Origin of the sequence: Ramlibacter algicola (assembly GCF_016641735.1) — a bacterium.
In the GTDB taxonomy this organism is placed as follows: Bacteria; Pseudomonadota; Gammaproteobacteria; order Burkholderiales; family Burkholderiaceae_C; genus Ramlibacter; species Ramlibacter algicola.
The window spans coordinates 2,773,224-2,883,952 of sequence record NZ_JAEDAO010000001.1 but is presented as its reverse complement, the minus strand read 5'-3'; the positions used below and the strand labels follow the sequence as shown (position 1 = coordinate 2,883,952).

At 70.8% G+C, this 110,729-nt stretch carries 110 protein-coding genes, 2 tRNA genes and 1 pseudogene (2 of these 113 cut by a window edge); 78 read left to right on the top strand and 35 right to left on the bottom strand.

Annotated features, from left to right (window positions below; translation table 11 throughout):
• The 4 genes in view from I8E28_RS13995 to I8E28_RS13980 are tightly spaced (at most 23 nt apart) and all read left to right on the top strand, a layout consistent with a single transcriptional unit that may run on beyond the window.
• Window positions 1-1,790, top strand: partial view of an acetate--CoA ligase family protein gene (locus I8E28_RS13995; RefSeq protein ID WP_200788660.1) — the 3' portion only. 310 nt of this gene lie to the left of the window's left edge; 1,790 of the gene's 2,100 nt are visible here — the last part of the coding sequence; the start codon falls outside the window, past its left edge; its stop codon occupies window positions 1,788-1,790.
• A 23-nt stretch (window positions 1,791-1,813) separates the two neighbouring features.
• A complete protein-coding gene (locus I8E28_RS13990) occupies window positions 1,814-2,791 on the top strand; it encodes a Bug family tripartite tricarboxylate transporter substrate binding protein (RefSeq protein ID WP_200788659.1) in 978 nt (325 codons plus the stop codon).
• A gap of 4 nt (window positions 2,792-2,795) precedes the next feature.
• Entirely contained in the window at window positions 2,796-3,956 is a 1,161-nt protein-coding gene (locus I8E28_RS13985) for an acyl-CoA dehydrogenase family protein (RefSeq protein ID WP_200788658.1), read from the top strand.
• Entirely contained in the window at window positions 3,953-5,104 is a 1,152-nt protein-coding gene (locus I8E28_RS13980) for an acyl-CoA dehydrogenase family protein (RefSeq protein WP_200788657.1), read from the top strand. Before I8E28_RS13985 ends, I8E28_RS13980 begins: the two co-directional genes overlap by 4 nt.
• Window positions 5,105-5,148: 44 nt before the next feature.
• Here I8E28_RS13980 and I8E28_RS13975 read toward each other — a convergent pair whose 3' ends face one another.
• Window positions 5,149-5,679 (bottom strand): hypothetical protein, encoded by a 531-nt coding sequence (locus tag I8E28_RS13975; RefSeq protein WP_200788656.1) that lies wholly within the window; start codon window positions 5,677-5,679, stop codon window positions 5,149-5,151.
• Window positions 5,680-5,833: 154 nt separating this feature from the next.
• Here I8E28_RS13975 and I8E28_RS13970 point away from each other — a divergent pair, with 154 nt between their 5' ends.
• Complete coding sequence (locus I8E28_RS13970) at window positions 5,834-6,052, top strand: zinc ribbon domain-containing protein (RefSeq protein ID WP_200788655.1); 219 nt, start codon at window positions 5,834-5,836, stop codon at window positions 6,050-6,052.
• Between the two features lie 117 nt (window positions 6,053-6,169).
• Window positions 6,170-6,940 (top strand): DUF2243 domain-containing protein, encoded by a 771-nt coding sequence (locus I8E28_RS13965; protein ID WP_200788654.1) that lies wholly within the window; start codon window positions 6,170-6,172, stop codon window positions 6,938-6,940.
• 80 nt (window positions 6,941-7,020) lie between these two features.
• Here I8E28_RS13965 and I8E28_RS13960 read toward each other — a convergent pair whose 3' ends face one another.
• Both I8E28_RS13960 and I8E28_RS13955 read right to left on the bottom strand, forming a co-directional pair.
• Window positions 7,021-7,581, bottom strand: coding sequence for a hypothetical protein (locus I8E28_RS13960; protein WP_200788653.1), 561 nt, complete (start codon window positions 7,579-7,581; stop codon window positions 7,021-7,023).
• Window positions 7,582-7,685: 104 nt separating this feature from the next.
• Window positions 7,686-8,948, bottom strand: coding sequence for a S8 family serine peptidase (locus tag I8E28_RS13955; protein ID WP_200788652.1), 1,263 nt, complete (start codon window positions 8,946-8,948; stop codon window positions 7,686-7,688).
• A 63-nt stretch (window positions 8,949-9,011) separates the two neighbouring features.
• Between I8E28_RS13955 and I8E28_RS13950 the strand changes: the two genes are divergently transcribed.
• Entirely contained in the window at window positions 9,012-9,530 is a 519-nt protein-coding gene (locus I8E28_RS13950) for an RNA polymerase sigma factor (protein WP_200788651.1), read from the top strand.
• On the top strand, window positions 9,527-10,258 hold the full coding sequence (locus tag I8E28_RS13945; RefSeq protein WP_200788650.1) for an anti-sigma factor family protein: 732 nt from the start codon (window positions 9,527-9,529) through the stop codon (window positions 10,256-10,258). The genes I8E28_RS13950 and I8E28_RS13945 overlap by 4 nt, the downstream gene beginning before the upstream one ends.
• A gap of 3 nt (window positions 10,259-10,261) precedes the next feature.
• On the opposite strand, the gene I8E28_RS13940 is transcribed toward I8E28_RS13945, so the two are convergent.
• Window positions 10,262-11,230: an NAD(P)H-dependent flavin oxidoreductase gene (locus I8E28_RS13940; protein ID WP_338050783.1), complete on the bottom strand. Its 969-nt coding sequence runs from the start codon at window positions 11,228-11,230 to the stop codon at window positions 10,262-10,264.
• Window positions 11,231-11,287: 57 nt separating this feature from the next.
• Between I8E28_RS13940 and I8E28_RS13935 the strand changes: the two genes are divergently transcribed.
• Window positions 11,288-11,704: a PAS domain-containing protein gene (locus tag I8E28_RS13935; protein WP_200788648.1), complete on the top strand. Its 417-nt coding sequence runs from the start codon at window positions 11,288-11,290 to the stop codon at window positions 11,702-11,704.
• 144 nt (window positions 11,705-11,848) lie between these two features.
• Here I8E28_RS13935 and I8E28_RS13930 read toward each other — a convergent pair whose 3' ends face one another.
• Genes I8E28_RS13930 through I8E28_RS13915 form a run of 4 tightly spaced genes read right to left on the bottom strand, consistent with a single transcriptional unit; the run spans window position 11,849 to window position 15,402 of the window.
• A complete protein-coding gene (locus I8E28_RS13930) occupies window positions 11,849-12,160 on the bottom strand; it encodes a DUF2894 domain-containing protein (protein WP_200788647.1) in 312 nt (103 codons plus the stop codon).
• Complete coding sequence (locus I8E28_RS13925) at window positions 12,157-12,804, bottom strand: OmpA family protein (RefSeq protein WP_200788646.1); 648 nt, start codon at window positions 12,802-12,804, stop codon at window positions 12,157-12,159. Before I8E28_RS13925 ends, I8E28_RS13930 begins: the two co-directional genes overlap by 4 nt.
• On the bottom strand, window positions 12,801-14,660 hold the full coding sequence (locus I8E28_RS13920) for a hypothetical protein (RefSeq protein WP_200788645.1): 1,860 nt from the start codon (window positions 14,658-14,660) through the stop codon (window positions 12,801-12,803). Before I8E28_RS13920 ends, I8E28_RS13925 begins: the two co-directional genes overlap by 4 nt.
• A gap of 1 nt (window position 14,661) precedes the next feature.
• Window positions 14,662-15,402, bottom strand: a complete 741-nt coding sequence (locus I8E28_RS13915; protein WP_200788644.1) for a DUF3348 family protein — start codon at window positions 15,400-15,402, stop codon at window positions 14,662-14,664.
• A gap of 183 nt (window positions 15,403-15,585) precedes the next feature.
• On the opposite strand from I8E28_RS13915, the gene I8E28_RS13910 reads away from it, so the two are divergent.
• The 3 genes from I8E28_RS13910 (at window position 15,586) to I8E28_RS13900 (ending at window position 18,081) form a co-directional block, all read left to right on the top strand.
• Window positions 15,586-16,335: an HAD family hydrolase gene (locus tag I8E28_RS13910; protein WP_200788643.1), complete on the top strand. Its 750-nt coding sequence runs from the start codon at window positions 15,586-15,588 to the stop codon at window positions 16,333-16,335.
• A gap of 92 nt (window positions 16,336-16,427) precedes the next feature.
• Window positions 16,428-16,613 (top strand): hypothetical protein, encoded by a 186-nt coding sequence (locus I8E28_RS13905; RefSeq protein WP_200788642.1) that lies wholly within the window; start codon window positions 16,428-16,430, stop codon window positions 16,611-16,613.
• Between the two features lie 28 nt (window positions 16,614-16,641).
• Window positions 16,642-18,081, top strand: coding sequence for an amidase (locus tag I8E28_RS13900; RefSeq protein ID WP_200788641.1), 1,440 nt, complete (start codon window positions 16,642-16,644; stop codon window positions 18,079-18,081).
• Here I8E28_RS13900 and I8E28_RS13895 read toward each other — a convergent pair whose 3' ends face one another.
• Window positions 18,082-18,546, bottom strand: coding sequence for a tellurite resistance TerB family protein (locus I8E28_RS13895; protein WP_200788640.1), 465 nt, complete (start codon window positions 18,544-18,546; stop codon window positions 18,082-18,084).
• 73 nt (window positions 18,547-18,619) lie between these two features.
• Between I8E28_RS13895 and pepF the strand changes: the two genes are divergently transcribed.
• The gene (gene pepF / locus I8E28_RS13890) at window positions 18,620-20,419 is read left to right on the top strand and encodes an oligoendopeptidase F (RefSeq protein WP_200788639.1); all 1,800 of its coding nucleotides are present in this window, start codon (window positions 18,620-18,622) and stop codon (window positions 20,417-20,419) included.
• 13 nt (window positions 20,420-20,432) lie between these two features.
• Window positions 20,433-21,245, top strand: coding sequence for a GNAT family N-acetyltransferase (locus I8E28_RS13885; RefSeq protein WP_200788638.1), 813 nt, complete (start codon window positions 20,433-20,435; stop codon window positions 21,243-21,245).
• Between the two features lie 4 nt (window positions 21,246-21,249).
• Here I8E28_RS13885 and I8E28_RS13880 read toward each other — a convergent pair whose 3' ends face one another.
• The 4 genes from I8E28_RS13880 to I8E28_RS13865 all read right to left on the bottom strand — a co-directional run bounded on the left by I8E28_RS13880 (window position 21,250) and on the right by I8E28_RS13865 (window position 24,428).
• A complete protein-coding gene (locus I8E28_RS13880) occupies window positions 21,250-22,101 on the bottom strand; it encodes a hypothetical protein (protein ID WP_200788637.1) in 852 nt (283 codons plus the stop codon).
• Window positions 22,102-22,189: 88 nt separating this feature from the next.
• Entirely contained in the window at window positions 22,190-22,435 is a 246-nt protein-coding gene (locus I8E28_RS13875) for a hypothetical protein (RefSeq protein ID WP_200788636.1), read from the bottom strand.
• Between the two features lie 134 nt (window positions 22,436-22,569).
• A complete protein-coding gene (locus I8E28_RS13870; RefSeq protein ID WP_200788635.1) occupies window positions 22,570-23,559 on the bottom strand; it encodes a tellurite resistance/C4-dicarboxylate transporter family protein in 990 nt (329 codons plus the stop codon).
• Between the two features lie 32 nt (window positions 23,560-23,591).
• A complete protein-coding gene (locus I8E28_RS13865) occupies window positions 23,592-24,428 on the bottom strand; it encodes a phytanoyl-CoA dioxygenase family protein (RefSeq protein ID WP_239027240.1) in 837 nt (278 codons plus the stop codon).
• A 328-nt stretch (window positions 24,429-24,756) separates the two neighbouring features.
• Here I8E28_RS13865 and I8E28_RS13860 point away from each other — a divergent pair, with 328 nt between their 5' ends.
• The 8 genes and pseudogenes from I8E28_RS13860 (at window position 24,757) to I8E28_RS13825 (ending at window position 30,873) form a co-directional block, all read left to right on the top strand.
• Complete coding sequence (locus I8E28_RS13860) at window positions 24,757-26,979, top strand: TonB-dependent receptor (RefSeq protein WP_239027239.1); 2,223 nt, start codon at window positions 24,757-24,759, stop codon at window positions 26,977-26,979.
• A 1-nt stretch (window position 26,980) separates the two neighbouring features.
• On the top strand, window positions 26,981-27,670 hold the full coding sequence (locus I8E28_RS13855; RefSeq protein ID WP_200788633.1) for a Fe2+-dependent dioxygenase: 690 nt from the start codon (window positions 26,981-26,983) through the stop codon (window positions 27,668-27,670).
• A 21-nt stretch (window positions 27,671-27,691) separates the two neighbouring features.
• Window positions 27,692-27,967 (top strand): PepSY domain-containing protein, encoded by a 276-nt coding sequence (locus I8E28_RS13850; RefSeq protein WP_200788632.1) that lies wholly within the window; start codon window positions 27,692-27,694, stop codon window positions 27,965-27,967.
• 8 nt (window positions 27,968-27,975) lie between these two features.
• Window positions 27,976-28,527 carry a cytochrome b/b6 domain-containing protein gene (locus I8E28_RS13845; protein WP_200788631.1) on the top strand — a complete coding sequence of 184 codons (552 nt, stop codon included), beginning with the start codon at window positions 27,976-27,978 and terminating at the stop codon, window positions 28,525-28,527.
• Window positions 28,528-28,603: 76 nt separating this feature from the next.
• Entirely contained in the window at window positions 28,604-29,866 is a 1,263-nt protein-coding gene (locus I8E28_RS13840; RefSeq protein ID WP_200788630.1) for a phospholipase D-like domain-containing protein, read from the top strand.
• A gap of 189 nt (window positions 29,867-30,055) precedes the next feature.
• Window positions 30,056-30,349, top strand: a pseudogene (locus I8E28_RS13835) (RNA recognition motif domain-containing protein); the annotation flags it as partial.
• Between the two features lie 63 nt (window positions 30,350-30,412).
• Window positions 30,413-30,676: a translation initiation factor IF-1 gene (infA, locus tag I8E28_RS13830; protein ID WP_200788628.1), complete on the top strand. Its 264-nt coding sequence runs from the start codon at window positions 30,413-30,415 to the stop codon at window positions 30,674-30,676.
• A complete protein-coding gene (locus tag I8E28_RS13825; protein ID WP_200788627.1) occupies window positions 30,673-30,873 on the top strand; it encodes a hypothetical protein in 201 nt (66 codons plus the stop codon). The genes infA and I8E28_RS13825 overlap by 4 nt, the downstream gene beginning before the upstream one ends.
• A gap of 27 nt (window positions 30,874-30,900) precedes the next feature.
• Here I8E28_RS13825 and I8E28_RS13820 read toward each other — a convergent pair whose 3' ends face one another.
• Window positions 30,901-31,590, bottom strand: coding sequence for an SRPBCC family protein (locus I8E28_RS13820; protein WP_239027238.1), 690 nt, complete (start codon window positions 31,588-31,590; stop codon window positions 30,901-30,903).
• 91 nt (window positions 31,591-31,681) lie between these two features.
• Window positions 31,682-32,497 (bottom strand): MipA/OmpV family protein, encoded by an 816-nt coding sequence (locus I8E28_RS13815; protein WP_200788626.1) that lies wholly within the window; start codon window positions 32,495-32,497, stop codon window positions 31,682-31,684.
• Between the two features lie 246 nt (window positions 32,498-32,743).
• Here I8E28_RS13815 and I8E28_RS13810 point away from each other — a divergent pair, with 246 nt between their 5' ends.
• Window positions 32,744-33,037 carry a hypothetical protein gene (locus tag I8E28_RS13810; protein ID WP_200788625.1) on the top strand — a complete coding sequence of 98 codons (294 nt, stop codon included), beginning with the start codon at window positions 32,744-32,746 and terminating at the stop codon, window positions 33,035-33,037.
• A gap of 31 nt (window positions 33,038-33,068) precedes the next feature.
• Window positions 33,069-33,686 (top strand): DedA family protein, encoded by a 618-nt coding sequence (locus I8E28_RS13805; RefSeq protein WP_200788624.1) that lies wholly within the window; start codon window positions 33,069-33,071, stop codon window positions 33,684-33,686.
• A gap of 14 nt (window positions 33,687-33,700) precedes the next feature.
• Here I8E28_RS13805 and I8E28_RS13800 read toward each other — a convergent pair whose 3' ends face one another.
• Window positions 33,701-33,949: a hypothetical protein gene (locus I8E28_RS13800; protein WP_200788623.1), complete on the bottom strand. Its 249-nt coding sequence runs from the start codon at window positions 33,947-33,949 to the stop codon at window positions 33,701-33,703.
• A 216-nt stretch (window positions 33,950-34,165) separates the two neighbouring features.
• Here I8E28_RS13800 and I8E28_RS13795 point away from each other — a divergent pair, with 216 nt between their 5' ends.
• Window positions 34,166-34,600, top strand: coding sequence for a helix-turn-helix domain-containing protein (locus I8E28_RS13795; RefSeq protein ID WP_200788622.1), 435 nt, complete (start codon window positions 34,166-34,168; stop codon window positions 34,598-34,600).
• Between the two features lie 6 nt (window positions 34,601-34,606).
• Complete coding sequence (locus tag I8E28_RS13790; RefSeq protein ID WP_200788621.1) at window positions 34,607-35,212, top strand: DUF2889 domain-containing protein; 606 nt, start codon at window positions 34,607-34,609, stop codon at window positions 35,210-35,212.
• On the opposite strand, the gene I8E28_RS13785 is transcribed toward I8E28_RS13790, so the two are convergent.
• Window positions 35,178-35,849 (bottom strand): class I SAM-dependent methyltransferase, encoded by a 672-nt coding sequence (locus I8E28_RS13785; RefSeq protein ID WP_239027237.1) that lies wholly within the window; start codon window positions 35,847-35,849, stop codon window positions 35,178-35,180. The two genes, I8E28_RS13790 and I8E28_RS13785, sit on opposite strands and share 35 nt — an antisense overlap.
• A gap of 91 nt (window positions 35,850-35,940) precedes the next feature.
• Between I8E28_RS13785 and I8E28_RS13780 the strand changes: the two genes are divergently transcribed.
• The gene (locus tag I8E28_RS13780; RefSeq protein WP_200788620.1) at window positions 35,941-37,992 is read left to right on the top strand and encodes a penicillin-binding protein 1A; all 2,052 of its coding nucleotides are present in this window, start codon (window positions 35,941-35,943) and stop codon (window positions 37,990-37,992) included.
• Here the strand turns inward: I8E28_RS13780 and I8E28_RS13775 are convergent, their stop codons facing one another.
• Window positions 37,993-39,717: a hypothetical protein gene (locus I8E28_RS13775; RefSeq protein WP_200788619.1), complete on the bottom strand. Its 1,725-nt coding sequence runs from the start codon at window positions 39,715-39,717 to the stop codon at window positions 37,993-37,995.
• A 262-nt stretch (window positions 39,718-39,979) separates the two neighbouring features.
• On the opposite strand from I8E28_RS13775, the gene I8E28_RS13770 reads away from it, so the two are divergent.
• The 8 genes from I8E28_RS13770 (at window position 39,980) to I8E28_RS13735 (ending at window position 44,879) form a co-directional block, all read left to right on the top strand.
• Complete coding sequence (locus I8E28_RS13770) at window positions 39,980-40,759, top strand: lysozyme family protein (RefSeq protein WP_200788618.1); 780 nt, start codon at window positions 39,980-39,982, stop codon at window positions 40,757-40,759.
• Between the two features lie 31 nt (window positions 40,760-40,790).
• Complete coding sequence (gene trxC, locus I8E28_RS13765; RefSeq protein WP_200788617.1) at window positions 40,791-41,252, top strand: thioredoxin TrxC; 462 nt, start codon at window positions 40,791-40,793, stop codon at window positions 41,250-41,252.
• A 90-nt stretch (window positions 41,253-41,342) separates the two neighbouring features.
• On the top strand, window positions 41,343-41,891 hold the full coding sequence (locus tag I8E28_RS13760; RefSeq protein ID WP_200788616.1) for a YidB family protein: 549 nt from the start codon (window positions 41,343-41,345) through the stop codon (window positions 41,889-41,891).
• Window positions 41,892-41,925: 34 nt separating this feature from the next.
• On the top strand, window positions 41,926-42,930 hold the full coding sequence (locus tag I8E28_RS13755; protein WP_200788615.1) for an aldo/keto reductase: 1,005 nt from the start codon (window positions 41,926-41,928) through the stop codon (window positions 42,928-42,930).
• Window position 42,931: 1 nt separating this feature from the next.
• Window positions 42,932-43,387 (top strand): DUF2721 domain-containing protein, encoded by a 456-nt coding sequence (locus tag I8E28_RS13750; protein ID WP_200788614.1) that lies wholly within the window; start codon window positions 42,932-42,934, stop codon window positions 43,385-43,387.
• Between the two features lie 149 nt (window positions 43,388-43,536).
• Entirely contained in the window at window positions 43,537-43,854 is a 318-nt protein-coding gene (locus I8E28_RS13745) for a PilZ domain-containing protein (RefSeq protein ID WP_200788613.1), read from the top strand.
• A 16-nt stretch (window positions 43,855-43,870) separates the two neighbouring features.
• Entirely contained in the window at window positions 43,871-44,188 is a 318-nt protein-coding gene (locus I8E28_RS13740; RefSeq protein ID WP_200788612.1) for a PilZ domain-containing protein, read from the top strand.
• A gap of 40 nt (window positions 44,189-44,228) precedes the next feature.
• The gene (locus I8E28_RS13735; RefSeq protein ID WP_200788611.1) at window positions 44,229-44,879 is read left to right on the top strand and encodes a hypothetical protein; all 651 of its coding nucleotides are present in this window, start codon (window positions 44,229-44,231) and stop codon (window positions 44,877-44,879) included.
• A 1-nt stretch (window position 44,880) separates the two neighbouring features.
• On the opposite strand, the gene I8E28_RS13730 is transcribed toward I8E28_RS13735, so the two are convergent.
• From I8E28_RS13730 to I8E28_RS13715, 4 genes are all read right to left on the bottom strand, one after another.
• Complete coding sequence (locus I8E28_RS13730; protein ID WP_200788610.1) at window positions 44,881-46,155, bottom strand: DUF5666 domain-containing protein; 1,275 nt, start codon at window positions 46,153-46,155, stop codon at window positions 44,881-44,883.
• Window positions 46,155-46,958, bottom strand: coding sequence for a DUF6502 family protein (locus tag I8E28_RS13725; RefSeq protein ID WP_200788609.1), 804 nt, complete (start codon window positions 46,956-46,958; stop codon window positions 46,155-46,157). Before I8E28_RS13725 ends, I8E28_RS13730 begins: the two co-directional genes overlap by 1 nt.
• 127 nt (window positions 46,959-47,085) lie before the next feature.
• Window positions 47,086-47,625: an RNA 2',3'-cyclic phosphodiesterase gene (gene thpR, locus I8E28_RS13720; RefSeq protein WP_200788608.1), complete on the bottom strand. Its 540-nt coding sequence runs from the start codon at window positions 47,623-47,625 to the stop codon at window positions 47,086-47,088.
• Window positions 47,622-48,269, bottom strand: a complete 648-nt coding sequence (locus I8E28_RS13715; RefSeq protein ID WP_239027235.1) for a CDP-alcohol phosphatidyltransferase family protein — start codon at window positions 48,267-48,269, stop codon at window positions 47,622-47,624. The genes thpR and I8E28_RS13715 overlap by 4 nt, the downstream gene beginning before the upstream one ends.
• Window positions 48,270-48,370: 101 nt before the next feature.
• Here I8E28_RS13715 and I8E28_RS13710 point away from each other — a divergent pair, with 101 nt between their 5' ends.
• From I8E28_RS13710 to I8E28_RS13700, 3 genes are all read left to right on the top strand, one after another.
• Entirely contained in the window at window positions 48,371-49,645 is a 1,275-nt protein-coding gene (locus tag I8E28_RS13710) for an MFS transporter (protein WP_200788607.1), read from the top strand.
• A gap of 156 nt (window positions 49,646-49,801) precedes the next feature.
• Window positions 49,802-51,397: an alkaline phosphatase D family protein gene (locus I8E28_RS13705; protein WP_200788606.1), complete on the top strand. Its 1,596-nt coding sequence runs from the start codon at window positions 49,802-49,804 to the stop codon at window positions 51,395-51,397.
• Entirely contained in the window at window positions 51,394-54,123 is a 2,730-nt protein-coding gene (locus I8E28_RS13700; protein WP_200788605.1) for a sensor histidine kinase, read from the top strand. Before I8E28_RS13705 ends, I8E28_RS13700 begins: the two co-directional genes overlap by 4 nt.
• Before the next feature lies 1 nt (window position 54,124).
• Here the strand turns inward: I8E28_RS13700 and serB are convergent, their stop codons facing one another.
• The 4 genes from serB to mfd form a co-directional block, all read right to left on the bottom strand.
• The gene (gene serB / locus I8E28_RS13695; protein WP_200788604.1) at window positions 54,125-54,847 is read right to left on the bottom strand and encodes a phosphoserine phosphatase SerB; all 723 of its coding nucleotides are present in this window, start codon (window positions 54,845-54,847) and stop codon (window positions 54,125-54,127) included.
• A gap of 54 nt (window positions 54,848-54,901) precedes the next feature.
• Window positions 54,902-55,672: a slipin family protein gene (locus tag I8E28_RS13690; protein WP_200788603.1), complete on the bottom strand. Its 771-nt coding sequence runs from the start codon at window positions 55,670-55,672 to the stop codon at window positions 54,902-54,904.
• 22 nt (window positions 55,673-55,694) lie between these two features.
• Window positions 55,695-57,047, bottom strand: coding sequence for an NfeD family protein (locus I8E28_RS13685; RefSeq protein WP_200788602.1), 1,353 nt, complete (start codon window positions 57,045-57,047; stop codon window positions 55,695-55,697).
• Between the two features lie 173 nt (window positions 57,048-57,220).
• Window positions 57,221-60,670, bottom strand: a complete 3,450-nt coding sequence (gene mfd, locus I8E28_RS13680) for a transcription-repair coupling factor (RefSeq protein WP_200788601.1) — start codon at window positions 60,668-60,670, stop codon at window positions 57,221-57,223.
• A gap of 61 nt (window positions 60,671-60,731) precedes the next feature.
• On the opposite strand from mfd, the gene ispD reads away from it, so the two are divergent.
• Window positions 60,732-61,445, top strand: coding sequence for a 2-C-methyl-D-erythritol 4-phosphate cytidylyltransferase (gene ispD / locus I8E28_RS13675; RefSeq protein ID WP_200788600.1), 714 nt, complete (start codon window positions 60,732-60,734; stop codon window positions 61,443-61,445).
• On the top strand, window positions 61,442-61,921 hold the full coding sequence (ispF, locus tag I8E28_RS13670) for a 2-C-methyl-D-erythritol 2,4-cyclodiphosphate synthase (RefSeq protein WP_200788599.1): 480 nt from the start codon (window positions 61,442-61,444) through the stop codon (window positions 61,919-61,921). Before ispD ends, ispF begins: the two co-directional genes overlap by 4 nt.
• A gap of 176 nt (window positions 61,922-62,097) precedes the next feature.
• Here the strand turns inward: ispF and I8E28_RS13665 are convergent, their stop codons facing one another.
• Both I8E28_RS13665 and ompR read right to left on the bottom strand, forming a co-directional pair.
• Complete coding sequence (locus tag I8E28_RS13665) at window positions 62,098-63,558, bottom strand: sensor histidine kinase (RefSeq protein ID WP_200788598.1); 1,461 nt, start codon at window positions 63,556-63,558, stop codon at window positions 62,098-62,100.
• Between the two features lie 100 nt (window positions 63,559-63,658).
• A complete protein-coding gene (ompR, locus tag I8E28_RS13660) occupies window positions 63,659-64,390 on the bottom strand; it encodes an osmolarity response regulator transcription factor OmpR (protein WP_200788597.1) in 732 nt (243 codons plus the stop codon).
• Window positions 64,391-64,555: 165 nt separating this feature from the next.
• Between ompR and I8E28_RS13655 the strand changes: the two genes are divergently transcribed.
• From I8E28_RS13655 to I8E28_RS13645, 3 genes are read left to right on the top strand one after another with little or no spacing between them, the layout of a single operon-like run.
• Window positions 64,556-65,275: an SIMPL domain-containing protein gene (locus tag I8E28_RS13655; protein ID WP_200788596.1), complete on the top strand. Its 720-nt coding sequence runs from the start codon at window positions 64,556-64,558 to the stop codon at window positions 65,273-65,275.
• Between the two features lie 48 nt (window positions 65,276-65,323).
• The gene (locus tag I8E28_RS13650; RefSeq protein ID WP_200788595.1) at window positions 65,324-66,310 is read left to right on the top strand and encodes a diacylglycerol/lipid kinase family protein; all 987 of its coding nucleotides are present in this window, start codon (window positions 65,324-65,326) and stop codon (window positions 66,308-66,310) included.
• A gap of 10 nt (window positions 66,311-66,320) precedes the next feature.
• Window positions 66,321-67,118, top strand: coding sequence for a metallophosphoesterase family protein (locus I8E28_RS13645; protein WP_200790399.1), 798 nt, complete (start codon window positions 66,321-66,323; stop codon window positions 67,116-67,118).
• Window positions 67,119-67,122: 4 nt separating this feature from the next.
• Here I8E28_RS13645 and I8E28_RS13640 read toward each other — a convergent pair whose 3' ends face one another.
• The gene (locus tag I8E28_RS13640; RefSeq protein ID WP_200788594.1) at window positions 67,123-67,893 is read right to left on the bottom strand and encodes a 3-hydroxybutyrate dehydrogenase; all 771 of its coding nucleotides are present in this window, start codon (window positions 67,891-67,893) and stop codon (window positions 67,123-67,125) included.
• A 59-nt stretch (window positions 67,894-67,952) separates the two neighbouring features.
• On the opposite strand from I8E28_RS13640, the gene I8E28_RS13635 reads away from it, so the two are divergent.
• The 5 genes from I8E28_RS13635 (at window position 67,953) to rimO (ending at window position 73,272) form a co-directional block, all read left to right on the top strand.
• Window positions 67,953-68,855, top strand: coding sequence for an alpha/beta fold hydrolase (locus tag I8E28_RS13635; RefSeq protein ID WP_239027234.1), 903 nt, complete (start codon window positions 67,953-67,955; stop codon window positions 68,853-68,855).
• Window positions 68,852-71,053 (top strand): RelA/SpoT family protein, encoded by a 2,202-nt coding sequence (locus I8E28_RS13630; protein ID WP_200788593.1) that lies wholly within the window; start codon window positions 68,852-68,854, stop codon window positions 71,051-71,053. The genes I8E28_RS13635 and I8E28_RS13630 overlap by 4 nt, the downstream gene beginning before the upstream one ends.
• A 44-nt stretch (window positions 71,054-71,097) precedes the next feature.
• Window positions 71,098-71,174: transfer RNA gene (locus I8E28_RS13625), tRNA-Val, on the top strand.
• 129 nt (window positions 71,175-71,303) lie between these two features.
• Window positions 71,304-71,825, top strand: a complete 522-nt coding sequence (gene phaR, locus I8E28_RS13620; protein ID WP_200788592.1) for a polyhydroxyalkanoate synthesis repressor PhaR — start codon at window positions 71,304-71,306, stop codon at window positions 71,823-71,825.
• 67 nt (window positions 71,826-71,892) lie between these two features.
• Complete coding sequence (gene rimO, locus I8E28_RS13615; RefSeq protein WP_200788591.1) at window positions 71,893-73,272, top strand: 30S ribosomal protein S12 methylthiotransferase RimO; 1,380 nt, start codon at window positions 71,893-71,895, stop codon at window positions 73,270-73,272.
• 79 nt (window positions 73,273-73,351) lie between these two features.
• On the opposite strand, the gene I8E28_RS13610 is transcribed toward rimO, so the two are convergent.
• A tRNA-Leu gene (locus tag I8E28_RS13610) sits at window positions 73,352-73,436 on the bottom strand.
• 56 nt (window positions 73,437-73,492) lie between these two features.
• On the opposite strand from I8E28_RS13610, the gene rnr reads away from it, so the two are divergent.
• The 3 genes from rnr to I8E28_RS13595 are packed head-to-tail and all read left to right on the top strand — an operon-like array spanning window position 73,493 to window position 77,202.
• Window positions 73,493-75,700 carry a ribonuclease R gene (rnr, locus tag I8E28_RS13605; RefSeq protein WP_239027426.1) on the top strand — a complete coding sequence of 736 codons (2,208 nt, stop codon included), beginning with the start codon at window positions 73,493-73,495 and terminating at the stop codon, window positions 75,698-75,700.
• 24 nt (window positions 75,701-75,724) lie between these two features.
• Window positions 75,725-76,480, top strand: a complete 756-nt coding sequence (locus I8E28_RS13600; protein ID WP_200788590.1) for an SDR family oxidoreductase — start codon at window positions 75,725-75,727, stop codon at window positions 76,478-76,480.
• A 35-nt stretch (window positions 76,481-76,515) separates the two neighbouring features.
• Complete coding sequence (locus I8E28_RS13595) at window positions 76,516-77,202, top strand: DUF899 family protein (RefSeq protein ID WP_200788589.1); 687 nt, start codon at window positions 76,516-76,518, stop codon at window positions 77,200-77,202.
• A 3-nt stretch (window positions 77,203-77,205) separates the two neighbouring features.
• On the opposite strand, the gene I8E28_RS13590 is transcribed toward I8E28_RS13595, so the two are convergent.
• The 3 genes from I8E28_RS13590 to I8E28_RS13580 are packed head-to-tail and all read right to left on the bottom strand — an operon-like array spanning window position 77,206 to window position 81,265.
• The gene (locus tag I8E28_RS13590; RefSeq protein WP_200790396.1) at window positions 77,206-78,636 is read right to left on the bottom strand and encodes an NAD(P)H-hydrate dehydratase; all 1,431 of its coding nucleotides are present in this window, start codon (window positions 78,634-78,636) and stop codon (window positions 77,206-77,208) included.
• A gap of 32 nt (window positions 78,637-78,668) precedes the next feature.
• A complete protein-coding gene (locus I8E28_RS13585; protein WP_200788588.1) occupies window positions 78,669-79,937 on the bottom strand; it encodes a D-amino acid dehydrogenase in 1,269 nt (422 codons plus the stop codon).
• The gene (locus tag I8E28_RS13580; protein ID WP_200788587.1) at window positions 79,934-81,265 is read right to left on the bottom strand and encodes an amidase; all 1,332 of its coding nucleotides are present in this window, start codon (window positions 81,263-81,265) and stop codon (window positions 79,934-79,936) included. Before I8E28_RS13580 ends, I8E28_RS13585 begins: the two co-directional genes overlap by 4 nt.
• A gap of 185 nt (window positions 81,266-81,450) precedes the next feature.
• Between I8E28_RS13580 and rpsB the strand changes: the two genes are divergently transcribed.
• From rpsB to I8E28_RS13475, 21 genes are all read left to right on the top strand, one after another.
• Entirely contained in the window at window positions 81,451-82,206 is a 756-nt protein-coding gene (gene rpsB, locus I8E28_RS13575; protein WP_200788586.1) for a 30S ribosomal protein S2, read from the top strand.
• Between the two features lie 78 nt (window positions 82,207-82,284).
• On the top strand, window positions 82,285-83,175 hold the full coding sequence (gene tsf, locus I8E28_RS13570; RefSeq protein ID WP_200788585.1) for a translation elongation factor Ts: 891 nt from the start codon (window positions 82,285-82,287) through the stop codon (window positions 83,173-83,175).
• 84 nt (window positions 83,176-83,259) lie between these two features.
• The gene (gene pyrH, locus I8E28_RS13565; RefSeq protein WP_200788584.1) at window positions 83,260-83,979 is read left to right on the top strand and encodes a UMP kinase; all 720 of its coding nucleotides are present in this window, start codon (window positions 83,260-83,262) and stop codon (window positions 83,977-83,979) included.
• A gap of 17 nt (window positions 83,980-83,996) precedes the next feature.
• Complete coding sequence (gene frr / locus I8E28_RS13560; protein WP_200788583.1) at window positions 83,997-84,560, top strand: ribosome recycling factor; 564 nt, start codon at window positions 83,997-83,999, stop codon at window positions 84,558-84,560.
• A gap of 16 nt (window positions 84,561-84,576) precedes the next feature.
• Window positions 84,577-85,293 (top strand): polyprenyl diphosphate synthase, encoded by a 717-nt coding sequence (gene uppS / locus I8E28_RS13555; protein ID WP_200788582.1) that lies wholly within the window; start codon window positions 84,577-84,579, stop codon window positions 85,291-85,293.
• 16 nt (window positions 85,294-85,309) lie between these two features.
• Window positions 85,310-86,164, top strand: coding sequence for a phosphatidate cytidylyltransferase (locus tag I8E28_RS13550; RefSeq protein WP_200788581.1), 855 nt, complete (start codon window positions 85,310-85,312; stop codon window positions 86,162-86,164).
• Window positions 86,161-87,348, top strand: coding sequence for a 1-deoxy-D-xylulose-5-phosphate reductoisomerase (dxr, locus tag I8E28_RS13545; RefSeq protein WP_200788580.1), 1,188 nt, complete (start codon window positions 86,161-86,163; stop codon window positions 87,346-87,348). The genes I8E28_RS13550 and dxr overlap by 4 nt, the downstream gene beginning before the upstream one ends.
• A 19-nt stretch (window positions 87,349-87,367) precedes the next feature.
• Window positions 87,368-88,741: an RIP metalloprotease RseP gene (gene rseP, locus I8E28_RS13540; protein WP_200788579.1), complete on the top strand. Its 1,374-nt coding sequence runs from the start codon at window positions 87,368-87,370 to the stop codon at window positions 88,739-88,741.
• Between the two features lie 64 nt (window positions 88,742-88,805).
• On the top strand, window positions 88,806-91,100 hold the full coding sequence (bamA, locus tag I8E28_RS13535) for an outer membrane protein assembly factor BamA (RefSeq protein ID WP_200788578.1): 2,295 nt from the start codon (window positions 88,806-88,808) through the stop codon (window positions 91,098-91,100).
• Window positions 91,100-91,609: an OmpH/Skp family outer membrane protein gene (locus I8E28_RS13530; protein WP_200788577.1), complete on the top strand. Its 510-nt coding sequence runs from the start codon at window positions 91,100-91,102 to the stop codon at window positions 91,607-91,609. The genes bamA and I8E28_RS13530 overlap by 1 nt, the downstream gene beginning before the upstream one ends.
• Window positions 91,610-91,616: 7 nt before the next feature.
• Window positions 91,617-92,585, top strand: coding sequence for a UDP-3-O-(3-hydroxymyristoyl)glucosamine N-acyltransferase (gene lpxD / locus I8E28_RS13525; RefSeq protein WP_200788576.1), 969 nt, complete (start codon window positions 91,617-91,619; stop codon window positions 92,583-92,585).
• A complete protein-coding gene (fabZ, locus tag I8E28_RS13520) occupies window positions 92,585-93,025 on the top strand; it encodes a 3-hydroxyacyl-ACP dehydratase FabZ (RefSeq protein WP_200788575.1) in 441 nt (146 codons plus the stop codon). The genes lpxD and fabZ overlap by 1 nt, the downstream gene beginning before the upstream one ends.
• A gap of 14 nt (window positions 93,026-93,039) precedes the next feature.
• Window positions 93,040-93,828, top strand: a complete 789-nt coding sequence (gene lpxA / locus I8E28_RS13515; protein ID WP_200788574.1) for an acyl-ACP--UDP-N-acetylglucosamine O-acyltransferase — start codon at window positions 93,040-93,042, stop codon at window positions 93,826-93,828.
• A gap of 2 nt (window positions 93,829-93,830) precedes the next feature.
• Complete coding sequence (gene lpxB, locus I8E28_RS13510) at window positions 93,831-94,976, top strand: lipid-A-disaccharide synthase (RefSeq protein ID WP_200788573.1); 1,146 nt, start codon at window positions 93,831-93,833, stop codon at window positions 94,974-94,976.
• Entirely contained in the window at window positions 94,948-95,604 is a 657-nt protein-coding gene (rnhB, locus tag I8E28_RS13505) for a ribonuclease HII (RefSeq protein WP_200788572.1), read from the top strand. The genes lpxB and rnhB overlap by 29 nt, the downstream gene beginning before the upstream one ends.
• On the top strand, window positions 95,601-96,359 hold the full coding sequence (locus I8E28_RS13500; RefSeq protein ID WP_200788571.1) for a TrmH family RNA methyltransferase: 759 nt from the start codon (window positions 95,601-95,603) through the stop codon (window positions 96,357-96,359). Before rnhB ends, I8E28_RS13500 begins: the two co-directional genes overlap by 4 nt.
• Window positions 96,360-96,523: 164 nt before the next feature.
• Window positions 96,524-97,693, top strand: coding sequence for a glutamine-hydrolyzing carbamoyl-phosphate synthase small subunit (carA, locus tag I8E28_RS13495; protein WP_200788570.1), 1,170 nt, complete (start codon window positions 96,524-96,526; stop codon window positions 97,691-97,693).
• Window positions 97,694-97,696: 3 nt separating this feature from the next.
• The gene (gene carB / locus I8E28_RS13490) at window positions 97,697-100,948 is read left to right on the top strand and encodes a carbamoyl-phosphate synthase large subunit (RefSeq protein WP_200788569.1); all 3,252 of its coding nucleotides are present in this window, start codon (window positions 97,697-97,699) and stop codon (window positions 100,946-100,948) included.
• 4 nt (window positions 100,949-100,952) lie between these two features.
• Window positions 100,953-101,843, top strand: coding sequence for a Kdo hydroxylase KdoO (locus I8E28_RS13485; protein WP_200788568.1), 891 nt, complete (start codon window positions 100,953-100,955; stop codon window positions 101,841-101,843).
• Window positions 101,844-101,938: 95 nt separating this feature from the next.
• Window positions 101,939-102,415, top strand: coding sequence for a transcription elongation factor GreA (gene greA, locus I8E28_RS13480; RefSeq protein ID WP_200788567.1), 477 nt, complete (start codon window positions 101,939-101,941; stop codon window positions 102,413-102,415).
• A 3-nt stretch (window positions 102,416-102,418) separates the two neighbouring features.
• Window positions 102,419-102,883 (top strand): DUF4149 domain-containing protein, encoded by a 465-nt coding sequence (locus I8E28_RS13475; protein ID WP_200788566.1) that lies wholly within the window; start codon window positions 102,419-102,421, stop codon window positions 102,881-102,883.
• A gap of 13 nt (window positions 102,884-102,896) precedes the next feature.
• On the opposite strand, the gene I8E28_RS13470 is transcribed toward I8E28_RS13475, so the two are convergent.
• Entirely contained in the window at window positions 102,897-103,370 is a 474-nt protein-coding gene (locus tag I8E28_RS13470; RefSeq protein ID WP_200788565.1) for a YhbY family RNA-binding protein, read from the bottom strand.
• A 36-nt stretch (window positions 103,371-103,406) separates the two neighbouring features.
• Window positions 103,407-103,790: a hypothetical protein gene (locus tag I8E28_RS13465; protein WP_200788564.1), complete on the bottom strand. Its 384-nt coding sequence runs from the start codon at window positions 103,788-103,790 to the stop codon at window positions 103,407-103,409.
• A 161-nt stretch (window positions 103,791-103,951) separates the two neighbouring features.
• Here I8E28_RS13465 and I8E28_RS13460 point away from each other — a divergent pair, with 161 nt between their 5' ends.
• The 6 genes from I8E28_RS13460 to I8E28_RS13435 all read left to right on the top strand — a co-directional run.
• Entirely contained in the window at window positions 103,952-104,614 is a 663-nt protein-coding gene (locus tag I8E28_RS13460) for an RlmE family RNA methyltransferase (protein WP_200788563.1), read from the top strand.
• Between the two features lie 143 nt (window positions 104,615-104,757).
• A complete protein-coding gene (ftsH, locus tag I8E28_RS13455; protein WP_200788562.1) occupies window positions 104,758-106,665 on the top strand; it encodes an ATP-dependent zinc metalloprotease FtsH in 1,908 nt (635 codons plus the stop codon).
• 72 nt (window positions 106,666-106,737) lie between these two features.
• On the top strand, window positions 106,738-107,583 hold the full coding sequence (folP, locus tag I8E28_RS13450) for a dihydropteroate synthase (RefSeq protein WP_200788561.1): 846 nt from the start codon (window positions 106,738-106,740) through the stop codon (window positions 107,581-107,583).
• Window positions 107,580-108,914, top strand: a complete 1,335-nt coding sequence (glmM, locus tag I8E28_RS13445; RefSeq protein WP_200788560.1) for a phosphoglucosamine mutase — start codon at window positions 107,580-107,582, stop codon at window positions 108,912-108,914. The genes folP and glmM overlap by 4 nt, the downstream gene beginning before the upstream one ends.
• Window positions 108,914-109,456, top strand: coding sequence for an MOSC domain-containing protein (locus tag I8E28_RS13440; RefSeq protein WP_200788559.1), 543 nt, complete (start codon window positions 108,914-108,916; stop codon window positions 109,454-109,456). Before glmM ends, I8E28_RS13440 begins: the two co-directional genes overlap by 1 nt.
• Before the next feature lie 133 nt (window positions 109,457-109,589).
• A protein-coding gene (locus I8E28_RS13435; protein ID WP_200788558.1) for a catalase crosses the window boundary here: on the top strand, window positions 109,590-110,729 show its start. Its footprint extends 1,293 nt past the window's final position; 1,140 of the gene's 2,433 nt are visible here — the first part of the coding sequence; it begins with the start codon at window positions 109,590-109,592; its stop codon lies beyond the right edge, outside the window.

Here is a 110,729-nt window from a genome sequence, read left to right as displayed (position 1 = left end):
CAGAAGCGGGCGAGGCGGGCGCCCAATTGCAGCGCACGCTGGAGGCCTTCGCCGAGCGCACCGGCATGGTCGTGGCGGGCCCCAACTGCATGGGGTTCGCCAACCTGAACCTGCATGCGTACACCGCCTTCGCCTCGGTGTTCCGCAACGTGCCGCCGCAAACGCAGCCGGGCCGCGCGAGCGTCATCACGCAAAGCGGGAACGTCTGCTCCGCGGTGTTCGCGCTGATGCGCCGCCTGGGCGTGACGGTCAGCCACTTCATCAACACGGGCAACGAAGCCTGCGTCGAGTTCTCCGAGTACCTGGAGTACATGGCGCAGGACGGGCAGACCGACTGCGTGATCGGCTACGTCGAGCAACTGCGCGACGGCCCGCGCTTCATCGACGCCGCGCTGGCGTTCGCCCGCGCGCGCAAGCCGCTGGTGGTCTACAAGGCCGGCGAGACCGACAAGGGCTCCGAGGCGGTGCGCTCGCACACGTCCGCACTCGCCGGCGACCTGGCCCTGTACACGGCCGCGTTCGAGCAGCTGAACGTGATCCGCGGTACCGACTTCGCGCAGATGGCCGACCTGGCCTACCTGAGCGGATTCCGCCAGCGCAGCGGCGGACGGCGTGTCGCGATCGTCACCATGTCGGGCGCGCTCGGCGCGATCCTGGCCGACAAGGTGATCGGCGCCGGCCTCGACGTGCCCACGCTGTCCGAGCCGCTGCAGCAGGCGCTGCGCGCCGGCATCCCCGACTACGGCATGGTGTCGAACCCGGTCGACGTCACCGGCAACGTCGTCAACTCGCCCGAGTTCGTGCGCACGATCTTCGAGGCGCTGGCGAAGTCCGACGAGATCGACGCCGTCATCGTCTACGCACCGGGCTACCTGCTCGATCGCATGGCCGACGCGCTGGCCGAGGTGTGCGCGAAGTCCCCGCGCCTGTTCGTCGCCATCGACACCGGGGCGGCCAAGTGCCGCGAGCAGCTGGTGCAGGCCGGCGTGCCGGTGTTCGACGACATCGGTCGCGCCACCCAGGCGCTGGCGCCGTTCTGCCAGTGGCTGGCGCGCCAGCCCGCCGTCGAGCGTTGGGCTGCATTGCGCGCGCAGCAGCAGGCCGGCAGCGCGGCGTCCGTGTTCCCTCCGCGCCTGAACGAGCACCAGACCAAGCGCCTGCTCGCCGAGTACGGCGTGCCCGCGCTGCAGGAAGTCGCCGCCGTTGACGCCGATGCGGCCGCCGCGGCCGCCGCGCGGATCGGCTACCCGGTGGCGGTGAAGGTGCTCAGCGCCGACATCGCGCACAAGACCGAAGCCGGCGGCGTGCGCCTGGGCATCGCCGACGAAGCGTCGCTGCGCGCCGCGTGCGCGGAGATCCTCGCGTCCGCTTCCCGCTACGCCCCGGACGCGCGCATCGACGGCGTCCTCGTCGGCCCGATGGCCGCCGGCGGCGTCGCCGAACTGATCGCGGGCGTGACGCACGACCCGGTGTTCGGTCCCGCGCTGACCGTCGGCCTGGGCGGCGTGCTCACCGAGCTGTACCGCGATGCCAGCCACCGCCTGCTGCCCGTCGACGAAGCGATGGCCGGCGAGATGCTGCGCGCGCTGAAGGCCTGGCCGCTGCTGGACGGCTTCCGCTGCCGGCCGGTCGCGGACGTCGACGCGGCGTGCAAGGCCGTTGCCGCCTTGTCGTCGGCGGCGCTGGCCCTCGGCCCGCGCGCCGGCGAGATCGAGATCAATCCCCTGCAGGTCCGCCGGCAAGGCGAGGGCGCCGTCGCCCTCGACGCGCTCGTGCTGCTTCAGTCCTGAGCCATCCCACTAGGAGCCATTCCATGAAGATCGCCCTCAAGCTCACCGCCGCCATGCTCGCCGCGGCCGCGTTCATCGCCCCTGGCGCCGCGTCGGCGCAGGAGGCCTTCCCGAACAAGCCGATCCACATGATCCTGCCGTTCCCGCCCGGCGGCGTGACGGACCTGCTGGCGCGCGCCCTCGGCGAGAAGCTCAGCGCCCGCCTGGGCCAGCCGGTGGTGGTGGAGAACAAGCCCGGTGCGGGCACGGTGCTCGCGTCCGACTACGTGGCGCGCGCCAAGCCGGACGGCTACACGATCCTGATGGCGGCGTCGTCGCTGGGCACCGCGCCGCTGATCTACGACAAGGTCACCTACGACGCCGTCAAGAGCTTCGCACCCGTGACGCAGGTCGCGTCCGTCGTGCACGTGCTGGTCGTCAGCCCCAAGCTGCCGGTCGCCAACGTCAAGGAACTGATCGCGTACACGAAGGCCAACCCCGGCAAGCTGTCGTACGCATCGACCGGCACCGGCACGTCCACCCACCTGGAAGGTGAGCTGCTCAAGAGCATGGCCGGCATCGACATGGTCCACGTGCCCTACAAGGGCTCCGGGCCGGCGCTGAACGACCTGGTCGGCGGCCAGCTCGGCGTGATGATCGACGCGCTCGGCTCCTCGGGTCCCTTCATCAAGGCCGGCAAGCTGCGCGCGCTGGGCGTGACGACGGCCAAGCGCTCGGCGTCGGTTCCCGAGCTGCCCACGCTCGCCGAGTCGGGCGTGCCGGGCTACGAGGCGATGCCCTGGCTGGGCCTGGTCGCGCCGGCCGGCACGCCGCCCGAGATCGTCGACCGCCTGCACAAGGAAACCGCCAAGGTGCTCGAGGACCCGGCGATCAAGGAGCGCTTCAAGGGCTGGGGGCTGGACATCATCGGCAACACGCCGGCGGAGTTCTCGGCCTTCATCAAGCGCGACATCGACCAGTGGGCGCGCGTGATCAAGAACGCCAACATCAAGGGCGAATGAGCGGATGCAGGAAGGCCTGACCGAGGAGCAGCGGCTGATCCGCTCCAGCGCGCAGGACTGGCTTGCGGGCAACTACGACTTCCGCCAGCGCGAAGCCGGCGTGCACCGGGATGGTGGCGCACCCGCCGCCTGGTCCGCCTTCGCGGACCTGGGCTGGCTGGGATTGCCGCTGCCCGAAGCCAACGGCGGCTTCGGCGGCGGGCCGGTGGAAACCGGCGTCCTGCTGCAGGCGATGGGCCGCCACCTGGTGGTGGAGCCCTATGCGGCGGCCATGCAAGCGGCGCGGCTGCTCGCACTCGCCGGCACGCCGGCGCAGCAGGAGCGCTGGCTGGCGGGCAGCGTCGGCGGCAGCGCGCGGCTCGCGTTGGCGCATGCGGAGCCGGGGGACGTGCTGCCGTGGGAAGCGCGCCGCACACGGGCGCGCCGCGTGGACGGTGGCTGGCGCCTCGACGGCGCCAAGCAGCTGGTCGTCGGCGGCGCCGGCGCGCAGCGCTGGGTCGTGTCCGCACGCGATGCGGAAGGCGGCGACCTGCTGCTGTTCTTCGTCGACCCGGCGTCCGCCGGCGTCGCCGTGGATGCGTACGACACGACCGATGGGGGTCGCGCAGCGGACGCCGTGTTCCACGACGTGGCCCTCGATGCCGATGCGATCGTCGGCGACGCGGCGCAGGCGAAGGCGAAGCTCGGTCAGGTGCTGGCCGAGGGCCTCGTGGCCCAGTGCTGGCAGGCCACGGGCGCGATGCAGGCCGTGCTGGAGCAGGCGACGCAATACACGCAGCAGCGCCGCCAGTTCGGCCAGTCGCTGTCGCAGTTCCAGGTCGTGCAGCACCGGCTGGCCGAGATGGCCGTGCAGGTGCATGAGGCCGAGGCTGCCTGCGAACTCGCCGCGATGCGGCTTGCACGGGACCCGTCCGACGGCCGCGCGATCGCCGCGTCGGTGAGGAACAAGGTGGCCCGCGCGGCGCGCTTCGTGTCGCAGGAAGCCGTGCAGTTGCATGGCGCAATGGGCGTGTGCGAGGAGCTGCCGGTGGCGGCCACGTTCCGCCATCTGCTTGCGTTCGCGCAGCAGGGCGGGGCCGCCGCGGACCATGCCGCCGACCTCGGCGCCGCGCTGCTCGCCCATGGTGGCTACGCACGCAGCGCGACGCTGGAGGAGACCCGATGAACCTCGACCTCGGCCCGGCCGACCGGGCGTTCCGCGACGAGGTGCGCGCCTTCCTCGCGGCGATCCTCACCGACGACCTGCGGGCGGGGCAGCGCGCCACGACCGCGATGTACCCGGAGCCGGAGATCTCCGGCCCGTGGCAGCGCAAGCTGCAGGAACGCGGCTGGCTCGTGCCCCTGTGGCCGAAGGAATGGGGCGGCACCGGCTGGACCGGCCTGCAGCGCTTCATCTTCGAGACCGAATGCGCGCTGGCCGGCGCGCCGCTCGTGCACCCGATGGGCGTGCGCCTGGTCGGGCCGGTGATCCTGCGCTTCGGCACCGACGCGCAGAAGCGCGACTACCTGCCGCGCATCCTCTCGGGCGCGGACTACTGGTGCCAGGGCTTCTCGGAGCCGAACGCCGGCTCCGACCTGGCGTCGCTGTCGCTGCGCGCGGTGAAGGACGGCGACGACTACGTCCTGTCGGGCACCAAGATCTGGACCACGCAGGCGCACCATGCGAACAAGATGTTCGCGCTCGTGCGCACCAGCAACGAAGGCAAGCGGCAGCAGGGCATCAGCTTCCTGCTGCTGGACATGAAGAGCCCCGGCCTGACGGTGCGGCCGATCGCGACGATCGGCGGCGACCACGACGTGAACGAAGTGTTCTTCGACAACGTGCGCGTGCCGCAGGCCAACCGGGTCGGCGAGGAGAACGCCGGCTGGGAGTGCGCGAAGTACCTGCTGGAGTTCGAGCGGGGTGCGGGCATCTTCAGCCCGCGCTTGCGCGCGCAACTGAAGAAGGTGGCCGAGGCGCTGCGTGCGCCCGGTGCGGACCTGCAACGCCGCTTCGGCGAAGTCGCTGCCGACCTCGACACGTTCGAGTGGCTGGAGTTGCGCACGATGGCGGCCCTGCCACCCGGCGGCAACCCGGGGCCGGTCGCGTCGATCCTGAAGCTGCGCGCCAGCCGCCTGAAGCAGGCGATCGGCGAGTTGGGCGTGGAGGCGCTGCGTGCCGGCGCGGTGCGCTGGCGCAGCAGCGGGCCGCTCGACGGCGGCCTGGCCGACATCCTGGTGCCGGAGTACTGCAACAGCCGCGCGTTCACGATCTTCGGCGGTGCCGCCGAGATCCAGCTGGGGCTGATCGCGAAGACCGTCCTCAGGCTCTGAAGTCGGCGCGGCGGGCGCAGGGCGCACCCGCCGCGTGCAGCCGCTTAGCGGCCGTCGCCGTCCGAATCGCCCGGGATGGCGCGCTCGCCGGCGTTCTTCACGCGCTCCCACGCATCACGCGCGGCGGGGCGGGCATGGTCCCACTCCAGGCGCGAGGTGCCGCGCGAGCGGTCCCAGTCGGTGCGCATCTGCGGCTCGAGCTCGTCGAAGTGGCGGTCCGGGGCCTGGTTGTACGAGTTCACGCCATGCGTGTACGCCGGCCCGTAGTCCTCGTAGGTCGAGCCCTGGCTCACGTACGGCCGGGTGCTGTAGTTGTCGCGCCAGTACGTGTCTTCCACCTTCGGGTCGGCCTTCGCGGCGCGGCCCGCGACGGCGCCGACCACGGCACCGACGGCCGCGCCCACCGCTGCGCCGACCGGGCCGGTCATGCCGCCCGCCAGCGCACCGGCGGCGGCCCCGCCGGTCACCCCACCGAGGACGCCACCGGCCACTGCGCCGGTGCCGGTCTTGGCGGCTTCCTTCTTGTTGTCCTTGGCCTCGGGCCGGTTCGAGAGGTTGTCCTTGCGATCGTTCATCTGATCTCCTTTCGATGATGTGCTGCCACAGTAGGCCGGGGAGTCGCAACGGTTGAGTCCCGGCGGGCGCATTTGCCTGTCGGCCGATTCGGACGCGCGGGTAACCGGTTACGCAGCGCGGACGGCGCGGGCCGCGCGGCCTATCGTGCGGGCCATGCCGCTCTACACCTTCCTGTGCGACGACTGCGGGCCGTTCGACGTGTCGCGCCGCATCGCCGATCGCGACGCGCCGGCCGCGTGCCCGACGTGCGAGGCCGACGCGGCGCGCGTGATGACGTCGCCGCGGTTGCTGGGGATGGCGAACGGAAATGCAGCGTCGCAGGACGGCGGCTATGGCCGCCTGCGGCATGCGGGCGCCTGCAGCTGCTGTTGAACGCTACGCGGTCGCGACTCGCGGCAGCGCGCGGCGCTGCGTCGCGCGGTGGGCGACGACCACGAGGCCAGCCGCAGGGCCGGGCGGCGCGGGCACGCCGCGTGCCCCGGCGGCGGCATGGCGAGCTCCTCCTCCTTGCGCACCGCCGGCCTCCTGCTGGGCATCGCCCTCGGCGGGTTCATCGACGGCATCCTGTTCCACCAGGTGCTGCAGTGGCACCACCTCCTCAGCGCGGTCGACGACCCGGCCGTGCAGGACATCCGCGTGCAGATCTTCGCGGACGGCGCCTTCCATGTGCTGATGTACGCGCTGGCGGTCGCCGGGCTGGCGATGCTGTGGCGCGCGCGGGGGCCATTCGGCGAACGGGGTGGCGGCGCGCTCCCGTGGGCGTGGCTGGTGCTGGGCTTCGGGGCTTGGCATGTGGCGGACGTTGTCCTCTTCCACTGGGTGCTGCGCCTGCACCACGTGCGCATGGACGCGGCGCAGCCGATCGCGTGGGACATCGGCGTGGCACTGATCGGGGTCGCGATCCTGCTGCTCGGTTGGCGATTGCTGCGATCGGTGCCGCACTTCGGCGGTGGAGGCCAGGGGTCACGCGCCGCGTTGTCGATCGCCGTCCTGGCCGCAGGCATCGTCGCCGCGCTGCCGATGCGCAACGCCGGCGACGACGTGCTGGTCGTGTTCGCGCCCAGCACGCGCCCCGCGTCGGCGTGGGACGCGCTCGCACGCGCCAATGCGCGCGTGGGCTGGGTCGATGCGAGCGGCACCGTGTGGGCCGTGCGGCTGCCGCGACGCGAGCAGGCGGACGCGCTGTACGGGGCCGGGGCGTGGTGGGTGGGCACCTCGCGGATTGCCGCGGGGTGCCTGGGGTGGTCGCGGGTGCGGTGAGAAGGATCCACCGGGCAAGGCTCGTCGCCGCGCTCCAGCGGGCCTGGGCCGCGCCCGCGCGCACTCACCCAGGCATTCGCTCAGCGCGAGACGCTGGCACCGGCAGACGCCCCTGCGTTGCCCGAGCCGCCTTGCGCGCCGGCCTGGGCACCGCCCTGCGTGCCTGCGGTCGCGCCGGCCTGAGCGCCGACGGTCATCGGCCTTCCGAATTCCTGCGTGGCGTTCGCGGCCACGGCCTGCGCCGGGTTGCCGGCCGACGACGCGGTCGATGTGGCCGAGCCGCGGGCGTCGTGCGCCTTGTCGACCGCGCGCTCCTTCACGGTGCCGCCCGTGCCGCGCACGCCGTCTATGCCGCCGCGCGCATCGGGGGCGTTGATCGCGGGCGTGCCCACCAGCAGGCCGCCTTGCGCACCGGCGCCGGCCTGCCCGCCCAACGTCGTCACCGGCAGGTTGGCCATCGCGGTGCCGCCCGCGCCCGCGCCGAACGCGCCGTTCATGGTGCCGCCGAGGGTGGGGGCGAGGCTCGGCGCGCCGCCGAGCGTGCCGCCCAGCGGGCCGGCATGCGCGCCCGCTCCAGCGAGGCATGCGCCCAGCGCGAGGATGGACGTGAGGGTGCGCACGAGGGGAAGATGTCGGGACATGGTGTTGCTCCTTGCGTTTGAGTCGGGAGCCCGGCCCATCCGGGTCCCTTGCCAAGACAACGAGCGGCCCCGCGCGTTTCTGCCGAGGCGCTTGTAACGGTGTGTCAGGGCGAGGCGACGCCGGTTGAGTCGCCGACCAGCCCGAATCCGAAGACCGGATCGCGGCCGCGGGCACCGAGATCGATCGCCTCGCGCGCGAGGCCCACCACCGCCGCCGATGCCGCGTCGGGCGACGGCTCGCGCAGCAGCGCCGCGAGCCGTCCGGCGACGATCGGGGTCGCGTACGACGTGCCGCGCACGGGAGCGAGCCCGCCTCCCGGCTTGGCGGCCAGCAGGTCCCCGCGTGCGGCGAACGCGACGTGCACGCCCTGGCCCGCCTCCGGCAGGGCGCGGTGCGCTGCATTCACCGCAGTCACCGCCACGACGCCAGCGTAGGCGGCGGGATACAGCGGCGCCGCCGCCGGCCCGTCGTTGCCCACCGCCGCGACGAGCAGATGCCCCCGTCGGACGGCCGCGGCCACTGCGAGTTCGAGCAGACGGTTCGGTGGCCCGACGAGGCTGATGTTGACGACCGGCACGCGCTCGCGCAGGAGCCAGGCGATCGCGCGCGCGACCGCCTCCGCGCTCGCGCCGGCCGGATCGCCGCAATACACATCCGCGGCAAGCAGCGCCGCGCCCGGCTGCACGCCCCCCTGGAGGCCCGCCAGCAAGGACGCGACGGCGGTCCCATGGTCGGCGGGCACGCGACGGCCGTCGCAACCCCACGCCTGCACCGAGGAGGAGCGCAGGGCTGGATGCTGCGCGTCCACGCCACTGTCGATGAGGCCGATGCGCAGCGCACCGCCGGCTCCGGACGCCGGCGCCAGTTGCGCGTCGCCCGTCCCCGTGCCCGACGCGCCGGGCACGTAGAGATGGTTGAAGTCCACGGGCGCCTGCGGATCCAGGGCGCGCAACTGCTCCGCGGCGTCGCCCGTTCCCAGCCCGCCGGGCGCGCGCAGCAGCACTTCGCGCACGTCCAGTTCGGCGAGCGTGGTGTCCTGCAGCACGACGAAGCCGGCCTGCCGTGCGCGCGCCAGCGCCTGCGGCGCCGGCGACAGCCAGAGGAGTTCGGCGCGCCGGATCGCATTGCCGCGCGGGTCGAGTTCGATCACATCCGGGCGCTGCCGGCGCAGATCCAGGATGCGGGCGGCGCGGTGGGCCTCTTCGGGCAGCCGCACGGGCAGCGTCTCGCGCGAAGGCAACTGCACGTCCGGCCGCGGCGGCAGCGAAGGCAGCGTGACCTGCGGCAGCCGCACGAGCTGCGCGTGGGCGAGGGCCCCCGTGAACGCGACGGCGAGCAGCAGGAAACGCGGCGACAGGCGGGGCATGGTGCAAGGATAACGAGGGAGCGATGGAAGAAAATCCGCGCCTCGCTCGTTGTCCTTGCACAGATGCCCGACACCCCCGACGACCTGCGGCTGCAGATCGCCGCGCTGCTTCCACGGTTGCGCCGCTTCGGCCGCGCGCTGACGCGGTCCCCGGACGACGCGGACGACGTCGTGCAGGCCGCGGTGGAGAAGGCGCTGCGGCGGATCGGGCAATGGGCGCCGGGGACGCGGCTGGACAGCTGGATGTTTCGCATCATGCAGACGACATGGATCGACGAGGTGCGGGCGCGCGAGCGGCGCGGCCGGACCGTCGTGCACGAGGACGAGGCGGTGGAGATCTGCGCCTCGCCCACCGACGCGCAGATCGATGCACTCGCGGTGCGCAAGGCGGTTGGGCAACTGGGCGATGACCAGCGGGCCGTCGTCGGCCTGGTGCTGGTCGAAGGGCTGTCGTACAAGGAAGCCGCCGAGGTGCTGGGCATCCCGGTGGGCACGTTGACGAGCCGTCTCGCCCGGGCGCGCGAGGTGTTGCAGCGGATGCTGGGCGATGCGCCGGCGTCCACGGTGGAGCAGGAACCATGAGCTGGACCGACCAGGACGTGACCGCGTTCGCCGATGGCGAACTCGAGGCCGGGCGCGCGAGCGCCTTCGCATCGGACCTCGCGGGCGATGCGCACCTGCAAGCGCGCGTGGATGCCGTTCGTGCGCAGCGCTCGCGGATCGCGTCCGCGTTCGAGGGCGTGCTGCGCGAGCCGGTGCCGGACCGGCTGGCCGCGCTCCTCGGCCAGCCTGCCGCGAATCCGGTGGACCGGGCCCCTGAACGCCGCCGCCGCGCGGATGCGGCGAACAGCCCGCGATTCCTGCCGCCATGGGCGACGTGGGGCGGGATGGCGGCCAGCCTCGTGCTCGGCCTGGCCGTCGGCAGCCGCCTGGCCGGCGGCGGCAGCGGCGACCTGGTCGCGCAGCGCGATGGCGGGCTGGTGGCCGCCGGGCCGCTGGCCCGTGCGCTGGAAACGCAGCTGGCGAAGGACGCCGCGGGCCCCGTGCAGGTGCAGCTGACGTTCGCCGACAAGCAGGGCCGCTACTGCCGGACGTTCACGGCGCAGCGGATGGCTGGCCTGGCGTGCCGCGAGGCGGGCAGCTGGCAGGTTGCGGTGCTCGCGCCGCGCGTCGACGCGACGACGGGGGGACTGCGGCAAGCCGCGAGCGTCCTGCCGGGCGTGGTGCTCGCGACGGTCGATGCGCAGGCCGCGGGCGGCACGCTGGACGCGAAGGCCGAGGGCGACCTGGTCCAGCGGGGCTGGCGCTGAGCGTCAGCTGGGGGCGGTGCGCAGCCGCTCGAAAGCCTCGTTCACCGTGCGCCGCACCACCTCGGCGGCCGGTTCGATCGCGTGCACCAGGCCCGCGGCTTCGCCGAACCACACGGCCGCCTGCTCGATGTCACCCGCTTCCCAGGCATCGCGGTAGCGCGGCGTCTCGACGTCGAGCGCTGCCTGCAGCGCGTCCTCCCGGCCGTGCCAGCGCTGCGTGAACGCGTTGCGGCGAATGCGGGCGGTGAAGCCGGGCGGCCAAGGTAGCTGCCGGACGATGTCGGGCGTGCGCGTGCGCAAGGTGGCGTCGCCGTCGGCCGCGAGGATGGCGCCATGGTGCGTGGGTTTCACCAACGCCTCGTGCGTCGCCCAGAAGCGCGTGCCCATGAGCACGCCGTCGGCGCCGAGCATCAGCGCCGCCGCCAGTCCGCGGCCATCAGCGATCCCGCCCGCGGCGAGCAGCAGCGTGTCGGGCGCGTGGGCCGCGAGGTGGTCCGCGACCTCGGGCACGAAGGACAGCGTGCCGCGCAGCGCGCCGTGGCCGCCGGCCTCGGTGCCTTGCGCGACGATGGCGATCGCGCCGGCTTCGAGTGCCTGCCGGACGTGCGTCATGTCCTGGCATTGGCAGAAGAGGGCGGCGCCCGCGGCGCGGATCGCATCACCGAACGGGCGCGGGTCACCGAACGACAGCATCACCGCGCGGGGACGGTGCCGCAGCACCGTGTCCAGCAGGCCAGGCTGCTTCGCAAGCGACCAGGTGATGAAGCCGACGCCGACTCGTTCGCCTTCCGCCAGCGCGAATTGCTGCTCGAGCCACGCCGCGTCGCCGTAGCCGCCGCCGATGAGGCCGAGCCCGCCAGCGCGCGTGACCGCGGCTGCGAGCGCACCGCCGGCGGCGAACGCCATCGGCGCCGACACGATCGGGCATCGGAGGTCCAGCTGGCGGGTCAGGCGGGTGTCGAGCGTGTCCACGGTGTCCTTTCGGCAGGTGCATGGGTCCCCATGCATTTCACGGAGTATCGTCCACCCATGGCCATCGAGACGACGCCCCTCCCGCCCGACTTCCACGCGCTGCTGCTCGAGCAGATGCTCGAAGCCGTCATCGTGAGCGACACGCAAGGCATCGTGCGCGCGTGGAACCGCGGTGCGGAGATGCTGTTCGGCTATGCGGCCGCCGAGATGCTGGGCCAGCCGATGCACGGGATCATTCCCGAGCGCCTGCGAGCCGCGCACGACGCAGGCTTTGCGCGTGCGGTCGCGAGTGGCGAGCTGCGCGCGCAGGGCAAGGTGCTGACGACGCGCGCCGTGCCCAAGGACGGCCGCCGGATGTACGTGGACTTCTCGTTCGGCCTGCTGCGCGATGCGAACGGGCAGGTGAAGGGCGTGTTCGCCGTCGGGCGCGACGTGACCGAGAGGCAACTTGCGCAGGCGCAGGCGCGGGCCTGATTCGTGCGGGGCGTGCGCCCCTTCGTGTGGATTGCGGGTCGAGCCCGCAATGACAACGCTCTCTGTCATTCCGGCGAAAGCCGGAATCCATGCGTGCATTCGCGCTGGGTGTGGATTGCGGGTCGAGCCCGCAATGCCAACAGCTCAGCGCTTGCGCCGCGGCGCCTTGGCCGGCGCGGGCGCCGTGCCGGCCTGCTCCAGCCAGTCGAGCGCTTCGATCAATTCAACGGTGCGCCGCAGGTAGGCGGGCGAGAGCTCCTGCACCTTGCCCAGGGTCTGCAGCACCAGGGTGTGCGAGTTCAGCGGGCCGGCGTTGCGCGGCTTGCGGGCCAGCACCTGCGCGACACGGTCGACGGCCTGCACCTGCGCGTACGCGTGGCGGAAGCGGCGCGCGCCGGCCAGTTCGCTCGCGTCGTGCCGCGGCAGCCAGCTGGTGAACGCGCCGCGCACGGTCATGGCTTGGTGGGGACAGGTGCGCGCGGCACGGGCGCCATCTCGACGCGGCGGTTCAGCGCGCGGCCGTTCTCGGTGGCATTCGCCGCCACCGGCTGCTCGGCGCCGAACGCGGCCGAGAACACCTGCGACGACGGCATGCCCTCGTCGATCAGCGCGCGGGTCACGGTCAACGCGCGTTGCGCGGACAGCTCGAGGTTGTCGGCGAACTGCTTGTTGCGGTTGGACACCGGCTGGTCGTCGGTGAAGCCGCTGACCATCAGCAGCTCGTTGCGCTCGCCCAGGTAGACGCGCAGCGGCTGCACCAGGCTGCGCAGCAGCTGGCGGCCGTCGGGGCGCAGCTGGTCGCTGCCCGTCGCGAACAGCACGCTGCCGCTGATGCCGATGCGGCCATTGCTCACGGTCACGCGGCCCGTCGCCAGCGGGATGGCGAGCGCCTTCTCCAGCGCGATGCGGCGGGCCTCCTCCTGCTTGCGCTTCTGCATCTCGGTGTTGAGGTTGGCGACCAGATCCATCTGCACGACGAGCACGCCGACGAGCACGAGCACGAACGCGCCCAGCAGGCCGGCCATCAGGTCGCCGAACACGGCCCAGACGGGCGCAGTGGACTGCAGCCCTTCGTCGTCCTCGTGCGAGAGAACGCTCATGCCGCGCTCTCGTCGGCGACCACAGTGGCCTTGCCGCGGCCCTGCAGTTTCTGCCACGCCGTGACCACGTCGGCCTGCGACGCGATGCTCAGGTCGATGACCTCGCGCGCCTGCGCCACGTAGTACGCCAGCTGCTCGTCGCTGCGCTCGATGGAGCGCTGCAGCGTCGATTCGACCTGCGCCAGCGTGCCCAGCACCTTCTCGTTGCTGGCCTGGAATTGCTGCACGCCCTCGCCGAAGGCGCGGGCCAGTTCGGTCATCTGCTGCGACGTCGCGGCAACGTGGGCCGCGGCCTCGCCGGTGCGGTCCGCGTTCGCCTCCAGCACGTCGCCGAACTGGTCGCCGGCCTTGGCCAGCACGGCCGTCGTCGACTCGACGAGGGTGGCGATGGCCTGCCGCTGCGCGCCCGAGGCCTGCTGCACTTCCTCGAGCACCGTGCCCAGCCTGTCCAGCAGCAGCGTGCGTTCCTGCAGCGCGACGTTGTCGCGCTCGGCGGTGCGCGCGACTTCCTCGCGCAGTTGCGCCAGCACGCCGGCCGCGGCGGCGGGTACGTCGGACGCGGTCTGCAGCAGGCGCTGCACCGGCGCTTCCATGGCCCCGCCGAGGGCAGCCATCTGCTGCACGGTGTCGTGCGCGAGCTGCTGCCACTGCGATTCCAGCCGGCCGGCCAACGCGTGCAGCGATTCGGTCCAGGCCTGCAGGCGCTGCTGTTCGCGCGCGGCGTGGTCCTTCTGCGACGCCGCGAGCGTGTGGCCGACGGTGGATGCCAGCGCCGTGTTGCCGTCACGGAACGAGGCCGCCAGCGAGTCGCTGGTGTCGCGGAACGAAGCCACCACAGCCTCGCTCGTCTCGCGGAACGAAGCGGCCAGCGCGTCGACTTGCGCGCGTGCGGAGTCGGCCAGGTGCTCGTTCTGGTGCCGCGATTCCTCGGCCAGGCGCGCGTTCTGCCTCCGGGATTCCTCGGCGATGCGGTCCATCGCGGACGCGACCACCGGCCGGATGCTGTCGCCCGCAGCCGTCGCCGCGGCGACCAGGCTGCCCTGCAGCGACGTGCCGACGTCGCGCGCCAGCCGTTCGTACGACTGCGTCGCTTCCGCGTGGAAGCGGACCTGGCCGGCGAGCAGTTGCTCGTCGAGTTGCTTGCTGCGCGCTTCCAGCCGGTCCAGCAGCGTTTCGAGCTGCTGCGCCACGTTCGGGAGCGCGGAGGCCTGCGCCTGCAACGCGCGGAAGGCTTCGTCGCGCTGGTGCGCGTACGAGAACGGCCGGAGCGTGGTCGCCACGTGCTGCTCGAGCAACCGTGCGGCGTCGAGCCGTTCGCGGCGCGCGATCGCCGACATCAGGCCCAGCATCGCGGACGATGCGACACCGGCGATGGACGTGCCGAACGACAGGCCCAGGCCGCGGATTGGCTCGGCCAGCGCGGCGCGGATCGCCTGCAGGTCGGTGGAGCCTTCCAGCGCGAACACCGCGCCCTTGAAGGTGACCACCATGCCCAGGAAGGTGCCGAGCATGCCCAGCATCACAAGCAGGCCGACGAGATAGGGCGTCAGGTTGGGGCCGGGCAGGCCGGCGCGCTCGCCATCGACGCGCAGCCGCACCGCGTGGCGCAGGGCGGCGGGCACGCGGGCCAGCCAGTCCTGCAGGCTCGCAGGCGCGGCACCGTCGCAGGCGGCGGCCAGCGTGTGCGTGTCGGCGCGGAAGCGGCGCAGCTCCCAGGCGCCCAGCAGGTACACCGCGGCGATGCCCAGCGTCATGGCGAACGCCAGCCAGTTGCTGCCGACGAAGCCCTGCGCCACCCAGGCGATGGCCGCGAGGCCCAGCGCGAAGGCGGCGGCGAAGAATCGGGTCGTGCTCATGTCAGTGGTCGTGTCCTTCGGCGGCGGCCTCGACGAGGCCGGCCACCGGTTGCAGGCGCAGGTCGCGCTCGGCGCGCAGCGCCTCGCGCCATTCGGCCGCGAAGGCGTGCACCCAGCCGCCCGGCGCGGTCCAGGCCGCGACGTCCTGCGGCGCCTGCGCATCGTGCGTGCGGCGCCAGTGGCGCCAGCGTTGTTCCAGGACGCGGGCCGTGCGCGGCCAGGCGGCCTGTTCGCGCGCGGCGAGCACTTTTTCCAGCACCGCGTCCATGGCGGCCAGTTGCTGCAGCCGCGGTTCAGCGCCCGAGAGCACCGACCGCACGTGGTCGCGCAGCGCCTCGGCCATCTGCTCCATCTGCCGCTGCAGGGCCGCGTGGCGGCGCTGGTAGCCGGTGCCGATGGCGTCGGCCATCGACGGCGGCTGGGCGCCTTCGCCCTTGCGGCTGGGCAGCTGGAGTTCGAAGAAGGGTTCCACCTCCTGCGCGATCGCCTTGTCGAGCGCATTTCGCACGCGCTCGACGTCGTCGCCGAGCGTGCGCGCCAGCGTGGCCGGCGTGCGTCGCGCCGGAAAACGCCCCGCGTGCAGCTGCTGGTGCAGGCCCTGCAGCGCGATCGCGTCCAGCGGCCCCAGCCGCAGCGCCAGCCGCTCGGCGAAGTCCATCCCCATGTCGGCCGCGGGCGCGGCAACCCATCCGCCCAGGAGGCGCACGAGGTCGGGGCTGCAGAAGGGGGTTGCGGTGGCCATGAATCGAAGCGGGCCCCGAAGGGCCCGCGTGTCGGCCGCTATTAGAAACGATCCGGGAGCAGGCTCAGCCGCAGGCCGCCGGTTCCCTGTTACAGGGGGAACAGGCGTGCCGGGAGTCGCGCCGGTGTTGGCTGGGCGCCTCGTCCGACGAAGTCGCGCGGGCGCCGGTGCTAGCTTGGGTGCATGGGGCTGGACTTCGGGCGCATCCGCGCCCTCTGCTTCGACGTCGACGGCACGCTGGCCGACACGGATGACCACATCGTGGCGCGGCTGGCCACGTGGATCGACGCCGTCCCGCTGGTGAGCGGCCGCCGGGCCGAGCGCGTGGCGCGGCAGGTGGTGATGGCGGCCGAGACGCCGGTGCATGGCGCGTATGCCAAGCTCGACGAGCTGGGCTGGGACGTGCCGCTGACGCGGCTGCGCGAGCGGCTGCAGGCCATCAAGCGCCGCGGCGTCGACCCGGCGCACACGCGCAACCCGGAAGCGATCGACGAGGTGCCGCACGAGATGGTGCCGGGCGTGCAGGAGATGCTGGTCGCGCTGGCCGATCGCTTCCCGATGTGCACGATCTCCACCGGCGGCGCCGCGCGCGTGGACCGCTTCCTGCGGCACTACGGCGTGCGCGAGCACTTCGCCGCCGTCATCGGCGCGCAGACGACGGCGCGGATGAAACCGCATCCCGAGCCCTTGCTCCATGCGGCCGCGCAGATGGGCGTCGCGCCGCACGAGTGCCTGATGATCGGCGACACCACCATCGACATCCGCACCGGCCTGGCGGCGCAGGCGCAGACCGTCGGCGTGCTGTGCGGCTTCGGCACCGAAGACGAACTGCGCGCGACCGGCGCGCACCTGGTGCTGCGCACGACGTCCGACCTCCTCGGCGTGCTGGCGCCGGCCGAGGATCCGTTGAAGACGACGGCCAGCCCGGGCTGAGGCCCGTCCCGCAGAGCTTGCGCGGGCGCCGGCATTCCGGCCTGCGACGGTATGGCTTACATTGGCTGCATCGCAACCGAAGGAACGGCGCCGTGCCCAAACCCAATTACGGATTCGAGAAGCGCCAGAAAGAATTGGCCAAGCAGCGCAAGAAGGAAGACAAGCTGAAGGCCCGCGCCGACCGGAAGGCCGGCGTCGGCCCGGCCCAGGACGACGAGCAGTCGGCAGAGCAGCCCGAGGGCGGCCCCGACCAGCCGCCGCCCGCGCCCCAGCCCTGAGCGCCGCCGCGCGGGGCCTGCCTCCACCGTGGGCGAGCTGACGGATTTCGACGCATCGCAACTTTCGGCGCGCATCCACGCGCGCCAGGTCTCCTGCCGCGAGGTGATGCAGGCGTTCCTGGAACGCATCCACCGCATCAACCCGGCGTTCAACGCCATCGTGAACCTGGCGCCCGACGAGGCGCTGCTCGCGCTGGCGGACGAGCGTGACGCGGAGCTGGCGCGCGGCGAGAGCCGCGGCTGGCTGCACGGAATCCCGCAGGCGATCAAGGACCTCTCGGAGACGACCGGCTTCCCGACCACGCGCGGCAGCCCGCTGCTGGCGAAGCACCGCGCGCCGCGGGACAGCGTGATGGTCGAACGCATGCGCGCGGCCGGCTGCATCGTGGTCGGTCGCACCAACACGCCCGAGCTTGGCTTGGGATCGCACACGTTCAACGAACTGTTCGGCGCGACGCGCAATGCCTGGGACCCCGCCGTGAGCCCGGGCGGCAGCAGCGGCGGCGCGGCCGTCGCTCTCGCGCAGCGCCTGCTGCCGGTCGCCGATGGCTCGGACTTCATGGGGTCGCTCCGCAACCCGGCCGGCTGGAACCACGTGATCGGCATGCGGCCCACCTCCGGGCGCGTGCCGCTCGGTCCGGGACCGGACGTGTGGGTCGAGCAGCTCGGCACCGAAGGGCCGATGGGCCGCACGGTCGACGACGTCGCGCGCCTGCTGCAGGTGCAAGCCGGGCCGGATGCGCGCGTCCCGTTGTCACTGCAGTCGCGCTTCGAGTGGACGCCGCGCGCCGATCGCGCATCGGCCTTGCGTGGCTTGAAGGTCGGCTGGCTGGGTGATCTCGGCGGCCATCTCGCCACCGAAGACGGCGTGCTCGATGCGTGCCGCGGGGGCCTGGCGCATTTCGAAGACGCCGGCGCGATCGTGGAAGACGCGGCGCTCGGCGTCGATCCGGCGCCGCTGTGGGACTGCTGGCTCACGTGGCGGCGTGCGCTCGTGGGTCCGCGCGTGCAGGCGCTGCTCGCGCTGCCGAACGCGCGGGAGCAGATCAAGCCGGAAGCGCTGTGGGAATACGAGGGCTCGCGGGAGCTGACGTTCGCGCAATTCCACGCCGCGAGCCAGCAGCGCACGCGCTGGTTCCACCACCTGCGAAGGCTGTTCGAGCGCTGGGATGTCCTGGCGCTGCCGGTCGCGCAGGCCTGGCCGTTCCCGGTCGGGCAGCGCTGGCCGCAATCCGTTGCCGGCCGCGCGATGGACACCTACCACCGCTGGATGGAGTGCACGATCTACGCGACGCTCGGCGCGCTGCCCGCGATCAGCCTGCCCGCCGCATTCCATCCGCAGCGGGGCTGGCCCATGGGCGTGCAGCTGCTCGCGCCGCATGGCGCGGATGCCTTCCTGCTGGACGTGGCGGCGGGCTACGAGGCGGTGCGGCCCGACTTCTTCGCGTTGCGCCCGCCCGGCGCCTGATCAGGCTGCGCCCTGCGCCTCGCGCGCATGCAGCTTGGCGGCGATGTACTCGCCGTGCGTGACGTGCAGCAGCTCGGCCACCTGCCGGATCACCGAGTTCTCCGCCACGCCGAGCTGGTCGTCGGCCAGCGCGACGCGCCACATCGCTTCGATGAAGTCGACCTTGGCGGGCTGTGCCAGCTGCTGGTCCAGGGGATTGGTGAAGCGGAAGTAGTCGTAGGCCGTGCGCGATTCCTGTTCGGCCTGGCGCAGCAGCGGTTCCCATTCCCCGTCGGCCAGGCCGAACTGCTCCTGCAGGGCCACGGCCGCGGCATGGCGCTCGTCGGCGCCGATGCCGCCGCCGTCGGCGCGCATCACTTCCATCAGCAGCACGGCCGCCGCGAGGCGCAAGGACGGCTCGCCCGGCGGGGCGGCGGTGTCGGAAGGAAGGATGTCGTTCAGGAGGTCGCGGAAGGCACGCAGCATGGCAGGGTGGACCTCGACCGCGCGCCAAAGGTTCCCGGCGGGAGGCGCTGGCCCAGCAGGCGATACTTTGGCCATGAACAAGCCCCTCACGCGCGCCGAAGTCGATCCCGAGCAGACGTGGAACCTGGCCGATCTGTTCGCCACGCGCGACGCATGGTTGGCCGAGCTCGCCTCGATCGAGCAGGCGCTGGAGACGGTGACGGTGCACCGCGGCCGGCTCGGCGAAGGCGCGGGCCGATTGCTGGCGTGCCTCGATGCACGCGACGTCCTGCAGGCCCGCCTGCAACGCGCATGCATCTTCGCGAGCTTGCGCAATGCCGGGGACGGCGGCGATCCGGCGCACCAGGCCGACCTGTCGCAAGCCGGCGGCGTGGCGGCGCGCGTGGACGCCGCGACCAAGTTCGTCGACACCGAGATCCTCGCGCTGCCGGACGGCACCGTGGATCGGTACCTCGCCGAGCAGCCGGCGCTGGCCGCGCACCGCACCAGCCTGGACGACCTCGCGAGCCTGAAGCCGCACATGCTGTCGGCCGAGACCGAGCGCGTGCTCGCGAGCCTGGGCGAGGTGCTCGAGGCGCCGTTCACCATCTACCAGCGCGGCAAGAGCGGCGACATGCAGTTCGCGCCGTTCACGGCCGGCGGCAAGGAGTACCCGAACTCGTTCAACCTCTACGAGTGGACGTACGAGGGGTCGCCCGACCACGAGCTGCGCCGCGCCGCGTGGAAGTCGTTCTGCGAGGGGCTCGTGCCGTACCAGAACACTTTCGCCGCGACGTTCGGCACCGAGGTGACCAAGAACGTGGTGCTGGCCAAGGCGCGCGGCTACACGAGCACCGAGGAGTTCCTGCTGCACCAGCACAAGGTGCCGCACGAGCTGTATACGAACGTGCTGGACACGATCCAGGCCGAGCTCGCGCCGCACATGCAGCGCTACGCGCGCCTGCGCCAGCGGGTGCTGGGCCTGGACAGGCTGCTGTACTGCGACGTCAAGGCGCCGCTGGATGCGGCGTACTCGCCGCGCATCACCTTCGCCGAAGCCGAGGACCTGATCCTGCAAGCCGTGGCGCCGATGGGCCCGGCGTACCAGCAGCTGGTGCGCGACGCCTTCCAGCGCCGCTGGATCGATCGGGCCGACAACACGGGCAAGTCGTCCGGCGCGTTCTGTGCCTCGCCGTACCGGGTGCATCCGTACATCCTCATGACGTGGACGGACTCGATGCGCGACGCGTTCATCCTCGCGCACGAGCTGGGGCACGCGGGCCACTTCGAGCTGGCCGGCGGCAGCCAGCGCTACGTGAACACGCACCCGGCGATGCCGTTCGTGGAGGCGCCGTCGATCATGAACGAGGTGCTGCTCGCGCGGCAGGTGCTGCAGGCCAGCGGCGACGCGCGCATGCGCCGCTGGGTGCTGATGCAGGTGCTGGGCACCTACCACCACAACTTCGTCACCCACCTGCTGGAAGCCGAGTTGCAGCGGCAGGTGTACCGCGCGGCGGAGGCGGGCGAGGGCGTCACCGCCCAGCTGCTCAACGAGCGCAAGCAGGCGATCCTGCAGAAGTTCTGGGGCGACACGGTGACCATCGACGAAGGCGCCGCGATGACCTGGATGCGCCAGCCGCACTACTACATCGGCCTGTACCCGTACACGTACTCCGTCGGGCTGGTCGCCGCGACGGCGTTGGCCGAGAAAGCGCGCCGCGAAGGCGATGCGGTGTTCGCCGGCTGGCTGGACGTGCTGCGCGCCGGTGGCACGCTGCCGCCGCTGGAGTTGATGCGACAGGTGGGCATCGACCTGGCGTCGCCGCAGCCGGTCCGCGATGCGGTGGCTTCTGTCGGGCGGATGGTGGACGAGCTGGAGGCGAGCTTTGCCTGAAGGCGGACTCCCCGTGGAGAGGGGCGATGGAATCGATGCGGTTGCGCTGCATGCGGCGTTTGTCGAGGCCTTCGCCGACTACCTGATCGGGCCGTTCCAGTTGTCGGTCGCGCAGTGGCCGACGTTTCTCGGGCGCCAGGGCGTGGACCTGGCGCTGAGCAGGGTGGCAATGCGCGAAGGCGCGCCGGCCGCCTTCTGCTTCGTGGCGCCGCGGCCGGCGTGCGGCAGCTGGCGGCTCGCGACGATGGGGGCGGTGCCGGCTGCGCGCGGCACCGGCGCCGCGCCGGCGCTGCTGGACGATTTCATCGACCGCGCCAGGCAGACCGGCTGCAGGCAGGTCGAACTCGAATGCTTCGCGCAGAACACGCGCGCGCTGCGCCTGTACGAAGGGCGCGGCTTCCGCGTGGTGGATGCGCTGCATGGCTACGAGCTTGCGGCCCCTGGCGGCGATGCTGCTGCGGCGCCACCGGCGGTGGATCTCGACGACGCGTTCGGCTGGCTGGAGCAGTGCGGCATCGACCTGCCGCTGCAGGTCACGCCGGCGTCGCTGCGCGCGTTGCCGGGGCTGCTGGCATTTCGCGAAGGCCAGGCGCAAGTGATCGTGTCCCTGCTCGGCGACCAGCGGCTGCACGTGCACAGCCTGCTGGACCGCGAACCGGGGCAGCAGGATGCGGAACGCTTGTTGCGAGCCGTGCGACGCGCGCATCCGCGGCGCTCGCTGCACGTGCCGCAACTGCAGCGTCCCGGCGTTGGCGGGGAGGCGCTCGAGCGGCTCGGCGCCAAGCGCCTGCCGCTGCACCAGGTCTGGATGCGGCGCGGGCTGTGACGCGCTAGCGAGCGATCTCGCAGCGCAGCGCCGCTTCCTGCAGCGGCACGTGGTTGCCGCCGACCACCGCGATCACGCGCTGGCCATCGCGCACCGCTTGCGACAGCACGCGCACCATGTGGACGTTGCGGAACGCGCTGGAGGCGCGGTTCACGTCGTTGGTGAACACGCCGCCTGTGTCCTTGCCGTCCTTCAGCGGATCGAACCAGGCCATCGGCGCCTCCCACCAGTTCGCGGGCGACGTCCAGTGGCGTGCATACGCGGCCTGCAGGTCGTCGACGCTGCGGATCACGGGCTGCATGCCGGGCAGGGCAGCCATTCGCGGGATCAGCTGCGCCATCGACGCCTTCAGTGCCTCAGGCGACGCGCCCCGGCGGTCACGTTGCTGAGCCGCTTCACGCAGCAGGTAGAACAGCTCGGTGCGCTCGGCGCCGAAGCGCTCGCGCACGGAGGCGGCTTCGTCCTGCGGCGGCGGCTCCAGCCGCGCGAGCTTCACGCCGTCGCGCTGCGCGAGGAAGCGAACGAAGCCCGATTCGCCCGCCTGCCGCACGGTGGCTTCGGCGCTGTCGGCGATCGGACGGTTCGGTCCCTCGTAGAACGCCAGCGTCGGATGCAGGTCGTTCCACGCGCGTTCGATGCCGGCGAGCTGCGGATGCGCCGGATCGCGCGAGTGCTCCGCCGGCAGGTAGGCGAGTCGGCCGCCCCGGGGGCCGTCGATCGACAGTGCGCGCACCGGGTGCGTGTCGGCGGTCCACTGCTCGTAGGCCAGCGGCGGCGGGCAAGGCGTCGTCGTCTGCCCCACAGCCACGTTCGCCAGGCCGGCGCATGCCAGCAGCCACCATGCGCGTGCGCTCATGTCGTGCTTCTCCTCGTGCGGCGCGATTGTGGCGCACGCGAAAAAAAGCCCGCCGAAGCGGGCGGGGAAGGTCCGGAAACGGAGGTGCTCAGAACGCGGTGCGGCGCGAGGAAGTGGCGGCGACGTTCGCCGGGCGGGTGGCGACCACGTCGACCGCCGGCAGCGTGACGTACGTGCGCTCGATCTGGCCGCGGGCGACCTGCACGGCCTGGTGGCTCGACTGGCCCGCTTCGATCCACGCGCCGGCCACGAAGGCCACGGCGGCGACGGCGATGCCGGCACGCAGGAGCGGGGACAGCAGCGAGGGCGTGGTGTGGTGGGTGGCGGTGGTCATGGGTGGCTCCTTGCAGTGCGTTTCAGGCTTCGATGGAGCGAACTCTAGGCACCGTACGCCGATGCCGCGAGGCGGTTGCGACGAACTGCCGCAAGGCGCGACGAACTGCAGGAAGGCTGGATGGAGTGGGGCGGTCAGCGCGCCGGCCGGGCTGCCATGCGGCGCAAGAGGCCGCCGGCCGTGGCCAGCCAGGCCGCGATCGCGACCCAGACGGCGGCTCCAGCGACCGCGTGCAGCGCGGGCAGGCCGAGCGCCGTGCCCATCCGCGCGCTCGCCATGCTGTACATGCCGAGCGGGAACACGGCCGTCCACAGGCTGAAGTCGTAGCGCCAGGAGCCGCGCCGCACCTGCAGCACGACCAGCAGCGGCAGCCAGGCCGTGCCGACGGTCCAGCACGCCAGCGTGCCGGCGCGCAGGACGGGCAGCAGCGGCTGCAGGACGGGCACGCCGGGCGCGTCGAGGACGAGCTGCGCACCCGCGAGCGCGGAGATCGCCATCGCGCCCATGGTGATCCACCAGGCCGGCGTGAAGTCGATGCGGTCGAGCCCGCGCAGCAGTTGGCGCACCAGCAGGATGGCCAGCACGAGGTAGATCGCGATCCCCGCCAGCCATGCGGTGAGGGCCGCAGTGTCGAGCCACGCCTGCAGCGGCGTGGCGGTCGCCGGCGACACGAAGCCGACCAGCACGGCCAGCGATTGCAGGGCGACGACCGCGAGCAGCCAAGGCGCGCCGACCGGCGCTGCCGGTGCTCGTGCCCTCGCGACATGGATGGCGATCGACACCGTGACGATGAGCCAGGCCGTGGCCGCGAGCGCGAGCAGGGCGGCCGCCCAGTGCACGTCGGCCCACAGCACCGCGCACCCGCTGCCCACGACCGACGTGCCTGCAACCGCGGTCCAGTGCCCGGGCGCCAGGCGGCGGTCGGCGAGTTCCTGCGCGACCACGTGGCGCGTGCGCGCGAGGCGGCCGAGGTAGAGCAGCCAGCAGGCCGCCAGGGCGAAGGCGGCGATGCCCTGGAACGCGAGGGCGGCGAAGCGGAAGCCGGCCTGGGCCGAGGCCAGGCCGACGATGCCGGTGGCCATCACCACCGAGAACAACGAAGAGGGAAGGCGCGCCAGCCGCATGCGCCGATTGTGGCGCGGCGGCCGGCGGGCTCTCAGCGCTGGCCCGCCATCACGAGGCCTTCGATCGTGTGCTTCTGCACGATCGGCTCGAGGCGATCGACGACGCGGCACACGAGGTGCTCGCGCGCCTCGGCCGGGAGCTGGTCGTGGAAATCCTGCGTGACGGTCATGTCGTGCAGCGCGGCGTGGCCGGCACCGGGTGCGTCGAAGCCCATCACGAGCACCGGGCGCGCGATCGGCGACAGGTGCTCGGTGCCGCGATGGATGGTCAGCGCCGAGCGGCAGCTGATGTCGCCGGCCTGCGGGAACTTGCGCACGCTGCGTTCGGCAAAGCGGCCCCATGTGGACTCGGGCGGGAACATCTGGTGCTTCCACTCGCGGCCGTCGTCCCACTGGGTGCCGTGCGCCACCTCCAGCGGGCCCATGTCGGGCGTGACGTCGACGCCGGAAATGTTGAAGGCCAACGAGGTGATGCGCTTGCCTTCGTAGCTCTCGCGCGGTGCCGGGAAGTCGCGGTGCCAGGGCTGGTACCTGGCGCCCTGGAAGGGCACGTCCAGGCCGATCTCGACGATCTCGTAGTCGGGGCCGAGCACGGCTTCGGCCATGGCGCGCACCCACGGGTGCATCACCAGCTCGTTGAAGCCGCGGAACGCCTGCGGGTGCGCCTCGACGTACCAGCGCCGCGGGCCGCGGCCGACCGCGCCGCCGGGGCGCTGGATGGCGTCCCAGAACGCCGTCATCATGTCCTCGCGCAGCTCCTCGACGAAGGCGCGGCTGAACGCGCCTTTGCAAGCCGTGATGCCGTCACGCTGCAGGCCGTCCAGCGCGGGACGCAGGTCGAGGTCGGGGAGGGTGGCGAGGTCGTCCAAGGGCGGGTCTCCGGTGCGGTGGGGGAGCGCGAAGGTAGCCCGCGCTGCCACTGGAACCGGGCGCGTAACGGGCGGTGCGCCATCGCTCGTCGCACGCGCTGGAAAACGGCACATCGCGCTGCGCGAAAAGCGACTGAGCCGTTGGGGGTGCGCTGCGTGGCCACATCCGCAAATTTCGCGATCGCAAATAAAAGTGATTCGCATTTAGGGATACACTCCCCTCCAGACGAGCACGGCCGAGCGCCAGGCGTGCGCCAACAACAACTGGAGGTTCGTTTTGTCCGTTCGCATGTCCGCCCAGGCGCCCCGGGAAGAAGCGCCGGCATCGATGTCCGGCGCGCCCGCGCCGCTGCTGCCCTTCGGGGCGCTGATGCTGGCCGCGTCGGTCGGCTGGGCGCAGGAGGCACCCGCGCCGGCGCCGACCACGGTCGCTCAGGTGGAGTTCAAGCCCGTGCTCGTCGAGGAGCGCGGCGAGAACCACGGCAAGGATTCGCTGCGGACGAAGAAGACCAGCATCGGCAAGGGCACGCAGGACCTGCGCGACATCCCGCAGTCGGTCAACGTCATCACCGAGAAGCTGATCGACGACGCGCGCCTGGACACGCTGAAGGAAGCGCTGCACTACACCGCCGGCATCACCTTCTCGGCGACCGAGAACGGCACCGACCAGGACATCCGCATCCGCGGCTTTCCCGCCGCGACGACCGGTGACCTGCTGATCGACGGCATGCGCGATCCCTCGCAGTACGAGCGCGACACCTTCAACATGGAGCGCATCGAGGTGATGCGCGGCTCGGCGTCGATGATCTTCGGCCGCGGCTCGACCGGCGGCGTGGTCAACCAGGTCACCAAGAAGCCGATGCTGGTCGACCAGATGGACACCGCCGTGCAAGCGGGCACGGGAGGCCTCGTGCGCGGCACCGTGGACTTCAACAAGCGCACCGGCGAGGAAACCGCACTGCGCCTGAACGCCATGGCGACGAAGGCCGGCAACGGCGGCGCCAGGGTCGAACGCAACGGCATCGCGCCCAGCTACAGCTGGGGCCTGGGCACGCGCAACGAGTTCAACGTCGGCCTGTTCCACCTGAACACGAACAACGTGCCGCGCAACGCGGTGGGCTACCTCGGTGGCAACGTCGCACCGACCAACCCGCTGGACTTCTACGGCACGCCGTCCGATTCCATGGATGGCTCGGCGACGTACGCGAGCGCGATGCACCTGCACCGCTTCGCCGGCGGAGGCGAGCTGCGGACGCAGTTACGCACCGGGACCTTCAAGCGCGCGCAGTGGAGTTCGGTCGCGCGCTTCGGCACCACGCTGGGCGAGCCGACCACGCGCGGCAACGTGGGCGACGCGACGATCCTCACGCGCGGCTCGCTCACGCCGCGCAAGGACAAGTACGACACCACCATGCTGCAGAGCGACTACTCGAACCAGTTCGGCTGGTTCGGGCTGCGGCACGACGTGCTCGCGGGCATCGACGTCGCGCGGGAGGAGGCGGTGCGCTTCCAGAACGCGAGCTGGAACGTGCTGGGCACGCGGCCGCCGACCACGGTCGGCACGCCCGACGACGGCGCCACGCTCACCGGCACCGGCCGGGGGCCGCTGTACCGGGAGTCGAGCAACTACAAGGGCCGCTCGCTGGGCCTGTACGCGCAGGACATGGTGCAGCTGTCGCCGACGTGGAAGGTCGTGGGCGGCGTGCGCTGGGATCGCTTCCAGGCGACCACCGGCCAGCTCACGTACGACACCGCCGGCGCCCTGACCGGCCGGCCGACGACCGAGGTCAGGTTCCCCTCGCTGTGGAGCTACCGCGCCGGCGTGCTGTACCAGCCCGACGCGGCCAGCAGCTACTACGTCTCCTACGGCACCTCGTTCAACACGGCGGCGGACACTTACCAGTTCACGACGCAGCAGAACGCGAACACCCCGCCCGAGAAGAGCCGCAACATCGAGGCCGGCGCCAAGCTCGACTGGCTGGACGGCAAGCTGTCCACGCGCGCGGCGATCTTCCGCACCGAGAAGTTCCACGAGCGCACCACCGACGCCGACTTCGCCGGCACCGCCTTCACGCTCTCGGGCCAGCGCCACTCCGCGGGCATCGAGCTGGACGTGGTCGGCCGCCTGGGCCCGCAGTGGGAGGTCTACGTCTCGTACTCCTTCATCCCGACCGCGAAGATCGATGCGGCCGGCAGCGCCGCCAACGCGCAGGCCAGCATCGGCCAGCGCGTCGGCCTGACGCCGCGCCACACGGCCGCCGCGTGGCTCGGCTACCAGGTCGACCCGCAGTGGCGCGTCGCGGGCGGCGTGCACGGCGCCAGCGAGAACTTCGCGCTGCAGGGCAGCACCGGCGCCGCGCAGCGCACGGCCCGCGCCGGCGGCTACGCGTCGGTGGACCTGATGGCCGAGTACAAGGCCACCCCCGACCTGTTCGTGCAGTTCAACGTGAACAACGTGGCCAACCGCATCTACGGCGACCAGCTCTATCCCGGCTTCGCGATCCAGGGCCCGGGCCGCGCCGCGACGGTCAGCGTCGCGTACCGCTACTGACATGCTGCTCGAACTGCGCGCCGTCCTCGCGCCCGACGAAGTCGCGGCGGGGCGCCGCGTGCTCGACGCGGGCCCGTGGTCCGACGGCCGCGTGACCGCGGGCGAGCAGGCGATGCTGTCCAAGCGCAACGAGCAGCTGCCCGAGTCCTGCGATGCGGCGCGCCAGGTGCAGCAGCTGGTGCTGCGCGGGCTCGAGCGCAACGCGGAATTCTTCTCCGCCACCTTGCCGCGCCACATCGCGCCGCCGCTGTTCAACCGCTACTCGGGCGAGACCAATACCTTCGGTGACCACGTCGACGCCGCCATCCGCTTCCTGCCGGGCGGCGCGATGCGGGTGCGCACCGACATCTCGTGCACGCTGTTCCTCAGCGAGCCGGACGAGTACGACGGCGGCGAACTGGTGGTCGAGGAAGCGGCCGGCATCACGCGCCGCGTGAAGCTGCGCGCGGGCGACATGGTCGTCTACCCGGGCACGTCGGTGCACCGCGTGGAGCCGGTCACGCGCGGCGCGCGCGTCGCCTCGTTCTTCTGGATCCAGAGCATGGTGCGCAGCCAGGAGCGGCGCCGCCTGCTGTTCGACATGGACAACCGGCTGCGCGACCTGCGCAGCCGCCTCGGCGACGCCGACCCGGCGATCGTCGGCCTCACGGGCACGTACCACAACCTGCTGCGGCACTGGGCCGACGTGTAGGGAACCACAAGGAGAGCAAGCATGCAAATCACGAAACCCCTGCTGGCGCTGGCGCTGGCGATGTCCGCCGGCGCGGCGATGGCCGACGGCAAGTTCAAGTGCGACGTGCCGAAGTCCGAACGGCGCCCGCAGATGGAACTGCAGAAGAAGCTCGAGGCCGAAGGCTGGAAGAAGGTGCGCCAGGTGAAGGTCGAGAACGGCTGCTACGAGGTCTATGGCTTCGACCAGGACAACAAGCGCGCCGAGGTGTTCTTCAATCCCAAGACCTTCGAGAAGGTCGGCGAGGAACGCAAGTAAGCCTGGCGATGGCGCGCGCGCGTGGCGCGGACGGCGCACGGGTCCCGGTCTGGGACCGGCCCGTGCGGCTGCTGCATTGGCTGCTCGCCGCCGCCGCCATCGCGTGCTGGCTCACGGACTCGCGCTGGCACGAATGGGCGGGCTACGTGGCGGGCGCCGCGGCGCTGGCACGCATCGCGTGGGGCTTCGGGCCGTCGCAGCACGCGCACTTCGGCGCCTTCCTGCGGGGACCACGAGCCACGCTCCGCTACGCCGCCCAGCTGGCCGCGGGCCGCGAGCCGCGCTTCCTGGGCCACAACCCGCTGGGCGCGTGGATGGTCGTCGTCCTGCTGGCGGTCGTGCTCGCGCTGGCGGCCACGGGCTGGCTGTACGTGAACACCGATGCGTTCTGGGGCGACCCGGTGATGGAACGCATCCACGTGGTCCTGGGCTGGACGTTGCTCGGCCTGGTCGCGGTGCATGTGGCCGCCGTCGCGTGGATGGGCTGGCGGCATCGCGAGAACCTGCTGCGGTCCATGCTTGACGGCCGCAAGGCGGCCACCCCGCCCGAACGCGCCTGAGCCGTACGCCGCGCCGCACAGCGGGTCGGGATGCCGTCCGAACGGCAGCGTCCGCGCGCCCGCGCACAGTCGGGCCATGAACTTCTCCTGGTGGAGCCTGGCGTCGCTCGTGCTGATCGCCCTGCTGGTGCTGGCGATCTGGTCGATCCGCACCCATCGCGATCCCAAGCTCAACATCGACTGCGACCGGCCGATCCAGGAGCTCACGCTGTCGCTGGCCGGCCTGACGCTGGGCACGCCGGTCGGCGGCAATTCCGTGCAGCTGTTCGAGAACGGGGCGTTCTTCGACTTCCTGCTGGAGCGCATCGCGGCCGCGCGCAAGACCGTCCACTTCGAGACCTTCCTGTGGAAGGACGGCGAGCTGGGCCGGCGCCTGGCGCAGGCGTTCTGCGAGCGGGCGCGTGCCGGCTGCAAGGTGCGCATCATGCTGGACGACACCGGCTCGCGGAAGATCGGCAAGGACGTCGTGCAGCAGATGCGCGATGCGGGATGCCAGGTGCGCTTCTTCCACAAGCGGTCGCTGCGCAACCTGGGCGTGATCAACAACCGCGATCACCGCAAGCTGTGCATCCTGGACGGCCGCGAAGGCTTTGCCGGCGGTCACTGCGTCGTGGACGACTGGCTGGGCAATGCGGAGGACGGCAAGCACTTCGCCGACCTCAGCGTGTGGCTGCACGGGCCGGTCGTGGGCTCGCTGCAGTCGGTGTTCAGCGAGAACTGGACGGGCGAGACCGGCGAGCTGTTCGTCGGCGACGACGTGTTCCCGAAGATCGAGCACGCCGGCGACACCGTGATGCACGTGGCCTTCGCCAAGCCGGAGAACTCGGCGCCGACGGTGAAGATCCTGCACCACACGGCGATCTGCCTGGCGCAGAAGCGCATCTGGATCCAGAACCCGTACTTCATCCCCGAGCCGGAGGCGATCGAGGCCTTCGCCAAGGCGGTGCAGCGCGGCGTCGACGTGCGCGTGCTGATGCCCTCGACCAGCGGCTCGGACAACCCGATCGTGCAGTACGCCGGCCACCGCAACTTCGAGCGGCTGCTGCGCGCCGGCGTGAAGCTGTACGAGTACCCGCACACGTTGCTGCACCAGAAGGTGATGACGATCGACGGCGTGTGGTCGGCGATCGGCTCGAGCAACTTCGACGACCGCTCGTTCGAGACCAACGACGAGGTGACTTTGGCCATCTGCAGCGAGGCGCTGGCCGCGCAGCTCGACGAGGTGTTCCAGAAGTACGCGGCGCGCGCCCAGGTGATCGAGCTGGAGCGCTGGCAGCGCCGGCCGTGGTGGCACCGCGCGCGCGAGGGAACGTTCTACCTGGCCAAGGAACTGCTTTAGGCCGCGCTGGGGGCTTTCCGGGCCCGAAAGGCCTGCTGAGGCAGCCGGAGCGCATAATCCCGGGTGCGCTGCAGCCAGCGGCGCCTTTTCTCTGCGGTGATTGTCAGCTTCGCTTTTCGCGCGTCCTCAAGGGTTTGTGAACGCATCCGGGCTCCATCGCGGTCTCACTATCCAGCATGGAGGCCCCCCATGGGCAACAAACTTTACGTCGGCAACCTGCCGTATTCCTTCAGTGACAGCGACATGCAGCAGGCCTTCGAGGCCTTCGGCTCGGTCACCAGCGCGAAGGTGATCATGGACCGCGACAGCGGCCGCTCCAAGGGCTTCGGCTTCGTCGAGATGGGTTCGCCCGCCGAGGCGCAGGCCGCCATCGAGGGCATGAACGGCCGCGACATGGGCGGCCGGGGCCTGGTCGTCAACGAAGCGCGCCCGATGGAGCCGCGCTCCGGCGGCGGCGGTGGCTTCGGTGGCCGCCGCGGCTACTGATCCACGCACATCCCGCAACGCAGCGCGCGTGCCGCCCGGCGGCATGCGCAGGAGGGCCCCATGGCCAAGGAAGAATTGATCGAGATGCGAGGCAAGGTGGCCGAAGTGCTGCCCGACTCGCGGTGCCGCGTGGTGCTGACCAACGGACACGAACTGGTCGCCTACACCGGCGGCAAGATGAAGAAGCACCGCATCCGCATCATCGCGGGTGACGACGTGACCCTGGAGATGTCGCCCTACGACCTCACCAAGGGCCGCATCATGTTCCGGCACCTGCCCGAGCGCACGGGCGGGCCGCGTCCCCCGATGAGGCCCCGCAGGTGAGCGGCGAGGACACCAAGACCCGCATCCGCTCCGGCGGGTTGCGGTACCAGTCGAAGACGCCTGGCAGCGAGTTCGGCAGCGCCTTCGGTGTCACCATGAGCTGCTTCCGCTGCGGCCGCCACAAGCCGCGCGCGCAGCTGGTGTCGTTCCCGATCGCCGGCACGCGCCAGTGGCGCTGCAAGGACGGCTGCGCCTGAGCAGCCGCCCCGCGCGGCGGCCGTGCCTCAGTGCACCGGCACTTCGCCGCGCCAGCCGCCGGTCTCGGTCCCGCGCTGCTCCAGCAGCTGCCGGAACCGCATCAGGTTGCCCTTGGCCGTGAGCTTCACGCCGCCGACGGCATCCCCGGCCTTCTCCGCGAAGGTCTCCGGCTCGTAATCCATCTGCAGCATCACCCGGGTGCGGTTGTCGCCGATCTTGTGGAAGGTCACGACGCCCGCGTTCTTCGCGCCGCCCGTGCTGCGCCATGCGATGCGCTTGTCGGGCACCTGCTCGGTGATCTCGGCGTCCCACTCCTTGACCTTGCCCGCGACGAGCGCCTTCCAGTGCAGGTGCGTGTCGTCGACCTGCTTGACCTCCTGCACGGTGGCCATGAACTTGGGGAAGTCCTCGAACTGCGTCCACTGGTTGTAGGCGGCGCGCACGGGCACGTCGAGCTCGATCGACTCCTGCACGTTCGACATGCGCGAATCGCCTGGACTGGCGCGCAGGACCTTCGCCAGGTACCAGCCTCCTGCTGCCAGGGCGATCAGGCCCAGCGCGCTGGTTCCGCTGGACCGGCGCATCTCGACGTCCTCGTCGTGGTCGTCCTGCAGGGACTCGAGCATCGTGGGCGAATGGCGGCGGCGCACCTGGTCGGCCAGCAGGAAGCCGCCGGCGGCAATGGCGGCCCAGGTGGCCAAGTTGCGGTTCTCCATGGGGGTTCTCCTTGTCGTGCAGCCGCGCATGCTCGCAAGCCGCACGCGAACCGTGCGCAACAGGATGCAAAGGGCTGGCGCCCGCGTGACCTCAGTCGGCGGCGCGCGCCTCGGAGCGCAGCCACGTGTACGACAGGCCGATGCCCAGCGTGTGGCCCGTCACCTGGCGCACCAGCGGGCTGTCGCGGTTGGCCCCGCCCGCCACGGAATTCAGCTGGGCGAAGCCGAACAGGGTCCAGTCGCGCGTGAGGTCCTTGCCGAACCACGTCGACAGGCGCGTGCCCAGCAGGCCGGCGCGCGCTTCGTAGGCGGGCCGGAACGACCTCGCGAAGCGCGGCTCGACTTCGTAGAACGTCGACGCGAGGCGCTCGTCGGCCACCAGCAGGCTCGCGCCCACGCCGTACAGCAGCGCGCCCGGCGCGCGGCGCGACCAGGTCACCCCAGGCTGGAACACCGCGCCGCGGTAGCGCAACTGGTGGCTGAGGTCGAATACGCCGCGCACCGGGAGATCGAGGCGCCACCGTCCGCCGGCGGGAGCCGGGCCGAGATCCACCTTCAGGCGCGGCCCGACCTCCACCAGCGTGCCCAGGCTGGGCATGCCGCGGCGGATCGGGTCGTGGTCCGCGTTGGAGCCGAACGCGCCGGCGGCGCTGACGTCGAACTCGTAGCGCGGCGTCTTCACCGCGCGCACGCCGATGCCGTCGCTGTCCGCGCGCAGGTACTGCCCGCGGTAGATGAAGTAGGGCAGGGCGATCGCGCGCTGCACCTGCTGGCTGGAGCCGGGGTAGGCCTGCTGCGACACGCCGAGGGCGACGCCGCCGACCTCCCACAAGGGGCGGCCGCCGTCCTGCGCCGTTGCGTACAAGGTGGTGGAGAGCAGGGCGGAGGCGAGGAGGAAGCGGCGCATCGGGCGTGGTGGAGTTGCGCGCCGGTTCTAACCCAGTTGCGGCCCGCCGTGGTCCGCCGCCACCTTGTCGCGTTGCGCTCCAGCCGAGCACCGCGCGGCTTGCAACAACGGCAACGCAACCGTCACACCGCCGTTCGGCGCGCTACGCCGTGCAGCGTTCTGATGCACTTTGCGGGATCGGCGCGACACGGCATCGCGCGCGCGGACGAGCATCCTCCGGTCACAACGAACCTCCAGGGACCTGCCATGCGCCTCGCCCGCATTTCGCTCGCCGTGCTCCCGCTGGTGCTGCTCGCCGCCTGCACCGTCAACCCGCGCCCGGTCGTCGTCAACACGCCCCCAGCCGTCGTCGCGACGACGCCCGCGACGACGGCGATGGGCGCCTCGGGCTCGATCGTGATCCCGATGTCGGCGATGCCGCCCGCCGGCCTGTGCCGGGTGTGGGTGCCCGGCGTCGATCCCGCCGCGCAGCAGCTGCCGGGCAACTGCGCCGACGCGGCCTCCAAGCTGCCCGCCGGCGGCGTCCTGATCCGCGGCTGAGCCTGCGCGTGTCGCCGCGCCCATGGACGTGATGGGCGAGGTGCTGGCGTTCCTGCAGTCGCTGCAGGGAGCACCGGCCTATGCGCTCGTGTTCGCCGCGCTGGCGGCGAGCGGCTTCGGGCTGCCCGTCAACGAGGACCTGCTCGTCGTCGTCGCCGCGGCGTTGACGCTGCGCGGGGTGATGGATCCCGTGCTGCTGGCCGTGGTCGCGTGGCTCGGGGTGATGACGGCCGACCTGCTCGTCGTGCACTGGGGGCGCCTGCTGGGAACGCGCGTGCTCGAACACCCGCGGCTCGCGCGCCTGCTGCCGCCGCGGCGCCTCGCGCAGCTGCAGGGGCGCATGCAGAGGTGGGGGCCCGGCTACCTCGCGGCGGTGCGCTTCCTTCCGGGGTTGCGCAGCCCGATGCTGTTCGCGGCCGGCTCGCTGCGCGTGCCGTCCCGGCAGGTGCTGCTGTTCGACGGCGGCGCCGGCGCGATCGAGTTGCCGCTGCTGATTGCGGTGGTGCGCACGATCGGCACCAACTGGGAGGACATCCTTGCGGCGTTGCAGCGGCATCCGGGCCTTGCGGTCGCCTGTGCGCTCGCGGCGGTCGCGATCGCCGCGTCTGCGTGGTGGTGGCTGCGGCGCCGCAAGCGCGCGATGCAGTGATTCGCGCGGGAGCGTCAGGGCGCGTCGGCGGTTTCCAGCGCGAAGACGAAGTCGGTCTCGGACCGCGCATCGACATCGAGCGCGAAGCCCAGGCGTTCCAGTTCGAGCGCGAGGCGGCCCACCTGGCGTTGGCTGGACAGGCGCAGTTCATGCACGCCTTCGGGCGCCAGGATGCGCACCGTCCAGCCGCCGGCAGCGGGGCGTTCCTGGGTGGCGCGGCGGATCGCGGCGGGGACGGCCGTGGCGAAGCTCTCGTTCGACATGGCGATGCAGGCTCCGGGACGCGGGTCCTACACGGTGTCGGTGTTTTCGCTTGCGGCGGGCAGGCCGCGTCCGACATCGCGCACCTCATGCAGGTCCCGCCGTTGCAAAGTTCCGCTGCAGCGTTGCGGCTAAGATGGGGCATCGCAACTCGGCCGTGTCCCAAGTGGCGCGCAGGCCCGCCGGGCCGCGCACCGCGCAGCAGGTCACTCCTTTCCATGCCCAACATCGGCTCGGTCCTGAAACTGGAAATCCAGCGCGTTGCCCGCAAGGAATTGCGTTCGGAAACGCAGGCCCTGAAGAAGGCGGTGACGCAGTCCCGCCACCAGATCGCGCAATTGCGGCGCCAGCTGCAGGCGCTCGAACGCCAGCTGAAGCGCCAGTCGCGCGGCAGCGGCCGCGCCGCGCCCGAGCAGGAGGAGGGCCAGGAGTCCGGCCCGTCGCTGCGGTTCTCGGCCAAGGGCCTGGCAGCGCAGCGCAAGCGCCTTGGGCTGTCCGCGGCGTCGGTCGCGAAGATCCTGGGCGTGTCGGCGCTGTCGGTCTACAAGTGGGAATCGGGCAAGACCCGCCCGCGCGCCAGGCAGATCGAGGCCATCGCGCAGCTGCGCGGCATGGGCAAGCGAGAGGCGCTCAAGCGGCTCGAGGCGGAGTGACCGCGGATGCCACTGCCTGACCCGGCGCCGCGCCGGCACCTGCACACGCGCGCCGTCACCTACAGCGGCTACCTGCGCGACGACGGCCTCTGGGACATCGAAGGCGAGATGTCCGACACCAAGACGTATGGCTTCGAGCGCTCCGACGGCACGCAGATGCCGGTCGGCACGCCGATCCATGGCATGCGCATCCGCATCACCGTGGACGAATCGATGACGATCCGCGCCATCGCCACCGCGATGGACCACACGCCGTTTCCCGAATGCCAGCAAGGCGTCGACCCGATGCAGCAGATGGTCGGCGCGACGCTCGGCCCGGGCTGGCGGCAGGCGATCGAGAAGGCCTTGGGTGGGGTGCGCGGCTGCACCCACCTGCGCGAGCTGCTGTTCAACCTGGCCACCGCGGCCTACCAGACCGTGTTCCCGTGGCGCGAGCGCGAGCGGCGCCTCGCGGGCATCGCGCCCGTGCAGGCGACGCAGCCGCCGTACCACCTGGGGCGCTGCATCGCGTGGGACACCAGCGGCGCCGTCGTGGCGCGCTACTACCCGCAGTTCGCCGGCTGGGAGCCGGTGCGCGTCACGAAGCCGAAGGTGCCGCCTTCGTCCACGTGAACACCCGCACCGGCGGCACGTTCACGATCTCCCAGCGTTTCTCGGGTTCGCCCAGGTAGGGCGTCGCGAAGCCGGCCACGTGCGCGCGCACCTGGTAGGCGACGAAGCGCCCGCCCGGTCGCAGCACCTGCGCGACCTGCGCGGCGATGCGGTCGGACACCTCCGGCGGCATCGTCGAGAACGGGATGCCCGAGACGATCGCATCGGGCGCCGGCAGGCGCCGCGCCTCCAGCAATTCGGCCAGCCGTTCCGCGCTCGCCAGTTCCAGCAGCAGCCGCGGGTCGCGCAGCGACCGCGCCAGGTGCGCGTGGAACACCGGGTCGAGTTCGACGGCGAGCAGGCGCCCGCCGGGCTGCATCGCGCGCAGCAGCGCGGCCGTGGTGCCGCCGGTGCCCGGCCCGAGCTCGACCACGGTGCGCGCTTGCGCGATCGCGGCGCTGCGCACGAGGCGCTGCTCGAGTTGCCGGGAACTGGGGACCACGGAGCCGACCTGGGCCGGGTTGCGCAGGAAGCCACGCAGGAAGGCGGCGGCGTCGCGCAGCGGGGCCGGCCAGCCGGGGGTGGGCACGACGGGGCTGCGCCCCGCACGGGGATTGTCGAGGGCCATGGCGTTGTCGTTGTTGGAAGACGCGGCCATTCTGGTAGCGCTCCTCGGCGCCACGGTGTCGGACGGCACCGCCACCACGGCCGTCGCGTTCTCCCCACGGCCGGGGCACCAGAATGGCGGGATGGAGAACATCCCCGGACCGGAGGACACAGGCACGCGCTGGCAACGGGCGACGGCGCGAACGCGCTCGCTGGCGGGCCGCGCGATCGGCGCGGCGCGCGCGCATCCGTGGCGGCTGCTGCTGGTGCCGCCACTGCTCGTGCTGGTGTACGTGCTCGTGCTGCTGCCGTTCACGCCCAGCATCGCCAACCTGCAGAAGGCCAAGGTCGAGGCGCCGGCGCGCCTGGTCTCGGCCGACAACGTCGTGCTGGCCACCTACCAGCGCGTGCACCGCCAGTGGGTGCCGCTGGACCAGGTGTCGCCCAGCGTCGTCCAGGCGCTGATCGCGACCGAGGACCATCGCTTCTGGAGCCACCACGGCATCGATGTGCGGCGCACCGCGGCGTCGGTGGTGCACACGCTCGCCGGCAACCGGCAGGGCGGCTCGACCATCACGCAGCAGCTGGCGCGCAACCTGTACCCGGACGACATCGGCCGCGCGCCGACGGTGCACCGCAAGGTCAAGGAGGCGATCACCGCGCTGAAGATCGAGGCCGTCTACAGCAAGCGCGAGATCCTGGAGACCTACCTCAACACGGTGCCCTTCCTCTACAACGCGTTCGGCATCGAGATGGCCGCGCGCACCTACTTCGACAAGTCCGCGCGCGAACTGAACGTGCTGGAGAGCGCCACGCTGGTGGGCATGCTCAAGGGCAACAGCTACTACAACCCGGTGCTCAACCCGGACCGCGCGCGCCAGCGGCGCAACGTCGTGCTGGCGCAGATGGCCAAGCGGGGCGTGCTCACGGCCGAGCGCGCGAAGCAGCTCCAGCAGCAGCCCTTGCGCATCGACTTCGAGCGGCAGGACGAGGACACCGGCCCCGCGCCGCACCTGGCCGCGCTGGTGCGGCGCTGGCTCATCGCCTGGGCCGACCGCAACGGGTACGACGTGCATTCCGACGGGCTCGTCGTGCGCAGCACGATCGACTCGCGCCTGCAGCGCGCGGCCAACCAGGCGGTCGGGCGCCAGATGGCCCAGCTGCAGCCGCTGGCGGACAAGCGCCGCAAGCCGGACCAGGACCGGCAGCTGCTGCAGGCGGGCTTCATCGCGATCGACCCGCGCACGGGGCACGTGCTCGCGTGGGTGGGCAGCGCCGGATTCGCGCAGGACCAGTTCGACCACGTGAGCCAGGCGCGCCGCCAGCCGGGTTCGACGTTCAAGCCCTTCGTGTACGGCGCGGCCTTCGCCGACGGCTGGCGGCCCACCGACAGCTTCGTCGACCAGCCGGTGTCGCTCACAGCACCGAATGGCGAGGTGTGGAGCCCGAAGGATGCGACGCCGCCGACCCGCAAGCCGATGACGTTGCGCGACGGCCTGGCGCAATCGCGCAATTCGATCACCGCGCAGTTGATGGGCCGCATCGGCGCCGACAAGGTCGCGAAGGTGGCGCAGGGCCTGGGCGTGCGCGAGAGCCGCCTGGACCTGGTGCCGTCGCTGGCGCTGGGCACGAGCCCGGTCACGCTGCGCGAGATGGTGTCGGCCTACGGCGCCATCGCCAACAGCGGCCTGTGGATGGAGCCGGTCAGCGTGCTGCGGGTCGAGGACAAGACCGGCAAGGTGCTCGACGCGTTCGTGCCCGGCCAGTCCGCGCAGGGGATGCCGCGGCCGGCGGCGCTGACGCTGGTCAACGCCATGCGCGCCGTCGTCGACGAAGGCACGGCGACGGCGATCCGCACCCGCTACGGCATCCAGTACGACGTCGCGGGCAAGACCGGCACGTCGCAGGAGAACGCGGACGGCTGGTTCATCCTGATGCACCGCGAGCTCGTGGCCGGGGCCTGGGTCGGCTTCAACGACCCGAAGGTCACGATGCCCGACAGCTGGGGGCCGGGTGCGCGCAGCGCGCTGCCGATCGTGGGCGACTTCTTCCAGCAGGCGTCGCGCACGCGGGTGATGAACCCGCACGTGGAATTCGACATCCCGCGGCCCAAGCCGCCGCCGAAGGACACGCGCGATCCGCTCGAACGCGTCCTGACGGACGTGTTCGGGCGGATCCTGGGCATCTTCAAGTGATCAGCGGATCGTGAAGCTGCCGCCCACCGCGTTGCTCACGGTGAAGCGCCCGTTGCCCTGGTAGGTGACTTCCACCTGCTGGCCGGCGGCGCCACCGATCGAGCCGGCGGTGCCGATCGACGTCCGGTTGCCCGCCGTCGTGTAGATGCGGCCGCCGGCGGTGCCGTCGACGCCGTGGTCGGCGGCGACCATCCGGTTGCCGTCGGCCGACAGCGCGATGCCGCGCCACGTGAGGTTCAGGTCCGCCGCCGTCCAGGTCCACGGGTCGTTGCCGCCGGGGGAGATGAACACGTAGCCGCGGTGGCCGTAGGTGTCGTTGCGCGGCTCCTGCGCCACGACCACGCTGCCGTCGCGCGAGATCGCCAGGCCGCTCCAGCCGCTGAAGCTGAAGCGAGCGGTCCAGGTGGCGCCGCCGTCGTCGCTGACCCACGGGTTGCCGCCGTTGTCGAGCGCCGCCATGCGCATGCCGCTGCCGCTGGACGCGGCATGCGTCCAGTTGCCGTTGCCGGCGCGGCGGGTCCAGGTCGCACCGCCGTCGGCGGACACGTACACGCCTTGCCGCGCCGGGTCGCCGCCGTACAGCGACGCCACTGCGACCAGGCGCATGCCATCGGTCGAACCGGCGATCGCGCGCCAGTCGGTGTTGGCCGTGCCAGCGATCGCGGCGAAGGTCTGCCCGCCGTTGGTGGACAGCTGCACCGAGCCGCCGCCCACGCCGACGATGCGCTGCCCGTCGTCGGACATGTGCACCGACGCCCAGTTCACGCTGGTGCCGCGCTGGGTCCAGCTCTGCCCGCCATCGGACGAGACGAACAGGCTGCCGCCGCCGACCGCCGCCATCCGGCCGCCGTCGCTGGACATCAGCACCTGCGACCACGCGTTGGCGGCGAGGCTGGTGCGCGTCCAGGTGGCGCCGCCGTCCTGCGAGACGTACAGGCCGCCGGGATTGGCGATCGCGGCGACGCGCTGGCCGTCGGCGGAACTCGCCGTGCCGGACCATGGCTGGTCGGGCGCCGCGGCGTCGACGACGTGCGGCACCCAGGTCGCGCCGGGCACCGCGTTGCTCACCAGGTTCCTGGTGTCGACGAACTGGCCGCCGTTCTGCGCGAGCGTCCAGTTGCCGCTGCCCTGGCCGGCGACGCGGACCCGGTCCCCCACCTGCAGTGCTGCGCTCGCGGGCAGCAGCACCGTGACGGTCTGGTTGGCAGCCGGCGACACGGTGACGGTCGCGTTCGGCGTGGCCTGCACCGTGCCTGCGCTCGGCGGCTGCGTCGGCGCCGGCGTCGGGGCGGCGGTCGGCGCGGCCGTGGGTGCAGGCGTCGGCGCGGCGGTCGGCGCGGCGGTCGGCGCGGCGGTCGGGGCCGCCGTCGGTGCCGCCGTCGGTGCGGCCGTTGGGGCCGCCGTCGGGGCTGCGGTCGGCGCAGCGGTGGGCGCGGAGGTCGGCGCCGCGGTCGGTGCAGCCGTCGGTGCTGCGGTCGGGCCTGCCGTCGGGGCGCTCGTCGGTGCCGATGTCGGCGCACTGGTGGGCGCGCTGGTGGGTGCGCTGGTGGGTGCGCTGGTCGGGGCGTCGGTCGGCAGCGGGCCAGCGCCGAGCTGGCCGCCCGGCGGCGGCGGCGCCGCGCTCACTTCACCACCACCACCGCCGCCACCGCAAGCGGTCAGCCACAGTGCGGCCAGCGCCATCGCGACGGCCTGTTTCCCCCGGATACCGGAGCCTTGCTGCATCGTCTCTTCTCCCAGAAAGTCGCGGCGATTCTGGGAAGCTCGGCGGCGCCGCCGCGTGGGTTGTCCCAGCCATTGGCGGTCAGCGACCATGCCTCAGCGGTGTCGGTGATCCGCCGAGCCCGAACGGGCCATGGCGCGCCCGGCGGCTGTGCCTCATGCGTGGCGATTGGAGGCAAACGCTTGCATCGTGCAACGCCGACGAGTTGAACGGCCCGGCACCATCGCCTCTCCTTTCCGAGGTGCTGGTGAACGAGGGCCTGTCTTGCTCTGGCGTGTGACCGTGGTGCTGGGCACCTCGGCCGTCGCGGCGTGCGAGTTGCTCGCGCTCGCGGGCTGGGCCGCGCGTCCGTCGTCGCCGCAGCCGGTCGCGACGACGCAGCGTGAATCCGTCGCACGGGCGGAGATTCCGGCACCACCGCCCCTGCCGGTCCAGGACTACTACGCCCAGCTGCGAAGCCGCGTGCGCTGGGAGCCGGTGCGCATGAACGGCGCCGTGCTGCTGACGCCCGACCACGCGTCGCGCCTGATGCTGGCCAAGGCGGCGGCCCGCGAAGCGCGGCTGGAGGACATGGGCCTGGGCTTCCAGGACGTGTACGGCCTCATCCGGGCCGAAACCGACTGGGTGCCACGCCTGGGTGCCAGCCGCGACGGCACGCCCAACCTCGGCATCGCGCAGTTCGAGCCCGCCACCGCCGCGGCGCTCGGCGTGCAGGACCCCGACGACGTCGTCGAAGCCGTGCACGCGGCCGCCCGCCACATGCGCGAAGCTGCCGAGTGGAGCCGCCAGCGCGTCGAGCGCCTGCGGGTGCCGAAGGCCCAGCGCCAGGCGATGCTGCGCGCGGGCGTCTCCGTCTACTACAACCTCTCGAGCCGCGCGCGCGAGGGCTGGAGCGGCCGCGATGCCGACGGCCTGCCGCGCGAGACCGCGCAGCACATCGCGCACGCGCGCGAAGGCGCCAAGGAGGCGCTGTGGCTCGCGCGCCAGCTCGGCCCCGTCGACATCCCGTCGGCCGATGCACCCCCCGTCGCCGGCGCCCAGTAGGGGGCCGCGGCCATTGCAATTCCATCACGCCATGACCGGCACCTTGCACGTCGTCTGCCCCACCTGCCAGGCCACCAACCGCGTGCGCGAGGACCAGCTGGGCAGCGCGCCGTCGTGCGGCCGCTGCAAGCTGGCGCTGTTCCTCGGCAAGCCGGTCGAGCTGGACGCTGCCGGCTTCGAGCGGCACCTCGCCCGCAGCGAGCTGCCGCTGCTGGTCGACTTCTGGGCGCCGTGGTGCGGGCCGTGCCGCACGATGGCGCCTGCGTACGAGCAGGCCGCGAAGCTGCTCGAGCCGAGCTTCCGCGTCGCGAAGGTCGACACCGAGCGCGCGCAGGACCTGGCCGGCCGGCTGAACATCCGCAGCATCCCCACGCTGGCGGTGTTCTTCCATGGCCGCGAAGTCGCGCGCCAGCCCGGGGCGCTCACGCGGCCCGAGCAGATCGCGCAGTGGGCGCGCATCCGCGTGCCGATGCGCCAGCCCTCGCACGGCTGACCCGGCGCCACCGTCCCGCGCTTGCGCGTTCCGCCGACGGGCGCGCCCCCGCGTCCACCCTATGGTTCGCCACTCGACAAGGAGCGAACGATGGGCAATCCAGTGATCGGACAGATTCTCGGCAGCGTGCTTCGCGGCGCCGCCGGTGGCGGCGGTGGCGGACTGGGCAGGGGACTTCCCGGCGGGCTCGACAGCGTGCTCGGCGGCATGCTGGGGGGTGGACTGCCCGGCATGGGGTCGACGGGAGTGCCCGGCGCGCGCCCCGGCAACCGCAACGCGATGCTCGCCCTGATGCTGCCGCTGGTGCTGGCCTGGATGCGGCGCAATGGGGGCGTGCGCAACGTCATGTCCCGGGTGAACGAGCACGGGTACGCGCCGCATGCCTCGTCGTGGCTCGGCACCGAACGCAACGACGCGCTGCCGGCCGACGCCGCCCACCAGCTGCTCGGCGACGACGAACTTTCCGCGTGGGCCAGCCAGCTGGGCATCGGGCGCGACGAGGCCGCGCAGGGCTTCGCCGACGTGCTGCCGGAAGTGGTCGACCAGCTCTCGCCGCAAGGGCACCTGCCCGACGACGCCGACGACCGGCTGGATGCGGGCCAGTCGGCCCTCGACGAGATGCTCCGGCAGCGGCACTGAGCGCAGCCCGACCGGCGCGGTAAGCTCTCGCGCCATGCACTACCGCCGCCTGGGCTCCAGCAACCTGCGTGTCTCGGTCCTCTGCCTGGGGACCATGATGTTCGGCGACCAGACCGACGCGAAGGAGGCGGCGGCGATCGTCGCCGACGCGCGCGACCACGGGGTCAACTTCATCGACACGGCCGACGTGTACACGAAGGGGGCCTCCGAGACCATGCTCGGCGACTTGCTCCAGGGGCAACGCGAGCACTGGGTGCTCGCCACCAAGCTCGGGAACGCGATGGGGAAGGGCCCCAACCAGGTGGGCTACTCGCGCAGCTGGATGCTGCGCGAGCTCGACGCCAGCCTGGCGCGCCTGCGCACCGACCATGTCGACGTGCTGTACCTGCACCGTGACTTCGAAGGCATGGACCTGGCGGAGCCGGTGCGCGCGCTGGGCGACCTGGTGCGCGCCGGGAAGATCCGCGCCTGGGCGCTGTCCAACTTCCGCGGCTGGCGCATCGCCGAGGCCGTGCGCCTGGCCGACGCGCTGGGCGTGCCGCGGCCGGTCGCCTGCCAGCCGTACTACAACCTCCTGAACCGGCAGCCCGAGGTCGAGATCCTGCCGGCCTGCGCGCACTACGGCATCGGGGTCGTGCCGTACAGCCCGATCGCGCGCGGCGTGCTCACCGGCAAGTACGCGCCGGGGCAGGCGCCCGCGCAGGGCACGCGCGCGGGGCGGGGCGACAAGCGCATCGCCGAGACCGAATTCCGCGACGAGTCGCTGCGCATCGCGCAGCAGTTGCTGCCGCACGCGCAGGCCAAGGGCCTGACGCTGGCGCAGTTCGCCACCGCGTGGGTGCTGCACCACCACGCGGTCAGTTCGGTGATCGCCGGGCCGCGCACGCTGGAGCAGTGGACGTCGTACGCGCCCGCGATCGACGCCGCGATCACGGCCGACGACGAGCGCCTGGTCGATTCGCTGGTGCCCGCCGGGCATCCCTCGACCCCCGGCTACAACGACCCGCAGTACCCGCTGCACCCGCGGCGCCCGGCCTGACATGGCGCTGCCGATCGATCCCGGCGCGATCACGCACGGCATCCAGCTCGCGATCGCGCCCGTGTTCCTGCTCACCGCGGTGTCCGGGATGATCGGCGCCGTCGCCGGCCGGCTGGCGCGCATCATCGACCGCGCACGGCTGGTCGAGGACCGCGCGCTCGTCAGCACGGACGAAGCGTTCCTCCGGCGCGCCGAGGACGAACTGGCCGAACTGCGCCAGCGCGGGCGGCTCGCCAACGCCTGCATCGCGCTGCTCACGCTGTGCGCGATCCTGATCGGCGTCACGATCCTCGTGCTGTTCGTCGGCGAGACCACCACCGTGCGCCTGGGGGCGACCGCCATCACCAGTTTCCTGGCCGGCGTGCTCTGCTTCCTGCTGGCGCTGCTGTGCTTCCTCACGGAAACGTTCATGGCCACGCGCCTGCTCAATTTCCGCGTGCGGCGCCCGCCGGGCTAGTTCGCCCGCGGCGGGCTAGTCCGTCCGCACCAGCGCCGCGAGCGGGTCCCCACAGTCTCAGGCGCTCGCCTCCTACAAGCTCAGGGGTGGTCCACGCCTACTCTGCCCCGGAGGTGCACGAGGCACCACGCCAAGGGAGACGAGACAGCATGCAGGAAGTGCAGCATTGCCAACGGTCGGCCGACAGGTTCGGCCTGGCGCTGCCGGTCACGATGGAGGGGCAGGCCTGCGCCTGCCACGACATCAGCGCCACGGGCGTCCTGCTCGAGGCGAGGCAGGCTCCCGACGTGGGCAGCATCGTGTCCCTCGAACTGCACTACGACCTGGAGGGCGAACCCCTCCACGTGCAGTCGCGCGGCCGTGTCGTGCGCGTGGAACGCCACGGCGACAGCTACAACGTCGCAGTGCGGCTGGACCAGCCGCTGTTCGAGGAGGAGTCGGTGCTGCACGAAGGCGGCACCGGCTGACCGCAGGGAGCCAGGGATGACGATGGTGGAACGCAGGGTGGTGGTGCCGCTGGGCCGGCTGCAGGAGCAGCGCGGCGCGGAGCGCTTCGAGATGGAGGTGCCGCTCACCGTGGACGGCGCCCAGGGCGGCGTGACGCGCGACGTGAGCGTCAGCGGGCTGGCCTTCACCTCGCGCGAGCCGTACACGCTGGGGCAGCGGGTGGAGATCACCGTCGACTACCTGTTGGACGGGCACAACTACCCGCTGCGCTGCGAAGCCATCGTCGTGCGCTGCGAGGCCGAGGGCGGCGGCTACACGATCGGCGTCCGGCTGGCGACCGCTTTCATCGACTGATCGCTTTCCCGCCGCCCGCCCCCGGCGTGATAATGCGCCGATGGGCTTGCTGCAGAAGATTCTCGGGGGACAGGACCGGTCCGGTCCCCAGGACCCGCCGCCGTCGGGCACGAGATTCGAGGAAAGCGACGACCGCGACGATGGCGTGGCCGAGCGCGAAGCCAGCCGCCGCGAGCTGGTCAAGCTGGTCCTGAGGGAGACGATGCGGCGCCATGCCGTCCCTTCCGACTGGATCGAATGCCGGCTGCTGCCGGTGGTCACCAGCAACCGCCGCACCGGCCTGCACGTGCAGCTGGTGGTCAAGCAGGGGCAGGGCAACCTCCTGCGCTACATCCCCGCGTTCCAGAGCAGCATGATGGCCGAGATCGAGAAGTTCGACGCCCGCGCCTGGGACTGGCTGCTGTCCATCTCCTGGCAGTTCGCCGGCATCACCGCCACCACCGGCGGCGACTTGCCGGGCGACGGCGAATGGCAGATGGGGCAATCGCGCTCCGGTGCCCTCGGCGCGGCGGGCGGTGCTCCGTCGGCGCCTGCGACGCCCGCGGTCGACGACGACGTCGCGGAAGACCTGAAGGCGCTGTTCGCCATCCGCGACGCGGCCTTGCAGCCCATGCCCGCGCCGGAAGAGCCCGATTTCGAGGCCACCCGGCCGTCGGGCTACTCGCAAAGCGGCGGCACGCCGCTGCGCTGACCTACTCCAGGAACTCGACCCGCTCGGCCAGCAGCACGTCGTCGACGACGCGCGTGCCGGTCACCCGCACCTTGCTGCGGCTGTCGAGGTCCTGCGCGGTGCCGCCGACGAACACGGCCTGGCTGGCATCGATGTCCTGTCCCTGCACCTTGAAACTCGCGGCCGAGCGGAACCCGCCCACGCTGCCTTGCGCGCTGTAGGTCACCGTGGCCTGCGACGGCGCCGTCTCGCGGATCTTCAGCTTGGTGACGACCAGCACGCCGCCGCGCACGGTGCCCGTCGCCTCCACGCGCACGCCGTTGGCCAGCTGCAGCAGCGATCCGCTGCCGCCTAGCTGGGCCTGCGACACGTCGGCCGGGACGCCTTCGATGCGCAGGGCGCGCAGCTCCATGAAATCGGAGACCTGGCCGGTCAGGCTCAGCTTCGTGCCCTCCGCCGGAATGACCGGCGCCCACGGCTCGATCGAAGTCGCGACCAGCACATTCCCGCTCAGCGAGCCGCGCACGCGCACCACCGGGTTGCCGGCGAGGCTGGTGACGGGCCAGTCGGCCGGGAAGGACGCGTTGCCGAAGCGCACGGTGAGGCCGCCGATGCGGAAGGTGGCCGCGCGGGCGTCGAGCCCGGTGGCGGTGCCCGCGACGACGAGGTCGCCCGGCGCGCCGAGGCGCTCGATTCGGGTGGCGTGCAGCGAGCCGTTGTCGCCCGGCAGGCCGTAGACCTGCACGGCGCTGCCGTTCGCGAGACCGGCGAGCGAGGCCAGGCCGCCGCCGTACACGGTGGACGCGTCGGTGCTCACGTGCAGCGACAGGACGTCGAAGGTGCCGCGGCCGGGGTCGAGGGCCGAGACGGTGCCGCGCAGGTCGGCCGCCGACACGACCAGCGTCGCGGTGCCCTGGGCCAGGCTGGGTTCGACGTTGCCGAACACGTTCACGGTCATGCCGAGCTTCAGTGCCGGCGCGTCCGACAGGAGCACGCGCGCCGTGGCGATGTCGTAGCGGATGCCGTTGACGACGATGCTGCCGAAGCCGTCGACCGTGCCGACGCTGGCCACGGGCGTGATGCCGGTACCGCCCGAGCCGACGCCTTCACCGCCGCCGCTAGCGACGCCGGTGCCGCCAGACCCGATCCCGCCGCCGCCGATGTCCGTGCCGCCGGCGGCGACGTCGCCCCCGCCGGCACCGCCGCCGTCGCCCACGCCACCGCCGCCGCACGACCCGAGCAGCAGCGCGGTCGCGACGAGCAGGCCGCGCAGGAACACCGTCCAGCCGGAGCGCATCAGCCCTGTGCCTCCCGATCCGCGACGTAGAAGTACACGCCGACGCGCAGCCGCTTGGGGCCGCGCGCGGCACTGCGCGTGATGCCTTCGGACAGCTGCCCGACCAGTTCGCGGTGCATCGCCGTCCAGCGCTGGCGCATCAGCTGGTGCACGGCGTCGACGTCGCTTTCATTGAGGCCTTCGGCATACACCGCGCGTTCGAGCATCAGGGGCGCCTCGCCGAGCGCGTTGGACACCGCGGCGCCGGCATGGTCGCGCAGGTTGTCGCCCAGGAACGCCAGCGTGCTCTGCAGGTCGGCCGTCGGCACGAACCCCTCGGACGTGAGCTCGACCTGCGTCGCGTCGACGCGGGCGCACATGCCCAGCCGCATCAGCTCGTCGAGCACCGCGCGGTGGTGCACGTCGCCGCGGCTGGCTTCGCGCGCCACGTCCTCGAACGACAGGCCTTGGCCCGTCGAGGCGACTGGCAGCTTGTACAGCGCCGGGTCCTGGCTCGCGAGCTGGTACCAGCGGGTGAAGGTCTTCGCGGCCGCCGACAGCTCGGTGTGCGGCAGCGGGTCGGCGGGGCGGCGCACTCGCGCCGTCACGTCCTTGCGGTTCAGGCCGGTGGTGACGGCGAGCTGGCTGATGTTGGGGGCCGCGACGCCCTGGCGTTGCCACACGCGCGTGGCTTCCTCCAGGAGCAGGTCGCGCAGCATGCCCTCGAGGTGGGGATGCTTCAGGCCCATGCCGAGGGCGAGCCGCACGAGGGGGCGCATCACACGCGCGCAGGCGGATTGGGCCCAGGACAGCCGGTCTTGCATGGGTGGTACTGCGTTGATCTGCAGCGATTGTTCCGGCGCAGCCTGTATCCGTGCGCGTTTTTCCCAGCCCGCTGGCCCCGTCGGGCCAACCGATGGCCCGAACGGGCCATGCACCAGCGGGAACGGCTCAGCCAACATGCGCGATGTCCTCCGGGCGGCGGCCGAAGCAGGCCAGCACCTCGTAGCCGCGGCCCGGCGTGCTGCGCACGAGCGCCACGTCGTCCACCGGCCACGGCGGCAACTCGCAGGCGGGTGCAGGACGCGCGTGCGATGCCTTCCGGGCGAACGTCACATGCGGCCGCCACGCCCTCGCCTCGACGTCGAAGCCTGCCGCACGCAGCGCCGTCGACACCCGTTCGTGCCATGCGCGCAGCGCGGAGGGCACTTCGAGTTCCAGCACCGCGATGCCACCCGGCCAGACGGCCTGGCGCGCCGCCTCGGGATGCAGCGTCACCGGCTCGAAGGGCACGTCCAGCACCGGTCGCAGCAGCGGCACGCAGTCCGGGTCCACCAGGCCGAGGAAATGCAGCGTCGCGTGCAGGCGCGCGGGGGCCACGGGCTTCGCACCCGCGGGCCACTGCCAGCGCGCCGCGAGCGCGACAAGCGCCTCGCGCACGGCGGCCGGCGGCCACAGCGCGGTGAACAGGCGAACGGCGGCGGCCTTCACGGCTTGGGAATGCGAAGTGTCTTGCTGATCATGCAGCTGCCCGACAGCACGAACAGCAGCACGAGCGGGTGCAACCGCCACGGCCCGACCTCGAGCACGCCGAACCAGAGGTCGTCGCCCAGGTGTCCGCTCCACGCGGCGACCGCGAGAAGCGCGGTGAGCAGCACGCTGGTGGGGATCGGCGTGCCTTCGAAGTACTTCACCTTGCCGTCGCTGCCCGCGAGGTCTTCGGCGGTGACGTTGTAGCGGGCCAGCCGGCTCACGCCGCAGCAGACGAAGTACACGAGCGCCGCAACGTCCCAGCCGCCCTGCAGGCCGGCCGCGAACCCGAGCGCGGCGGGGGCGACGCCGAAGGAGATCACGTCGGACAGCGAGTCCAGCTCGCGTCCCAGCGGCGAGTGCTGGTGGCGTGCGCGCGCGATGCGGCCGTCCAGCACGTCGAACGCGAATGCCGCGGGCGCGAGCGCCGCCGCCGTGAAGAAGTGCGCGGGCTCGCCGCTGGCCATGAACAGCATGGCCAGCAGGGTCGCGCCGACGCCGCAGGCCGCGTTGCCGAGGGTGAAGAAGTCGGCGAGGTGGAAGCCCCGCAGCATCGAGAAATGGCGCGGGGCAGGGCGCTGCAGGCCGGGGCTGGGCTGGTCCATGCCGCACGGTAGCGGCCGGTGCGCGCGCCTGCGGTCGTCCACCGGCATGGCGCGATGTCGGTGCGGTCCGACGCTGTCGCGCTCATGGTCCAATGCGGGCCATGACTCCCGGCCTGTTGCTGCGTGCCGGCCCCGCGCCGGCCTCCGCGGTCGAATCGCCGTACGCCTGGTTGCGCCTGGTGCTGTCGCTGCTGCTGATGACGATCGGCGGCGCGGGCATGTACTCGGTCACCGTCATGCTGCCGGCGATCCAGCGCGACTTCGGCGTGGCGCGTGGCGACGCCTCGCTGCCGTACACGCTCACCATGGTCGGCTTCGGCGTCGGCGGCGTGCTGATGGGGAAGCTGGCCGACCGCTTCGGCGTGATGCTGCCGGTGGCGATCGGCGGCGTCGGCCTGGGCATCGGGTTCATCGCGTCCGGCTTCGCGCCGGGGCTGGCGATGTTCTGCGTGGCGCAGGGCCTGTTCGTCGGGCTGCTGGGCACCTCGGCCACGTTCGCGCCGCTGGTGTCGGACACCTCGCAGTGGTTCGAGCGCCGGCGCGGCATCGCGCTGGCCGTGTGCATGAGCGGCAACTACGCGGCCGGCGCGATCTGGCCGCCCGTACTGCAGCACTTCATCGATGCGGCCGGCTGGCGCCAGACGTCGATCGGCCTGGGCGTGTTCTGCCTGCTGACGATGCTGCCGTTGTGCGTGCTGCTGCGCCCGCGCCCGCCGATCGCCGCCTTCACCGCGCCTGCCTCGTCCGCGGCGAAGGTGTCCGCTGCCTCGACCGCGCGGCCCTTTGGCTTGCCGCCTGCCGTTGCGCAAGGCCTGCTGTGCGTCGCGGGCGTGTCGTGCTGCGTGGCGATGTCGATGCCGCAGGTGCACATCGTCGCGTACTGCTCCGACCTGGGCTTCGGTGCCGCGCGCGGCGCGCAGATGCTGTCGCTGATGCTGGGCCTGGGCATCGTGAGCCGGCTGGCGTCGGGCTGGATCTCGGACCGCATCGGTGGCTTGCGCACGCTGCTGCTCGGCTCGGTGCTGCAGGGCATCGCGCTGCTGCTGTTCCTGCCCTTCGACGGCATGGTGTCGCTGTACGTCGTGTCGGGACTGTTCGGGCTGTTCCAGGGTGGCCTGGTGCCGTCGTACGCGCTCATCGTGCGGCAGCACTTCGACCCCAAGGAGGTCGGCGCGCGGGTCGGCACCGTGCTGATGGCGACGCTGTTTGGCATGGCGCTGGGCGGCTGGCTGTCGGGCGCCGTGTTCGACTGGACCGGCTCCTACCGCGCCGCGTTCCTCAACGGCATCGGCTGGAACGCGCTGAACCTGGCGATCGTGCTGTTCCTGCTGCACCGCCTGCGCGGCGTGCGCGTCGCTCAGCGCGCCGCTGCTTGAAGGCGGACTCCCGAACGCGGAGGACGCAGGGCAAGCGCAGGGGGCGCAGATAAGAATTTCCAGAAGAATTCTTCTGCGTTCCCTGCGCTTGCCCTGCGATCTCTGCGTCAGGGAGTTCGATGGCCCCAGCCCATCCGTTGCTATAGTGCCTCGGCCATGCGCGCACCCTTCGTGACGGACCGCCGTGACCTCCTGCGGCTCGCCACCGCGGCGGCGGCGCTGGCCTGGTTGCCGCGTGGCGCGTACGCGCAGGCGCGCTGGACCCACACCCCCTTCGCACTGGGCGTGGCGAGCGGCGCACCGGCGGCCGACTCGATCGTCCTGTGGACCCGCCTGGCCCCCGAACGCGGCGGCCTGCCCAACGGCGGCCGCGACCCGCTGCCCGTGCGCTGGGAACTCGCGGAGGACGAAGCCTTCACGCACATCGTGCGGGACGGCGAGACGCTCGCGCTGCCGGAGCTCGGCCACAGCGTGCACGTGGAAGCCGGCGGCCTTCAGCCGAACCGGTCTTGGTACTACCGCTTCCACAGTGGCGACGCGACCAGTCCCACCGGCCGCACGCGCACCTTGCCTGCCGCCGACGGCCGCGCCGACCGGCTGCGCGTGGCGTACGCGTCCTGCCAGCGCTGGGAGCACGGGCGCTACGCCGCCTGGCGCCACATGCGCGAGGACGCGCCGGACCTCGTGATGTTCCTCGGCGATTACATCTACGAGTACCCGAACATCGCCGCCGCGATCCGCAGCTTCCCCACCATCGGCTGGGTGCACACGCTGCAGGAGTACCGCGACCGCTACGCGCTGCACCGCAGCGACCCCGACCTGCAGGCCATGCACGCGGCCTGCCCGTGGCTCGTGACGTGGGATGACCACGAGGTGCAGAACGACTACGCCGGCGTGCACGCCGGCGACCCGCGCCCGGTGGGCATGAACGCGGTCGCCGATTTCCCGGCGCGCCGTGCGGCCGCGTACCAGGCCTTCTACGAACACATGCCGGTGCGCGCGAGCGAGTACGCCCGCGCCATCGCATCGGCGGCGTCCACGCCGGAGCTGCGCGTGTACACGCGCTACCGCTGGGGGCGCCTGGCCGACCTGCTGCTGCTGGACACGCGCCAGTACCGCGACGCGCAGGCCTGCCCGCCGAAGGACCGCCCCGGCGGCGCGATCGATCCCGCGACATGCGCAGCGCTCTCCGACCCGGCGCGCACGCTGCTGGGCAGCGCGCAGGAGCAATGGCTCGATGCGACGCTGGCCCACGCGGCCGGCACCTGGACCGTGCTGGGCCAGCAGAGCCTGTTCGGCCGGCGCGACTTCCTCGCCGGGCCGGGGCAGCTGGTTTCGTCCGATGGCTGGGACGGCTATCCCGCCGCGCGGCGCCGCCTCACCGCGACGCTGCAGCGGCGCCAGGTGGCCAATCCCGTCCTGCTTGGTGGCAACGAGCACGAGAACTGGGTCGGCCACGTGCTGGACGACTACGCGCGGCCGGACTCGGCGCGGGTCGGCGTCGAGTTCTGCGGCACCAGCATCACATCCCATCCGGGCAGCGCCGACCGGCTGCCGGCGCGGCTGGCCGAGAACCCGCACTTCGTCTTCGCCGATGCCGCGCACCGCGGCTACGGCCTGGTCGACTTCTCGCCGCGCCGCGTGGCCACCACGCTGCGCGGGCTGGACGACGCGCAGCGTCCGGACGCCGCCGTGTCCACGCTCGCGCGGTTCACCGTCGAGGCCGGCCGGCCCGTGCTGGAGCGCGCATGACACGCTGCATCGTCCTGCTCGCCTGGCTTTTCGCGATGCTGCCGGCGTGGGCCGGCGAGGTCGCGATCGGCAACGCCGACACGTACACGATCTCGCGCGCCTTCAGCTGGCTCGACGACCCCGGCGGCCAGCTGACGCTGGACCAGGTGCGGGCACCGGACGCCCGCGAGCGCTTCAAGCCCGTGCTGCCGACCGGCCCCGGTCCCAACTTCGGCCTCAGCACCTCGTCGTACTGGCTCGAGGTCACGCTCCGGCCGGCCCCCGACGCGCCGCGCGACTGGATGCTGGAGGTGGCCTATCCGCCACTGGACCGCATCGAGGTGTTCGCGCCCGACGGGCGTGGCGGCTACGTGAAGCAGACCGGTGGCGACAACGAACCGTTCTCGGCCCGCGAGGTCCCGCACCGCAACCACGTGTTCCCCGTGCACCTGCAGCCCGGGCAGACGACGGCGCTGTATCTGCGCGTCGCCTCGGGCGGCACGGTGTCGGTGCCCGCGCGCCTGTGGCGGCCGGCCGCGCTGTGGGCGCACGACCAGGCCTCCTACGCGGCGCTCGGCCTGTACTTCGGCCTGCTGCTCGGCCTGCTGTTCTACAACCTGCTGCTGTGCATCTCGACGCGCGATCGGGGCTACCTGTACTACGTGGCCTTCGCCGCCGCCATGGGCATCGGGCAGGCGGCGCTGAACGGCTTCGGCGGCCAGTTCCTGTGGCCGCAGCTGACGTGGTGGAACGAGGTCTCGGTCCCGACCGGCCTGACCGCGACGGCGATCTTCGGCGTGCTGTTCGCGCGCGAGTTCCTCTCCAGCGCGGCGCGCATGCCGCGCATCGACAAGGGGCTGCTGGCGCTGGTCGGCGGCTGGGTCATCGCGTTGCTGTGCGGCCTGGCGCTGCCGTACCACGTCTCCGCCGTCCTGGTGACCTCGCTCGCGCCGGTGTCGGTCGCCGCGCTCATCGCCACCGCGTGGGTCAGCGTGCGGCGCGGCTACGCGGGCGCGCGCTACTTCATGGCGGCGTGGGCGGCCCTGCTGCTCGGCGTGGTGGTGCTCACGCTGCACAACACCGGCGTGCTGCCGTCGAACGCATTCACCGCCAACGCGCTCCTGATCGGCTCGGCGACGGAGATGGTGCTGCTGTCGTTCGCCCTGGGCGACCGCATCAACGTCGCGCGCCGCTTCAAGGAGCAGGCGCAGGCCCGCATCGCGGCCGAGCGCGCGATGGTCGAGGCGCTGAGCCAGTCGCAGGAACGCCTGCAGCAGGTGCTGGACGAGCGCGAGGTCATCCTGGAGAACTCGCTGGTGGGCATCGCCTTCCTCACGCCGCAGGGCCGCTTCAAGTGGGCGAACCGCGCGATGTTCGAGATCTTCGGCACCGGCCACGAGAGCGTGACCTCGATGGAGCCGTTCTACGTCTCGCGGGACCAGTACCTGGAGGTGGGTGGCCACGTCGCCGAGGCGGTCACGCGCGGCAAGGTGTACCAGCGCGAGCTGCAGTTCCGGCGCCGTGATGGCGCGCTGATCTGGGCCCAGCTGACGGGCAAGGCGGTCAACCCGCAGGACCTGGGCCAGGGCACGGTGTGGGCGGTGATGGACATCACCGAACGCAAGCAGCTGGAACAGCGTCTCGAGGAGACGATGTCCGAGCGCGAGGCCATCCTCAACAACGCCGTGGTCGGCATCGTGCTGTCGGTGTACCGCCGCCACGAGTGGGTGAACGAGAAGTTCGCGCAGATGCTGGGCTACCCGCGCCAGGTGCTGATCGGCCAGACCTCGATCTACCTGCACGAGAGCGAGGAGGCCTGGCGCCGGTTCGGCGAGGAAGCGCGCGCGACGCTGATCGCCACCAACACCTACACCTGCGAGCAGCTGCTGCGACGCCGCACCGGCGAGCTGTTCTGGGTGGAGATGGGCGGCAGCTGCATCCGCGCCAACGACCCGGACTCGGGCGTGATCTGGACCTTCCTGGACATCACCGAGCGCAAGAAGTCGGAAGCGCAGATGCGCGAGGCGCTGGAGCAGCAGAAGGCGCTGAACGAGCTGCGCTCGCGATTCGTCGCCATGACCAGCCACGAGTTCCGCACGCCGCTGGCCGCCATCCTGTCGGCCGAGGAAGTGCTGCGCCACCACGGCGACCGGCTGTCGCCGAGCGAGCGCATGGAAACGCTGGACGACATCGCCGCCGGCGTGCAGCGCATGTCGCGCATGATGGATCGCGTGCTGCTGCTCGGACAGGCGGACGCGAAGATGCTCGACTTCCAGCCGCATGAGGTCGACCTGCCGCGGCTGTGCCGCGACCTGGTGGACGACGTGCGGACGCAGTTTCCCAAGTCGCCTTGCCGCGTGCGCGCGGAGTGGGGCCCCGGGGTCGGGCGCGGCCAGTGGGACGACAAGCTGCTGCGGCACGCGCTGTCCAACCTGCTCACCAACGCGGTGAAGTACTCGCCATCGGGCGGCGAGGTCCTGTTCGACGTGCGCCGCGACGGCGCCGACATGGTGTTCACCGTCAGCGACCAGGGCATCGGCATCCCGGCCGGCGAGGTGGGGCACCTGTTCGAGTCGTTCCACCGCGCGAGCAACGTCGGCGGCATCCAGGGCACGGGCCTGGGGCTGGCGATCGTGAAGAACGCGGTCGAGATGCACGGCGGTCGCATCGAGGTGCACTCGACGCTAGGCCGCGGTACCACCTTCACCGTGCGGCTGCCGGTGGCTTCGGCCACCGCGGCGGCCTGAGCTAGCGCAGGACTTCCAGCAGGCGGTCGAGCCCGCCCGACTCGATCGACACCATCGCCTGCTCGCGCACCTTCGGCTTGGCATGGAAGGCCACCGACAGGCCCGCTTCGCCGAGCATGGGCAGGTCGTTGGCCCCGTCGCCGACCGCGATCGCTTCCTTGGGCGAGATGCCCAGCGACGCGCACGTCTCCAGCAGCATCTTGCGTTTCTCGGCGCCGTCGCAGATGTCGCCCCAGGGCTGGTTCACCATGCGGCCGGTGAGCTGGCCGCAGTTCGGGCCCGACTCGATCTCCAGGATGTTGGAGCGCGTGAAGTCGATGCCCAGCTTGTCGCGGATCCGGTCGGTGAAGAAGGTGAAGCCGCCGGACACCAGCAGAGTCTTCATGCCGGCGGCCTTGCAGGCGGCGACCAACCGCGCGGCGCCCGGGTTGAAGCGCAGGCGGGTGGTGTAGACCAGTTCCAGGTCGGCGATGGTGACGCCGCGCAGCAGCGCCACTCGGCGCCGCAGGCTGTCCTTGTAGTCGGCGATCTCGCCGCGCATCGCCGCCTCGGTGATCGCCGCGACTTCCTCCTTCATGCCCGCCATGTCGGCGATCTCGTCGACGCATTCGATGTCGATCAGCGTCGAGTCCATGTCGAAGGCGGCGAGCTTGAAGCGCGACAGCGGCAGGGGCGGCTCGAAGCCCTGGATCACGAGGCCGGGGGCGAATTCATGGCGGGACATGCGCGCATTGTCCCATCCGCTCCGGGAGCGCCTTTCGCGGGAATGGCAGGGTCGTCACTCCGCCGGCGGCGCGGCAAACCGCCGCAGCAGCGGCCCCAGCACGTCGATGGGCAAGGGGAACACGATGGTCGAATTCTTGTCGGCGGCGATCACCGTCAACGTCTCCAGGTAGCGCAGCTGCAGCGCTTGCGGCTGCCGGCCCAGCACTTCCGCCGCCTCGGCCAGCATGTGCGACGCCTGGAGCTCGCCCTCGGCGTGGATCACCTTGGCGCGCCGCTCGCGTTCGGCCTCGGCCTGGCGCGCGATGGCGCGCACCATCGTCTCGTTCAGGTCCACGTGCTTGATCTCCACGTTGGTCACCTTGATGCCCCACATGTCGGTCTGCGTATCGAGGATCTTCTGCACGTCGAGGTTCAGGCGCTCGCGTTCGGCCAGCAGGCCATCGAGCTCGTGCTTGCCGAGCACGGCGCGCAGCGTGGTCTGCGCAAGCTGGCTGGTCGCCTCCAGGTAGCGCTCGACCTGGATGATGGCGCGTGCCGGATCGACCACGCGGAAGTACAGCACCGCGCTGACCTTGACCGACACGTTGTCGCGCGTGATCACGTCCTGGCTCGGGATGTCCATCACCACGACGCGCAGGTCCACGCGCACCATCTGCTGGATGCCGGGCACCAGGATCACGAGCCCGGGTCCCTTGACCTTCCAGAACCGGCCGAGCTGGAACACGACGCCGCGCTCGTACTCGCGCAGGACGCGGAACGCCGAGAAGGCCAGTAGCGCCAGCAGGACGATGAAGACGCTGAAGCCCACGCCGCCGAGGATCATGCATGCCTCCCGTGCCGGCCGGTCAGGCGGGCACCACCTCCAGCAGCCCGTCGCGCACGTGCGCGACACGGATGCGGTCGCCCACGTGCAACTGGTCGGGGCCGCGCACCTTCCAGTGCTCGCCCTGCACGAGCGCCCACCCCTCGCCGCCGGCGTATTCCTCCAGTTCGCCGTCGACGCCCACCAGTGCCGGCAGGCCGGTGACGACCGGCCGCCGGCGGGCCCGCGCCGCCATGCCGCCCACGGCGACGACGAACGCGGCGGACAGCAACGCCAACCCGGCGACCAGCGGCAGCGGCACGCCCCAGCCGGGCGAGTCGCTGTCGATCAGGATCACGCAGCCCACGGCGAACGCGATCAAGCCGCCGGCCCCCAGCACGCCGGAGGTGGGCACGAAGGCCTCGGCGCCGAGGAAGCACAGCCCCAGCAGCACCAGCGCGAGGCCGGCGTGGTTGACCGGCAGCATCTCCAGCGCGAACAGCGCCACGACCAGGCAGATCGCACCGATCACGCCGGGGGCGATCAGACCCGGGTTGCTGAACTCGAACACCAGCCCGTAGAGGCCGATCATCATCAGCATGAGTGCCAGGCTGGGATTGGTGAGGGTGGCGAGCAGGCGGTTGCGCCAGTCCTGCGCGAAGGCCTGGACCGGCGCATCGCGCGTGCGCAACTCCACCGTGCCGTCGGCAACGGGCACCTTGCGCCCGTCGAGCTGGCGCAGCAGGTCCGGCACGTCGCTGGCGACGACGTCCACCACCCTGGAGCGCAAGGCCTCCGGCGCCGACAGGCTCACCGCCTCGCGCACCGCACGCTCACCCCAGTCCGCATTTCGCCCGCGCAACTGGCCGAGGCTGCGCATGTACGCCGCCGCGTCGCCGATGCGCTTGGCCGCGAGGGCGTCTTCGGTGGCCACCGGTGCGCTCGCGCGCGATGCCGGCTGCGTTGCGGGCAGTGGATTGGACGGCTTTGCGCCGGGCATGCCGATGGCGACCGGGGTCGCCGCGCCCAGCGTGCTGGCAGGCGTCATCGCCGCGACGTGGCTCGCGTAGAGGATGTACGTGCCGGCGCTGGCGGCGCGCGCGCCACCGGGTGCGACGAAGGTGGCCACAGGCACCGGCGAGGCGAGGATGTCCTTGATCATCGCCCGCATCGCGGTGTCGAGGCCGCCGGGCGTGTCGAGTTGCAGCACCAGCAGTTGCGCTTGCTCGCGCGTGGCCATCGCCAGGCCGCGCCGCAGGTAGTCCTCGCTCGCGGGGCCGATCGCGCCGTCGAGGGCGAGCACCACCACCGGCTTGGGCACGGGCTGGGCCGGGGCCCAGGGCACGGCGAGCCACAGGGCCAGCAGGCAGAGCAGGCGACAAACGACGCGGCCCATGCGACCCAGTCTAGGCCGCGGCCTCCGGGCGTCAACGTCGAGATGTCACGTATCTGTCCTGTGCGGACGAGTTGAGGGGAGGGGACAGGAAGCGAGATGGAGCGATGGGTCCCGCCTCCGCGGGGACGACGGAGACGTCATTCCCGCGGAGGCGGGAATCCATTGCTTCCTTCTTACGCCGGCTCGGCCACCTTCGGCGTGCCCAACGACCTCAACACGTCCCGCACCAGCTGCGCCCGGTCCTTGGGCTCCTTCAGCTCGCGCTCGATGCGCAGCTTCTCGTTGCCGGCCAGCTTGATGTGCCGGTTCTTCTGCACCAGCTCGATGATGCGCATCGGGTCCACCGGCGGGTTCGCCTTGAAGGTGATCGTTGTCACGCCCGGCGCCGCGTCGACCTTGACCACGCCGTAGGGACGCGCCAGCACGCGCAGCCGGTGCACGTCGACCAGCGTCTGCGCCTGCGGCGGCAGCTTGCCGAAGCGGTCGACGATCTCTTCCATCAGGATGTCGATCTGCTCGGGCGTCTTGGCCGTGGCGAGCTTCTTGTAGAACGACAGCCGCAGGTGCACGTCGCCGCAGTAGTCGTCCGGCAGCAGCGCCGGCGCGTGCAGGTTGATGTCGGTGGTGATCTGCAGCGGCGCGAGCAGGTCGGGTTCCTGGCCCGCCTTGAGCGAGCGCACCGCTTCGGCCAGCATCTCGTTGTACATCTGGAAGCCGACTTCCAGCATGTTGCCGCTCTGGTTCTCGCCCAGCACCTCGCCGGCGCCGCGGATCTCCAGGTCGTGCATCGCGAGGTAGAAGCCCGAGCCCAGTTCCTCCATCTGCTGGATCGCATCCAGGCGCTGGGACGCCTGCTTGGTGAGCGACCCGGTGTCGGGCACCAGCAGGTACGCATAGGCCTGGTGGTGGCTGCGGCCGACGCGGCCCCGCAACTGGTGCAGCTGCGCGAGGCCGAACTTGTCGGCGCGGCTCATCACGATGGTGTTGGCCGTCGGCACGTCGATGCCGGTCTCGATGATGGTGGAGCACAGCAGCACGTTGAAGCGCTGCTGCACGAAGTCGCGCATCACGCGTTCCAGGTCGCGCTCCGGCATCTGCCCATGCGCCACCGCGATGCGCGCTTCGGGCAGCAGGGCTTCCAGCCGCTCGCGCCGGTTCTCGATCGTCTCGACCTCGTTGTGCAGGAAGTAGCACTGGCCGCCGCGCTTCAACTCGCGCAGCACGGCCTCGCGAATGACGCCATTGCCTTCGTTGCGGACGAACGTCTTGATCGCCAGCCGGCGCTGCGGCGCGGTGGCGATCACCGACAGGTCGCGCAGCCCTTCCAGCGCCATGCCCAGCGTGCGCGGGATCGGCGTGGCGGTGAGCGTCAGCACGTCGACCTCGGCGCGCAGCGCCTTCATCGCCTCCTTGTGGCGGACGCCGAAGCGGTGTTCCTCGTCGATGATCAGCAGGCCGAGGTTCTTGAACTTGATCGTGTTCGACAGCAGCTTGTGCGTGCCGACCACGATGTCGATGCTGCCGTCGGCCAGGCCCTTGGCGGCCGCGGTGATCTCCTTTTGCGAGCGGAAGCGGCTCATCTCCGCCACCTTCACCGGCCACTTGGAGAAGCGGTCCACCAGCGTCTGGTAGTGCTGCTCGGCCAGCAGCGTGGTCGGCGCGAGGAACGCGACCTGCTTGCCGCCCGTGACGGCGACGAACGCGGCGCGCAAGGCGACTTCCGTCTTGCCGAAACCGACGTCGCCGCACACCAGGCGGTCCATCGGCTGCGGCGAGATCATGTCCTGGATCACCGCGTGGATCGCCGCGGCCTGGTCGGCCGTCTCGTCGAAGCCGAAGTCGTTGGCGAACACCTCGTAGTCCTGCGGCGAGAAGCGGAACGCGAAGCCCTCGCGCGCGGCGCGGCGCGCGTAGATGTTCAGCAGTTCGGCCGCCGTGTCCCGCACCTGTTCGGCGGCCTTGCGGCGCGCCTTCTCCCACTGGCCGGAGCCGAGCTTGTGCAGCGGCGCCTCGTCGGCCGACACGCCCGTGTAGCGGCTGATCTGGTGCAGCTGGCTGACGGGGACGTACAGCGTCGCCTTGTCGGCGTATTCGAGGTGCAGGAACTCGGTGTTGCCCTGGCCCAGGTCCATGTTGACCAGGCCCTTGTAGCGGCCGATGCCGTGCTGCGTGTGGACGACCGGGTCGCCCACATTCAGCTCCGACAGGTCCTTGATCAACGCCTCGACGTCGCTGACCTGCTCCTGCCGCTTGCGGCGCCGCCCGCCCGACGTGCCGCCGGCGAACAGCTCCGTCTCGGTGACGAAGTCCAGCGCCTGCTCGGGCCAGCGAAAGCCTTCGGCCAGCGGCGCGGTCGCGATGCCCAGCTTCTCGTCGCCGTCGAGGAACTCCTGCAGCGAGTCGAACGCGGGCGGCGACACGTGGCTGGCGCGGAAGAAGTCCAGCAGGCTTTCGCGGCGGCCCAGGCTCTCGGCCAGCAGCAGCACGCGATCGCTGGTGGTGGCCAGGTGCTGCTTGAAGCGCGCGAGCGGGTCTTCGGCGCCGCGCACGACGCCCAGGTCGGGCAGCTTCTGGAACAGCGCGCTGTCCTCGACGTCCTGCGCGCCGGGGCGCAGCGACAGCTGCGAGTGCTCGTTGGCATGGCCGTAGAACTGCTCCTGCGTGAGGAACAGCGATTCCGGCGGCAGGATCGGCCGCTCGGCGTCGCCCTGCAGCAGCCGGTAACGGTCGCGCGTGTCGGTCCAGAAGCGCTGGAACGCCGCTTCGAGGTCGCCATGCAGCACGAAGGTCGAGCGCTCGCCGAGGTAGTCGAACACCGTCGCCGTGTCCTCGAAGAACAGCGGCAGGTAGTACTCGATGCCCGACGTCGCGACGCCGTTGCCCATGTCCTTGTAGATGCGGCTCTTGGTCGGGTCGCCTTCGAGCAGTTCGCGCCAGCGGCTGCGGAAGCGCGCCCGCGCGTCGTCGTCCATCGGGAACTCGCGCCCGGGCAGCAGCCGCACTTCGGGCACCGGGTACAGGCTGCGCTGCGAGTCCGGATCGAAGGTGCGGATCGAATCGATCTCGTCGTCGAACAGGTCGACGCGATACGGCACCGCCGAGCCCATGGGGAACAAGTCGATCAGGCCGCCGCGCACGGCGTACTCGCCGGGGCTGACGACCTGCGTCACATGGGTGTAGCCCGCCAGCGTGAGCTGCGAGCGCAGCTTCGCTTCTTCCAGCTTCTGCTTGACCTTGAATTCGAAGGTGTAGCCCGCGAGGAAGGACGGCGGCGCGACGCGGTACAGCGCCGTCGTCGCCGGCACCAGGATGACGTCCGCCTCGCCCTGCAGGATGCGCCACAGCGTCGCGAGGCGTTCGCTGATCAGGTCCTGGTGGGGCGAGAAGGTGTCGTAGGGCAGCGTCTCCCAGTCCGGGAACAGCGCGCAGCGCAGGTCGGGCGCGAAGAAGGGCAGTTCGTCGAGCAGGCGCTGCGCGTCGGCGGCGCCTGCCGTGACGATGGCCGTGCGGCGGCCGGCGGCCTTCTCGCGTTCGGCCACGCGTGTGAGGAGGAGCGCGTCGGCGGAGCCGGGCGGGCGGGGGAGGGCGAAACGCTTGCCGGGGGTGAGCTTGGGAAGATCCATCGAGGACAGCAAATGCAAACACCCCTCGCCGCTTTCGGGAGGGGTGTGCATGAATTCTAGAATGGCGCCCATCTTGTCGGTTGCTCATCCACCCCAAACCCCCGGACGCCTGCATGCGCTCGTGCCCGCGGCCGGCACCGGCAGCCGCGCCGGCACCACCGGCCCGAAGCAGTACGAGCCCGTCGCCGGCCATCCGCTGCTGCAGCACACGCTGGACGCGCTCTCCCGCGTGCCGCGCCTCGCGTCCATCCTGGTCGTGGTCGCGCCGCACGACGGCCGGCTGGCCGACGGCATGAACCACAAGGTTGCGCGCTGCGGCGGCTCCACGCGGGCCGAAACGGTGCGCAACGGCCTGGAGGAGCTGCTGCGCCGGGGCGCGGTGGAGGACGACTGGGTGCTGGTGCACGACGCGGCGCGCTGCCTCGTGACGCCGGCGCTGGTCGATCGCCTGATCGACGCCTGCGTCGGCGACGCGGTCGGCGGGCTGGTGGCGCAGCCGCTGGCGGACACGCTCAAGCAGGAAGAGCAGGGCCGCGTCGCGGCGACCTTGCCGCGCTCGCAGAAGTGGCTGGCGCAGACGCCGCAGATGTTCCGGCTCGGGCTGCTGCGCCGGGCGCTGGCCGCCGCCGGTGACAAGGTGACCGACGAAGCCAGCGCGGTCGAGGCGCTGGGGCTGCGCCCTCGCCTCGTGCCGGGCAGCGCATTGAACATGAAGGTGACGTGGCCGGAGGACTTCGCGCTGGCCGAAGCCATCCTGGGGAGCAGGGGACGATGACGATGCGGATCGGTGAAGGCTGGGACGTGCATGCGCTGGTGCCGGGCCGGGCGCTCGTGATCGGCGGCGTGGCGATTCCCTTCGAACGGGGCCTGCTGGGCCACTCCGACGCGGACGTGCTGCTGCATGCGATCACGGATGCGGTGCTCGGGGCCGCGGGGCTCGGCGACATCGGCCGCCACTTCCCCGACACCGAGCCGAAGTTCCGCGGCGCCGATTCGGCGCTGCTGCTGGAAGAGGCCGTGGAGCGTGCCGCGACGGCCGGCTGGCGCATCGGCAACGTCGACAGCACGGTGGTCGCGCAGGCGCCGCGCTTGGCGTCGCACATCGATGCGATGCGGGGCCGCATCGCCAAGGCGATGGGCGTCGAGCTGGCCCAGGTGAACGTGAAGGCCAAGACGGCCGAGAAGCTGGGCCCGGTCGGCGAAGGGCAGGCCATCGAGGCCCGCGCCGTGGTGCTGCTGCTGGCCGCCTAGGAGCCTGCGCGGCAGAGAGGCGGGCCCGCGCCGCGACCAGAAACGCGTCAGGCTAGGCGAGGTCCGACGCGCTGTACTCGATGTACAGAAGGAGGCCGTAACGACGCATGGCGCGTTTCTGGTCACGGCCCAACGCGGACCCGTCTCTGCCGCGCAGGCTCCTAGCGTCCGCCCGGTCAGGCGACCGATTCCGGGTGCTCGTCGGCCTCGGGGTGCGGCGCCGGCGCCCCGGCGGCCTTGGGCTTCTGCAGCTTGATGTGCGCGGCCAGGCCACCCGACGTGGTGTTGGCCAGCGCGAAGATGCCGCCCATGCGCTGCACGGTCTTGTCGACGATGGCCAGGCCCAGGCCGGCGCCGGTGGCGGCCGTGCGCGCGGCATCGCCGCGGAAGAAGGGCTTGACCAGGTTGGGCAGCGCCTCGGGCGCCACGCCCATGCCGTGGTCGCGCACCTTGAGCAGCACCCATTCGTTGCGCTGCTTCGCCGCGATGTCCACCACAGCGACCCCGGTCTCGGGCGTCTTGCCGTAGCGGCGCGCGTTCTCCAGCAGGTTGGACACGACACGCGCGAGTTCCACGTCGTCGGCCAGCACGGACAGGCCGCGCGGCACGTCGACGTTGATGCGCATGTCGCCGTGGTCCTGCACCGCGTACACGCAGGCGTCGATCACCTCGCGCAGGTTCACGGGCTTGAGTTCCGCGTGGTCGGGGCGCGCGTAGTCGAGGAACTTGTCGATGATGGCGTCGAGCTGGTCGATGTCGGCCGCCATGTGCTCGCGCGCCTCCGAGTCGGCCACGCTCATCTCGGTTTCCAGGCGCAGGCGGGCGAGCGGCGTGCGCAGGTCGTGCGAGATGCCGGCCAGCATCACGGCGCGGTCCTGCTCGATCTTGGCCAGCTGCTGCGCCATGCGGTTGAAGCCGATGTTCACCTCGCGGATCTCGCTGGTGACGGCCTTCTCGTCGAGCCGGCTGGCGTCGAAGTCGCCGTCGCGCACGCGGCTGGCCGCGAACGACAACTGCTTGAGCGGGCGGTTGATCAATCGCGCGATCACCGCCGCGCCCGCGAGCGAGAGGCCGGCCGCGGTCACCAGCCAGATCAGCCAGGTGCGCCCGCCCACCTTGGTGAAGCGGTTGCGGTCCATCAGCAGCCAGTACGAGTCGGCGTCGATCTTGAAGCCGACCCAGAAGCCGGCCTCGTTGTTGACCGCCGCGGCCAGCGTGGTGCCGGGGCCCAGGCGCGACAGCAGTTCGTCGGCGATGCGCTCGTCGAGCGAACTGGCGTCGAACACGACGTACACGTCGGTCGGCTTGCTGGGCAGGATGCGCACGCCTTCCTGTTCGGCCAGCGTCTTGATGAGCGAGACGCGGGTGATGGGGTCGGAGTAGCGCAGCGCGGCGCGGCTGAGGTTCACCAGCGATGCGATCTGCTGCGCCGTCTGGACCGCGCGCGGCTCGAACTCGAGCGCGCGGAAGGTCTGCAGCCAGGCGACGATGGAGCCGATCAGCAGCAGCGACAGCAGGAAGAACGTGCGCCAGAACAGGGACAGCCCCACCCGCGGCGGACGCATCTCCAGCGGCGCAGGCGCCGTTTCCAGCGGCGCCGGGCCGGTGCCTTCGATGTTCGTGACCCCTCGAATCATGTGTGTGTGGTTACGCGCGCCCGCAAGCAGCGTGCAACGCCATTGTCGCCTTCATGCGGCTCCTGCGCGTGGCGCAGGGCGTCGAAACGGCCGGGCCGGCTCAGCCCGCGCCGTCCGGCACGAACACGTAGCCCACGCCCCACACCGTCTGGATGTAGCGCGGCGAGGAGGGGTCCAGTTCGACCAGCTTGCGAAGCCGCGAGACCTGCACGTCCAGGCTGCGGTCGAACGGTTCGAACTCGCGGCCGCGTGCCAGTTGCGCGAGCTTCTCGCGCGACAGCGGCTGGCGCGGATGGCGCACCAGGGCCTTGAGCATCGCGAATTCGCCGGTCGTGAGCGGCAGTTCCTCGCCGTTCTTGCGCAGCGTGCGGGCACCGAGGTCGAACGCGAACGGGCCGAAGTTGACCACCTCGTTCTCGCTGGAGGGAGCGCCGGGCGCTTCCTGCGCCGGACGGCGGCGCAGGACCGCGTGCACGCGCGCGAGCAGCTCGCGCGGGTTGAACGGCTTGCCCAGGTAGTCGTCGGCGCCGACCTCGAGGCCGACGATGCGATCGACGTCCTCGCCCTTGGCGGTGAGCATGATGATGGGGGTGCGGTCGTTCGCGGCGCGCAGGCGGCGGCAGATCGACAGGCCGTCCTCCCCTGGCATCATGAGGTCCAGCACGATCAGGTCCGCGGTCTCGCGCAGCATCAGCCGGTTGAGCGCCTTGCCGTCTTCAGCCAGGATGACCTCGAAGCCCTCCTGGGTCAGGTAGCGCCTGAGCAAGTCGCGGATGCGCGCATCGTCGTCGACGACCAGGATCTTGTCAGTGCGGGCTGCAGCTTGTGACATGGTGCTCCAAATCGTATTTGTAACAGCGGCGATTCTGGGGGTGATGTGCAGGCACGTGCGGGGGAACCCGGGGTGGCCTGACACACTGTTACACAAGTTGCCCCATCGGGGTCCGATTCACTGGGAACCGTGAACCTGTTCACTTTTCAATGCGTTAAAGCAAGCATGCATTCCACCCGAAAGCTCCTCCTCGCCGCCGTCGTGTTCGCCGGCTCCACCAGCATCGCACGCGCGCAGATGGTCGCCATGCCGCACCCGGAGAACGTCGTCCAGCTGAGCTCGGCCGCCACCGTCGAGGTGCCGCAAGACCTGCTGGCGATCACGCTGCAGGCCGTGCGCGAGGGCACGGACCCCGCCAAGGTGCAGGCCGAGCTCAAGACGGCCGTCGACGCCGCACTGGCCCAGGCGCGGCGCGATGCGAAGGCCGGCGCGCTGGACGTGCGCACGGGCAATTTCTCCGTGCTGCCGCGCTACAGCCGCGACCAGCGCATCACGGGCTGGGTGGGCACCGGCACGGTCGTGCTCGAAGGCACCGACATCCCGCGCGTGAGCGAAGCCGCCGGGCGCCTCACCGCACTCAACGTCGTGGGCAGCGGCTTCCGCCTCAGCCGCCCGGCGCGCGACAAGGCCGAGCAGGAAGCGCAGGGCCAGGCCATCGCCGCCTTCCGCGCGAAGGCGGGCGAGCTCGCGCGCAGCTTCGGCTTCAGCAGCTACTCGCTGCGCGAGGTGTCGGTCAACGCGCAGGACAACGGCCCGGTGCGCCCCATGATGGCGATGGCACGCGCCAAGGGCGACACGGAGGCGTTCGACACGTCGCCGGTGCCGGTCGAGGCCGGCAAGGCCAACGTCGTCGTCAACGTGTCGGGTTCCGTACAGCTTCGCTAGCCGCCGTCCGACGGAGGCGCGCCGACGGGCCATCCACACTCGGCGGCCATGTGGGCTGCCCGTTCCGACGACCTTCCTTGGCCGCGCGACGTGCCGGCGCCGGGGCCGGAACTGGTGGTCGTCATCAACCCGGGCTCCGGTGAGCACGACGCCACCGCGACGCGCGACGCGCTGGCCCGTGTGTTCGGCAGCGCCGGGCGCGCGTTCCGCTTCGTGGCGATCGCCACGCCCGCGGACCTTGCGCGCGCCGCGGACCATGCGGCGCGCGAGTGCGCCGAGCGCGGCACCGTGCTGGTCGCCGCCGGCGGGGACGGCACCATCAACTCCGTCGCGCAGGCCGCCTGGCACCACGGCTGCCTGTTCGGCGTGCTGCCGCAGGGAACGTTCAACTACTTCGGCCGCGACCACGGCATCGCGCAGGATCTCGAGCAGGCCGCGACCGCCCTGCTGCACGCCGACGAGCAGCCGGTGCAGGTCGGCGAGGTCAACGGCCGCCTGTTCCTCGTCAACGCGAGCCTGGGCCTGTACCCGCAGCTGCTGGAGGACCGCGAGACCTTCAAGCAGCAGCTCGGGCGCCACCGCTGGGTGGCGATGCTGTCAGGTGTCGTCACGGTGTTCAAGTGGCGGCGCCAGCTGGCGCTCGACCTCGAGCTCGATGGCCAGACCACGCGCGTGCTGTCGCCCACGCTGTTCGTCGGCAACAACCGCCTGCAGCTGGAACGCATCGGCATGGAGCCGGCGATCGCGGCGCGCGTCGGCGAAGGCCGGCTGGCGGCACTGATGCCGCACCCGATCGGCAGCTGGAAGCTGCTCTGGCTCGCCCTGCGCGGCGCTTTGGGCCGGCTCGGGGATGCGAATGGCATCGACGGCGCGGCCTTCCGCAATCTCACGGTGCAAGTGCGCCGCGCGCGCCGCGTGAAGGTGGCCACCGACGGCGAGGTGACGATGATGGCGCCGCCGCTGCAGTTCCGCGTCTCCGACCGGCCGCTGCGGCTGATGCTGCCGCGGCCCGACCACCGCGTGCCGGTGGAGTGACGGAGGCGGTCTGGCGCTGCTGCTGCACATCTCGGACACGCACTTCGGCACGGAGCAGCCGCACGTCGTGCGCGCACTGCTCGAACTCGCGCACCGCCGCCGGCCCGACCTGCTGGTCTACAGCGGCGACATGACACAGCGTGCACGGCGCGACGAGTTCGACGCGGCGCGCGCGTTCTGCCGCGAGCTCGCGATCGCGCGCACGCTCACGCTGCCGGGCAACCACGACATCCCGCTGTTCGACGTCGTGCAGCGGGCGTTCCGTCCGTATGCGCGCTACCTCGCCGCGTTCGGCCCGCGGCTGGAGTCCTGCCTGGACATGGACGGCTTCCTGGTCGTGGGCGTCAACACGACGCGCCCGGCCCGCCACAAGAACGGGGAGGTGTCGCCGGCGCAGGTCGAGCGCGTCGCGCACCAGCTGCATGGCACGCGCGCGAACCAGCTGCGCATCGTCGTCACCCACCAGCCCGCGGCGGTGTTGCGGGAGGAGGACGAACACGACCGCCTGATCGGCGCCGACGCGGCGTTGGAGGCGTGGTCCCGCGCTGGCGCCGACCTCGTGCTGGGCGGCCACATCCACCTGCCGTACGTGACCGAGGTGGCCGCGCCACGGCCACTGTGGGTGGTGCAGGCGGGCACCGCGGTGTCGAGCCGCATCCGGCACGGCACCTGCAACTCGGTGAACTTCGTGGAGTGGAAGCCGCAGCCCGGTGGGCGGCGCCAGTGCCGCGTCGAGCGCTGGGACTACCGGCCCGACGACGGCGCGTTCGGCATGGTGGACGAACGCGGCTTGATGCTCGGGACTTGAACCGCTATTGAGCGGCCCATCCCCCATCCATGTTCCACGCCACGCCGCGCACGTTGTTGGCGGCGGGCGAGCAGAAGAACACCGCGAGCTCGCCCAGTTCCTCGGGCGTGGTGAACTGCATCGACGGTTCCTTCTCGCCGAGCAGCACCTTCTTGGCTTCCTCGTTGGAGACGCCGAGCGCCGCGGCCTTGGCGTCGACCTGCTTCTGCACCAGCGGCGTCAGCACCCAGCCGGGGCAGATCGCGTTGCAGGTGATCCCCGAGGTGGCGTTCTCCAGCGCCGTGACCTTGGTCAGGCCGACGATGCCGTGCTTGGCGGCGACGTAGGCGGACTTCTCGGCCGACGCCACGAGGCCGTGCACCGACGCGACGTTGATGATGCGGCCCCAGTTGGCGGCCTTCATCGCGGGCAGCGCGAGCCGCGTCGCGTGGAAAGCGCTCGAGAGGTTGATCGCGATGATCGCGTCCCAGCGCTCGGGCGGGAAGTCCTCGATGCGCGCGACGTGCTGGATGCCGGCGTTGTTGACCAGGATGTCGACGCGGCCGAACTGCGCGGCGGCGGACTTCATCATGTCCTCGATCTCGGCCGGCTTGCTCATGTCGGCGCCGTGGTACCCGACCTTCGCGCCGAGCTTGGCGATCTCGGCCTTGGGGCCCTCGACGTCGCCGAAGCCATTGAGCACGATGTTGGCGCCCTGGCGCGCCAGGGCTTTCGCGATGCCGAGGCCGATGCCGCTGGTCGAACCCGTCACGAGGGCGGTCTTGCCGGTGAGCATGGGAAGTCTCCGTGGGTGGTTGGTACGATGCCGCGGAAGTATCCGATCTTTCCGCGACCATGGCCCCTACGCTGAACTACGTACCGTGCCCCGACGCAGCCGGCGGCCACCGCATGGCGTACTGGTCGTGGGGCAACCCGCGGGCGGGCCACGTCGTCGTGTGCGTGCACGGGCTGTCGCGCCAGGGGCGTGATTTCGACGTGGTCGCGCAGGCCATGGTCCAGCGGGCGGGCGATGCGGTGCGCGTCGTCTGCCCGGACGTCGTGGGCCGCGGGCGCAGCGACTGGCTGCGCGATCCGCAGGGTTACGCCGTGCCGACGTACGTCGGCGACATGCTGGCCATGCTCGGACAGCTGCACCAGGAGGCGCCCGTGACGGACCTGTCCTGGCTCGGCACCAGCATGGGCGGGCTGGTCGGCCTCGGCGTCGCGGGCACGCCGGGGCTTCCGTTGCCCGCACCGGTGCGCCGGCTCGTGCTCAATGACGTCGGGCCGACGATCCAGTGGCAGGCCATCCAGCGGATCGGCGAGTACCTCGGCAAGACCGGCCGGTTCGAGACGGTGCAGCAGGCCGCCGATGCGATGTGGCAGATCTCGACGAGCTTCGGGCCGCACACGCCCGAGCAGTGGCTCGCGTTGTCCGGACCGATGGTCAAGCCGCATCCCGAGGGCGGCCTGACGCTGCACTACGACCCGGCCATCGCCGTGCCGCTGCGCGCGCTGACGAAGGAAGCGGCGGAGCAGGGCCAGGCGGCGGTCTGGGCGCTCTACGACGCCGTGACCGCGCGCACGCTGCTGCTGCGCGGCGCGCACTCGGACCTGCTGTCGCGCGACACCGCGCTCGAGATGACGGGCCGCGGCCCGCGCGCGACGCTGATCGAATTCATGGGCGTGGGGCATGCGCCCACGCTCGTCGCGCCCGACCAGGTGGACGCGACCGCCACGTTCCTGCTGGCACCATGAAGCATCTTGCGGTCGTCCCGCGCGAGGCCGCCGCCGTCCCGGAACTGATCACCGCGGCGGAGCAGTCCTTGCCCCAGCAGGCGCATGCGCTCGACCGCGCGCGCGCCTTCGCCGAGCCCTTGATCGCCGGCGAGTTGCTGGAGACCGGCGAGAACACGCTGGCGCACGCGGACGCCGTCGCCGGCATCCTGAAGTCCATGGGCGGCTCGGAGGCCATGCAGGCCGCCAGCTACCTCGTGTACGCGTGCGCGCACCTGAACAAGCCGCAGGAGGTGATCGCCAAGGCCTTCGGCGACAGCTACGCGGCGCTGGCCATCGAGACCAACCATCTCGTGCGCGTGCAACGGCAGGCGCGCGCCGCCGATGGCGCCACGACGCCCGACAACGCGCTGGTGCAGACCGAAAACGTGCGCAAGATGCTGCTGGCGTTCTCGCGCGACCTGCGCGTGGTGCTGCTGCGGCTGGCCTCGCGCCTGCAGACGCTGCGCTGGCACGCCGCGCACAAGACGCGCCCGCCAGACGAGGTGTCGCGCGAGACGCTGCAGGTGTTCGCGCCGCTCGCCAACCGGCTGGGCATCTGGCAGCTGAAGTGGGAGATGGAGGACCTCGCGTTCCGCTACCTGGAGCCGGACACGTACAAGGACGTGGCGCGGCTGCTGGACGAGAAGCGCACCGAGCGCGAGGCCGACGTCGGCCGCCTGCGCGCGCGGTTGCAGGCCGAGCTGGCGGGGCAGGGCATCCGGGCCGAAGTGCAGGGCCGCCCGAAGCACATCTACAGCATCGTCAAGAAGATGCGCGGCAAGGGCCTCGAGTTCAGAAACGTGTTCGACGTGCGGGCGCTGCGCGTCATCGTGCCCGAGGTGCGCGACTGCTACGCCGCGCTCGGCTGGGTGCACCAGCAGTACGAGCCGATCGCTTCGGAGTTCGACGACTACATCGCGCGGCCCAAGCCGAACGGGTACCAGTCGCTGCACACGGTGGTGCGCGACGCGGCGCAGCGGCCGATCGAGATTCAGATCCGCACCCAGGCGATGCACGACCACGCCGAGCACGGCGTCGCCGCGCACTGGGCGTACAAGGAAGCCGGCGCCAAGGGCTATGCGGGCGTCGCGGCCGCCAGCGAGTACGACACCAAGATCGCCGTGCTGCGGCAACTGCTCGCGTGGGAGCGCGACCTCGCGGGCTCGTCGCAGGGCCTGTTCGAGGACCGCATCTACGTGCTGACGCCGCAGGCCTCGATCGTCGAACTGCCCCAGGGCGCCACGCCGGTGGACTTCGCGTACAGCGTGCACACCAGCCTGGGCCACCGCTGCCGCGGCGCCAAGGTCGACGGCGCGATGGTGCCGCTGAACACGCCGCTGCAGAACGGCCAGACCGTCGAGATCGTCGCGACCAGGGAAGGCGGGCCGTCACGCGACTGGCTCAACCCGGACCTCGGCTTCCTCGCCAGCCACCGGGCGCGCGCGAAAGTGCGCGCGTGGTTCAACGAGCAGGTGCGCCACGGCACCGTGCAGCGCGGCCGCGACGCGGTCGAGAAGGTGCTGCAGCGCGAAGGCCGCACCGCGACCAAGCAGGCCGAGCTCGCAGCGCAGCTGGGCTTCCGCACGCCCGAAGACCTGTTCTTCGCGGTCGGCAAGGACGAGTACTCGCTGCGCAACATCGAGGTGCTGCTGAAACCGCCGCCGGCGTTGCCCGAGCCGGACGAGGTGCTGCTGAAGAAGGCCACGCGCGCGCCCGAGCGCTCGCCCAAGGGCGGCGTGCTGGTGGTGGGCGTCGATTCGCTGCTGACGCAGCTGGCCCGCTGCTGCAAGCCGGCGCCGCCCGACGCGATCGCGGGTTTCGTCACGCGCGGCAAGGGCGTGAGCATCCACCGCACCGACTGCAGCAACTTCCGCGAGATCGCCAGCCGCGATCCGCAGCGCGTGATCGAGGTCGAGTGGGGCCGTCCGGGTGGCGGCGACGGCGCGGTGTATCCGGTGGACGTCGCCGTGGAGGCGAACGACCGGCAGGGCCTGCTGCGCGACATCTCCGAGGTGTTCGCCAAGGAGAAGATGAACGTGATCGGCGTCCAGACGCAGTCGGTGCGCGGCACGGCGTGGATGACGTTCACGGTGGAAGTGGCCGATTCGGCGCGGCTGGCGCACGTGCTGGGCCTGGTGCGCGCCGTGCAAGGCGTGCGCACCGCACGCCGGCGCTGAGAAGTCGTTCGCGCGCTCTGCTACAATCGTGCGCTTCAACACCCAGGCGCGTAGCTCAGCTGGTTAGAGCACCACCTTGACATGGTGGGGGTCGTTGGTTCGAGTCCAATCGCGCCTACCAATTTCTTTGTTTGCACGCCGCATGGCGCACACCGTAGGGTAAACCTGTGGCGCGCCATTCCGGGGCGTTCCTAGAATCTGCTGCACCGCGTCACCCACCCGGAGGTGACGCGCGCCGGAGGAGTCGCCAGTGCAAAGCAAGAAGGCCAGTGCCGCGTCGCAGCAGCCACCGGCGCAGCGGGTGATCAAGAAGTACCCGAACCGGCGGCTCTACGACACCGACACGTCCAGCTACATCACGCTGGCCGAGGTGAAGCAGCTGGTGCTGGACACCGAATCCTTCGTGGTTCGCGACGCCAAGACCAACCAGGACCTCACGCGCAGCATCCTGCTGCAGATCATCCTGGAGGAAGAGGCGGGCGGCGCGCCGATGTTCACCGAGGCCGCGCTGGCCAACATCATCCGGTTCTACGGGCATGCGGCGCAGGCCTTCATGGGCAGTTACATCGAGAAGAACGTGCAGGCGTTCACCGAGATCCAGGCCAAGCTGGCCGAGCAGTCCAAGACGCTGACGCCCGAGATGTGGGCGCAGTTCATGAACATGCAGAACCCCATGATGCAGACCTTCATGGGCAGCTACGTCGAGCAGTCCAAGACCATGTTCGACAAGATGCAGGAACAGATGCAGGCCGCCTTCGGCATCAAGCGCTGAGCCTGCGCCACGGAACGCGAAGGCCGGGCGAACCCCGGCCTTTCGCATTTGGGACAATCGAGACCACATGAGCGAGAACACGGCCGCCGCGGCGGCACCGAAGGTCGGCTTCGTTAGCCTGGGCTGCCCGAAGGCGCTGACCGATTCCGAATTGATCCTCACGCAGCTGTCCGCGGAGGGCTACGCCACGTCCAAGACCTTCCAGGGCGCGGACCTGGTGATCGTCAACACCTGCGGCTTCATCGACGATGCGGTCAAGGAAAGCCTGGACACCATCGGCGAGGCGCTGGCCGAGAACGGCAAGGTGATCGTCACCGGCTGCCTGGGCGCGCGCGCGGGCGAAACCACCGACAACATGGTGCGCGAGGTGCACCCGTCGGTGCTGGCCGTCACCGGCCCGCACGCGACGCAGGAAGTGATGGACGCGGTGCATGCGCACCTGCCCAAGCCGCACGACCCGTTCGTGGACCTGGTGCCGGCCGCCGGCATCAAGCTCACGCCCAGGCACTACGCGTACCTGAAGATCAGCGAGGGCTGCAACCACCGCTGCACCTTCTGCATCATCCCGTCGATGCGCGGCGACCTCGTGAGCCGGCCGGTGGGCGACGTGCTGAAGGAAGCGCGCGCCCTGTTCGAATCGGGCGTGAAGGAACTGCTGGTCGTGAGCCAGGACACGTCGGCCTACGGCGTCGACGTGAAGTACCGCACCGGCTTCTTCGACGGCCGGCCGGTGAAGACGCGCATGCTGGACCTGGTGCGCGCGCTGGGCGAACTGGCGCAGCCGCACGGCGCGTGGGTGCGCCTGCACTACGTCTATCCGTACCCGCACGTCGACGAGGTGCTGCCGCTGATGGCCGAAGGCCTGGTGCTGCCGTACCTGGACGTGCCGTTCCAGCACAGCCACCCCGACGTGCTGCGCCGGATGAAGCGGCCCGCGAGCGGCGAGCGCAACCTCGAACGCCTGCATGCGTGGCGCGAGGCCTGCCCGGAACTGATCGTGCGCAGCACCTTCATCGCGGGCTTCCCCGGCGAGACCGAGGAGGAGTTCCAGCACCTGCTGGACTTCGTGCGCGAGGCGCAGATCGATCGCGCGGGCTGCTTCGCTTACAGCCCGGTCGAAGGCGCGGCCGCCAACGAGTTGCCGGGGATGCTGCCGACCGAAGTGCGCGAGGAACGCCGCGCGCGCTTCATGGAAGTGGCCGAGCAGGTGTCGGCGCAGCGGCTGCGGCGCCGTGTCGGCGCGACCATGCAGGTGCTGGTGGATTCGGCGCCGGGCCTCGGCCGCAAGGGCGGGGTGGGGCGCAGCTACGCGGACGCGCCGGAGATCGACGGCACCGTGCGCCTGCTGCCGCCGGAAAAACTCAGCAAGCAGCTGAAGGTCGGCGAGTTCACCAAGGCCCGCATCGTCGCCACCGAAGGCCACGACCTGGTCGGGATGCCGGTCTGAGGCGACACGGAAAAAAGAAAAGCCGGCTTGTGGCCGGCTTTCAAGAACAAGGCCGGCGGTGCCGGCCTTATCATTCGTTTGGTGCCCAGGAGAGGACTCGAACCTCCACGATGTTACTCGCTAGTACCTGAAACTAGTGCGTCTACCAATTCCGCCACCTGGGCGCTTCAGGAAAGAGAAGGATTCTAGCATCAAAAATACAGAACAACGCGTGACCGGATTGCTCGATGAAATCGAGGGCGTGATCCAGGGACACCGCGATGGCCACGGCTACGTGGTCCGCGACGACGGCGAGACCGACGTCTACCTCCCCGCCAACGAGATGCGAGCCGTGCTGCATCGCGACCGCGTGCGGGCCCGCATCGTGCGCCACGACCGCAAGGGCCGGCCGGAAGGCCGCGTAGTCGAGATCGTGGAGCGCCCCGCCCAGCCGATCATCGGCCGGCTGCTGCACGAGAGCAACGTGTGGCTCGTGGCGCCCGAGGACAAGCGGTACGGCCAGGACGTGCTCATTCCCAAAGGCGCGACCGGCACTGCCAAGCCGGGGCAGGTCGTGGTGGTCGAACTCACCGAACCGCCCAGCCTGTACGGCCAGCCGGTCGGGCGGGTGAAGGAAGTCCTGGGCGAGATCGACGACCCGGGCATGGAGATCGAGATCGCCGTGCGCAAGTACGGCGTGCCACACGAGTTCTCCGAGCCCTGCATCGCGATGGCCAGGACGCTGCCGGACAAGGTGCGCCCGCAGGACCGCAAGCATCGCGTCGACCTCACCGACGTGCCGCTGGTCACCATCGACGGCGAGGACGCGCGCGACTTCGACGACGCCGTGTATTGCGAGCCGGCCAAGGTCGGTCGCGGCAAGGGCTGGCGCCTTCTGGTCGCCATCGCCGACGTCAGCCATTACGTCGAGACGGGCAGCCCGATCGACATCGACGCCTACGACCGCGCCACCAGCGTCTACTTCCCGCGCCGGGTGATCCCGATGCTGCCGGAGAAGCTGTCCAACGGCCTGTGCTCGCTGAACCCGGAAGTCGACCGCCTGTGCATGGTGTGCGACATGCTGGTCACCGCGACCGGCGAGATCCACGCGTACCAGTTCTACCCGGCCGTCATGTGGAGCCACGCGCGCTTCACGTACACCGAGGTGGCGGCCATCCTGGCCAACACGCGCGGACCCGAGGCGCAGCGCCGCAAGGACCTGGTGCCGGACCTGATCAACCTGCACGACGTCTACCGTGCGTTGCTCAAGGCCCGCAACGCCCGCGGCGCGGTGGACTTCGAGACCACCGAGACGCAGATCGTGTGCGACGAGAACGGGCGCATCGAGAAGATCGTGCCGCGCACCCGCAACGACGCGCACCGCCTGATCGAGGAATCGATGCTGGCCGCCAACGTGTGCTCGGCCGACTTCATCCAGCAGGGCAAGCACCCCGGCCTGTACCGCGTGCACGAGGGCCCCACGCCGGAGAAGAAGGACATCCTGCGCAGCTACCTGAAGGCGATGGGCGTCGGCATGTCCATCACTGACGAGCCCGCCCCGGCGGAGTTCCAGAAGATCGCCGAGGCGGTGAAGGAACGGCCGGACGCGCAGCAGATCCACACGATGTTGCTGCGCTCGATGCAGCAGGCGATCTACACGCCGATCAACAGCGGCCACTTCGGCCTGGCCTACGACGCCTACACGCACTTCACGAGCCCGATCCGGCGCTACCCGGACCTGCTGGTGCACCGCGTGATCAAGGCGATCCTCACCAAGCAGCACTACACGCTGCCGGTGCTGCCCACGCCCGGCGAGCAGCACGAGAAGCTCGCCCGCCGCCTGGCCAGCCGGGTCGCCCCGCCGGGACAGAAGCCCAAGAAGCCGGTCGCCACCAGCCGCGAGATGCAGGCCTGGGAAGCCGCCGGCCTGCACTGCAGCGCGAACGAGCGGCGCGCCGACGAGGCCAGCCGCGACGTCGAGGCCTGGCTCAAGTGCAAGTACATGCGCGAGCACCTCGGCGAGGAGTACGGCGGCGTCGTCAGCGCGGCGACCAGCTTCGGCATCTTCGTCACGCTCGACCAGCTGTACGTCGAAGGCCTGGTGCACATCACCGAGCTGGGCGGCGAGTACTTCAAGTTCGACGAGGCGCGCCAGGAACTGCGCGGCGAGCGCACCGGCATCCGCTACGCCATCGGCACGCGCGTGCGCGTGCAGGTCAGCCGCGTGGACCTGGACGGCCGCCGCATCGACTTCCGCCTCGTGCGCGAGGGCGAGGAGCTCGAGCTGCGCGCGATGAAGGACAAGGGCGTCGGCGAGGGCGGCAAGGACAAGCGCGGGCGCAAGGCCGCGGCCCCGCGCGCCGAGCACAGCCCGATCGGATCGTTGCGCTCCGCCGTGAAGAAAGCGGCGGCGAACAAGGGCAAGGGCAGGCGCAAGGGCCGCCCCTGAAGCAGGCACCACGAGGAGACGAGCATGGACAGGAAGAACGGGTCGCGGATCGCGATCGTCACGGGCGCCGGCAGCGGCGTGGGCAAGGCGGCAGCGCTGGCGCTCGCGCGTGACGGCTGGCGCGTCGCGCTGGCGGGGCGCCGCCAGGACGCCCTGGACGCCGTCGCGAAGGAAGGTGCCGGCCAATGCCTGGCCGTGCCGACCGACGTCACGGACCCGGCTTCCGTCACGGCGCTGTTCGACCGCACCGTGGCCGAGTGGGGCCGCGTCGACCTGCTGTTCAACAACGCCGGCATCGGCGCGCCGGCCGTGCCGATCGACGAACTGCCGCTGGAGAAGTGGAAGGCCGTCGTCGACACCAACCTCAACGGCATGTTCTACGCCATCCGCGAGGCGTTCCGCGTGATGAAGGCGCAGTCGCCGCAAGGCGGCCGCATCATCAACAACGGCTCGATTTCCGCGTATGCGCCGCGGCCGATGTCGATCGCGTATACGGCCACCAAGCACGCGGTGTCCGGCCTGACCAAGACCGCGTCGCTCGACGGCCGCAAGCACGACATCGCCGTCGGCCAGATCGACATCGGCAACGCGCTGACCGAGCTCGCCGCCCGGATGGGCAGCGGCGTGCCGCAGGCCAACGGCGAGATCGCCGTCGAGCCGCTGATGGACGTCGACGTCGTCGGGCAGTCCGTGCTGTACATGGCCAACCTGCCGCTGGAAGCCAACGTGCTGTTCCACACGGTGATGGCCACCAAGATGCCCTTCGTCGGGCGGGGCTGAGGCGTCGCGGTCCCACAGGCCGCCAGGAGGTTGCGATGAGCATGCTGCGTCCCGCCGCCGAACTCGCCGCCGAGGTGAGCCGGCCCTTTCCCGGCGACAGCCCCGAGTACCGTGCGGCCCGCACGCGGCTGCTCGAGGAAGAGATCGAGTTGCGCCGTCACCTCGAGCGCGTCGCCGAGATGCGCCGGCAGCTGCCCCCGGGTGGCAAGCCGGCGGACCATCGCTTCATCGATGAACAGGGGCGCGAGGTCGGCATCGCCGACCTGTTCGGCCAGCACGACACGCTGATCACCTACTTCTGGATGTACGGCCCCCAGCGGCAGCGGCCGTGTCCCATGTGCACGAACTTCCTGGCGACGCTCGACGGCCCGGCGGTGGACCTGACGCAGCGCGTGGCGCTTGCGATCCTCGGCCGCTCGCCCGTGTCGCGGCAGCTGGCGTTCGCGCGCGAGCGCGGCTGGCGCAACTTGCGCTTCCACCAGGCCGGTGACGACTTCGCCCGTGCCTACCGTGGCCTCGAGGACGACGGGTCCGAATCGGGTGTGCTGGACGTCTGGGTGCGCCGCGATGGCGAGGTCCGTCATTTCTACGCGCCGGAACTCGCGGGGACCCAGGACCCGGGGCAGGACCCGCGCGGTGCGCCGGACGACATCCTGTGGACCATGCTGGACATGACGCCCGGCGGGCGCGGGACCGACTGGTACCCGAAGCTCTCGTACTGAGCGTCAGGCGCGCAAGCGGCGCGCCAGACCACCGGCGGTGAACGACTCGTGCGCGGGCCACTGGTCCGCCACCGCGCCGTGTTCGTGCACCGCGGCGCAAGCGGCGTCGAACGCCGGCATCCCTTGCGCCAGGCGCGCCGCGAGCAGGCCCGCAAGCACGTCGCCCGTCCCGCCCGTCGCCAGGCGTGCGTTCCCGGTCGGGTTGATGCAGGGCGTGCGGCCGGGCGCGGCGACGACGGTGCCGGATCCCTTCAGCACCACGGTGCAGCCGAACTGGCCCGCGAGTTGCCGCGCGCTGCGCAGGCGATCGGCCTGCACTTCAGTTGTCGCAACGCCCAGCAGCCGCGCCGCTTCGAGCGGATGCGGCGTGAGCACGGTCGGCCGCTCGCCGCGGGCGAGCACGAGTTCGCGGCCATCGGCGCGCTGCGCCAGCAGGTTGAGCGCATCGGCGTCGAGCACCAGGGCCCGCGCCTCGCGCACCACGGTCTCGAGCACCTCGCCGATCGCTTCGCCGCCGCCGCACCCGCAGGCGATGGTGAGGTCCTGCAGGGGCAGGAGGCGCGGGCCGCGCCACATCAACTCCGGCAAGCCAGCGACCAACCGGCTCGCGTCGGCGTCGAGCGGGGCGAAGTACACGCGACCTGCGCCAGCGTGCAGCGCCGCTTGAGCCGCGAGCACGGCAGCTCCGGGCATGCCCGGCGCGCCACCGACGACGGCGACGTCGCCGTAGCTGCCCTTGTGGCTGGCGTGCAGCCGGCCGGTGCGCGTCGGCGGGCCCCCGAGCGTCGCGATCGGCACGACGGACGCCTCGATGCCGAGGTCGTCGAGCCAGACCTGGCCCGCCGCGTCGCGGCCCTGCGCCGTGAACAGGCCGGGCTTGAGGGCGAGGAAGGTCGCTGTGTGGTGCGCGCGCACGCACAGCGCCGCATGCCCCGTGTCCGCGCCCAGCCCGCTGGGCACGTCGACCGCGAGCACGGTGGCCTCCGCGCTGTTGATCCGGGCGATCGTGTGCGCCAGCGCGCCTTCGGGCGCGCGATTCGAGCCGATGCCCAGCAGCGCGTCGATGCAGAGGTCCCATTGGACTGGCGGCATCTCCGCGATGGCCAGGCCGGCCGCTTCGCATTTCGCCAGCGAGATGGCTGCGTCCTGTGGCAGCGTCTCGCGAGCGCCGCACAGCGTCGGCACGACGTGCTTGCCGGCCCGATGCAGATGCATGGCGGCTTCGAAGCCGTCGCCGCCGTTGTTGCCCGGGCCGCAGGCAATCCACACGGTTCGCGCATGCGGCGCGATGGCGAGCGCGAGGCGGGCGGTGGCCAGGCCCGCGCGGTCCATCAGGGTGTGCGGCGGCAGGGAGGACGAGGCCGCGCCTTCGATCGCCCGCAGCGCGGCGACGTCGTGCAGCGGCCAGGAACGATCCGGCGTGACCTTGCGCAGCATGCGGGCGATTGTGCCCGCGCGGGAGGCTCCTACAGAAGCCGTTCGAGGCCCAGGCCTTCGATGTCCAGCAGCGGCTCGCGCCCGGCCATCAGGTCGGCGACCACGCGCGCGCTGCCGCAAGCGAGCGCCCAGCCGCTGGAGCCGTGGCCCAGGTTCACCCACACGCCCGGGATGCCGGTGGCACCGAGCACCGGCGGGCCGTCGGGCAGCATCGGCCGCGCGCCTTTCCATTCCTGCACGGCGGTCGATGGGTTCGACAACTGCGCCGCGCCCGGGAACCAGTCGTGCAGGACCTTGTAGAGCGTGTCGAGCGCACCGCGATCGCGGTGCGCCGGGTCGCCGCCGATCTGCGCGCTGCCGGCGACGCGCACGCGCCGGCCGAGGCGCGAGATCGCGACCTTGTAGCGCTCGTCCATCACGGCGCTGCGAGGCGCGTTGAGCGGCTCGCCGATGGGCGCGGTCACCGAGTAGCCGTGCACCGGCGCCAGCGGCAGCTGCAGGCCCAGGGGCCGCAGCAACTGTGCGCCTTCGACACCGCCGCACACGACGACGGCGTGGAAGTCGCGCCGCTGTGACGCCTGGCCCGGTGTCGCGACGACGAGGCTGGTCGGATGCGCGCGATCGAGCGGCTGCACGCTCGCCAGGAACTCGAAGGACGCGCCGGCGTCGCGTGCCGCGTCCTTGAGCAGCAGCGCGAACTGGCGGCAGTTCGCCGCTTCGTCGTCCGGCAGGTGCACCGCGCCGACGAATTTCGTGTCGGGATTCAGGGCGGGTTCGACCGCGCGCGTGGTGGCCTCGTCGATCTCGTGGAAGGCGACGCCGGCGTCGCGCAGCACCTGCAGCCCGGGCTGCACCATGCGGCGGTCCTTCTCGGACCGCAGCAGGACCAGGTAGCTGCTGCTGCGCTCGTAGTCGAGCTGCAGGGAGTCGGTGAGCCAGTGCAGGCGCTCGAGGCTGTAGAAGGCCAGGCGCTGCAGCCGCTGCCGGTTGGCGGCGTAGGTGTCGGGATTGCACGCGCGCCACCAGCGCCACATCCACCGCAGTTGCGCGGCACCGAGCGGCCAGCTGACGCGCACCGGCGCATGGCGGCTGAGCAGGTGGCGCAGCACCTTGGCGGGCATGCCCGGCGCGGCCCAGGGCGCGACGTAGCCGGGTGCGACGATGCCGGCGTTGGCGAAGCTGGTCTCCTCGGCGACCGCGCCGCGGCGCTCGAACACGGTCACCTCGTGGCCGTCGGCCGCGAGTTCATACGCGGTGGTGACGCCGACGATGCCGGCGCCGATGACGGCGACCTTCATTCGCCCCGCGCCGGGGCGAGGGCGGCCTCGACCGCGAGGCCGAGATCGAGCAGCGCGTCGTCGTGCAGCGCGCCGTGCCAGAGCATCAGGCCGACCGGCAGGCTGCCCGCGCGATGGCAGGGCAGCGACAGCGCGCAGCCGTCGAGCATGTTCACGACGCTGGTGTTGCGCAGCAGGAGCGCATTGGCGCGGAAGAAGGCTTCGTCGCGTTCCGCGCCGGGCGCCACGTCCGCGATGGGAGGAGCCACCAGCGGCACCGTGGGCGACAACACGGCATCGAAGCCGTCGAGGGCCTGGCCGACGCGGGCGATCCAGTCGGTGCGCGCCCGGTGCAGGTCCAGGTACTCCCACGCCTTCATGGTGGCGCCGCGCTCGATGCGGAACCGCACGCGCGGGTCGTAGCGCTCGCCGCGCTCGGCGAGCAGCCGGCGGTGCCACGCATAGCTCTCCGCGGCGGAGAAGCCGCCGGTGGACTGGATCGTGCCGAGGTCCTGGATGGCGTCGAGCGCGATCTCCTCGATGCGCGCACCGGCGGCACGCAGCGTGCGCAACGCATCCTCGAACGCACGCGCGACCGGGAGATCCATGCCGTCGAGCATCTGGGTGCGTGCGACGGCGAAACGCGCGCTCGACAGCGGCTTGCCGGCGAGCTGCACCCGGCGCGCGGCGAGCACTTCGTGCGCCAGGATGGCATCGCGCACGGAACGCGTCATCGCGCACACGGTGTCCAGCGTGGTGGACAGCGGCAGCGCGCCTTCGAGCGGCGTGAGCCGCGCGGTGTTCTTGAAGCCGACGATGCCGCACAAGGCCGCCGGGATGCGGATGGAGCCGCCGGTGTCCGAGCCCAGGCCGATGAAGGCCGCGCCGGCAGCAACGGAAACCGCCGCGCCCGACGACGAGCCGCCGGGGATGCGCGGCGTGGCCGGGTCGGCCGGGTTGGCGGGCGTGCCGAAGTGCGGGTTGGTGCCCACGCCCGAGAACGCGAACTCGCTCATGTTGGTGCGGCCCACGATCGCGGCGCCGGCCGCGCGCAGGCGCGCCACCGCCGGGCAGTCCTGCCGCGCGGGCGGGGCGTCGTCCAGCGCGACGGAGCCCGCGGCGGTGCGCTCGCCAGCGACGTCGAACAAGTCCTTGACGGACACGGCGAGCCCGGCGAGGGGGAGGGCGGCCCCACGGCCGGCCTCGGCGCGGGCGCGGTCCGGCGCGAGCGAGACGAAGGCATGCGCGCAAGCGGGCGAGCGCGCCGCGCCCAGTGCGCGGTCGAGCTCCGCGGCCGCGCTGGTGCGCCCTTGCTCGAGCTGGGCGCGTGTGGCGTGGAGGTCTGTCATCGGGGAGAAGGGAGGTGGCCCTGTGCTAGAATCGTCGGGTTTTGCAGGGCTTGCGGCGCATGGTGCGTGGCAGGCGCGACCTGCAGGACCAACTCGCGAATCCGTGCCTTCCGGGTGTTGCGTCGGCCCCAGCGGCCCACGTGATGTCGGCGCGGATTCTAGACCCAACCCCAGGAAGAAAACCCATGGCAGTCTCCATGCGCGAAATGCTGGAAGCCGGTGTCCATTTCGGCCACCAGACCCGCTTCTGGAACCCCAAGATGGCGCAGTACATCTTCGGTTCCCGCAACAAGATCCACATCATCAACCTGGAAAAGACGCTGCCCGCGTTCCAGGAAGCCCAGAAGTTCGTCAAGCAGCTGGCCGCCAACCGCGGCACGATCCTGATGGTCGGCACCAAGCGCCAGGCCCGCGAGATCGTGTCGGGCGAAGCCCGCCGCGCCGGCGTGCCCTTCGTCGACCAGCGCTGGCTGGGCGGCATGCTGACCAACTTCAAGACGGTCAAGACCTCCATCAAGCGCCTGAAGGACATGAAGGCGCAGCAGGAAGGCGGCCTCGAGTCCATGAGCAAGAAGGAACAGCTGATGTTCCAGCGCGAGATGGACAAGCTCGAGAAGGACATCGGCGGCATCCAGGACATGAACACGCTGCCCGACGCCATCTTCGTGATCGACGTGGGCTTCCACAAGATCGCGGTGTCCGAAGCCAAGAAGCTGGGCATCCCGCTGGTGGGCGTGGTCGACTCCAACCACTCGCCCGAGGGCATCGACTACGTGATCCCGGGCAATGACGACTCGGCCAAGGCCGTGCAGCTGTACGCGCGCGGCATCGCCGACGCGGTGCTCGAGGGCCGTGCCGCCGCCGTCAACGACACCGTCCGCGCGGCCTCGTCGGCCGGCAGCGACGAGTTCGTCGAAGTCCAGGAAGGCGCCGGCGCCTGACGCCCGTCCCGCATCTGCGCGGAAGGGGCTCTCGGGCCCCTTTTGTCCGTCCGTACCACTGAATTCCAGGAGAAGAACATGGCAGCAATCACCGCAAGCATGGTCGCCGAACTGCGCGCCAAGACCGACGCCCCGATGATGGAGTGCAAGAAGGCGCTCACCGAGGCCGAGGGCAACATGGACAAGGCGGAGGAGATCCTGCGCGTCAAGCTGGGCAACAAGGCCGGCAAGGCCGCCGCCCGCATCACCGCCGAAGGCGTGGTCGCCGCGTCCATCTCCGGCACCACGGGCGCGCTGCTCGAGGTCAACTGCGAGACCGACTTCGTCACCAAGAACGACAGCTTCCTCGCGATGGCCAAGGCCGCCGCCGACCTGGTCGCCAAGCACGACCCGGCCGACGTCGCCGCGCTGGGCGCGCTGCCCTACAGCCAGGACAGCTTCGGCCCCACGCTGGAAGACGTGCGCAAGGGCCTGATCGGCAAGATCGGCGAGAACATGAGCTTCCGCCGCTTCAAGCGCTTCGCCGGCTCGAACAAGCTGGCCGCGTACCTGCACGGCACGCGCATCGGCGTGGTCGTCGAGTACGAGGGTGACGAAGTGGCCGCCAAGGACGTCGCGATGCACGTCGCCGCGATGAAGCCCGTGGCCCTGGCCAGCTCGGACGTTCCCGCGGAACTGATCGAGAAGGAACGCAGCGTCGCCACCGCCAAGGCCGCCGAATCCGGCAAGCCGGCGGACATCGCCGCGAAGATGATCGAAGGCTCGGTGCAGAAGTACCTCAAGGAGGTCTCGCTGTTCAACCAGCCCTTCGTGAAGAACGACAAGCAGACCGTGGAGCAGATGCTCAAGGCCGCGAACACCACCGTGAAGGGCTTCACCCTGTACGTGGTCGGCGAGGGCATCGAGAAGCGCCAGGACGACTTCGCCGCCGAAGTGGCCGCCCAGGTGGCCGCCGCCAAGGGCGCCTGACGCGGGCTTGTCCCACCCCCGGGTGATCCCCGGGGCCACCTGCCGCCGCTACACTCGACCGACCCAGAACAGGAGACCCTCCGCATGCCCTCATCGCCCGCCCACAAGCGCATCCTGCTGAAGCTGTCCGGCGAGGCGCTGATGGGTGACGATGCGTTCGGCATCAACCGCGCGACGATCGTGCGGATGGTGGAGGAAATCGCGGAGGTCGTGAACAGCGGCGTGCAGGTCGCCGTCGTCATCGGCGGCGGCAACATCTTCCGCGGCGTGGCGGGCGGCTCGGTCGGCATGGACCGCGCGACCGCCGACTACATGGGGATGCTGGCCACCGTGATGAACGCGCTGGCCCTGGCCGACACCATGAACAAGCAGGGCCTGGTGGCCCGCGTGATGTCCGCCATCGCGATCGAGCAGGTCGTCGAGCCGTACGTGCGCCCGAAGGCGCTGCAGTACCTCGAGGAAGGCAAGGTCGTCATCTTCGCCGCGGGCACCGGCAACCCCTTCTTCACCACCGACACCGCCGCGGCGCTGCGCGGGGCCGAGATCGGCGCCGAGCTCGTGCTCAAGGCCACCAAGGTGGACGGCGTCTACAGCGCGGACCCGAAGAAGGACCCTTCCGCCACGCGCTACGGCAAGATCACTTTCGACGACGCGATGGCGCAGAACCTCGGCATCATGGATGCCACCGCCTTCGCGCTGTGCCGCGACCAGAAGCTGCCGATCAAGGTGTTCTCGATCTTCAAGCACGGCGCGTTGCGCCGCGTCGTGATGGGCGAGGACGAAGGCACGCTGGTCTACGCCTGAGGGACGAGGAGCAAGCCATGAGCACCATCGCCGAGATCAAGAAGACCATGGAAGGCAAGATGGACCAGTCCATCGCCGCCTTCAAGAACAACCTCACCAAGATCCGCACCGGGCGCGCCAGCCCCGGCCTGCTGGACACCGTGCAGGTCGATTACTACGGCTCCATGATGCCGATCAGCCAGGTGGCCAACGTGTCGATCCTGGACGCCCGCACGCTGTCCGTGCAGCCCTGGGAGAAGGGCATGGGCGCCAAGATCGAGAAGGCCATCCGCGAGAGCGACCTGGGCCTGAACCCCGCGTCCATGGGCGACCTGATCCGCGTGCCGATGCCTCCCATGAGCGAGGAGCGGCGCAAGGAGATGACCAAGATCGTCCGCCACGAAGGCGAGGCGGCCAAGGTCGCCGTGCGCAACCTGCGCCGTGATGCCAACGACCACGTGAAGAAGCTCGTCAAGGACAAGGCCGCTTCGGAAGACGACCAGAAGCGCGCCGAGGCCGACATCCAGAAGGTCACCGACCGGCACATCGCCGAGATCGACAGGATGGTCGAGTCCAAGGAGCAGGAGATCCTGGCGGTCTGAGGCCGCCGGCGCGCGCATGGGCACGATCCCGCACCACATCGCCATCGTCATGGATGGCAACGGCCGCTGGGCGACGCGGCGCTTCCTGCCGCGCGTGGCCGGCCACAAGAAGGGCGTCGACGCCCTGCGCGCCTGCGTCCGCCACTGCGGCGAGCGTGGCGTCAAGGTGCTGACGGTGTTCGCGTTCTCGTCCGAGAACTGGAACCGGCCGCCGGAGGAAGTCTCCGGCCTGATGGAACTGCTGGCCGTCGCGCTCGCCCGCGAGGTGCCGGCGCTCAAGGCGGAGGGCGTGCGCATCCAGTTCGTCGGCGACCGGTCCGCGCTGTCCGAGAAGGTGCGCGCCGGCCTGGCGCAGGCCGAAACCGCCACCGCCGCCAACACGCGCCTGCAGTTCAACATCTGCTTCAACTACGGTGGCCGCTGGGACATCGCGCAGGCCGCCGCCAAGCTCGCCGCGCGTGGCGAGCCGATCACCGAAAAGGCGCTTGACGGCGAGATGGCATTGGCGCACGTGCCCGACCCCGACCTGCTGATCCGCACCGGCGGCGAGAAGCGCATCAGCAACTTCCTGCTCTGGCAGGCCGCCTACTCGGAACTGTTCTTCAGCGACAAGCTGTGGCCCGAGTTCGACGCCGCCGCGCTGGACGAGGCCATCGCCGATTTCGGGCAGCGCGAGCGCCGCTTCGGCAAGACCTCGCAGCAGGTCGGCTCGCCCGCCAAGAAGGCCGCCTGATCCCGCGCGGATTCGCATGCTGAAGCAGCGCGTCATCACGGCCGTCGTGCTGCTGGCCATCCTGCTGCCGGCGCTGTTCTGGCGCACGCCGCAGCCCTTCATCGCGCTCGCGCTGGTCCTCATCGCCGCCGCCGCGTGGGAGTTCGCCACGCTCAACAACTGCCGTCCCGTCGCCGCGGTCTCCGTCGGCGGGCTGTGCGTCGCGCTGTGCGGCGTCGCCTGGGCGCTGGGCTGGACCGAGCGCGAGCTGCCGTGGGTCTGGCTGGTGGGCGGCATCGGCTGGGCGCTCGCCGGGCCGCTGCTGCTGCGTGTCGGCGTCGAAGGCTGGCCGCGCGTGCCGCGCCGCCTGCGCCTGGCCGCCGGCGTGCTCGCGCTGTGGCTCGCGTGGCTCGCGGTGGCGCAGGCGCGCACCGTCGGCGTCAACTTCCTGCTGTCGGTGCTGGTGCTCGTGTGGGTCGCCGACATCGGCGCCTATTTCGCCGGGCGGGCGTTCGGGCTGAAATTCACCAAGGGCAAGCTCGCGCCGTCCATCAGCCCCGGCAAGAGCTGGGAAGGCGTGTGGGGCGGGGCGCTCGGCGTCGTGATCCTCGCGCTCGCCTGGATCGCGGCCGATCGCTACTCGGGCACGTTCGTGCCCAGCCTCTATTCGCGCCTCGCGCACACCGGCTGGTGGTTCCTGCTGCCCTCGCTGCTGTTCCTCACCGGCATGAGCGTCGTCGGCGACCTGGTCGAATCGCTCGTCAAGCGCAGCGCCGGCGCGAAGGACTCCAGCCAGCTGCTGCCCGGGCACGGCGGCGTGCTCGATCGCATCGACGCATTGCTGCCGACGCTGCCGCTGGCGATGCTGCTGGCCTCGCTGGCCAACCGATGATGCAGCGCGTCGCCATCCTCGGATCGACCGGCTCCATCGGCGCCAACACGCTGGACGTGATCGCGCGCCACCCGGACCGCTTCGAAGTCACCGTGCTCAGCGCCGGCTCGCGCGTCGAGCCGCTGCTGGCGCAGGTGGCGCGGTTCAAGCCGCGCTTCGCGGTCATGGCCGACGCGGCCGCCGCCGATTCGCTGGCCGAACGCGTCGCCGCGGAAGGCCTGCCCACGCGCGTGCTCTCGGGTGACGCGGCGCTCGACGACCTGGTCGCGGGCGAGCGCGTCGACACCGTGATGGCCGCCATCGTCGGTGCGGCGGGCCTGTCTTCGTGCCTCGCCGCCGCACGCGCGGGCAAGCGCCTGTTGCTGGCCAACAAGGAAGCCCTGGTCGTCGGTGGCGACGTGTTCCTGCAGGCGGTGCAGGAGGGCGGCGCGCGCCTGCTGCCGATCGACAGCGAGCATTCGGCCATCTTCCAGTCGCTGCCCGAAGACCCCGCCTCCTGGCCCCACCGCGTCGACCGCATCATCCTCACGGCGTCCGGCGGGCCGTTCCGCGAGCGTGATCCGCAGTCGCTGCGCGACGTGACGCCGGAGCAGGCCTGCGCGCACCCGAACTGGGTCATGGGCCGCAAGATCTCGGTCGACTCGGCGACCATGATGAACAAGGCGCTGGAAGTGATCGAGGCGCGCTACCTGTTCGGCTTGCCGCCCGACCGCCTGGACGTCGTCATCCATCCGCAGAGCGTGATCCACTCGATGGTGCAGTACCGCGACCACTCGGTGGTGGCCCAGCTCGGCACTCCGGACATGCGCGTGCCGATCGCCTACGGCCTCGCGTGGCCCGAGCGCATCCCCTCCGGCGCGGCCGCCCTGGACTTCTCGCAACTCGCCGCGATGAGCTTCGAGTCGCTCGACAGCAAGGGGCACCGCGAACGCTTCCCCGGATTGCAGCTGGCCTGGGACGCGCTGCGCGCGCCCTCGGGCACGACGGCGGTCCTGAACGCGGCCAACGAAGAGGCGGTGGCCGCCTTCCTCGACCGGCGCATCCGCTTCGACCACATCCACCGCGTGAACGTCGAAACTTTGGACGCGGTGGTTCCCTCCAAGCCTCAGGCGCTGGCGGACCTGCTGGCGCTGGACGCCAGCGCGCGGCGCACCGCCCGCGACCGCATCGCACGGCTCCATTGACCCCTGCACGGGAGGCAGCATGCTCGTGATTCCCGCCTTCATCGTCGCGCTCGGCGTGCTGATCGCCATCCATGAATGGGGCCACTACCGCGTCGCGGTCGCCTGCGGCGTCAAGGTGCTGCGCTTCTCGGTCGGCTTCGGCAAGCCGCTGCGCAGCTGGAAGCCGCGCCGCCAGCGGCCGGGGCAGGACACCGAATTCGTCATCGGCGCCATCCCGCTGGGCGGCTACGTGCGCATGCTGGACGAGCGCGAGGGGCCCGTCGCTCCCGAAGAGCGGCATCGCGCCTTCAACACGCAACCGGTCGGCAAGCGGGCGGCCATCGTGGCCGCCGGCCCGCTGGCGAACCTGGTGCTCGCGACGCTGCTGTACGCCGGCCTGAACTGGTGGGGCCAGCAGGAGCCGCAGCCCGTGCTCGGCGCGCCCATCGCCGGCTCCCTGGCGCAAGAAGCCGGCCTCCAGGTCGGCGACCGCGTGCGGGCGGCTTCGTTCGACGGCGAAGAGGCCAGGCCCGTGCGGTCGTTCGAGGAGGTGCGCTGGCTCATCACGCGCGGCGCGCTCGATGGCCATGACGTGCGCCTGCAAGTCGTGGGCGACGGCCGCAGCAGCGCGCGCGACGTGGTGCTGCCGCTGGCGGCCCTGCAACCGCGCGAGGCCGACGCCGCGCTGTTCCGCCGGATCGGCGTGCTGACGCCGTTCTCGCGCCCGGTCATCGGCGAGGTCATCGCCGGCGGCCCCGCCGAGCGCGCCGGCCTGCAGGCCGGCGACCTGGTCCTGCGCGCGGGCGGCACCGAAGTCGGTGACGCGATGCAGCTGCGCGAGTGGATCGCGAAGCAGGGCGCCGACGGCACGCCGGCCGCGGCGACCTGGCGCGTGCAGCGCGAAGGCCGCGTGCTGGACGTCGAGGTGCAGCCGCGGCTGGAAACGGTCGGTGGCCAGCGCATCGCCCGCATCAACGCCGTCGTGGGCGAGATGCCGGCGATGACGACGGTGCGGCACGGGCCGGTCGAAGGCCTGCGGCTCGCGGCGATCAAGACCGGCGAGTATTCGCTGCTGACGCTGCGCATGATGGGCCGCATGGTCCTGGGCCAGGCGTCGCTGAAGAACCTGAGCGGCCCGTTCACGATCGCCGAATACGCGGGCAAGTCGGCGAGCCTGGGCCTGCTGCAATACCTGGGCTTCCTCGCCGCGATCAGCGTGAGCCTCGGCGTCCTGAACCTGCTGCCTCTGCCCGTCTTGGATGGCGGGCACCTGATGTATTATCTTTGGGAGGCAGTGACTGGGCGAAGCATCCCGCAAGTGTGGATGGAGCGGCTGCAGCGCGGCGGAGTGGCGGTGCTGCTGGCGATGATGACCATCGCCATCTTCAACGACGTCACGCGTCTCTTCGGTTGACACACACAACAACTCACGGCCTGGCCGCGGCCGGTCCCGGGCCGGCGGGGACACTTCGGATTCGATGAAAAAACAGTTCTTGCGCATGCGCGCGCGCACCGTGTCGGGCATGGTCGCTGCGGCTTTCGCCGTCAACGCATGGGCGGTCGATCCCTTCACCGTGAGGGACATCCGGATCGAGGGCCTGCAGCGGGTCGAACCCGGGACCGTCTTCGCCTCCATGCCGGTGCGCGTGGGCGACCAGTACAGCGACGAGAAGGGCACGGCGGCCATCCGCTCGCTGTTCGCGCTCGGCCTGTTCAAGGACGTGCGCCTCGAGGTCGCGGGCGACGTGCTGGTGGTGATCGTCGAGGAGCGTCCCTCCATCGCCGAGATCGACTTCGCCGGCCTGAAGGAATTCGACAAGGACTCGCTGCGCAAGGCGCTGCGCGAAGTCGGCCTCGCCGAGGGGCGCCCGTACGACCAGTCGCTGGTCGACCGCGCCGAGCAGGAACTGCGCCGCCAGTACATCGACAAGAGCCTGTACGGCGCCGAGGTGGTGACCACCATGACGCCGGTCGAGCGCAACCGGGTCAACCTCACGTTCACGGTGACCGAGGGCGAGCCCGCGCGCATCAAGGACATCCGCATCGTCGGCAACAAGGCCTTCAGCGAGAGCACGCTTCGCGGCCTGTTCGACCTGGACACCGGCGGCTTCCTGTCCTGGTACACCAAGAGCAACCGCTACTCGCGCACCAAGCTCAACGCCGACCTGGAGTCGCTGCGCTCGTACTACCTGTCGCGCGGCTACCTCGAGTTCCGCATCGACTCGACCCAGGTCTCGATCTCGCCCGACAAGCAGGACATCACCATCACGGTGAACGTCGCCGAGGGCCAGCGCTACGTGGTCACCGGCGTCAAGCTGGAAGGCAACTACCTGGGCAAGGACGACGAGTTCAAGTCGCTGGTGCGCATCGTCCCCGGCGAGGCCTACAACGCCGACCTGGTGACGCAGACCACCAAGGCCTTCACGGACTACTTCGGCACCTTCGGCTACGCGTTCGCGCAGGTCGAGGCGCGCCCGGACATCGACCGCGCCAACAACCGCGTGGCCATCACGCTGGTGGCCGACCCGTCGCGCCGCGCCTACGTGCGCAAGGTCAACATCGGCGGCAACACGCGCACCCGCGACGAGGTGATCCGCCGCGAGTTCCGCCAGTTCGAGTCGAGCTGGTACGACGGCGACAAGATCAAGCTGTCCAAGGACCGCGTCGACCGCCTGGGCTACTTCAAGGAAGTCAACATCGACACGGTCGACGTGCCCGGCGCGCCGGACCAGGTCGACCTGAATGTCAACATCGCCGAGAAGCCGACCGGCACGCTGCAGCTGTCGGCGGGCTTCTCCAGCGCCGACAAGCTGGCGTTGGGCTTCTCCGTGCGGCAGGAAAACGCGTTCGGCTCCGGCCAGTACCTGGGCCTGGACGTCAACACGAGCAAGTACAACCAGACGTTCGTGTTCAGCAACACGGACCCGTACTTCACCGAGGACGGCATTTCCCGCACGTTCGACCTGTACCACCGCGCGTCCAAGCCGTACGAGAACCAGGGCGGCAACTATTCGCTGTCGACCAGCGGCGCCGGCCTGCGCTTCGGCGTGCCGTTCAGCGAGTTCGACACGGTGTTCTTCGGCCTGAGCGGCGAGCGCACGCAGATCAAGCCGGGCACCAACATGCCGGCGTACTACCTCGAGTACGCCGAGCGCATCGGCTACACCAGCACGCTGCTGCCGTTCACCATCGGCTGGGGCCGCGACACGCGCGACAGCGCGCTCGCGCCCACCCGCGGCCGCATGCAGCGCGCGTCCGGCGAACTGGGCCTGCTGGGCGACGTGCACTACGTCCGGGCCAGCTACCAGTACCAGCAGTTCATCGCGCTGTCCAAGCAGTTCACCCTGGCCTTCAACGGCGAGCTCGGGCTGGGCAAGGCGATCGGCAACAACCCGTACCCGGTGTTCAAGAACTTCTACTCCGGCGGCCTCGGCTCGGTGCGCGGTTTCGAACAGGGCACGCTGGGCCCGCGCGACGTCACCGGTGCCGTCGTCGGCGGCCAGCGCAAGATCACCCTCAACGGCGAGGTGCTGGCCCCGTTCCCGGGCGCCGGCAACGACCGCACGTTGCGGCTGTTCGCCTTCACCGACGCCGGCAACGTCTGGAGCCAGAGCGAGCCGTGGCGCCTGAACGAGCTGCGCGCGTCCTACGGCATCGGCTTCTCCTGGATCTCGCCGGTCGGACCGCTGAGGATCGCCTACGCCAAGCCCTTCCGCAAATTCGAGGGCGATAGAATCCAACCCCTGCAATTCCAGATCGGAACCTCCTTCTGATGAAGTCCCTGAGCCGCTCCGCGGTGGCCGCCCTCCTGGGCGGGCTCGCCCTGTCCATGCCCGCGCTGGCGGAGGATCTCCGCATCGGCTTCGTCAACACCGACCGCGTGTTCCGCGAGGCCCAGACCGCCAAGGCGGCGCAATCCAAGCTCGAGGCGGAGTTCTCCCGCCGCGAGAAGGAAATCAACGACCTCGGCAACACGCTGAAGGCCGCCTCGGACAAATACGAGCGCGAAGCGCCGACGCTGTCCGAGAGCCAGCGCCAGCAGCGCCAGAAGCAGCTGGTCGACCAGGACCGCGAGTTCCAGCGCAAGCGCCGCGAGTTCACCGAGGACCTCAACGCCCGCAAGAACGAGGAACTGCAGCAGGTCCTCGACCGCGCCAACCGCATCGTGCGGCAGGTCGCCGAGCAGGAGAAGTTCGACCTGATCGTGCAGGAAGCGGTCTACATCAACCCCAAGTACGACATCACCGACAAGGTGATCAAGGCGCTGAACGCCGCCAAGTGAGGCCGCCGTGCAGCTGCGCCTGGGCGATCTGGTCGATGCGCTCGGCGGCGAACTCCACGGGTCCCGGGACGCGCTCATCGACGGCCTCGCGCCGCTCGAGCTGGCGACCGCGTCCCAGCTCAGCTTCCTGAGCAACCCCCGTTACCAGCAGCAGCTGGCCGCCAGCGCGGCCGGCTGCGTCATCGTCGGCCCGGCGATGCGTGAAGCCGCACTCGCGCGCGGCGCCGCCATCGTCGCCGACGACCCGTATCTCTATTTCGCCCGCACCACCCAGCTGTGGAAGGCGCGTAGCGCGCCGCCGGCCGGCCCCGCCATCCATCCCACCGCGGTCATCGATGCCGATGCCGTGGTCGATCCGTCGGCGCGCGTCGGCGCGCTGTGCGTGGTCGAGCGCGGCGCCCGCATCGGCCCGGGCACGGTGCTCAAGGCGCGCGTGCACGTGGGCGAGGGCTGCCGCATCGGCGCCCGCTGCGTGCTGCATCCGGGCGTCGTCATCGGCGCCGACGGCTTCGGCTTCGCGCCGCACCAGGGCGCGTGGGTCAAGATCGAGCAGCTGGGCGCCGTCACGATTGGCGACGACGTCGAGATCGGCGCCAACACCTGCATCGACCGAGGCGCGCTCGCCGACACGGTGATCGAGGACGGCGTGAAGCTGGACAACCTGATCCAGGTCGGCCACAACGTGCGCATCGGCCACCACACCGCCATCGCGGGCTGCGTCGGCATCGCGGGCAGCGCCACCATCGGCGCGCACTGCACCATCGGCGGCAGCGCCGGCATCCTGGGCCACCTCACCATCGCCGACCACGTGCACGTCGACTCGTTCACGCTGGTCACGCGCTCCATCCGCAAGCCCGGCCACTACACCGGCGTGTTTCCCATCGACGACAATGCGTCCTGGGAGAAGAACGCCGCGTCGCTCAAGCAGCTGCACGCCTTGCGCGAACGCGTGCGCAACCTCGAGAAGAAATCCTGATGCTCGACATCCACCAGATCCTCAAGCTGCTGCCGCACCGCTACCCGTTCCTGATGGTCGACCGCGTCCTCGCCGTCGAGAAGGACAAGAGCATCCGCGCGATCAAGAACGTCACCATCAACGAACCGTTCTTCACCGGCCACTTCCCGCACCGCCCGGTGATGCCGGGCGTGCTGATGCTCGAGGCGATGGCGCAGGCGGCCGCGCTGCTGTCCTTCGCCAGCCAGGGCGTCACGCCCGACGACAAGACCGTCTACTACTTCGCCGGCATCGACGCCGCGCGCTTCAAGCGCCCGGTCGAACCGGGGGACCAGCTCGTGATGGACGTCGAGGTGCTGCGCCACAAGGCCGGCATCTACAAGTTCAAGGGTGTCACGCGCGTGGGCGACGAGGTCGCCTGCGAGGCCGAGCTGATGTGCACGATGCGCACCATCGCCTGAGCGGAGCCGCCCGCATGGCGCAGATCCACCCGACGGCCCTCGTCGACCCGAAAGCCGAGCTCGACGCCGGCGTCGAGGTGGGGCCGTACACGGTCATCGGCCCGGACGTGAAGGTCGGGGCCGGCACCACCATCGCGGCGCACGTCGTGCTCGAGGGGCACACGACGATCGGGCGCGACAACCGAATCTTCCAGTTCGGCTCCATCGGCGCGGCCAACCAGGACAAGAAGTACAAGGGCGAGCCGACGCAGCTGGTGATCGGCGACCGCAACACCATCCGCGAGTTCGTCACGCTGCACGTCGGCACGGTGCAGGACAAGGCCGTCACCCGCATCGGCAACGACAACTGGATCATGGCGTACACGCACGTCGGCCACGACTGCGTCGTCGGCGACAACGTCACCATGGCCAACAACAGCACGCTGGGCGGCCACGTCGAGATCGGCGACTGGGTGACGATCGGTGGCCTCACCGGCATCCACCAGTTCACCAAGGTCGGCGCGCACGCGATGCTCGGGTTCCAGAGCGCGGTGTCGCAGGACGTCCCGCCGTACATGCTGGTCGACGGCAACCCGCTGGCGGTTCGCGGCGTCAACGTCGTCGGCCTCAAGCGGCGCGGCTTCAGCGATGCCCGCATCGCGGCCGTGCGCAAGATGCACAAGCTGCTGTATCGCGAAGGGCGCACCCTGGACGACGCCAAGGCCGCCATCGGCGCGCTCGCGGGCGAGATGCCGGAAGCCGCCGGGGATGTCGCCCTGATGAGCGCCTTCCTCGCGGCGGCCACGCGCGGCATCGCGCGCTGACCATGGACGGTGCACCGCGCTTCGCGCTGGTCGCGGGCGAGGCATCCGGCGACCTGCTGGCCGGCTTGCTGCTCGGCGGCCTGCGCGGCCGCTGGCCCGGACTGCAATCGGCCGGCATCGGCGGCCCGCGCATGCAGGCGCAGGGCTTCCAGCCATGGTGGCCGCACGAGAAGCTCGCCGTCAGCGGCTACGTCGAGGTGCTGCGCCACTACCGCGAACTGGTGGGCATCCGCCGCCAGCTGCGCGACCGGCTGCTGGCCGACCCGCCGGACCTGTTCATCGGCGTCGATGCGCCCGACTTCAACCTCGACCTCGAATTGCAATTGCGCGACCGCGGCGTTCGCACCGCGCACTTCGTCTGCCCGTCCATCTGGGCGTGGCGCCCCGAGCGCATCGAGAAGATCCGGCGCGCCTGTGGCCACGTGCTGTGCATCTTCCCGTTCGAGCCCGACCTGCTGCGCAGCCACGGCGTGCCGGCCACCTACGTCGGCCATCCGCTGGCCAACGTCATCCCGGCCGAGCCGGACCAGGCGGCGGCGCGCGCCAGCCTCGGGCTCGCGCGCGACGGCGAGGTCGTCGCCATCCTGCCCGGCAGCCGCGCCGCCGAGGTGCAGCGCCTGGCCGGCATCTTCTTCGAAGCCGCGGTGCTGCTGCGCCGCCAGCGGCCGGGCGTGCGGTTCATCGTCCCCGCGATCCCGAGGCTGCGTGCCCGCATCGAAGCGGCGGCCGCGTATGCCGGCCTGGACCCGGACGTGCTCACGATCGTCGACGGCCGCTCGCACGATGTGCTGGCCGCCTGCGATCTCACGCTGATCGCCAGCGGCACGGCCACGCTGGAAGCCGCGCTGTACCAGCGGCCGATGGTGATCTCGTACCGCGTGAACGCGATCACGCATGCGTTGATGCGCCGCAAGCAACTGCAGCCCTGGGTCGGGCTGCCGAACATCCTGTGCGGGGAATTCGTCGTGCCAGAGTTGCTGCAGCACGACGCCACCCCACAAGCACTTGCACGTGCGCTGTTGGATTGGCTCGAGGCTCCGGGCAGAATGGCGGCGGTCCGGACGAGGTTCAGGGCGCTGCACGGCGAGTTGCGGCGCGACACGGCGACATTGGCCACGCATGCGATCGAAGAAGTTATCCAGAGTTGAGCAGGCCCGCCTGGCCTGGGACCCGGTCGGCCTGATGGCCGGCGTCGACGAGGCGGGCCGCGGCCCGCTCGCGGGCCCGGTCGTCGCGGCCGCCGTCATCCTCGACGACACCAAGCGCATCCGCGGCCTCAACGATTCCAAGCAGCTCACCGCGTTGCAGCGCGAGCGCCTGTACGACCAGATCATGGACAAGGCGCTGTGCTGCTCGGTCGCGCAGGCGAGCGTCGAGGAGATCGACCAGCTGAACATCTACCACGCGACGATGCTGGCCATGAAGCGCGCGGTGGAGGGCCTGCGGCTGAAACCCGCCAAGGTGCTGGTCGACGGCAACGCGCTGCCGCGCATCGAGGTGCTGGCCGAAGCCATCGTCGGCGGCGACGCGAAGGTCAAGGCGATTTCCGCCGCGTCCATCCTCGCCAAGGTCCACCGCGACCGGCTGCTGACCGAACTGCACGACCAGTACCCGCAATACGGCTTCGCGTCGCACAAGGGCTACAGCACGCCCGAGCATCTCGAGGCCCTGAAGGTGCACGGCGCCTGCGTGCACCACCGCCGGTTCTTCGCGCCGGTCGCGGCCACCATGACGCTGAACCCGGCCGGCGGCGTCACCGTCACGGTGGTGCAGTGACGTCGCCGCCTGCCGTCGTCCGGTCGGCGGCCAATCCCCAGTACAAGGCGCTGCGCCAGCTGGCGCAGGACAACACGGCCTGGCGAAAGCAGGGCCGCGTCTGGCTCGAGGGCGACCATCTCGCACGCGCGGCGATCGCGCGCGGCGTGGTGCCGGTGTTGGCCGTGCATGCCGAGTCGTGCCCGCGCGCGCTGCGCATTCCCGCGCCCGCGAGTCTCGAACTCGCCGATCCGCTGTTCAACGCGTTGAGCACGCTGGACTCGCCGGCGCGTGTCGGTGCGGTGGTGGCGGTGCCCGTGACATCCGCGCTCGATCCTCTTGCGCCGACCGTCGTCCTCGACCGCGTGCAGGACGCCGGCAACGTCGGTTCCATCCTGCGCAGCGCGGCGGCGTTCGGCTTCCGCCAGGTCGTCGCGCTCAAGGGCAGCGCGTCGCTGTGGTCGCCCAAGGTGCTGCGCGCCGGGATGGGCGCGCATTTCGCGCTCGCGCTGCACGACGGCGCGGAGCAGCAGCTGCTCGACGCGTTGCGGGCGCCGTTGCTCGCGACCAGTTCGCACCAGGGCGGCCTGCTGCACGAGGGCAAGCTGCCGTGGCCCTGCGCCTGGCTGTTCGGCCACGAAGGGCAGGGCGTGTCGCCGGACCTTCTGGCGCGCGCCACGCTGCAGGTGCGCATCGCGCAGCCCGGCGGCGAGGAGTCGCTCAACGTCGCGGCGGCCGCCGCGATCTGCCTGCACGCGAGCGGTGCCGCGCGCTGAGCCATCGAAGAGTTCGGAGCAGCGCCGCAAGCTATAATCAGCGGCTTTCCCGCAAACCGTACGCCTAGCGCCGCCGAAGCTCCTCCCCTGAACAAAAGCAACACCGACGGCACCGGCCTTCGGCTGTGGTTTGGGCGTACCCGATACCGATTTCGGAGAACCCAGTGCTTCTGTCCCCTCAGGGCGATTCCTCCCCCGCCATCCTGGCACTCGCAGACGGCACGGTCTTTGTCGGCACTTCGATCGGGGCCACCGGCTCCACCTGCGGCGAGGTCGTGTTCAACACGGCACTCACCGGCTACCAGGAAATCCTCACCGACCCCAGCTACGAGCGGCAGATCGTCACGCTGACGTACCCGCACATCGGCAACTACGGGGTCAACGCCGAGGACGTCGAAGCCGCCAAGGTCCATGCCGCCGGGCTGATCATCCGCGACCTGCCGCTGGTCGCGTCGAGCTTCCGCGCCGACATGACGCTGTCGCAGTACCTGCAGCGCGAGAACACCGTCGGCATCGCCGACATCGACACCCGCAAGCTCACCCGCCTGCTGCGCACCAAGGGCGCGCAGAACGGCTGCATCGTTGCCCTCGAGCAGGGCAAGGAAGTCACGCCCGCCGTCATCGAGCGCGCGGTGGCCGAGGCGCGCAAGGCGCCAGCGATGGCCGGCCTGGATCTCGCGAAGGACGTGTCGGTCCAGCGCAGCTACGACTGGGACCAGACCGAGTGGAAGCTGGGCAGCGGCTACGGCCAGCTGCACCAGCCGAAGTACCACGTGGTCGCCTTCGACTACGGTGTCAAGAAGAACATCCTGCGCATGCTGGCCGAGCGCGGCTGCAAGGTCACCGTGGTGCCGGCGAAGACGCCCGCCGCGGAAGTGAGGAAGCTGCAGCCCGACGGCGTGTTCCTGTCCAACGGCCCCGGCGACCCGGAGCCGTGCGACTACGCGGTCGACGCGACACGCGAGCTGGTCGAGGACGGCTACCCCACGTTCGGCATCTGCCTGGGCCACCAGATCCTCGCGCTCGCCTCGGGCGCCAAGACGTTCAAGATGAAGTTCGGCCACCACGGCGCGAACCACCCGGTCAAGGACCTGGACAACGGCCGCGTGTCGATCACCAGCCAGAACCACGGCTTCGCGGTGGACGAGAAGACGCTGCCGAAGAACATGCGGGCCACGCACGTCTCGCTGTTCGACGGCACCCTGCAGGGCCTCGAGCGCACCGACAGGCCCGCGTTCTGCTTCCAGGGCCACCCGGAAGCCTCCCCCGGACCCCATGACATCGGCTACTTGTTCGACAAGTTCACCGCGCTGATGGACCAGAAGAAGAAGTAAGCCATGCCCAAGCGCACAGACATCAAGAGCATCCTCATCATCGGCGCGGGCCCGATCATCATCGGCCAGGCCTGCGAGTTCGACTACTCGGGCGTGCAGGCGTGCAAGGCGCTGCGCGAGGAGGGCTACAAGGTCATCCTGATCAACAGCAACCCGGCGACGATCATGACGGACCCGGCCACGGCCGACGTCACCTACATCGAGCCGATCACCTGGCAGACGGTCGAGAAGATCATCGCCAAGGAGAAGCCGGACGCGATCCTGCCCACCATGGGCGGCCAGACGGCGCTGAACTGCGCGCTGGACCTGTGGCGCAACGGCGTGCTGCACAAGTACAAGTGCGAGCTGATCGGCGCGACGCCGGAAGCGATCGACAAGGCCGAGGACCGCCAGAAGTTCAAGGAGGCGATGACGCGCATCGGCCTGGGCTCGGCGCGCTCGGGCATCGCGCACTCGATGGACGAGGCCTGGGCGGTGCAGCGCACCGTCGGTTTCCCCACCGTCATCCGCCCCAGCTTCACGCTGGGCGGCACCGGCGGCGGCATCGCCTACAACGCCGAGGAATTCGAGGTCATCTGCAAGCGCGGCCTGGAAGCGTCGCCCACCAACGAACTCCTGATCGAGGAATCGCTGCTCGGCTGGAAGGAGTTCGAGATGGAAGTGGTCCGCGACAAGGCGGACAACTGCATCATCGTCTGCTCGATCGAGAACCTGGACCCGATGGGCGTGCACACCGGCGACTCGATCACGGTCGCGCCGGCGCAGACGCTCACCGACAAGGAATACCAGCTGATGCGCAACGCGTCGCTGGCGGTGCTGCGCGAGATCGGCGTCGACACCGGCGGCTCGAACGTGCAGTTCTCGATCAACCCGAAGGACGGTCGCATGATCGTCATCGAGATGAACCCGCGCGTGTCGCGCTCGTCGGCGCTGGCCTCCAAGGCCACCGGCTTCCCGATCGCCAAGGTGGCGGCCAAGCTGGCCGTGGGCTACACGCTGGACGAACTGCGCAACGAGATCACCGGCGGCGCGACGCCCGCGAGCTTCGAGCCGTCGATCGACTACGTCGTCACCAAGATCCCGCGCTTCGCGTTCGAGAAGTTTCCGCAGGCCGACTCGCGCCTGACCACGCAGATGAAGTCGGTGGGCGAGGTGATGGCCATGGGCCGCACCTTCCAGGAATCGTTCCAGAAGGCGCTGCGCGGCCTCGAGGTCGGCGTCGACGGCCTGAACGAGAAGACGCAGGACCGCGAAGTGCTGGAGAAGGAGCTGGGCGAGCCCGGCCCCGAGCGCATCTGGTACGTCGGCGACGCGTTCGCGCAAGGGCTGTCGGTCGACGAGGTCTATGACCTGACGAAGATCGACAAGTGGTTCCTGGTGCAGATCGAGGAGATCGTGAAGATCGAACTCGAGCTGGACAAGCTGGCGGCGCAAAAGGGCGAAGGCGCTCTGGCGGCCATCGACGCGAAGACGCTGCGCCTGCTCAAGCGCAAGGGCTTCTCCGACCGCCGCCTGGCCAAGCTGCTCAAGACCAACGACAAGGCCGTGCGCGAGCAGCGCAAGAAGCTGGGCGTGCGCCCGGTCTACAAGCGCGTGGACACCTGCGCCGCCGAATTCGCCACCGATACCGCCTACATGTACTCGACCTACGAGGACGAGTGCGAAGCTGAGCCGACCAACAAGAAGAAGATCATGGTGCTGGGCGGCGGTCCCAACCGCATCGGCCAGGGCATCGAGTTCGACTACTGCTGCGTGCACGCGGCGCTCGCGCTGCGCGAGGACGGGTACGAGACCATCATGGTCAACTGCAACCCGGAAACCGTGTCCACCGACTACGACACCAGCGACCGCCTCTACTTCGAGCCGCTGACGCTCGAGGACGTCCTCGAGATCGTCGACAAGGAAAAGCCCGCCGGCGTGATCGTGCAGTACGGCGGCCAGACCCCGCTGAAGCTCGCGCTGGGCCTGGAAGCCGAAGGCGTGCCGATCGTGGGCACCAGCCCGGACATGATCGATGCCGCGGAAGATCGGGAGCGATTCCAGAAGCTGCTGCAGGACCTGGGCCTGCGCCAGCCGCCGAACGCCACCGCGCGCACCGAAGCCGAAGCGCTGGAGAAAGCGCAGGCGCTGGGCTACCCGCTCGTCGTGCGTCCCTCGTACGTGCTGGGCGGCCGCGCCATGGAGATCGTGCACGAGCAGCGCGACCTGGAGCGCTACATGCGCGAGGCCGTGAAGGTCTCCAACGACTCGCCCGTGCTGCTGGACCGCTTCCTCAACGACGCGATCGAGTGCGACGTCGACTGCCTGTCGGACGGGCAGCGCACCTTCATCGGCGGCGTGATGGAACACATCGAGCAGGCCGGCGTGCACTCGGGCGATTCCGCCTGCTCGCTGCCGCCGTACTCGCTGTCGCAGGGCACGGTCGACGAACTGAAGCGCCAGACCGCCGCGATGGCCAAGGCGCTCAGCGTCGTGGGCCTGATGAACGTGCAGTTCGCGATCCAGGAGAAGGACGGCCAGGACGTCATCTTCGTGCTGGAGGTCAACCCGCGCGCGTCGCGCACCGTGCCCTACGTGAGCAAGGCCACCGGCATCCAGCTGGCCAAGGTCGCCGCGCGCTGCATGGTGGGCCAGTCGCTCGAGCAGCAGGGCATCCGCGAGGAGGTCACGCCGCCTTACTTCAGCGTCAAGGAAGCGGTGTTCCCGTTCGTGAAGTTCCCGGGCGTCGACACCATCCTCGGCCCGGAAATGAAGTCGACCGGCGAGGTGATGGGGGTGGGCAAGACCTTCGGCGAAGCCTTCGTGAAGAGCCAGATCGCCGCCGGCACCAAGCTGCCGCGCCCGGGCGACAAGGTGAAGAAGGTGTTCCTGACGGTGAAGAACGGCGACAAGCCGCGCGCGATCGAAGTCGCGCGCCAGCTGCATGCGCTGGGCTTCGAACTCGCCGCCACCAAGGGCACCGCCGCCGCCATCAGCGCGGCAGGCGTTCCCTGCCAGCCTGTGAACAAGGTCGCCGAAGGACGCCCGCACGTGGTCGACATGCTCAAGAACGAAGAGGTCTGCATGGTGATCAACACGGTCGAGGAGCGCCGCAACGCGATCACCGACTCGCGTGCGATCCGCACCTCGGCGCTGCTGGCCCGCGTCACGACCTTCACCACCATCGCCGGCGCGGAAGCGGCCGTCGAAGGCATGAAGTACATGGACGACCTGGGCGTCAGCTCCATCCAGGAACTGCACGCGCAACTGGCCTGAAGCCATGGACGCGCTGGTCACGCTCGACCTGGACGACTGGTCTGCCGCGCGCAGCGACCCGCGCTGGATCGCAGCAGTCGAGGCAGGCCGGGTCCTGGTCCTGCCGCGGTTGGCGTTCCGGCTCGACGAGGCCGAGCGCGCCCTGATGCGTCCGGAGTTGCTGGCACCCGGCGTGCGCAACATCAGCCTGGACGCGCAAGGGCAGCTCAAGGGCGTGGCCGGCGACGAAGCCGCGCAACGCACCGTGCAGGCCCTGGTGCAGCGCTTCTCACAGCACGCACGCGCCCTGGTCCGCGGCCTGTTCCCCGCGTACGACGCGCACCTGCGCGCCGCGCCGACCAGCCTGCGGCCGGCGCAGGTCGAGACCCGCAAGCAGTCCGTGCGAGCCGACGACCGCCGCCTGCACGTCGACGCGTTCCCTTCGCGGCCGAACTACGGCGAGCGCATCCTGCGCGTGTTCACCAACATCAACCCGCAGGGCGCGCCGCGCACCTGGCGCGTCGGCGAGCCCTTCGAGGACATGGCCCGCCGCTACCTGCCCAGGGCCAAGCCGTATTCGCCCCTGCAGGCGAAGCTGCTGGACGCGGTCGGCGTCACCAAGTCGCTGCGCAGCGAGTACGACCACCTGATGCTGCAGCTGCACGACCTGCTGAAGATGGACGACGCGTACCAGCGCGAAGCGCCGCAGCAGCGGGTCGACTTCCCGGCCGGTTGCTCGTGGGTCTGCTTTTCCGACCACACGCTGCATGCCGCCATGGGGGGCCAGTTCATGATGGAGCAGACCTTCCACCTGCCCGTCGCGGCGCAGTACGAGCCGGCGGCGAGCCCGCTGGGCATCCTGACCCGGCTCCAGGGCCGCCCCCTGCAAGGCGCGCCGCTGCCCTCGCGCCCCTGAACCGCCGCGCCAGCGCGCTTCGGTATCATTGCCCCAGATGGACACCGCCGGTCGGCAACGGTCGGCGGTTTTCCTTTGCATCACGAGAAACACACATGGCGACCATTCCCATCACCAAGCGCGGCATCGAGAAACTGAAGGCCGAGCTGCACGAGCTCAAGACCGTCCAGCGTCCGGCCGTGATCCAGGCCATCGCCGAGGCGCGCGCCCAGGGTGACCTGTCGGAGAACGCCGAGTACGACGCCGCCAAGGACCGCCAGGGCTTCATCGAAGGCCGCATCCGCGAACTCGAAGGCAAGCTGGCCGCGGCCCAGGTCATCGACCCGACCGGGCTGGACGCCGGCGGCAAGGTCGTGTTCGGCGCCACCGTCGACCTCGAGGAAGAGGATTCGGGCGACGCCGTCACCTACCAGATCGTCGGCGAGGACGAGGCCGACCTGAAGCAGGGCCTGATCAACATCTCCAGCCCGATCGCCCGTGCGCTGATCGGCAAGGAGGAGGGCGACACCGCCGAAGTGCAGGCCCCGGGCGGCACCAAGCGCTACGAGATCGTCGCTGTCCACTACCGCTGAGCCATGGGCTGGCGGCACCGCGTCCCGGTTCTCGCCGCCGCGCTCTGGTGGGGCGGGCTGACCGCCATCGGCGCGCTCGCCGTCCCGCTGCTGTTCGCCACCTTGCCTTCACCGGCGCTCGCCGGCCAGGCTGCCGCGCGCCTGTTCTCGGCGCAGGCATGGGTAGGCCTCGCCTGCGGACTCGTGCTGCTCGTCGCATCGCGCGACTCGACGTCGCGCATGGAGTGGGCGGGGGGCGCGCTGGCCTTCGTGCTCGCCGGCATGCTGCTGGCGCTGCTGGGCGAGTTCGCGGTGGCACCGCGCATCGTCGCGCGCGAGAACCTGCGCCTGTGGCACACGGTCGGCACGGCGCTCTACGCGCTGCAGTGGGCCTGCGCGCTGGTGGTGTTGTGGAGAGTGGCCGGCTCCGCGAAGCGCGACGGCCATCCCGGCGAAAGCCGGGATCTCGACGATCAGGCAGGGCGCTGATCGCCGCCGGCGATCAGTCCAGCCGGCCCTTCTTGACCGACTTCTGCTTGGGCTTGGCGCGCTTGACCTGGCCGCCGGGGGTCAGGCGCTGGTTGCCCAGCACGCGCACGCTTCGCACCTCCGGCCGCTGGCCGCCGCGCTTGCTGTACTTCAGGACCTTGAAGTCCTTCGGGCCCGGCTTGCGGTCCTCGTCGGCTTCCTTGATCTTCTCCGGCTTCGGCCGCCACAGCACCAGCAGCTTGCCGATGTGCTGGATCGGCGCGGCGTTCAGCTGGTCGCACAGCTGCTGGTAGACCGCCTCGCGCGCTTCGCGGTCGTCGCCGAGCACGCGCACCTTGATCAGGCCGTGGGCATTGAGCGCGGCTTCGGTTTCCTTGACGACGGAAGGCGTGAGGCCCTCGTTGCCGACCATCACCACGGGGTCGAGGTGGTGGGCTTCGGCGCGGTGCGCCTTGCGTTCGGCGATGGACAGTTCGAGGGCAGGCATGCGCGCATTATCCCCGCGATAGCGGGCGCGACGTTTTCAGCGCAGCGGCCGGAACAGGATCGCGCGCAGCCAGTCGGCCTTCGGCTTCTGCGGCTGCATCCCGCGCCGCACCAGGCTGCGGCGGATCGCGCGCAGCTGGCCATGGATGTCATGGCGGACCTGGGCGAGCTGCCGCAGGTCCTGCTCGGCGGCGGTCGCTTGCGCGAGCCGTTCGATGATGGCGTTGGCCGCCCAGTGGGAGTGCACCAGGCGCCGGGCCAGCGATTCGAACGCGGGTGCCGCCGAGAGGCTGTCGTACAGCCCGGTGAAGGCGTCGCATCGCAGGGGCACGACGCGGCCGGTGCCGGGTGCGAGGCACGCCACGTGGAGGTGTTCCTCGTACTGCTCGATCTGGCGGAGGACGGAAGTGCAGTCCTGCATGCAAGCAAGGTATCCGGTCCTGGTGTGCGGTGGCATGCGAACACGGCGCGCCCGTGGGTCGGACTGCGGGCGAATGGCTTAGTCTGCCCACGCGGTGCGGTCGTGCTGGCCGCCTCCGACACGCAAGGGAAGTTTTCACGCCCGGCGACAATGGGGGCTGCATGAAAGTCAAGACGAAAAGCAAGAAGGTCAACAAGTCCTGGTTGAACGACCACGTCAACGACCCCTGGGTGAAGCTGGCGCAGAAGGAGGGCTTCCGGGCCCGCGCGGCGTACAAGCTCAAGGAGATCGACGAGGCGTTCGGCCTGATCCGCCCCGGGCACGTGGTCGTCGACCTCGGCTCGGCGCCTGGCGCGTGGAGCCAGTACGTCCGCCGCAAGCTGTCGCCCGAGGGCGCCGCCGTGGGCGCGCTGGACGGCACCATCGTGGCGCTGGACCTGCTGCCGATGGAGCCCGTCGAGGGCGTCACCTTCCTGCAGGGCGACTTCCGCGAGGACGCCATGCTCGCCCGGCTGGAGGAGGTGCTCGGCGGCCGCAAGGTGGACGTCGTGGTCTCGGACATGGCGCCCAACCTGTCGGGCATCGCGTCGGCCGACGCCGCCCGCATCAGCGACCTGGTGGAGCTGGCCGTCGATTTCGCCACCCGGCACCTCAAGCCCGACGGCGCCCTGGTCGCCAAGGTGTTCCACGGCAGCGGCTACAGCCAGCTGGCGCACCTGTTCAAGGAAACTTTCCGGGTCGCCAAGCCTCACAAACCCAAGGCGTCGCGGGACAAGTCGTCGGAGACCTTCCTCGTCGGCGTAGGCCTGAAGCGCACCGGTTGAAACCTTGTAGCGCGGGTGACCGGATGTCACCGAATTCACTATGGATTCCGTAGCGAATATGCATTAGGGGCGGGGTTGAAACCCCTAGAATGGGACGCACCTGAGATGGGCCCGCCCCGCCTCACCACTCCCCGGAGTCCGATTTGAACAATCAGTGGTTTTCCAAGATCGCCGTCTGGCTCGTCATCGCGCTCGTGCTGTTCACGGTGTTCAAGCAGTTCGACTCGCGCGGCGCCGCCGGCGCATCGCCGGTCGCGTACTCGGACTTCCTCGACCAGGTCCGCAACAAGCAGATCAAGAAGGCCGAGATCCAGGAAGGCCAGGCCGGGGGCACGCAGATCATCGCGGAGACCCTGGACGGCGGGAAGGTGCGCACCACGGCCACCTACCTCGATCGCGGCCTGGTCGGTGACCTGGTGAACAACGGCGTCAAGTTCGACGTCAAGCCGCGCGAGGAAGGCTCGCTGCTCATGACGCTGCTCGTGAGCTGGGGCCCGATGCTGCTGCTGATCGGCGTGTGGATCTACTTCATGCGCCAGATGCAGGGCGGCGGCAAGGGCGGCGCGTTCTCGTTCGGCAAGAGCAAGGCGCGCATGCTCGACGAGAACAACAACCAGGTCACCTTCGCCGACGTCGCGGGCTGCGACGAGGCCAAGGAGGAGACCAAGGAAGTCGTCGACTTCCTGAAGGACCCGCAGAAATTCCAGAAGCTGGGCGGGCGCATCCCGCGCGGCCTGCTGCTGGTCGGGCCCCCCGGCACCGGCAAGACCCTGCTGGCCAAGGCCATCGCCGGCGAGGCCAAGGTGCCGTTCTTCTCGATCTCCGGTTCCGACTTCGTCGAGATGTTCGTCGGCGTGGGCGCGGCCCGTGTGCGCGACATGTTCGAGAACGCCAAGAAGAACGCGCCTTGCATCATCTTCATCGACGAAATCGACGCGGTCGGCCGCCAGCGTGGCGCCGGCCTGGGCGGCGGCAACGACGAGCGCGAGCAGACCCTCAACCAGATGCTGGTCGAGATGGACGGCTTCGAGACCAACCTGGGCGTCATCGTCATCGCGGCCACCAACCGTCCCGACATCCTGGACGCGGCGCTGCTGCGCCCGGGCCGCTTCGACCGCCAGGTCTACGTGCAGCTGCCGGACATCCGCGGCCGCGAGCAGATCCTGAACGTCCACATGCGCAAGATCCCGATCGGCCAGGACGTCAACGCCAGCATCATCGCGCGCGGCACGCCCGGCATGTCGGGCGCCGACCTGGCCAACCTTTGCAACGAAGCCGCCCTGATGGCCGCCCGCCGCAACGCGCGCGTGGTGGAGATGCAGGACTTCGAGAAGGCCAAGGACAAGATCTTCATGGGCCCCGAGCGCAAGTCCGCCGTCATGGACGCGGAGGAGCTCAAGAACACGGCCTACCACGAGGCCGGGCACGCGATCGTGATGCTCAACCTGCCCAAGCACGACCCGGTGCACAAGGTGACCATCATGCCGCGCGGCCGCGCGCTGGGCGTCACCTTCTACCTGCCCGAGAAGGACCGCTACTCGCAGGACAAGGAATACATGCTGTCCAACATCGCCAGCCTGTTCGGCGGGCGCATCGCGGAAGAGGTGTTCATGCACCAGATGACCACCGGCGCCAGCAACGACTTCGAGCGCGCGACCAGCATCGCCCGCGACATGGTCATGCGCTACGGCATGTCCGACGTCATGGGCCCGATGGTCTACGCGGACAACGAGGGCGAGGTGTTCCTGGGCCGCTCGGTCACCAAGACCACCAACATCTCCGAGCAGACCATGCAGAAGGTCGACCAGGAGGTGCGCCGCATCATCGACGAGCAGTACGCCCTGGCGCGCCGCATCATCGAGGAGCAGCGCGACAAGGTGGAAGCCATCACCAAGGCCCTGCTCGAGTGGGAGACGATCGACCGCGAGCAGCTGGACGACATCATGGCCGGCCGCGACCCGCGCCCGCCCAAGGACTTCACGCCGCGCACGCCCCCGTCCGGTTCGGGTGGCACGCCGGTGGTCACGGACCCGTCGCCCAGCGCGGCCTGAAACCGCCGCGCTAGCTCCAAGGGGCCCCTCGGGGCCCCTTGGCGTTGGTGGCCCTGGCGCACAATCCAGCCCATGCACTGGCAGACCGCGCGGCAGCGCATCGACCTGTCGCGCCCCCGCGTGATGGGTATCGTCAACCTGACGCCCGATTCCTTCTCGGACGGCGGCCGGCTGGCGGACGTGCCCGCGGCGCTCGCGTACTGCGAGCGGCTGCTGCGCGAGGGCGCCGACATCCTCGACCTGGGCGCGGAATCAACCCGGCCGGGGTCGCCGCCGGTGCCCGCCGACGAGGAATTGCGCCGGCTGCTGCCGGTGCTGCGCGAAGCGGTGAAGCTGGGCGCGCCGGTGTCGGTCGACACGTCGAAGGCCGAAGTGATGCGCGAGGCGCTGGACGCCGGCGCCGACATCGTCAACGACATCTGGGCGCTGCGGCAGCCGGGCGCATTGGACGCCGTCGCGGCGCATCCGGCGTGCGGCGTCTGCCTGATGCACATGCACGGCGAGCCGCGCACGATGCAGCTGGCGCCCATGCAAGGCGACGCCACCGCGCAGGTGGCCGCGTTCCTGCAGGAGCGCGCCGGTGCGGTGCGTGCCCGCGGCGTCGCCGCCGAACGCATCGTGCTCGACCCCGGCGTGGGGTTCGGCAAGACGCCGGCGCAGAACTTCGGCCTGCTGAGCGCGCAGCGCGGGCTGCTGGAGCTGGGCTACCCGCTGCTGGTGGGCTGGTCGCGCAAGTCGTCGCTGGGGCAGGCCACCGGCCTGTCCGCCGGTGAGCGGCTGGTGCCCAGCGTCGCGGCGGCACTGCTGGCCGTCGAGCGCGGTGCAAGGGTCGTGCGCGTGCACGACGTGAAGGACACGGTGGCGGCGCTGCAGGTGTGGCGCGCCGCGAGCCAGGACATTGGGAAGGACATGGCATGAGCAGGACTTACTTCGGCACCGACGGCATCCGCGGCACCGTGGGCCAGGCGCCCATCACCCCGGACTTCGTGCTGCGCCTCGCGCATGCCGTCGGTCGCGTGCTCAAGCGCACCGAGGAACGGCCCACGGTCCTCATCGGCAAGGACACCCGCATCTCCGGCTACATGCTGGAGAGCGCGCTGGAATCGGGCTTCAACTCCGCCGGCGTCGACGTCGTGCTGCTCGGCCCGCTGCCGACGCCGGGCGTCGCGTACCTCACGCGCGCGCAACGCGCGAGCCTGGGCGTCGTGATCAGCGCCAGCCACAACCCGTACGCCGACAACGGCATCAAGTTCTTCAGCGCGCAGGGCACCAAGCTGCCCGATTCGTGGGAGCAGGCGGTCGAGGCGGCCCTCGACGAGCCGCCGGTGTGGGTCGACTCCGCCAGCCTGGGCAAGGCGCGCCGCCTCGACGACGCTGCGGGACGTTACATCGAGTTCTGCAAGAGCACGTTCTCGAACGACCTCACGCTCAAGGGCCTGTCGCTGGTCGTCGACGCGGCCAACGGGGCCGCGTACCACATCGCGCCGAAGGTGTTCCACGAGCTCGGCGCCGAGATCCACTGCATCGGCTGCAATCCGGACGGCCTCAACATCAACAAGGGCTTCGGCGCGACGCATCCGGAAGCGCTGGTGAAGGCGGTGCGAGAGCAGGGCGCCGACTTCGGCATCGCGCTCGACGGCGACGCCGACCGCCTGCAGATGGTCGACGGCGACGGCCGCCTGTTCAACGGCGACGAGCTGCTGTACCTCATGGTCGCGGACCGCCAGGCCAGCGGCGAGCGCGTCCCCGGTGCGGTCGGCACGCTCATGACCAACATGGCGGTCGAACTGGCGCTGCGCGCGCGCGACGTCGAGTTCGTGCGCGCCAAGGTCGGCGACCGCTACGTGCTGGAAGAACTGGAGCGCCGCGGCTGGCTGCTGGGCGGCGAAGGCTCGGGCCACCTGCTGGCCCTGGACAAGCACACCACGGGCGACGGCCTGATCAGCGCGTTGCAGGTGCTGAAAGCCAGCGTGCGGCGCGGCTGCAGCCTCGGGCACCTGCTCGAAGGCGTGCGCCTCTACCCACAGACGCTGGTCAACGTGCGCCTGCAGGCCGGCCAGGACTGGAAGCAGAGCCGCGGCCTGGCGCAGGCGCAGATGGAGCTCGAGCAGCAGCTCTCGGGCCGCGGCCGCATCCTGATCCGCCCGAGCGGCACCGAACCCGTCGTGCGCGTGATGGTCGAGGCCGAGGACGAGAAACTCGCGCGCAACGGCGCCGAGTCGCTGGCGGCCGCGATCAAGGCCGGCTGATGGCGGCGCGTGTCGTCGCCGTCCACCGCAGCAGCAGCCACAGCTTCAGCAAGTTCGCCGAGGACGCGATCCGGCTCGTCGAAGGGCTGGGGGTCGAGGGCGACGCGCATGCGGGTTCGACGGTGAAGCACCGTTCGCGCGTGCGCCGCGATCCCTCGCAGCCGAACCTGAGGCAGGTGCACCTGCTGCACGCCGAGCTGTTCGACGAGCTGCTGCCACGCGGCTTCGCGGTGTGGCCCGGCGAGATGGGCGAGAACGTCACGACGCGCGGCGTCGACCTGCTCGCGCTGCCTACCGGCACCCTCCTGCAGTTCGGCGCCGGCGCGCAGGTGGAACTCACCGGCCTGCGCAACCCGTGTTCGCAGATCGACAGGTTCCAGCCCGGCTTGATGCAGGCCGTGCTCGATCGCGATGCGCACGGCGCGCTGGTGCGCAAGTCGGGCGTGATGGCCGTCGTGCGTCGGGGCGGCGAGGTGCGCGCCGACGACCCGATCGAGGTGATCCTGCCGACGGGCAAGTTGAGGCCTCTCGAGCCGGTCTGACCTCCCGTGAGCGCGATGGTCGCCGCCGGCCATGGCTCGGCGCAATGGCTGGGCTTTCGGACATGAGCCTCGCTCCTACATGGAGTGGCAGCAGGGGCACTTAACGTGCGTCCTTCCGCTACTGCGAGGCGCCATGCCCAAGTCCACCAAGACCCCTCCCAAGCCTGCCAGTCGCGCCGCCGCGAAATCGGCGTCCCGCAACACCGACAGCGGGCCCAGCAGCGTCACGGGTGCGATGCTCGATGCACCGGCCAGGAAGATGGTGCAGGTGCAGGACCTGGCGGCAGCCATGCCGCACAACCCCACCAAGCCGGCCGAGCACGGGTTCGCCAATGGCGTGAAGCCGCAGACTGGCGCCACGGCCGAGCCAGCCTCGCGGCTGCCCACCGGCAGCACGCTGTCGGAGACCAATGCGAACGACAAGGCGGGCACGCTGGCGGACGAGGGGCGCAATCCGCTGGTCGATCCGCTGGACCGCGTGCGGGTCGATTCCACCGGCCAGGTGCTCACGACCAACCAGGGCGTGCGGGTCGCGGACAACCAGAACTCGCTGAAGTACGGCGTGCGCGGCCCCGCGCTGCTGGAGGACTTCATCCTGCGCGAGAAGATCACGCACTTCGACCACGAGCGCATCCCGGAGCGCATCGTGCACGCCCGCGGCTCCGGCGCGCACGGCGTGTTCGAGTGCTACGAGCCGCTCACCGACATCACCATGGCCGCGCCGTTCCAGGCCGCGGGCAAGAAGACCCCGGTGTTCGTGCGCTTTTCCACCGTGCAGGGCGAGCGCGGCTCCAAGGACACGGCGCGCGACGTGCGCGGCTTCGCCGTCAAGTTCTACACCGACGAGGGCAACTGGGACCTGGTGGGCAACAACATCCCGGTGTTCTTCATCCAGGACGCGATGAAGTTTCCCGACCTCGTGCACGCCGTCAAGCCCGAGCCGCACCACCAGATGCCGCAGGCGGCCAGCGCGCACGACACGTTCTGGGATTTCGTGTCGCTGATGCCCGAGTCCACGCACATGCTGATGTGGGTGATGAGCGACCGCGCCATCCCACGCAGCTTCGCCACCATGCAGGGCTTCGGCGTGCATACCTTCCGCATGGTCAACGCGCAAGGCGAGTCGGTGTTCGTCAAGTTCCACTGGTCGCCCATCGCGGGCACGCATTCGCTGGTGTGGGACGAGGCGGTGAAGATCTCCGGCGCCGACCCGGACTACCACCGGCGCGACCTCTGGGAACGCATCGAGGCCGGTGCCTACCCCGAGTACGAA

Excerpts from the sequence above, each read along its gene's own strand:
- I8E28_RS13990 (WP_200788659.1), top strand. The coding sequence starts at position 1,814 with ATGAAGATCGCCCTCAAGCTCACCGCCGCCATGCTCGCCGCGGCCGCG.
- I8E28_RS13985 (WP_200788658.1), top strand. The coding sequence starts at position 2,796 with ATGCAGGAAGGCCTGACCGAGGAGCAGCGGCTGATCCGCTCCAGCGCG.
- I8E28_RS13980 (WP_200788657.1), top strand. The coding sequence starts at position 3,953 with ATGAACCTCGACCTCGGCCCGGCCGACCGGGCGTTCCGCGACGAGGTG.
- I8E28_RS13975 (WP_200788656.1), bottom strand. The coding sequence starts at position 5,679 with ATGAACGATCGCAAGGACAACCTCTCGAACCGGCCCGAGGCCAAGGAC.
- I8E28_RS13970 (WP_200788655.1), top strand. The coding sequence starts at position 5,834 with ATGCCGCTCTACACCTTCCTGTGCGACGACTGCGGGCCGTTCGACGTG.
- I8E28_RS13965 (WP_200788654.1), top strand. The coding sequence starts at position 6,170 with ATGGCGAGCTCCTCCTCCTTGCGCACCGCCGGCCTCCTGCTGGGCATC.
- I8E28_RS13960 (WP_200788653.1), bottom strand. The coding sequence starts at position 7,581 with ATGTCCCGACATCTTCCCCTCGTGCGCACCCTCACGTCCATCCTCGCG.
- I8E28_RS13955 (WP_200788652.1), bottom strand. The coding sequence starts at position 8,948 with ATGCCCCGCCTGTCGCCGCGTTTCCTGCTGCTCGCCGTCGCGTTCACG.
- I8E28_RS13950 (WP_200788651.1), top strand. The coding sequence starts at position 9,012 with ATGCCCGACACCCCCGACGACCTGCGGCTGCAGATCGCCGCGCTGCTT.
- I8E28_RS13945 (WP_200788650.1), top strand. The coding sequence starts at position 9,527 with ATGAGCTGGACCGACCAGGACGTGACCGCGTTCGCCGATGGCGAACTC.
- I8E28_RS13935 (WP_200788648.1), top strand. The coding sequence starts at position 11,288 with ATGGCCATCGAGACGACGCCCCTCCCGCCCGACTTCCACGCGCTGCTG.
- I8E28_RS13930 (WP_200788647.1), bottom strand. The coding sequence starts at position 12,160 with ATGACCGTGCGCGGCGCGTTCACCAGCTGGCTGCCGCGGCACGACGCG.
- I8E28_RS13925 (WP_200788646.1), bottom strand. The coding sequence starts at position 12,804 with ATGAGCGTTCTCTCGCACGAGGACGACGAAGGGCTGCAGTCCACTGCG.
- I8E28_RS13920 (WP_200788645.1), bottom strand. The coding sequence starts at position 14,660 with ATGAGCACGACCCGATTCTTCGCCGCCGCCTTCGCGCTGGGCCTCGCG.
- I8E28_RS13915 (WP_200788644.1), bottom strand. The coding sequence starts at position 15,402 with ATGGCCACCGCAACCCCCTTCTGCAGCCCCGACCTCGTGCGCCTCCTG.
- I8E28_RS13910 (WP_200788643.1), top strand. The coding sequence starts at position 15,586 with ATGGGGCTGGACTTCGGGCGCATCCGCGCCCTCTGCTTCGACGTCGAC.
- I8E28_RS13895 (WP_200788640.1), bottom strand. The coding sequence starts at position 18,546 with ATGCTGCGTGCCTTCCGCGACCTCCTGAACGACATCCTTCCTTCCGAC.
- pepF (WP_200788639.1), top strand. The coding sequence starts at position 18,620 with ATGAACAAGCCCCTCACGCGCGCCGAAGTCGATCCCGAGCAGACGTGG.
- I8E28_RS13880 (WP_200788637.1), bottom strand. The coding sequence starts at position 22,101 with ATGAGCGCACGCGCATGGTGGCTGCTGGCATGCGCCGGCCTGGCGAAC.
- I8E28_RS13875 (WP_200788636.1), bottom strand. The coding sequence starts at position 22,435 with ATGACCACCGCCACCCACCACACCACGCCCTCGCTGCTGTCCCCGCTC.
- I8E28_RS13870 (WP_200788635.1), bottom strand. The coding sequence starts at position 23,559 with ATGCGGCTGGCGCGCCTTCCCTCTTCGTTGTTCTCGGTGGTGATGGCC.
- I8E28_RS13860 (WP_239027239.1), top strand. The coding sequence starts at position 24,757 with ATGTCCGGCGCGCCCGCGCCGCTGCTGCCCTTCGGGGCGCTGATGCTG.
- I8E28_RS13855 (WP_200788633.1), top strand. The coding sequence starts at position 26,981 with ATGCTGCTCGAACTGCGCGCCGTCCTCGCGCCCGACGAAGTCGCGGCG.
- I8E28_RS13850 (WP_200788632.1), top strand. The coding sequence starts at position 27,692 with ATGCAAATCACGAAACCCCTGCTGGCGCTGGCGCTGGCGATGTCCGCC.
- I8E28_RS13845 (WP_200788631.1), top strand. The coding sequence starts at position 27,976 with ATGGCGCGCGCGCGTGGCGCGGACGGCGCACGGGTCCCGGTCTGGGAC.
- I8E28_RS13840 (WP_200788630.1), top strand. The coding sequence starts at position 28,604 with ATGAACTTCTCCTGGTGGAGCCTGGCGTCGCTCGTGCTGATCGCCCTG.
- infA (WP_200788628.1), top strand. The coding sequence starts at position 30,413 with ATGGCCAAGGAAGAATTGATCGAGATGCGAGGCAAGGTGGCCGAAGTG.
- I8E28_RS13820 (WP_239027238.1), bottom strand. The coding sequence starts at position 31,590 with ATGGAGAACCGCAACTTGGCCACCTGGGCCGCCATTGCCGCCGGCGGC.
- I8E28_RS13815 (WP_200788626.1), bottom strand. The coding sequence starts at position 32,497 with ATGCGCCGCTTCCTCCTCGCCTCCGCCCTGCTCTCCACCACCTTGTAC.
- I8E28_RS13810 (WP_200788625.1), top strand. The coding sequence starts at position 32,744 with ATGCGCCTCGCCCGCATTTCGCTCGCCGTGCTCCCGCTGGTGCTGCTC.
- I8E28_RS13805 (WP_200788624.1), top strand. The coding sequence starts at position 33,069 with ATGGGCGAGGTGCTGGCGTTCCTGCAGTCGCTGCAGGGAGCACCGGCC.
- I8E28_RS13800 (WP_200788623.1), bottom strand. The coding sequence starts at position 33,949 with ATGTCGAACGAGAGCTTCGCCACGGCCGTCCCCGCCGCGATCCGCCGC.
- I8E28_RS13795 (WP_200788622.1), top strand. The coding sequence starts at position 34,166 with ATGCCCAACATCGGCTCGGTCCTGAAACTGGAAATCCAGCGCGTTGCC.
- I8E28_RS13790 (WP_200788621.1), top strand. The coding sequence starts at position 34,607 with ATGCCACTGCCTGACCCGGCGCCGCGCCGGCACCTGCACACGCGCGCC.
- I8E28_RS13785 (WP_239027237.1), bottom strand. The coding sequence starts at position 35,849 with ATGGCCGCGTCTTCCAACAACGACAACGCCATGGCCCTCGACAATCCC.
- I8E28_RS13780 (WP_200788620.1), top strand. The coding sequence starts at position 35,941 with ATGGAGAACATCCCCGGACCGGAGGACACAGGCACGCGCTGGCAACGG.
- I8E28_RS13775 (WP_200788619.1), bottom strand. The coding sequence starts at position 39,717 with ATGCAGCAAGGCTCCGGTATCCGGGGGAAACAGGCCGTCGCGATGGCG.
- trxC (WP_200788617.1), top strand. The coding sequence starts at position 40,791 with ATGACCGGCACCTTGCACGTCGTCTGCCCCACCTGCCAGGCCACCAAC.
- I8E28_RS13760 (WP_200788616.1), top strand. The coding sequence starts at position 41,343 with ATGGGCAATCCAGTGATCGGACAGATTCTCGGCAGCGTGCTTCGCGGC.
- I8E28_RS13755 (WP_200788615.1), top strand. The coding sequence starts at position 41,926 with ATGCACTACCGCCGCCTGGGCTCCAGCAACCTGCGTGTCTCGGTCCTC.
- I8E28_RS13750 (WP_200788614.1), top strand. The coding sequence starts at position 42,932 with ATGGCGCTGCCGATCGATCCCGGCGCGATCACGCACGGCATCCAGCTC.
- I8E28_RS13745 (WP_200788613.1), top strand. The coding sequence starts at position 43,537 with ATGCAGGAAGTGCAGCATTGCCAACGGTCGGCCGACAGGTTCGGCCTG.
- I8E28_RS13740 (WP_200788612.1), top strand. The coding sequence starts at position 43,871 with ATGACGATGGTGGAACGCAGGGTGGTGGTGCCGCTGGGCCGGCTGCAG.
- I8E28_RS13735 (WP_200788611.1), top strand. The coding sequence starts at position 44,229 with ATGGGCTTGCTGCAGAAGATTCTCGGGGGACAGGACCGGTCCGGTCCC.
- I8E28_RS13730 (WP_200788610.1), bottom strand. The coding sequence starts at position 46,155 with ATGCGCTCCGGCTGGACGGTGTTCCTGCGCGGCCTGCTCGTCGCGACC.
- I8E28_RS13725 (WP_200788609.1), bottom strand. The coding sequence starts at position 46,958 with ATGCAAGACCGGCTGTCCTGGGCCCAATCCGCCTGCGCGCGTGTGATG.
- I8E28_RS13715 (WP_239027235.1), bottom strand. The coding sequence starts at position 48,269 with ATGGACCAGCCCAGCCCCGGCCTGCAGCGCCCTGCCCCGCGCCATTTC.
- I8E28_RS13710 (WP_200788607.1), top strand. The coding sequence starts at position 48,371 with ATGACTCCCGGCCTGTTGCTGCGTGCCGGCCCCGCGCCGGCCTCCGCG.
- I8E28_RS13705 (WP_200788606.1), top strand. The coding sequence starts at position 49,802 with ATGCGCGCACCCTTCGTGACGGACCGCCGTGACCTCCTGCGGCTCGCC.
- I8E28_RS13700 (WP_200788605.1), top strand. The coding sequence starts at position 51,394 with ATGACACGCTGCATCGTCCTGCTCGCCTGGCTTTTCGCGATGCTGCCG.
- serB (WP_200788604.1), bottom strand. The coding sequence starts at position 54,847 with ATGTCCCGCCATGAATTCGCCCCCGGCCTCGTGATCCAGGGCTTCGAG.
- I8E28_RS13690 (WP_200788603.1), bottom strand. The coding sequence starts at position 55,672 with ATGATCCTCGGCGGCGTGGGCTTCAGCGTCTTCATCGTCCTGCTGGCG.
- I8E28_RS13685 (WP_200788602.1), bottom strand. The coding sequence starts at position 57,047 with ATGGGCCGCGTCGTTTGTCGCCTGCTCTGCCTGCTGGCCCTGTGGCTC.
- mfd (WP_200788601.1), bottom strand. The coding sequence starts at position 60,670 with ATGGATCTTCCCAAGCTCACCCCCGGCAAGCGTTTCGCCCTCCCCCGC.
- ispD (WP_200788600.1), top strand. The coding sequence starts at position 60,732 with ATGGCGCCCATCTTGTCGGTTGCTCATCCACCCCAAACCCCCGGACGC.
- ispF (WP_200788599.1), top strand. The coding sequence starts at position 61,442 with ATGACGATGCGGATCGGTGAAGGCTGGGACGTGCATGCGCTGGTGCCG.
- I8E28_RS13665 (WP_200788598.1), bottom strand. The coding sequence starts at position 63,558 with ATGATTCGAGGGGTCACGAACATCGAAGGCACCGGCCCGGCGCCGCTG.
- ompR (WP_200788597.1), bottom strand. The coding sequence starts at position 64,390 with ATGTCACAAGCTGCAGCCCGCACTGACAAGATCCTGGTCGTCGACGAC.
- I8E28_RS13655 (WP_200788596.1), top strand. The coding sequence starts at position 64,556 with ATGCATTCCACCCGAAAGCTCCTCCTCGCCGCCGTCGTGTTCGCCGGC.
- I8E28_RS13650 (WP_200788595.1), top strand. The coding sequence starts at position 65,324 with ATGTGGGCTGCCCGTTCCGACGACCTTCCTTGGCCGCGCGACGTGCCG.
- I8E28_RS13640 (WP_200788594.1), bottom strand. The coding sequence starts at position 67,893 with ATGCTCACCGGCAAGACCGCCCTCGTGACGGGTTCGACCAGCGGCATC.
- I8E28_RS13635 (WP_239027234.1), top strand. The coding sequence starts at position 67,953 with ATGGCCCCTACGCTGAACTACGTACCGTGCCCCGACGCAGCCGGCGGC.
- I8E28_RS13630 (WP_200788593.1), top strand. The coding sequence starts at position 68,852 with ATGAAGCATCTTGCGGTCGTCCCGCGCGAGGCCGCCGCCGTCCCGGAA.
- rimO (WP_200788591.1), top strand. The coding sequence starts at position 71,893 with ATGAGCGAGAACACGGCCGCCGCGGCGGCACCGAAGGTCGGCTTCGTT.
- I8E28_RS13600 (WP_200788590.1), top strand. The coding sequence starts at position 75,725 with ATGGACAGGAAGAACGGGTCGCGGATCGCGATCGTCACGGGCGCCGGC.
- I8E28_RS13595 (WP_200788589.1), top strand. The coding sequence starts at position 76,516 with ATGAGCATGCTGCGTCCCGCCGCCGAACTCGCCGCCGAGGTGAGCCGG.
- I8E28_RS13585 (WP_200788588.1), bottom strand. The coding sequence starts at position 79,937 with ATGAAGGTCGCCGTCATCGGCGCCGGCATCGTCGGCGTCACCACCGCG.
- I8E28_RS13580 (WP_200788587.1), bottom strand. The coding sequence starts at position 81,265 with ATGACAGACCTCCACGCCACACGCGCCCAGCTCGAGCAAGGGCGCACC.
- rpsB (WP_200788586.1), top strand. The coding sequence starts at position 81,451 with ATGGCAGTCTCCATGCGCGAAATGCTGGAAGCCGGTGTCCATTTCGGC.
- tsf (WP_200788585.1), top strand. The coding sequence starts at position 82,285 with ATGGCAGCAATCACCGCAAGCATGGTCGCCGAACTGCGCGCCAAGACC.
- pyrH (WP_200788584.1), top strand. The coding sequence starts at position 83,260 with ATGCCCTCATCGCCCGCCCACAAGCGCATCCTGCTGAAGCTGTCCGGC.
- frr (WP_200788583.1), top strand. The coding sequence starts at position 83,997 with ATGAGCACCATCGCCGAGATCAAGAAGACCATGGAAGGCAAGATGGAC.
- uppS (WP_200788582.1), top strand. The coding sequence starts at position 84,577 with ATGGGCACGATCCCGCACCACATCGCCATCGTCATGGATGGCAACGGC.
- I8E28_RS13550 (WP_200788581.1), top strand. The coding sequence starts at position 85,310 with ATGCTGAAGCAGCGCGTCATCACGGCCGTCGTGCTGCTGGCCATCCTG.
- dxr (WP_200788580.1), top strand. The coding sequence starts at position 86,161 with ATGATGCAGCGCGTCGCCATCCTCGGATCGACCGGCTCCATCGGCGCC.
- rseP (WP_200788579.1), top strand. The coding sequence starts at position 87,368 with ATGCTCGTGATTCCCGCCTTCATCGTCGCGCTCGGCGTGCTGATCGCC.
- bamA (WP_200788578.1), top strand. The coding sequence starts at position 88,806 with ATGAAAAAACAGTTCTTGCGCATGCGCGCGCGCACCGTGTCGGGCATG.
- I8E28_RS13530 (WP_200788577.1), top strand. The coding sequence starts at position 91,100 with ATGAAGTCCCTGAGCCGCTCCGCGGTGGCCGCCCTCCTGGGCGGGCTC.
- fabZ (WP_200788575.1), top strand. The coding sequence starts at position 92,585 with ATGCTCGACATCCACCAGATCCTCAAGCTGCTGCCGCACCGCTACCCG.
- lpxA (WP_200788574.1), top strand. The coding sequence starts at position 93,040 with ATGGCGCAGATCCACCCGACGGCCCTCGTCGACCCGAAAGCCGAGCTC.
- lpxB (WP_200788573.1), top strand. The coding sequence starts at position 93,831 with ATGGACGGTGCACCGCGCTTCGCGCTGGTCGCGGGCGAGGCATCCGGC.
- rnhB (WP_200788572.1), top strand. The coding sequence starts at position 94,948 with ATGCGATCGAAGAAGTTATCCAGAGTTGAGCAGGCCCGCCTGGCCTGG.
- carB (WP_200788569.1), top strand. The coding sequence starts at position 97,697 with ATGCCCAAGCGCACAGACATCAAGAGCATCCTCATCATCGGCGCGGGC.
- I8E28_RS13485 (WP_200788568.1), top strand. The coding sequence starts at position 100,953 with ATGGACGCGCTGGTCACGCTCGACCTGGACGACTGGTCTGCCGCGCGC.
- greA (WP_200788567.1), top strand. The coding sequence starts at position 101,939 with ATGGCGACCATTCCCATCACCAAGCGCGGCATCGAGAAACTGAAGGCC.
- I8E28_RS13475 (WP_200788566.1), top strand. The coding sequence starts at position 102,419 with ATGGGCTGGCGGCACCGCGTCCCGGTTCTCGCCGCCGCGCTCTGGTGG.
- I8E28_RS13470 (WP_200788565.1), bottom strand. The coding sequence starts at position 103,370 with ATGCCTGCCCTCGAACTGTCCATCGCCGAACGCAAGGCGCACCGCGCC.
- I8E28_RS13465 (WP_200788564.1), bottom strand. The coding sequence starts at position 103,790 with ATGCAGGACTGCACTTCCGTCCTCCGCCAGATCGAGCAGTACGAGGAA.
- I8E28_RS13460 (WP_200788563.1), top strand. The coding sequence starts at position 103,952 with ATGAAAGTCAAGACGAAAAGCAAGAAGGTCAACAAGTCCTGGTTGAAC.
- folP (WP_200788561.1), top strand. The coding sequence starts at position 106,738 with ATGCACTGGCAGACCGCGCGGCAGCGCATCGACCTGTCGCGCCCCCGC.
- glmM (WP_200788560.1), top strand. The coding sequence starts at position 107,580 with ATGAGCAGGACTTACTTCGGCACCGACGGCATCCGCGGCACCGTGGGC.
- I8E28_RS13440 (WP_200788559.1), top strand. The coding sequence starts at position 108,914 with ATGGCGGCGCGTGTCGTCGCCGTCCACCGCAGCAGCAGCCACAGCTTC.